General features: G+C 45.4%; 104 protein-coding genes (1 of these 104 cut by a window edge). 55 read left to right on the top strand and 49 right to left on the bottom strand.

The genetic code is table 11. The features are described 5' to 3' along the window. Together L9Q39_RS03780 and L9Q39_RS03775 are read left to right on the top strand one after the other, a co-directional pair. Window positions 1–1992, top strand: partial view of a heavy metal translocating P-type ATPase gene (locus L9Q39_RS03780; RefSeq protein ID WP_237483793.1) — the 3' portion only. Its footprint begins 804 nt before the window's first position; 1992 of the gene's 2796 nt are visible here — the last part of the coding sequence; its start codon lies beyond the left edge, outside the window; its stop codon occupies window positions 1990–1992. Between the two features lie 22 nt (window positions 1993–2014). Further along, window positions 2015–2461, top strand: a complete 447-nt coding sequence (locus tag L9Q39_RS03775) for a DUF411 domain-containing protein (protein ID WP_237483792.1) — start codon at window positions 2015–2017, stop codon at window positions 2459–2461. A gap of 100 nt (window positions 2462–2561) precedes the next feature. On the opposite strand, the gene L9Q39_RS03770 is transcribed toward L9Q39_RS03775, so the two are convergent. Continuing rightward, complete coding sequence (locus tag L9Q39_RS03770) at window positions 2562–3239, bottom strand: oligogalacturonate-specific porin KdgM family protein (protein WP_237483791.1); 678 nt, start codon at window positions 3237–3239, stop codon at window positions 2562–2564. 522 nt (window positions 3240–3761) lie between these two features. Between L9Q39_RS03770 and L9Q39_RS03765 the strand changes: the two genes are divergently transcribed. Then, a complete protein-coding gene (locus L9Q39_RS03765; protein WP_237483790.1) occupies window positions 3762–4643 on the top strand; it encodes a TraB/GumN family protein in 882 nt (293 codons plus the stop codon). Between the two features lie 70 nt (window positions 4644–4713). On the opposite strand, the gene cueR is transcribed toward L9Q39_RS03765, so the two are convergent. The 3 genes from cueR to zipA all read right to left on the bottom strand — a co-directional run bounded on the left by cueR (window position 4714) and on the right by zipA (window position 8245). Continuing rightward, window positions 4714–5121, bottom strand: coding sequence for a Cu(I)-responsive transcriptional regulator (gene cueR / locus L9Q39_RS03760; RefSeq protein ID WP_237483789.1), 408 nt, complete (start codon window positions 5119–5121; stop codon window positions 4714–4716). A gap of 76 nt (window positions 5122–5197) precedes the next feature. Further along, entirely contained in the window at window positions 5198–7201 is a 2004-nt protein-coding gene (gene ligA / locus L9Q39_RS03755) for an NAD-dependent DNA ligase LigA (protein ID WP_237483788.1), read from the bottom strand. Window positions 7202–7264: 63 nt separating this feature from the next. Beyond that, entirely contained in the window at window positions 7265–8245 is a 981-nt protein-coding gene (gene zipA, locus L9Q39_RS03750) for a cell division protein ZipA (protein ID WP_435532824.1), read from the bottom strand. Window positions 8246–8438: 193 nt separating this feature from the next. On the opposite strand from zipA, the gene cysZ reads away from it, so the two are divergent. Beyond that, window positions 8439–9176, top strand: coding sequence for a sulfate transporter CysZ (gene cysZ / locus L9Q39_RS03745; protein WP_237483786.1), 738 nt, complete (start codon window positions 8439–8441; stop codon window positions 9174–9176). 94 nt (window positions 9177–9270) lie between these two features. Here the strand turns inward: cysZ and L9Q39_RS03740 are convergent, their stop codons facing one another. After that, window positions 9271–9741, bottom strand: a complete 471-nt coding sequence (locus L9Q39_RS03740; protein ID WP_237483785.1) for a zinc ribbon-containing protein — start codon at window positions 9739–9741, stop codon at window positions 9271–9273. 227 nt (window positions 9742–9968) lie between these two features. Here L9Q39_RS03740 and leuS point away from each other — a divergent pair, with 227 nt between their 5' ends. From leuS to lipA, 12 genes are all read left to right on the top strand, one after another. Next, window positions 9969–12542 carry a leucine--tRNA ligase gene (gene leuS / locus L9Q39_RS03735; RefSeq protein ID WP_237483784.1) on the top strand — a complete coding sequence of 858 codons (2574 nt, stop codon included), beginning with the start codon at window positions 9969–9971 and terminating at the stop codon, window positions 12540–12542. A 173-nt stretch (window positions 12543–12715) separates the two neighbouring features. Further along, the gene (locus L9Q39_RS03730; RefSeq protein ID WP_237483783.1) at window positions 12716–13303 is read left to right on the top strand and encodes an LPS-assembly lipoprotein LptE; all 588 of its coding nucleotides are present in this window, start codon (window positions 12716–12718) and stop codon (window positions 13301–13303) included. A 24-nt stretch (window positions 13304–13327) separates the two neighbouring features. Beyond that, a complete protein-coding gene (holA, locus tag L9Q39_RS03725) occupies window positions 13328–14347 on the top strand; it encodes a DNA polymerase III subunit delta (protein ID WP_237483782.1) in 1020 nt (339 codons plus the stop codon). Between the two features lie 75 nt (window positions 14348–14422). Then, a complete protein-coding gene (rsfS, locus tag L9Q39_RS03720) occupies window positions 14423–14740 on the top strand; it encodes a ribosome silencing factor (protein WP_237483781.1) in 318 nt (105 codons plus the stop codon). A 4-nt stretch (window positions 14741–14744) separates the two neighbouring features. After that, window positions 14745–15215 (top strand): 23S rRNA (pseudouridine(1915)-N(3))-methyltransferase RlmH, encoded by a 471-nt coding sequence (rlmH, locus tag L9Q39_RS03715; RefSeq protein ID WP_237483780.1) that lies wholly within the window; start codon window positions 14745–14747, stop codon window positions 15213–15215. Between the two features lie 10 nt (window positions 15216–15225). Further along, window positions 15226–17139 (top strand): penicillin-binding protein 2, encoded by a 1914-nt coding sequence (gene mrdA / locus L9Q39_RS03710; protein ID WP_237483779.1) that lies wholly within the window; start codon window positions 15226–15228, stop codon window positions 17137–17139. Continuing rightward, on the top strand, window positions 17139–18260 hold the full coding sequence (gene rodA, locus L9Q39_RS03705) for a rod shape-determining protein RodA (protein WP_237483778.1): 1122 nt from the start codon (window positions 17139–17141) through the stop codon (window positions 18258–18260). Before mrdA ends, rodA begins: the two co-directional genes overlap by 1 nt. Before the next feature lie 8 nt (window positions 18261–18268). Beyond that, window positions 18269–19060, top strand: coding sequence for a septal ring lytic transglycosylase RlpA family protein (locus L9Q39_RS03700; RefSeq protein ID WP_237485495.1), 792 nt, complete (start codon window positions 18269–18271; stop codon window positions 19058–19060). A gap of 148 nt (window positions 19061–19208) precedes the next feature. Beyond that, window positions 19209–20387, top strand: a complete 1179-nt coding sequence (locus L9Q39_RS03695; protein WP_237483777.1) for a serine hydrolase — start codon at window positions 19209–19211, stop codon at window positions 20385–20387. 149 nt (window positions 20388–20536) lie between these two features. Then, on the top strand, window positions 20537–20815 hold the full coding sequence (gene ybeD / locus L9Q39_RS03690; protein ID WP_237483776.1) for a DUF493 family protein YbeD: 279 nt from the start codon (window positions 20537–20539) through the stop codon (window positions 20813–20815). A gap of 178 nt (window positions 20816–20993) precedes the next feature. Then, entirely contained in the window at window positions 20994–21641 is a 648-nt protein-coding gene (gene lipB, locus L9Q39_RS03685; protein ID WP_237483775.1) for a lipoyl(octanoyl) transferase LipB, read from the top strand. Between the two features lie 35 nt (window positions 21642–21676). Further along, window positions 21677–22642 (top strand): lipoyl synthase, encoded by a 966-nt coding sequence (gene lipA, locus L9Q39_RS03680; RefSeq protein WP_237483774.1) that lies wholly within the window; start codon window positions 21677–21679, stop codon window positions 22640–22642. A gap of 186 nt (window positions 22643–22828) precedes the next feature. Here the strand turns inward: lipA and L9Q39_RS03675 are convergent, their stop codons facing one another. The 5 genes from L9Q39_RS03675 to L9Q39_RS03655 all read right to left on the bottom strand — a co-directional run bounded on the left by L9Q39_RS03675 (window position 22829) and on the right by L9Q39_RS03655 (window position 26958). Continuing rightward, window positions 22829–23248, bottom strand: coding sequence for an RbsD/FucU family protein (locus L9Q39_RS03675; protein WP_237483773.1), 420 nt, complete (start codon window positions 23246–23248; stop codon window positions 22829–22831). Between the two features lie 82 nt (window positions 23249–23330). Beyond that, complete coding sequence (locus L9Q39_RS03670) at window positions 23331–24095, bottom strand: SDR family NAD(P)-dependent oxidoreductase (RefSeq protein WP_237483772.1); 765 nt, start codon at window positions 24093–24095, stop codon at window positions 23331–23333. 12 nt (window positions 24096–24107) lie between these two features. Continuing rightward, window positions 24108–25070: a TRAP transporter substrate-binding protein gene (locus tag L9Q39_RS03665; RefSeq protein ID WP_237483771.1), complete on the bottom strand. Its 963-nt coding sequence runs from the start codon at window positions 25068–25070 to the stop codon at window positions 24108–24110. 11 nt (window positions 25071–25081) lie between these two features. Then, entirely contained in the window at window positions 25082–26383 is a 1302-nt protein-coding gene (locus L9Q39_RS03660; protein WP_237485494.1) for a TRAP transporter large permease, read from the bottom strand. 53 nt (window positions 26384–26436) lie between these two features. Next, entirely contained in the window at window positions 26437–26958 is a 522-nt protein-coding gene (locus tag L9Q39_RS03655; protein ID WP_237483770.1) for a TRAP transporter small permease, read from the bottom strand. A gap of 373 nt (window positions 26959–27331) precedes the next feature. On the opposite strand from L9Q39_RS03655, the gene L9Q39_RS03650 reads away from it, so the two are divergent. The 5 genes from L9Q39_RS03650 (at window position 27332) to L9Q39_RS03630 (ending at window position 32359) form a co-directional block, all read left to right on the top strand. Then, window positions 27332–28339 (top strand): substrate-binding domain-containing protein, encoded by a 1008-nt coding sequence (locus L9Q39_RS03650; protein ID WP_237483769.1) that lies wholly within the window; start codon window positions 27332–27334, stop codon window positions 28337–28339. Window positions 28340–28496: 157 nt separating this feature from the next. Beyond that, window positions 28497–29024, top strand: coding sequence for a gluconokinase (locus L9Q39_RS03645; protein ID WP_237483768.1), 528 nt, complete (start codon window positions 28497–28499; stop codon window positions 29022–29024). Then, a complete protein-coding gene (gene edd / locus L9Q39_RS03640; protein ID WP_237483767.1) occupies window positions 29011–30807 on the top strand; it encodes a phosphogluconate dehydratase in 1797 nt (598 codons plus the stop codon). The genes L9Q39_RS03645 and edd overlap by 14 nt, the downstream gene beginning before the upstream one ends. Window positions 30808–31041: 234 nt before the next feature. Further along, complete coding sequence (locus tag L9Q39_RS03635) at window positions 31042–31320, top strand: putative quinol monooxygenase (RefSeq protein WP_237483766.1); 279 nt, start codon at window positions 31042–31044, stop codon at window positions 31318–31320. A gap of 142 nt (window positions 31321–31462) precedes the next feature. Further along, window positions 31463–32359, top strand: coding sequence for a homocysteine S-methyltransferase family protein (locus L9Q39_RS03630; RefSeq protein WP_237483765.1), 897 nt, complete (start codon window positions 31463–31465; stop codon window positions 32357–32359). A gap of 152 nt (window positions 32360–32511) precedes the next feature. Here the strand turns inward: L9Q39_RS03630 and glyA are convergent, their stop codons facing one another. Further along, window positions 32512–33762, bottom strand: a complete 1251-nt coding sequence (gene glyA, locus L9Q39_RS03625; protein WP_237483764.1) for a serine hydroxymethyltransferase — start codon at window positions 33760–33762, stop codon at window positions 32512–32514. 345 nt (window positions 33763–34107) lie between these two features. Here glyA and L9Q39_RS03620 point away from each other — a divergent pair, with 345 nt between their 5' ends. Further along, complete coding sequence (locus L9Q39_RS03620; RefSeq protein WP_237483763.1) at window positions 34108–34710, top strand: YitT family protein; 603 nt, start codon at window positions 34108–34110, stop codon at window positions 34708–34710. A 100-nt stretch (window positions 34711–34810) separates the two neighbouring features. Here L9Q39_RS03620 and treC read toward each other — a convergent pair whose 3' ends face one another. From treC to gmhB, 4 genes are all read right to left on the bottom strand, one after another. Then, window positions 34811–36502 (bottom strand): alpha,alpha-phosphotrehalase, encoded by a 1692-nt coding sequence (gene treC, locus L9Q39_RS03615; RefSeq protein WP_237483762.1) that lies wholly within the window; start codon window positions 36500–36502, stop codon window positions 34811–34813. 239 nt (window positions 36503–36741) lie between these two features. Continuing rightward, window positions 36742–38166 (bottom strand): PTS trehalose transporter subunit IIBC, encoded by a 1425-nt coding sequence (gene treB / locus L9Q39_RS03610; protein ID WP_237483761.1) that lies wholly within the window; start codon window positions 38164–38166, stop codon window positions 36742–36744. A gap of 149 nt (window positions 38167–38315) precedes the next feature. Then, on the bottom strand, window positions 38316–39299 hold the full coding sequence (gene treR, locus L9Q39_RS03605; RefSeq protein ID WP_237483760.1) for a trehalose operon repressor TreR: 984 nt from the start codon (window positions 39297–39299) through the stop codon (window positions 38316–38318). Window positions 39300–39373: 74 nt separating this feature from the next. Continuing rightward, window positions 39374–39925 carry a D-glycero-beta-D-manno-heptose 1,7-bisphosphate 7-phosphatase gene (gene gmhB, locus L9Q39_RS03600; RefSeq protein WP_237483759.1) on the bottom strand — a complete coding sequence of 184 codons (552 nt, stop codon included), beginning with the start codon at window positions 39923–39925 and terminating at the stop codon, window positions 39374–39376. A gap of 197 nt (window positions 39926–40122) precedes the next feature. Here gmhB and metN point away from each other — a divergent pair, with 197 nt between their 5' ends. Genes metN through L9Q39_RS03585 form a run of 3 tightly spaced genes read left to right on the top strand, consistent with a single transcriptional unit; the run spans window position 40123 to window position 42675 of the window. After that, on the top strand, window positions 40123–41157 hold the full coding sequence (gene metN, locus L9Q39_RS03595; RefSeq protein WP_237483758.1) for a methionine ABC transporter ATP-binding protein MetN: 1035 nt from the start codon (window positions 40123–40125) through the stop codon (window positions 41155–41157). Then, a complete protein-coding gene (locus L9Q39_RS03590; protein ID WP_237483757.1) occupies window positions 41147–41824 on the top strand; it encodes a methionine ABC transporter permease in 678 nt (225 codons plus the stop codon). The genes metN and L9Q39_RS03590 overlap by 11 nt, the downstream gene beginning before the upstream one ends. A 41-nt stretch (window positions 41825–41865) precedes the next feature. Next, window positions 41866–42675 carry a MetQ/NlpA family lipoprotein gene (locus L9Q39_RS03585; RefSeq protein WP_237483756.1) on the top strand — a complete coding sequence of 270 codons (810 nt, stop codon included), beginning with the start codon at window positions 41866–41868 and terminating at the stop codon, window positions 42673–42675. A gap of 100 nt (window positions 42676–42775) precedes the next feature. On the opposite strand, the gene L9Q39_RS03580 is transcribed toward L9Q39_RS03585, so the two are convergent. Then, on the bottom strand, window positions 42776–43552 hold the full coding sequence (locus L9Q39_RS03580) for a Zn-ribbon-containing protein (protein WP_237483755.1): 777 nt from the start codon (window positions 43550–43552) through the stop codon (window positions 42776–42778). A gap of 4 nt (window positions 43553–43556) precedes the next feature. Beyond that, on the bottom strand, window positions 43557–44111 hold the full coding sequence (syd, locus tag L9Q39_RS03575; RefSeq protein ID WP_237483754.1) for a SecY-interacting protein: 555 nt from the start codon (window positions 44109–44111) through the stop codon (window positions 43557–43559). Window positions 44112–44266: 155 nt separating this feature from the next. Between syd and queF the strand changes: the two genes are divergently transcribed. The 5 genes from queF (at window position 44267) to xni (ending at window position 51491) form a co-directional block, all read left to right on the top strand. Continuing rightward, window positions 44267–45112 carry an NADPH-dependent 7-cyano-7-deazaguanine reductase QueF gene (gene queF, locus L9Q39_RS03570; protein WP_237483753.1) on the top strand — a complete coding sequence of 282 codons (846 nt, stop codon included), beginning with the start codon at window positions 44267–44269 and terminating at the stop codon, window positions 45110–45112. Between the two features lie 36 nt (window positions 45113–45148). Beyond that, entirely contained in the window at window positions 45149–47428 is a 2280-nt protein-coding gene (locus L9Q39_RS03565) for a tetratricopeptide repeat protein (RefSeq protein ID WP_237483752.1), read from the top strand. A 112-nt stretch (window positions 47429–47540) separates the two neighbouring features. Next, window positions 47541–49106: a GGDEF domain-containing protein gene (locus L9Q39_RS03560; RefSeq protein ID WP_237483751.1), complete on the top strand. Its 1566-nt coding sequence runs from the start codon at window positions 47541–47543 to the stop codon at window positions 49104–49106. Between the two features lie 163 nt (window positions 49107–49269). After that, on the top strand, window positions 49270–50625 hold the full coding sequence (gene ppnN, locus L9Q39_RS03555) for a nucleotide 5'-monophosphate nucleosidase PpnN (protein ID WP_237483750.1): 1356 nt from the start codon (window positions 49270–49272) through the stop codon (window positions 50623–50625). Window positions 50626–50720: 95 nt separating this feature from the next. Then, complete coding sequence (xni, locus tag L9Q39_RS03550; protein ID WP_237485493.1) at window positions 50721–51491, top strand: flap endonuclease Xni; 771 nt, start codon at window positions 50721–50723, stop codon at window positions 51489–51491. 94 nt (window positions 51492–51585) lie between these two features. Here xni and rlmM read toward each other — a convergent pair whose 3' ends face one another. The 6 genes from rlmM to seqA form a co-directional block, all read right to left on the bottom strand. After that, window positions 51586–52677 (bottom strand): 23S rRNA (cytidine(2498)-2'-O)-methyltransferase RlmM, encoded by a 1092-nt coding sequence (gene rlmM, locus L9Q39_RS03545; protein WP_237483749.1) that lies wholly within the window; start codon window positions 52675–52677, stop codon window positions 51586–51588. Then, window positions 52674–53090, bottom strand: a complete 417-nt coding sequence (locus tag L9Q39_RS03540; protein WP_237483748.1) for a DUF423 domain-containing protein — start codon at window positions 53088–53090, stop codon at window positions 52674–52676. Before L9Q39_RS03540 ends, rlmM begins: the two co-directional genes overlap by 4 nt. Beyond that, window positions 53083–53718 carry an alpha/beta fold hydrolase gene (locus tag L9Q39_RS03535; protein WP_237483747.1) on the bottom strand — a complete coding sequence of 212 codons (636 nt, stop codon included), beginning with the start codon at window positions 53716–53718 and terminating at the stop codon, window positions 53083–53085. Before L9Q39_RS03535 ends, L9Q39_RS03540 begins: the two co-directional genes overlap by 8 nt. After that, window positions 53711–54619, bottom strand: a complete 909-nt coding sequence (locus tag L9Q39_RS03530; protein ID WP_237483746.1) for a transcriptional regulator GcvA — start codon at window positions 54617–54619, stop codon at window positions 53711–53713. Before L9Q39_RS03530 ends, L9Q39_RS03535 begins: the two co-directional genes overlap by 8 nt. 426 nt (window positions 54620–55045) lie before the next feature. Further along, on the bottom strand, window positions 55046–56692 hold the full coding sequence (pgm, locus tag L9Q39_RS03525) for a phosphoglucomutase (alpha-D-glucose-1,6-bisphosphate-dependent) (protein WP_237483745.1): 1647 nt from the start codon (window positions 56690–56692) through the stop codon (window positions 55046–55048). Between the two features lie 88 nt (window positions 56693–56780). Then, window positions 56781–57317: a replication initiation negative regulator SeqA gene (seqA, locus tag L9Q39_RS03520; protein ID WP_237483744.1), complete on the bottom strand. Its 537-nt coding sequence runs from the start codon at window positions 57315–57317 to the stop codon at window positions 56781–56783. A gap of 93 nt (window positions 57318–57410) precedes the next feature. Here seqA and L9Q39_RS03515 point away from each other — a divergent pair, with 93 nt between their 5' ends. From L9Q39_RS03515 to fldA, 3 genes are all read left to right on the top strand, one after another. Next, a complete protein-coding gene (locus L9Q39_RS03515) occupies window positions 57411–58175 on the top strand; it encodes an alpha/beta fold hydrolase (RefSeq protein WP_237483743.1) in 765 nt (254 codons plus the stop codon). 102 nt (window positions 58176–58277) lie between these two features. Next, the gene (locus tag L9Q39_RS03510) at window positions 58278–58499 is read left to right on the top strand and encodes a DUF2788 domain-containing protein (protein ID WP_237483742.1); all 222 of its coding nucleotides are present in this window, start codon (window positions 58278–58280) and stop codon (window positions 58497–58499) included. A 59-nt stretch (window positions 58500–58558) separates the two neighbouring features. Continuing rightward, window positions 58559–59092, top strand: coding sequence for a flavodoxin FldA (fldA, locus tag L9Q39_RS03505; protein WP_237483741.1), 534 nt, complete (start codon window positions 58559–58561; stop codon window positions 59090–59092). Window positions 59093–59149: 57 nt separating this feature from the next. Here the strand turns inward: fldA and L9Q39_RS03500 are convergent, their stop codons facing one another. Continuing rightward, window positions 59150–59668, bottom strand: a complete 519-nt coding sequence (locus L9Q39_RS03500) for a DUF4442 domain-containing protein (RefSeq protein WP_237483740.1) — start codon at window positions 59666–59668, stop codon at window positions 59150–59152. 187 nt (window positions 59669–59855) lie between these two features. Between L9Q39_RS03500 and fcrX the strand changes: the two genes are divergently transcribed. Continuing rightward, window positions 59856–60302 carry a ferric iron uptake transcriptional regulator FcrX gene (gene fcrX / locus L9Q39_RS03495; RefSeq protein ID WP_237483739.1) on the top strand — a complete coding sequence of 149 codons (447 nt, stop codon included), beginning with the start codon at window positions 59856–59858 and terminating at the stop codon, window positions 60300–60302. Window positions 60303–60454: 152 nt separating this feature from the next. Here fcrX and glnS read toward each other — a convergent pair whose 3' ends face one another. After that, window positions 60455–62122 carry a glutamine--tRNA ligase gene (gene glnS / locus L9Q39_RS03490; protein WP_237483738.1) on the bottom strand — a complete coding sequence of 556 codons (1668 nt, stop codon included), beginning with the start codon at window positions 62120–62122 and terminating at the stop codon, window positions 60455–60457. Window positions 62123–62291: 169 nt separating this feature from the next. Continuing rightward, window positions 62292–63776: an N-acetylglucosamine-specific PTS transporter subunit IIBC gene (nagE, locus tag L9Q39_RS03485; protein ID WP_237483737.1), complete on the bottom strand. Its 1485-nt coding sequence runs from the start codon at window positions 63774–63776 to the stop codon at window positions 62292–62294. Window positions 63777–64201: 425 nt separating this feature from the next. Between nagE and nagA the strand changes: the two genes are divergently transcribed. The 4 genes from nagA (at window position 64202) to asnB (ending at window position 70218) form a co-directional block, all read left to right on the top strand. Continuing rightward, window positions 64202–65338 carry an N-acetylglucosamine-6-phosphate deacetylase gene (gene nagA / locus L9Q39_RS03480; protein WP_237483736.1) on the top strand — a complete coding sequence of 379 codons (1137 nt, stop codon included), beginning with the start codon at window positions 64202–64204 and terminating at the stop codon, window positions 65336–65338. A 2-nt stretch (window positions 65339–65340) separates the two neighbouring features. Further along, window positions 65341–66555, top strand: coding sequence for a DNA-binding transcriptional regulator NagC (nagC, locus tag L9Q39_RS03475; RefSeq protein ID WP_237483735.1), 1215 nt, complete (start codon window positions 65341–65343; stop codon window positions 66553–66555). A 176-nt stretch (window positions 66556–66731) separates the two neighbouring features. Then, entirely contained in the window at window positions 66732–68327 is a 1596-nt protein-coding gene (locus L9Q39_RS03470) for a cation:proton antiporter domain-containing protein (RefSeq protein WP_237483734.1), read from the top strand. Between the two features lie 223 nt (window positions 68328–68550). Continuing rightward, window positions 68551–70218, top strand: coding sequence for an asparagine synthase B (gene asnB, locus L9Q39_RS03465; RefSeq protein WP_237483733.1), 1668 nt, complete (start codon window positions 68551–68553; stop codon window positions 70216–70218). A gap of 128 nt (window positions 70219–70346) precedes the next feature. Here the strand turns inward: asnB and L9Q39_RS03460 are convergent, their stop codons facing one another. Continuing rightward, window positions 70347–71531 (bottom strand): NnrS family protein, encoded by a 1185-nt coding sequence (locus L9Q39_RS03460; protein WP_237483732.1) that lies wholly within the window; start codon window positions 71529–71531, stop codon window positions 70347–70349. A gap of 78 nt (window positions 71532–71609) precedes the next feature. Beyond that, window positions 71610–72551 carry a LysR family transcriptional regulator gene (locus L9Q39_RS03455; protein WP_237483731.1) on the bottom strand — a complete coding sequence of 314 codons (942 nt, stop codon included), beginning with the start codon at window positions 72549–72551 and terminating at the stop codon, window positions 71610–71612. A gap of 89 nt (window positions 72552–72640) precedes the next feature. Between L9Q39_RS03455 and chrA the strand changes: the two genes are divergently transcribed. From chrA to L9Q39_RS03440, 3 genes are all read left to right on the top strand, one after another. Continuing rightward, window positions 72641–73843, top strand: coding sequence for a chromate efflux transporter (chrA, locus tag L9Q39_RS03450; RefSeq protein ID WP_237483730.1), 1203 nt, complete (start codon window positions 72641–72643; stop codon window positions 73841–73843). Between the two features lie 177 nt (window positions 73844–74020). Beyond that, window positions 74021–75157 carry an HD domain-containing phosphohydrolase gene (locus tag L9Q39_RS03445; protein ID WP_237483729.1) on the top strand — a complete coding sequence of 379 codons (1137 nt, stop codon included), beginning with the start codon at window positions 74021–74023 and terminating at the stop codon, window positions 75155–75157. A 225-nt stretch (window positions 75158–75382) separates the two neighbouring features. After that, window positions 75383–77074, top strand: a complete 1692-nt coding sequence (locus L9Q39_RS03440; RefSeq protein ID WP_237483728.1) for an AMP-binding protein — start codon at window positions 75383–75385, stop codon at window positions 77072–77074. Window positions 77075–77198: 124 nt separating this feature from the next. Here the strand turns inward: L9Q39_RS03440 and fusA are convergent, their stop codons facing one another. Both fusA and radA read right to left on the bottom strand, forming a co-directional pair. After that, complete coding sequence (fusA, locus tag L9Q39_RS03435; protein WP_237483727.1) at window positions 77199–79280, bottom strand: elongation factor G; 2082 nt, start codon at window positions 79278–79280, stop codon at window positions 77199–77201. A 297-nt stretch (window positions 79281–79577) separates the two neighbouring features. Further along, window positions 79578–80957: a DNA repair protein RadA gene (gene radA / locus L9Q39_RS03430; RefSeq protein WP_237483726.1), complete on the bottom strand. Its 1380-nt coding sequence runs from the start codon at window positions 80955–80957 to the stop codon at window positions 79578–79580. Between the two features lie 327 nt (window positions 80958–81284). Between radA and L9Q39_RS03425 the strand changes: the two genes are divergently transcribed. Next, window positions 81285–83618, top strand: a complete 2334-nt coding sequence (locus L9Q39_RS03425; protein WP_237483725.1) for a PilZ domain-containing protein — start codon at window positions 81285–81287, stop codon at window positions 83616–83618. 103 nt (window positions 83619–83721) lie between these two features. On the opposite strand, the gene serB is transcribed toward L9Q39_RS03425, so the two are convergent. Further along, window positions 83722–84699, bottom strand: coding sequence for a phosphoserine phosphatase (serB, locus tag L9Q39_RS03420; RefSeq protein WP_237485492.1), 978 nt, complete (start codon window positions 84697–84699; stop codon window positions 83722–83724). Between the two features lie 183 nt (window positions 84700–84882). Between serB and L9Q39_RS03415 the strand changes: the two genes are divergently transcribed. Continuing rightward, the gene (locus tag L9Q39_RS03415) at window positions 84883–85485 is read left to right on the top strand and encodes a YtjB family periplasmic protein (protein ID WP_237483724.1); all 603 of its coding nucleotides are present in this window, start codon (window positions 84883–84885) and stop codon (window positions 85483–85485) included. Window positions 85486–85585: 100 nt separating this feature from the next. Here L9Q39_RS03415 and deoD read toward each other — a convergent pair whose 3' ends face one another. The 6 genes from deoD to L9Q39_RS03385 form a co-directional block, all read right to left on the bottom strand. After that, a complete protein-coding gene (gene deoD / locus L9Q39_RS03410) occupies window positions 85586–86311 on the bottom strand; it encodes a purine-nucleoside phosphorylase (RefSeq protein ID WP_237483723.1) in 726 nt (241 codons plus the stop codon). A gap of 107 nt (window positions 86312–86418) precedes the next feature. Next, window positions 86419–87639 (bottom strand): phosphopentomutase, encoded by a 1221-nt coding sequence (gene deoB, locus L9Q39_RS03405; RefSeq protein ID WP_237483722.1) that lies wholly within the window; start codon window positions 87637–87639, stop codon window positions 86419–86421. A gap of 15 nt (window positions 87640–87654) precedes the next feature. Further along, entirely contained in the window at window positions 87655–88989 is a 1335-nt protein-coding gene (gene deoA / locus L9Q39_RS03400; protein WP_237483721.1) for a thymidine phosphorylase, read from the bottom strand. Window positions 88990–89078: 89 nt separating this feature from the next. Further along, window positions 89079–89855 carry a deoxyribose-phosphate aldolase gene (gene deoC / locus L9Q39_RS03395; protein WP_237483720.1) on the bottom strand — a complete coding sequence of 259 codons (777 nt, stop codon included), beginning with the start codon at window positions 89853–89855 and terminating at the stop codon, window positions 89079–89081. Window positions 89856–90121: 266 nt separating this feature from the next. Further along, a complete protein-coding gene (locus L9Q39_RS03390; protein WP_237483719.1) occupies window positions 90122–91387 on the bottom strand; it encodes a NupC/NupG family nucleoside CNT transporter in 1266 nt (421 codons plus the stop codon). A 205-nt stretch (window positions 91388–91592) separates the two neighbouring features. After that, window positions 91593–92363, bottom strand: a complete 771-nt coding sequence (locus L9Q39_RS03385) for a TatD family hydrolase (RefSeq protein ID WP_237483718.1) — start codon at window positions 92361–92363, stop codon at window positions 91593–91595. A 483-nt stretch (window positions 92364–92846) separates the two neighbouring features. Here L9Q39_RS03385 and L9Q39_RS03380 point away from each other — a divergent pair, with 483 nt between their 5' ends. The 4 genes from L9Q39_RS03380 (at window position 92847) to L9Q39_RS03365 (ending at window position 97634) form a co-directional block, all read left to right on the top strand. Next, the gene (locus L9Q39_RS03380; RefSeq protein ID WP_435532802.1) at window positions 92847–93848 is read left to right on the top strand and encodes a BMP family lipoprotein; all 1002 of its coding nucleotides are present in this window, start codon (window positions 92847–92849) and stop codon (window positions 93846–93848) included. A 104-nt stretch (window positions 93849–93952) separates the two neighbouring features. Further along, a complete protein-coding gene (locus L9Q39_RS03375; protein WP_237483716.1) occupies window positions 93953–95542 on the top strand; it encodes an ABC transporter ATP-binding protein in 1590 nt (529 codons plus the stop codon). After that, the gene (locus L9Q39_RS03370) at window positions 95539–96666 is read left to right on the top strand and encodes an ABC transporter permease (RefSeq protein WP_237483715.1); all 1128 of its coding nucleotides are present in this window, start codon (window positions 95539–95541) and stop codon (window positions 96664–96666) included. Before L9Q39_RS03375 ends, L9Q39_RS03370 begins: the two co-directional genes overlap by 4 nt. 2 nt (window positions 96667–96668) lie before the next feature. Further along, window positions 96669–97634 carry an ABC transporter permease gene (locus L9Q39_RS03365; RefSeq protein ID WP_237483714.1) on the top strand — a complete coding sequence of 322 codons (966 nt, stop codon included), beginning with the start codon at window positions 96669–96671 and terminating at the stop codon, window positions 97632–97634. Between the two features lie 138 nt (window positions 97635–97772). On the opposite strand, the gene L9Q39_RS03360 is transcribed toward L9Q39_RS03365, so the two are convergent. The 5 genes from L9Q39_RS03360 to L9Q39_RS03340 all read right to left on the bottom strand — a co-directional run bounded on the left by L9Q39_RS03360 (window position 97773) and on the right by L9Q39_RS03340 (window position 102569). Continuing rightward, window positions 97773–98219, bottom strand: coding sequence for a hypothetical protein (locus L9Q39_RS03360; protein ID WP_237483713.1), 447 nt, complete (start codon window positions 98217–98219; stop codon window positions 97773–97775). Window positions 98220–98415: 196 nt separating this feature from the next. Beyond that, window positions 98416–99549: a flagellin gene (locus L9Q39_RS03355; RefSeq protein WP_237483712.1), complete on the bottom strand. Its 1134-nt coding sequence runs from the start codon at window positions 99547–99549 to the stop codon at window positions 98416–98418. Between the two features lie 227 nt (window positions 99550–99776). Further along, window positions 99777–100910 carry a flagellin gene (locus L9Q39_RS03350; protein ID WP_237483711.1) on the bottom strand — a complete coding sequence of 378 codons (1134 nt, stop codon included), beginning with the start codon at window positions 100908–100910 and terminating at the stop codon, window positions 99777–99779. 222 nt (window positions 100911–101132) lie between these two features. Beyond that, a complete protein-coding gene (locus tag L9Q39_RS03345) occupies window positions 101133–102038 on the bottom strand; it encodes a Dyp-type peroxidase (RefSeq protein WP_237483710.1) in 906 nt (301 codons plus the stop codon). 78 nt (window positions 102039–102116) lie between these two features. Continuing rightward, entirely contained in the window at window positions 102117–102569 is a 453-nt protein-coding gene (locus L9Q39_RS03340) for a DUF2919 domain-containing protein (protein WP_237483709.1), read from the bottom strand. A gap of 355 nt (window positions 102570–102924) precedes the next feature. On the opposite strand from L9Q39_RS03340, the gene L9Q39_RS03335 reads away from it, so the two are divergent. Next, the gene (locus tag L9Q39_RS03335) at window positions 102925–103281 is read left to right on the top strand and encodes a DUF2956 domain-containing protein (RefSeq protein WP_237483708.1); all 357 of its coding nucleotides are present in this window, start codon (window positions 102925–102927) and stop codon (window positions 103279–103281) included. 109 nt (window positions 103282–103390) lie between these two features. Here L9Q39_RS03335 and L9Q39_RS03330 read toward each other — a convergent pair whose 3' ends face one another. Continuing rightward, window positions 103391–103672: a winged helix-turn-helix domain-containing protein gene (locus tag L9Q39_RS03330; protein ID WP_237483707.1), complete on the bottom strand. Its 282-nt coding sequence runs from the start codon at window positions 103670–103672 to the stop codon at window positions 103391–103393. Window positions 103673–104058: 386 nt separating this feature from the next. On the opposite strand from L9Q39_RS03330, the gene L9Q39_RS03325 reads away from it, so the two are divergent. The 4 genes from L9Q39_RS03325 to L9Q39_RS03310 are packed head-to-tail and all read left to right on the top strand — an operon-like array spanning window position 104059 to window position 106470. Further along, complete coding sequence (locus L9Q39_RS03325) at window positions 104059–104415, top strand: ArsC family reductase (protein WP_237483706.1); 357 nt, start codon at window positions 104059–104061, stop codon at window positions 104413–104415. Between the two features lie 32 nt (window positions 104416–104447). Next, a complete protein-coding gene (gene dapE / locus L9Q39_RS03320) occupies window positions 104448–105584 on the top strand; it encodes a succinyl-diaminopimelate desuccinylase (RefSeq protein WP_237483705.1) in 1137 nt (378 codons plus the stop codon). Window position 105585: 1 nt separating this feature from the next. Further along, window positions 105586–106260, top strand: coding sequence for a M15 family metallopeptidase (locus L9Q39_RS03315; RefSeq protein ID WP_237483704.1), 675 nt, complete (start codon window positions 105586–105588; stop codon window positions 106258–106260). Window positions 106261–106269: 9 nt separating this feature from the next. Further along, window positions 106270–106470, top strand: coding sequence for a DUF2897 family protein (locus L9Q39_RS03310; RefSeq protein WP_237483703.1), 201 nt, complete (start codon window positions 106270–106272; stop codon window positions 106468–106470). A gap of 158 nt (window positions 106471–106628) precedes the next feature. Here L9Q39_RS03310 and bamC read toward each other — a convergent pair whose 3' ends face one another. Continuing rightward, window positions 106629–107645 (bottom strand): outer membrane protein assembly factor BamC, encoded by a 1017-nt coding sequence (gene bamC / locus L9Q39_RS03305; protein ID WP_237483702.1) that lies wholly within the window; start codon window positions 107643–107645, stop codon window positions 106629–106631. 86 nt (window positions 107646–107731) lie between these two features. Further along, window positions 107732–108610 (bottom strand): 4-hydroxy-tetrahydrodipicolinate synthase, encoded by an 879-nt coding sequence (gene dapA, locus L9Q39_RS03300; protein ID WP_237483701.1) that lies wholly within the window; start codon window positions 108608–108610, stop codon window positions 107732–107734. Between the two features lie 330 nt (window positions 108611–108940). Between dapA and L9Q39_RS03295 the strand changes: the two genes are divergently transcribed. Together L9Q39_RS03295 and bcp are read left to right on the top strand one after the other, a co-directional pair. Then, window positions 108941–109486 (top strand): glycine cleavage system transcriptional repressor, encoded by a 546-nt coding sequence (locus L9Q39_RS03295; protein ID WP_237483700.1) that lies wholly within the window; start codon window positions 108941–108943, stop codon window positions 109484–109486. Window positions 109487–109527: 41 nt separating this feature from the next. Further along, complete coding sequence (bcp, locus tag L9Q39_RS03290) at window positions 109528–110001, top strand: thioredoxin-dependent thiol peroxidase (protein ID WP_237483699.1); 474 nt, start codon at window positions 109528–109530, stop codon at window positions 109999–110001. 77 nt (window positions 110002–110078) lie between these two features. Here the strand turns inward: bcp and L9Q39_RS03285 are convergent, their stop codons facing one another. From L9Q39_RS03285 to L9Q39_RS03270, 4 genes are all read right to left on the bottom strand, one after another. Continuing rightward, entirely contained in the window at window positions 110079–111317 is a 1239-nt protein-coding gene (locus tag L9Q39_RS03285; protein WP_237483698.1) for a glycoside hydrolase family 88 protein, read from the bottom strand. Window positions 111318–111732: 415 nt separating this feature from the next. Beyond that, window positions 111733–111981: a hypothetical protein gene (locus L9Q39_RS03280; RefSeq protein ID WP_237483697.1), complete on the bottom strand. Its 249-nt coding sequence runs from the start codon at window positions 111979–111981 to the stop codon at window positions 111733–111735. Between the two features lie 205 nt (window positions 111982–112186). Continuing rightward, on the bottom strand, window positions 112187–113254 hold the full coding sequence (locus L9Q39_RS03275) for an AI-2E family transporter (protein ID WP_237483696.1): 1068 nt from the start codon (window positions 113252–113254) through the stop codon (window positions 112187–112189). Window positions 113255–113257: 3 nt separating this feature from the next. Further along, complete coding sequence (locus tag L9Q39_RS03270) at window positions 113258–113485, bottom strand: sulfurtransferase TusA family protein (RefSeq protein ID WP_237483695.1); 228 nt, start codon at window positions 113483–113485, stop codon at window positions 113258–113260. Between the two features lie 395 nt (window positions 113486–113880). On the opposite strand from L9Q39_RS03270, the gene bepA reads away from it, so the two are divergent. Continuing rightward, complete coding sequence (gene bepA / locus L9Q39_RS03265; protein WP_237483694.1) at window positions 113881–115332, top strand: beta-barrel assembly-enhancing protease; 1452 nt, start codon at window positions 113881–113883, stop codon at window positions 115330–115332. Window positions 115333–115343: the final 11 nt, after the last annotated feature.

The raw sequence follows: 115343 nt of genomic DNA, 5'->3' as shown, positions 1-115343 counted from the left end.
GATAAATTACAGCGTTATCAAGCTATACAAAAACGCAACACCATCATGGCATTAGCCGTCGGTGCTCCATTGATGCTTTGGGGAGTATTTGGGGGCAATATGATGATCCGCAACTCACTTGACCAAATGGCTTGGGGAGTGGTTGGTATACTATGTTTGTGGCTACTTACTACCGCCGGAAGAGGGTTCTACAGCAATGCGCTTAACGCTCTGAAACATAAACGCGCCACAATGGACAGTCTGGTTGCTCTCGGCACTGGTGCAGCTTGGTTGTACTCAATGCTTGTTGTTATCTCTCCGAGTTGGTTTCCCCAACAATCACGTCACGTCTATTTTGAAGCCAGCGCAATGATCATCGGTTTGATTTCATTGGGTCACTATATTGAAGCCAAGGCCAAGGCTAACACCAATCGTTCATTGCAATCGCTGATGAAACTGCAACCGACCGAGGCTTGGGTCATCATTAATGGCAAAGAGCAAGCTATTGACCTACAAAGTGTCACTCAAGGAATGACGCTACTCATCAAGCCGGGAGATAAAGTCCCAGTTGACGGCATTGTGATTAAGGGTGAGAGTTACATCGATGAATCCATGTTGACTGGTGAGCCCATTGCGAGCCGAAAAACCGTTTCCGACTCCGTCTCTGCTGGCACGATTAATACCAATGGACGCTTGATCATTGAAGCCACCAGCATCGGTTCACAAACCATGCTGTCACGAATCATTCGTTTAGTCCGTGAAGCGCAAAGCAGTAAACCCGCTATCGCAAAACTAGCCGATTCCATTTCCGCCATTTTTGTGCCCGTAGTGATCGCAATTGCGTTATTCTCCGCTGCTATTTGGCTCTTTATCGGTCCCGAACCAACTGCAAGTTATATGTTGGTCGTCGCCACTACCGTTCTTATCATCGCCTGCCCTTGCGCATTAGGCTTGGCGACACCGCTTTCTATTACCGTTGGCGTTGGCAAAGCGGCGCAATCAGGCATCCTAATAAAAGAAGCCGATGCGCTCCAAAATCTGACCAAAGTAAAAGCGGTGATATTCGATAAAACAGGCACCTTAACTCAAGGCGCTCCCGAAGTAGTCCGCGTGTGGTCGATTGATTGCTCTGAGCAACAACTTGCCGCGTGGGTAATCCCTTTGGAAAAATTGTCTCCACATCCACTTGCGAGCGCCATTGTCAATCATTGGCCAAATCAAGCGTTACTAAGTGAAGTTGAGCAGTTCCAAAACTTAGACGGCAAAGGTATTGAGGGTCGGATCAATGGTCACCATGTAACTATCGCTTCAGTCAATCACGTTAACAGTTTAGGTGTTAACATCGCCCCTCTATCCGAAGCCCTAACCGATAGCCAAAACCTTGCAGCGACACCTGTCGTTGTCATCGTTGATCAGCAAATCAAGGGGCTGATTGCTATTGCCGATACCGTGAAACCAGAATCTAAAGAGGCAATACAACAACTCAAAGCGTTAGGCATTCACTCGGTCATGCTTACCGGCGATAACCAAACGGTTGCAAAAACCATTGCTAAGCAATTAGGCATTGATGAGGTCATTGCCGAAGTGCTTCCCGATGAAAAAGCCCTGCACGTTCAATCGCTAAAACAAAAATACCAATACGTGGCAATGGTCGGAGACGGCATTAATGATGCTCCGGCGTTAGCGCTTGCCGATGTCGGCATCGCCATGGGGAGCGGGAGCGATGTCGCAATAGAAACAGCCTCGATGACGCTGCTCAATAGCAATCCCCAAAATATCGCCTACGGGATCGCTCTAGCCAAAGCCACCGTAAAAAACATTAAACAAAATCTGTTTGGGGCGTTTATTTATAACAGTTTAGGCATCCCAATCGCCGCGGGTGTGCTATATCCAGTATTTGGCTTCTTACTCAGTCCTGTATTTGCAGGCGCGGCTATGGCTCTATCGTCGATCACGGTGGTATTAAACGCCAATCGTCTTAAACATTTTTCAAACCCGAGTGACGTCAAGTAATCACCGAACAAGGAAACAAAACATGCAAAAAACACGACTCGCTTTCTCTACCTTGGCACTCGCCACAGTTTCGGCTTCGGCGTTTGCAACCAATGTGATGACTTACAAGTCGCCAACATGCGGTTGCTGCAGTGACTGGGTAGATCATATGGAACAGGCTGGGTTTACCACTCAAGTCGAAAACCACGACAATATGCATAGCATCAAACAGAAATTAGGCGTCTCCGGTGAACTCGCCTCTTGCCATACCGCTGTTATTGACGGCTATGTGTTCGAGGGACATATTCCAGCAAGTGATATCAAAACCTTTTTAGATAACCCGCCAAGTGGCGCTAAAGGGCTTGCCGTACCGGGTATGCCGCTTGGCTCGCCGGGAATGGAATATGGCGACAAAAAACAGCCGTATCATGTCTATGCATTTAATGAGAAGGGGCAGGTATTTAGCTACAACAGCTATCACCAAGAGTAACCAACAAATAAGGCTCTTTGCATTACAGGTACAAAGAGCCTTAAGTCACATCAAACAATTATAATAATTATCTTCCTAGCGGACTGACGTTGTTTGAATACTAGAAGCCGTAAGACGCACCGAATACGAAGGCGTTATTTACAGCGCTACTGCCATCTGCGTTGTCTAAGCCGTGCGCTTGGCTACGGAACTCAAAGTATGGCTGCACACCTTTACGCGTCCAAGTTGCACGAAGCTCATGGTCCATCGTATCGTCACCATCGCCATTAGTAATCACGTAAACGTTGTTATAGCTTAACGTTACTGGCTGTTCAGCAAACGAGTATGCAATACGGTTGTCGAAACGAGTTTGGTCGTTCGCTGTACTGTCTTCTTGAATGTGTTGGCGGGTACGGTTACTAATCGCAATACCGTTATCGAAGTTATAGCCAATCTTTACCAATGGACGATATTGAATCGTCTCACCACCAGAGATTAGGTGATGGTAGCCAACTGCCACCCACAAGTTATCTGTTACCGCATAAGACTGCTCAGCGCCCAATGTAATGTATGGTAATGGGCGAGCATTGTCTTGCACATCACCCAGTGGGATCGCATCAAACTCAACTAATAACGTCGTGTTTGAATCAAAGGTATGGCCGGCTTCTAGCGTCGAGGTTGCTTTTGAACCTTGTAGAAACGTGTCGTGAAATTGGACGTTACCTGTCACATAAGAAGAACCTGCGAATGCAGAACCAGAAACCATTGCTAATGTCGTCAAAGCTAAGATTTTTTTCATTATTTCACCTATTAAATTAAGATTTATGGACAACTTATCGTGCTGTCTCTATCAGTGCCTGTTGGCTGAGACGCACTATAACGCCACTTAATTTTCTCGATCAAATAAGTTTATTTGGTTAGTGACCAGTGTCACATGACAATAACAACAAAAAATATAAATCCATTTAAATCATGAATTTAAATGTTTTCTCGTAAATTTAATGACGAGAAAAACCTTTATGTAGCTCACAGAACTCATCAAATTAGCCATAAAAAGTCATTGCGATTCGAGCCGTATTTTAATTTTCATTAAAAACAATGCGAGATACATCACTATTATTTAGGTTTATTGATGATTTTCTTGAGAGTAATTTATCAAAACAAAATAAGTATCGCAGTTGGTCGAATAACCTTCTCCAATAGTCAGATCTGATAATCCGTAACAGCAAGGTGAGAGTGATTTCGCCAATATAGTGCTAATATGCTCAAGTTATCCATCAATCGGATGAAAGACGTTCTCTCGATAAATGTAAGGAGTATCATGAAATTACTGCGTCACCATTGGCTATGTTCACTCTTGTTGTTGGGAGGTTTATTCCCCTTAACCAATCAGGCAGAGCCATTAGCATGGACCGCTTCACGCGGTGAACAGACCTTACATCTATTTGGCACCATTCATGTCGGTCAACCAGAGTTTTACCCCCTTCCTCAAGCCGTGAGTCGGGCGTTTCGAGCCAGCCAAGCAGTGATCGTTGAAGCCGATCTCAATGGCAGCTTTAGCCTACCCGCAGCGAATAAATCATTCACGGCTGACAAACTGCTCTCTGATAAACAAAAGCAAATTCTGATCTCTATTGCTCAATCACTATCGCTCTCCCCCTCTGCTCTATTGGCAATGGAACCGTGGCAAGCAGCTCTGTCGTTGCAGCAATTGCAATTTCAGTCTCTTGGGTATGACGCTCAATATGGCATCGACCAACATTTTATTACCAAAGCTAAGATGGCCAATAAGCCGATTTGGGGATTAGAGAGTATTGAGTTTCAGATTAGTCTAACGAGTGACCTACCTAACAAAGGGCTGGAACTACTAACGGAGTTAATTGAAGAGTGGGATCAGCAACCTGAGCAAGTTGCATGTTTAGTGACATCTTGGGTCCACGGAGATGAAACGAACCTCGCTGAAATATCACAGAAGGATTTACTCGGTGAAGAGCTATACCGAACATTCGTCACAGAGCGAAACCAAGATTGGGTCAAACAGTTTACCTCTAACCCTAATTGGCAGTCTGGAAGCTATTTTGTTGCGGTTGGTGCTTTGCACTTAGTTGGAAAGGACAATGTCCCGCAACTGCTTGAACAATTGGGTTACACAGTGACCCCTTTAACTCAAGGAAGTCGCACTGAGTGTGCATTCGATAGCTAGATGAAAGGCTAGATGAAGGTAAAAGGTCGAACAATGGATTGATGGCGGGGTGTTCACTTAACCCTTGCTGTCAATCAATGGCGCCTTGAGACCATCCTTCCTTGAGACCATCCATGATAGGGCAGTCATTCGATTCATTGCCGGGACAGTGCGACGCCCAGGTTTTCAAAGTATTCTTAATGGCGGTGAGATCGGCAATCTTTTGTTCAATATCGGCGATTTTAGCCACTGTCTTAGCTTTAACCACCGCACTTTGCATTTGATTATTTTGTGATAACTCAACCAACTCTTTGCAATCATCAAGACTAAAACCAAGGTTTTTAGCCCGTGCAATCAAGACCAACTGCTGGATCTGCACATCACTGTAGGTTCGATAACCGTTCTCTGAGCGTAGAGAATGAATCAAACCTTTCTCTTCATACAAGCGAATCGATTTACTGGTTAAGCCTGTTCGTTTTGCTACTTCACCAATATTCATAAAAACCTCACCTATGATCACCATTCAATCGCCAGAGACTCACTAATACCAATCGTTAGTCTCTGGCTTGTTCGCTTTAGTTTAGTAAATCAACCAAGTCCTGTTCGGTACGCACTTCTACCCCAAGATCTTGCGCCTTCGCTAACTTTGAGCCCGCATTGTCACCAGCAAACAGAATATCGGTGTTCTTAGAAACACTGCCTGTCACCTTAGCGCCCAAAGCTTGTAGTGCCGCTTTTGCTTCATTGCGATTCAATTGCGACAGCGACCCCGTTAGCACCACCGTTTTTCCTGCAAGAGGTTGTGGAACATCTTGATCTGGTTCTTGTACATCCTGCCAATGAACACCCGCGTCAATAAGTGCCGCAATCACCACTTGATTACTTTCTTGAGCAAAGAACAAGCGGATATGTTTGGCAACAATTTCACCAACATCTGGAACTTCAATTAGCTGCTCGTGTGACGCCACCATGATGGCATCGAGCGTTTTAAAGTGCGCCGCAAGGTTAGCCGCGGTGGCTTCACCCACCTCACGAATACCTAACGAATAAAGAAAACGAGCTAACGTCGTTTCTTTTGACTTTTCCAACGCGTTAACCACATTTTGTGCCGATTTCGGCCCCATTCGCTCCAAAATCGTCAAGACACCTGCCGATAAACCAAATAGATCCGCGGGCGTTTCAACCATTTCACGATCCACTAATTGCTCAATGACCTTATCGCCTAAACCGTCAACATCAAGGGCCTTACGGGAAACAAAGTGCTTGAGCGCTTCTTTACGCTGAGCTTGGCAAACCAAGCCACCGCTACATCTTGCAACGGCTTCGCCTTCAATACGCTCAATGGCGGAATGACAAACCGGGCAGTCAATCGGAAAACGGATCGCTTGCGCGTCTTGCGGACGACGATCAGGCACAAACGCCACGATTTGCGGGATTACATCACCCGCACGACGAATAATCACACTATCGCCCACCATCACACCGAGGCGCTCAATCTCATCGGCATTGTGCAAGGTGGCATTACTTACGGTCACACCCCCTACAAACACCGGCTCTAGTTTAGCAACTGGCGTGATTGCGCCTGTACGCCCAACCTGAAACTCTACCGCATTCAGCGTCGTGATCTCTTCTTGCGCCGGAAACTTATAGGCAATTGCCCAACGAGGAGCACGAGCAACAAAGCCAAGCTGTTGTTGCAAGTCAATGTCATCAACTTTGATCACCACACCATCAATCTCATAATCCAAGCTTTCACGCTTTTCTTGAATCGCTTTATGGTAGGCTTTCACCTGTTCAATATCTTCAACGCGTTTGGTCTCAGGTCCCATCGGGAAACCCCAAGACTTCAATTTTACAAAGCGTTGGTAATGACTTTGTGGCAGTTCAGCCCCTTCGATAATGCCTAAACTGTAGGCATAGAAACTCAGTGGTCGCTTGGCGGTAATTCGAGAATCTAACTGTCGTAAGCTTCCTGCGGCAGCGTTTCTTGGGTTAACAAAGACTTTCTCCCCTTTCGCTAACGCCTCTTGGTTCATCTTTTCAAAGCCAGCTTTGAGCATAAAGACTTCACCACGCACTTCGACACGAGTTGGAATATCATCCCCTTGCAGTTTCAGTGGGATCGCTGAGATGGTTCTGACGTTCTCGGTAATGTTCTCACCGGTTGTCCCATCACCACGCGTCGCCGCCTGTACCAAGATTCCATTCTCATAAAGCAGGCTTACCGCCAAACCATCCAGTTTCACCTCACAACAAAATGCACCAATTTGAGTGCGGTTGACACGCTCGCGAATACGTCTGTTGAACCCATCAAGGTCATCATCAGAGAAAGCATTGTCCAAAGAGAGCATCGGTAATTCATGCTGTACTTGGTTGAAGCTATCCAGAGGCAAACCGCCTACCCGCTGACTTGGCGAATCTAAAGTCACCCACTCAGGATGCTCTGCTTCAATGGCGAGCAACGATTGCATCAGCCTGTCATATTCCGCATCAGGGATCTCCGGACTGTCCTCGACATAGTATTTTACGCCGTGATAGTGAAGTTGTTCCTTAAGTTCAGAAAGTCGTTGTTGAGACATGGTATACCTTGGTTATAACGAGAAAAAGGCTCCATCGGAGCCTTTTGAAAAACGAGGGGTTCTCTATGCTGTTGCTCTGGCAGCGTTAAAATCTTTAATCTGTTTTCGATAAACATCTAAGCGAGTTGGTGTCATTAAGTTTCGCTTGTCATCAAGAACATTTCCACCTAAATCATCAGCAATTTGCTGCGCCGTCTTTAGCATCAATTTAAAGTTCTGATCGGCTTCACCAAAGCAAGGTAAAGTCATAAAGAAAGAGATGCCCTTAGTGCTGAACGTCGCAGGATCATCGTGCTTAAGCGTACCCGGTTGCATCATATTAGCAACACTAAATAATACCTTGCCCGTGCCTGACAGATCCGCATGACGGTGGAATATATCCATTTCACCGTACAGTAAGCCATTTTGGCTCATGCTATCGAACAATTGAGTACCAATAAACGGCTGATCGCCAGCACAGTGAACATTCATCACGATGACTTGTAATTCGTCTTGCTGTTCATCTTGAACGGACTCTTGAACCGCATTTTGAGTGACATCTGATTGAGGTTGAGACTCTTCGTCATCGTCCAAGCTATCAAGATCCAGTTGTGGCTCAATCTTCTTGCTTGTTGGCACAGCATTTTCGGTTACTGGCGTCTTCTTGGTGATAAACGCAGGCGGCTCTTGAATCGGCGCTGTCGATACAGGCTCTGGTGCCACCACCTCAGGAGTTGGTTCTATCTTCACCTCATCCTGCGCTTGGGCAAACTGCGGTTCGATAGTGGCTTCTGGCTCGATCTCTTGTTCAACTGGAGTATAGTCATCAAGAGGATCGTAATCCGACTTTTCTGGGGCAAGTCCAAAATCAGGCTCAGTGCGTGTTTTCTTGATGATTTCAAAATCATCTTCCGGTGCCACATAAGCGGGTTCATCTGCCGAATCCAGTTTACCTAGCGGCTTGTTCCCAAATTTCTTCTGGCCTTCCTTTTTGCTCGACCACAAACCATGAAAAAGTAGTGCGGCGATGGCCAAGGCACCAACAATTATCAGTACGAATCGCAATTCCTGCATTGTTTGATCTCATATTATAAAAATAATTCGTTGCTAAGCCTCTCCAAGGCTTAACTTGCCCTACTGTACCAAAAGACTATGTAGGAAATGAACATCTTACTACAAGAACTTTGTGATTTCCTTAAGGCTTTTTTGATATAGTCGTGGCAACTCATAACACCAACGTAGCACAAGGAGCCACATTTTGAACAAAGCTGCCACTGGATTTGGTTATTTCCACCAAGGTTTTCAATTGGCCTTTACTAAGGGCATTCGTCGCTACGTCGTTTTGCCTCTGCTCGCGAACATCATTTTAGTCGGTGGCGCGATGTACTACCTATTCGCTAATCTTAACGCTTGGATTGATGGTTGGTTAGGTAACCTTCCGGAATTTCTGGCTTGGCTGAGTTACATACTTTGGCCACTGTTAGCTCTGACTATTCTTGCCACCTTTTCCTACTTCTTTAGTACCTTAGCAAACTTTATCGCCGCGCCTTTTAACGGTTTACTTGCCGAAAAAGTAGAAGAAAAGCTAACCGGTCAAGTGGTGTCTGAAGAGGGTATGCTTGGTGTTGTCAAAGACGTGCCACGTATTATGGCTCGTGAATGGCGTAAACTGCTTTATACCTTGCCTAAAGCCATTGGACTGTTTTTGCTGTTGCTTATCCCTGCTCTGGGACAAACAGTGGGTCCTATTTTGTGGTTTGTGTTTACCGCCTGGATGTTGGCAATTCAATATTGTGACTACCCATTTGATAACCACAAAGTCCCCTTCAACGACATGCGCATGTCGATGAAGCAAAAACAAGGTAAAGCGTATAGTTTTGGCGCGCTGGTTTCACTGTTTACTTCGATTCCAATTCTCAACCTATGTATCGTTCCTGTCTCAGTGTGCGGCGCGACAGCGATGTGGGTGCAAGAATTTAGAGATGAATATAAGTAACCGATATACCCAAGTTACCAATACAAGAAGATGTCGATAAAAAACGAGGTGGCTTAGCCACCTCGTTTTGTTTCACCTTAATCCAAATCTTAAACTAGGGTTTCAGCAACTGACGAGTAAAGTGGGTTTGCCCACACTTAATACAGGGCGTGATTTCTGTGGGATGAGTGTATTCCATCTTGTGACCACAGGTTTCGCAAACCAAGACGCCGAGACCTATCATTTCCCCCGCTTGATATAAGCCTTGCCGTTCAAGATCTTGAAACACCTCCATCCACTCAATCTTGGTGCGATCGGTAATGTCCAATAGTCCTTGCCAGATGGAATTCGCAATCATGGTATAAAAGGGACCGCTCTTACTCTGTTCATAGTTGTCAGAGAACTCGCGAAGATCGGATTTGATGTAAGCTGAAATCAGCGCCATCTCATCCTTAGTCATGTCGTTGGCTGCTTCAACCACTTCTCCCGACTTTTCCAATACATGCTGAAGTTCTTCAGGGCTATGCTTAAGATTCTCAACAACATCTCCAAACATTTCTTCATAGCTAGCTTTACGTTTTGGCATACTTCATCTCCCCTTGCCTATCCGAGCAGCGGCAATCACAGCATCTTGGTGAATAATTTAAGGTGAAACCACCATGGTTCGCCTTAACCTGACCGATGACGCAGTAACTTGCACTACAAAGGATACATTGACTATTGTTGTACCTCGTTCCTTTAGGTATTCTATGACGATCTATTTAAGTCTGTTCTAACCGAACTCACAAATTCCAAGATAACCGGACATCATCGATGCAAGAACAATACAACCCGCAAGATATTGAACAGAAAGTTCAACAGCACTGGGACAACAACAAGACCTTTGTTGTAAGTGAAGACCCAAATAAAGAAAAATTCTACTGTCTATCTATGTTCCCTTACCCAAGTGGCCGACTCCATATGGGTCACGTGCGTAACTATACTATCGGTGATGTGGTCTCTCGCTTCCAACGCCTGCAAGGTAAAAACGTAATGCAACCAATCGGTTGGGATGCGTTTGGTCTACCAGCAGAAAACGCAGCAGTAAAAAACAACACCGCACCTGCGCCTTGGACTTACGAAAATATCGAATACATGAAAAACCAGTTAAAGCTTCTTGGCTTTGGTTACGACTGGAATCGTGAATTTGCGACTTGTACGCCTGAGTACTATCGCTGGGAGCAAGAGTTCTTCACCAAGCTTTATCAAAAAGGGTTGGTTTATAAGAAGACCTCTTCGGTTAACTGGTGTCCAAACGACCAAACCGTACTTGCTAACGAACAGGTTGAAGATGGCTGCTGCTGGCGTTGTGACACACCGGTTGAGCAGAAAGAAATCCCTCAGTGGTTTATCAAAATCACTGAATACGCTCAAGAGCTTCTTGACGATCTCGACAACCTTGATGGTTGGCCTGAAATGGTGAAAACCATGCAGCGCAACTGGATTGGTCGCTCTGAAGGTGTTGAACTCAAGTTTGAAGTGAAAGGTCAACAAGACCTAGAAGTTTACACCACGCGTCCAGACACACTAATGGGTGTGACTTACGTTGGTATCGCCGCAGGTCACCCTCTTGCCGCCGTTGCCGCAGAGAACAACCCAGAGCTTGCAGCATTCATTGAAGAGTGCAAAAACAACAAAGTAGCGGAAGCTGAACTTGCGACAATGGAGAAGAAAGGTATGGCGACGGGCCTTACTGCTATTCACCCATTGAACGGTCGCGAAGTCCCGGTTTACGTCGCTAACTTCGTATTGATGGACTACGGTACAGGCGCTGTAATGGCGGTTCCTGCGCACGACCAACGTGACTACGAGTTTGCAACTAAGTACGGTCTAGATATTGTGCCAGTCATCAAACCTGTTGATGGCGGCGAGTTAGACGTCTCTGAAGCCGCTTACACTGAGAAAGGTGTTCTGTTCGACTCAGGCGAATTCGACGGTCTAGAGTTCCAAGCCGCGTTCGACGCGATTGCAGCGAAGCTAGAAGCCGAAGGCAAAGGCACTAAGACCGTTAACTTCCGTCTACGTGACTGGGGTGTCTCTCGTCAACGTTACTGGGGCGCACCCATCCCAATGGTCACGACTGAAGATGGTGAAGTTCACCCAGTTCCAGCGGACCAACTGCCTGTGATTCTTCCAGAAGACGTGGTCATGGACGGCGTAACCAGCCCAATCAAAGCGGACAAAGAGTGGGCTAAGACTACATTCAACGGCGAACCGGCACTACGCGAAACAGACACGTTCGATACCTTTATGGAATCTTCTTGGTACTACGCGCGTTACTGTTCACCACAAGCTGACGACATCCTAGATCCAGAAAAAGCCAACTACTGGCTACCTGTCGACCAGTACGTTGGTGGTATCGAGCACGCTTGTATGCACCTATTGTACTCTCGCTTCTTCCACAAGCTTCTACGTGACGCGGGTTATGTAACGTCTGACGAACCGTTCAAACAGTTACTATGTCAAGGCATGGTACTGGCTGATGCATTCTACTTCGAGAACGAGAAAGGCGGTAAAGAGTGGGTTGCGCCAACTGACGTGAATGTTGAGCGTGACGGCAAAGGCCGCATCACGTCAGCGAAAGATGACCAAGGTCGTAACGTTGAACACTCAGGCATGATCAAGATGTCTAAGTCTAAGAACAACGGTATCGACCCACAAGAGATGGTCGACAAGTACGGCGCTGACACAGTACGTCTGTTTATGATGTTCGCGTCTCCAGCAGACATGACACTTGAATGGCAAGAGTCTGGCGTAGAAGGTGCGAACCGCTTCCTGAAACGTGTTTGGAAACTCGTTAACGAGCATACCTCTAAAGGCGCAGCAGAAGCCGTTGATGCGGCAGCACTATCAGGTGATCAAAAAGCACTTCGTCGTGACGTTCACAAGACCATCGCCAAAGTGACTGATGATATCGCTCGTCGTCAAACGTTCAACACAGCAATCGCAGCCATCATGGAATTGATGAACAAGCTAGCGAAAGCCCCTCAAGAATCCGCACAAGATCGTGCCATCCTTGATGAAGCACTTAAAGCCGTGGTTGCCATGCTTTATCCAATCACTCCGCATATCTCATACGAACTATGGGTGGCGCTTGGTGAAGCAGACATCGACAATGCGGTGTGGCCAACATTCGATGAGAAAGCACTGGTTGAAGACGAGAAGACAATCGTAGTTCAAGTCAACGGTAAGCTACGTGCTAAATTGACGGTCGCGGCAGACGCAACGAAAGAACAAGTTGAAGAACTTGGCCTTAACGACGAGAACGTGACCAAGTTCACTGACGGAAAAACTGTCCGTAAAGTGATCTATGTACCGGGTAAACTTCTCAATATTGTAGCTAATTAATTAGCAACAATTTAAGCTATACCCAAGTTATCGCTCGATGCAAAATCAGGGATAACTTGGGTGTAAAATGTCGCAGCCCTGTCTGCGACATTCATATTTAAAGCCTTTTATAAACATCCATACTGCCAGCTTGGGTAGTTATATAAGTCTTTATGGAAAGAGTGTGCGGTCCTATGCGCCAAATGAAAATGAATTTTGTTAAAACAACGATTATTGCTGTTCTTGCTACCATGCTGACGGCATGTGGCTTCCATCTACGCGGCGAGTACACGGTTCCCGAGGATATCAAACAGATCTCCGTGACCAGTTATGATCAATACAGCACCATCACTCGCCTGGTGAAAGAGCAATTACGCTTGAGCAAAATTGATATTGTGCCGCCAAGTTCAGACGTTCCAAACCTCCATATTCAGGAAGAAAACGTCAGCGACCGCACCTTATCCTTATACCAAAACACCAGTGCTGCAGAAAAAGAAATCACCTACATGGTGAAGTATCAAGTGACACTACCAGAAATTGGTAGCAAACAATTTGAAGCGACCATGACGCGTAGCTACCTTGATAACCCACTGTCTGCGCTAGCAAAAACCGTCGAACGTGATCTTCTGGAAAATGAAATGCGCGCTTTTTCTGCTCAGCAGATGATGCGACAAATGGCACGTTTGAAAACGGAGATCGAAGAATATGAGGCGGAACATCCCAACACAAATGATCCCAACACGAATAACAGTGTTACGAACAGTCGTGTTGATCCGTCATAGTTTGCCGATATCTAGGATCTGTTAGTGAAAATTTTTGCCGATAGAGTGGCACAAACTCTCGAACGTCAGTGGCATCATTGTTATCTGCTGTTTGGCAATGAACCACTGTTTGTCCAAGAAAGCCGCGACCACATCGTGGCAAAGGCCAAGCAACTTGGTTTTGAAGAGCATCATCGATTTTCTATGGACAAGTCGCTCGATTGGAATCAAGTGTTCGATTGTACTCAAGCGCTCAGCCTCTTTTCTTCCAAACAGATTATTGAACTGACGGTGCCAGAGTCTGGCATCACAGCCGCCTCAGCAAAATCACTGCTTGAGCTTGCGCCTTCTCTGCACCAAGATATTGTACTGATCATCACTGGCAGTAAATTGACCCGCGCGCAAGAATCCGCCAAGTGGTTCAAAGCGCTCAACGGCTGTCTTGTTAATTGCGCAACTCCTGATACCAAGCGCTTGCCTCAATGGGTACAACAGCGCTGCCATACCATGCATCTGAAACCCGATCACGAAGCCTTGATGCTGTTATGCCAATGGCACGAAGGGAACCTGTTTGCTCTATCACAAAGTCTTGAAAAACTGACACTGCTGTTCCCTGATGGCGAACTGACCTTGCCAAGGGTACAAGAGTCACTTAGCCGCCATAATCACTTTACTGTATTTCACTGGATTGACGCGCTTCTCGAAGGCAAACCCAAGCGCGCCAGCCGAATTCTGTCACAACTCGAAGTTGAAGGCGTCGAGGCAATTATCTTGCTGCGCTCACTACAAAAAGAGTTGCTCCAGTTGATCAAGATGAAGCAGATGCAGCAGCAAACCTCTCTTAACCAAGTGTTTGATCAATTTAGAGTTTGGCAAAGTAAAAAGCCAATCTACAATGCGGCTTTATCGCGCTTAGATATTCCGCAGCTCAAGCAAGCGATACATCTGCTGACAGCGGTAGAGATTGATGCTAAAACGCAATACGACCAGAGTCCGTGGCCATTTATTCAACAACTGAGTTTCAATCTAGCGACCACTGACAATCCACTGTCTTTTCATCCGTAAAAGCGTGGTATAATTTTAGTTTCGTCAGTAAACCCACACTGACCACCATACACACCGATGACCGAGGATCCCCTTTTGCTACGCGAAGAACTTAAACTTTTTTTAGCCGATAAAGCCGATGACATGAAAGCTTTAGATATTGTCACCATTGATGTTGAAGGTAAATCAAGCGTGACTGACTATATGATCGTCTGTACGGGCACTTCAAAAAGACATGTTATCTCGATAGCTGACCACGTTGCCTCCGAAGTGAAAAAAGCGGGTCTTGAGCCACTTGGGCTTGATGGTGAACAAGAAGGTGAATGGGTTGTCCTAGATATGGGTACAACCATGCTTCACGTGATGCAAGAGCAACACCGCGAGCTATACCAATTAGAAAAACTTTGGAGTTAATCGTTTGAAGCTGCAACTCATTGCGGTAGGCACTAAGATGCCTAAGTGGGTAGAAGAGGGATTTCAAGAATATCGCCGCCGCTTCCCGCATGACATGCCACTTGAATTGGTAGAGATCACTGCCGGTAAACGAGGTAAAAACGCGGATATCGCTCGCATTCTACAAAAAGAAGGCGAAGCGATGCTAGCTGCAGTGCCAAAGGGAAACCGCATTGTCACTCTAGACATTCCTGGCAAAAAATGGGACACACCACAACTGGCAGAACAGCTCGAAAGCTGGAAGCTAGATGGTCGAGATGTTTCGATTCTTATTGGCGGTCCTGAAGGGCTAGCACCTGCCTGCAAAGCAGCGGCCGATCAAAGCTGGTCTTTATCTGCTCTAACACTTCCCCATCCGTTAGTGAGAATTGTTATGGCTGAGAGCTTATACCGCGCTTGGTCAATTACCGCCAATCACCCTTATCATAGAGAGTAAGTCGTTCCCTATGAAACGCAGACGCAGCCAGATACGAGATCATCAGGAAGAAGCTCGGCTATTTAAAAGTCGAGCGGTTATCTCGTTTATTTTTATTATCTTGATGGTCATGTTACTGGTCGCTAACCTGTATCACATCCAAGTGAATCAGTTCCAAGATTACAAAACCCGCTCTAATGACAACCGAATTAAGATCGTCCCTATTGCCCCTAACCGTGGCTTGATATACGACCGAAATGGGGTGTTGTTGGCTGAGAATCGCCCTGTTTTTAACCTCGAAATCACACCTGAAAAAGTAAAAAACATGGACGAAACTATCGCAAGATTGCGGGCGTTTCTTGATATTTCAGATGATAGGTTAGAAGCATTTCAACGGGATCGAAAACGCTCACGTCGTTTTAAATCTATCCCGCTGCTCACACAGTTAACCCAAGAACAAGTCGCGCTGTTCTCCGTCCAGCAGCACAAATTTCCTGGCGTGGAGATCGCCGCCACGCTGAAACGGTATTATCCCTACGGTGAGGTGCTGACTCACGTTATTGGCTATGTGTCGCGTATCAATGACAGAGACATCCAGCGCTTAGTCCGTGAAGAAAAAGACGCCAATTATCAAGCAACCCGAGATATCGGTAAGCTCGGTATCGAGCGTTATTATGAAGATGTGCTTCACGGCATTGCTGGCTACCAAGAAGTCGAAGTGAACAGCCGTGGTCGTGTGATTCGCACCCTTAAGTTTGAGCCACCGATTCCGGGCAAAGACATTGTTCTTAACCTCGATATCAAACTACAGCTAAAAGTACATAAATTACTGGCTGGACGCCGTGGTTCAGCGATTATCTTAGATCCGAGCGACAATGGCGTTTTGGCTATGGTCTCAAGCCCTAGTTACGACCCGAATTCATTTGTTCACGGCATCTCATACAAAGACTACAATGCGTTGACCAGTGATAGAAATAAACCGCTGCTCAACCGTGCGACTTACGGTATTTATCCTCCGGCTTCTACCGTCAAGCCATTCATTGCTGTTGGTGCCCTACAAGAAGGGGTGATCACAACGAAAACAACCCGTAATGACCCGGGCTATTGGCGGATTCCGAATTCGAAAACCCGTCCATTCCGCGACTGGTTAAGATGGGGACACGGGCGTGTTGATATCGTCAAAGCAATCGAAGAGTCCGTGGATACTTTCTACTATCAGATCGCCTACGACATGGGGATTGATCGCTTATCGACTTGGATGATGATGTTTGGATTTGGCGACTATACCGGCATTGACATCCATGAAGAGAGTAAAGCCAACATGCCGACTCGTGAATGGAAAATGGCGCGTCATCGCACGCCTTGGTATCAAGGAGACACCATTCCGGTCGGTATTGGACAAGGTTATTGGACCGCAACACCGATGCAAATTGCGAAAGCTACCTCGGTGTTAGTCAACCACGGTCAAGTGCTGTCTCCTCACCTACTTCGCGCCACCATTAATAACGGCGGCAATTTTGATGAACAAGTTTTAGCGGAAGTCGACTCTCGACCACCGATCACTAATGTGAAACAGCAGTACTGGAACATCGCGCTTGAAGGCATGCGCCGAGTGAACCATGGGGTTCGCGGCACTGCTCGCCGTGCATTCGCTGATATGCCTTATCAGAGCGGAGGTAAATCAGGGACCGCCCAAGTTTACAGCCTTGGCGAAGATGAAGAGTACAACGCGGATGAAATCGAAGAGCATCTAAAAGACCACGCATTGTTTACTGGATTTGCACCATTTAAAGATCCTAAAGTCGTTGTCACTGTGGTGATCGAAAATGCCGGCGGTGGTTCAACCAATGGCGCTCCGGTTGCGAGACAACTGTTTGATCTTGCGTTACAGGAAGAGCTGCAATTAGAGCAGCAAGAGACTCAATCAAAAGCGAGTGTAGAGTAATGAAACTGGATCCTTCTACCGGACAGAATCGTCTTTTATTTGAACGTTTTCATATCGATCTTCCTCTGCTATTGGGTATTTTAACCTTAATGGGTTTTGCACTGATCGTCATGTACAGTGCCAGCGGTCAAAATATGGCAATGATGGACAGACAAGCGATGCGTATGATGCTGTCACTGGCCGTCATGGTGACACTGGCGCAAATCTCCCCAAGAACCTACGAGTCCCTTGCGCCTTTGATGTTCTTTGCTGGTGTTGGACTCTTGCTGGCAGTGCTACTATTTGGTGAGGCCTCTAAGGGAGCACAGCGCTGGTTAAACCTTGGGTTTATCCGCTTTCAGCCCTCGGAGTTACTCAAGCTTGCGGTGCCGTTAATGGTGGCGCGCTATATCGGTAAACGTGCTTTACCAATCTCATTTCAGACCTTGGTGATCTCACTCGTTATGGTAGCCGTGCCGACCATCTTGATCGCCAAACAGCCTGACTTGGGCACCTCTATTCTTATCGCCGCTTCTGGCATCTTTGTGATTTTCTTGGCGGGGATCAGTTGGAAGATCATTTTTGCTGCCGTCGCCGCTCTTGGTGCTTTCGCCCCTATCCTCTGGTTTTTCCTTATGCGCGAATATCAGAAAGTCAGGGTGCGGACACTATTCGATCCTGAGCGTGATCCACTCGGTGCGGGTTACCATATTATTCAAAGTAAAATTGCTATCGGCTCTGGTGGTATTAGCGGTAAGGGATGGTTGCAAGGCACACAGTCACAACTGGAATTTCTACCCGAGCGTCATACCGACTTTATCTTTGCGGTGATCGCTGAAGAGTGGGGCATGATTGGCATTTTGCTGCTATTGACGCTTTACTTATTTATTATTGGGCGTGGCTTATACTTGGCAGGCTCGGCACAAACTGCATTTGGACGTATGATGGCAGGCAGTATTGTCCTGAGTTTCTTCGTCTATGTCTTTGTTAACATTGGTATGGTAAGTGGCATTCTGCCCGTTGTGGGTGTTCCACTTCCCCTCGTGAGCTACGGTGGAACTTCCATGGTCAGTTTGATGGCAGGCTTTGGCATCTTGATGTCGATCCATACTCACAGAAAAGCATTTTCTAAGGCGACCTAATGAAAACCATGACTTTTTCAATCGCTCAACCCCTGATTCGACTGGCAACTTTTGCCGTCGTCGCACTGGTGGTAGGTTGCTCGTCTTCCGATAGCCGTTATGAATTAAGCGACGATGTTGCGCCTAATCAACCTATTTCTGTTGACCATATCGAGGGCGCGGTCCCTAGATATGAACCTTACAGTCTGGGTGGTAATAAAAACTACAAGCTGCGAGGGGGAAGCTACACCATTATCAAAGACCCTGAAGGCTTTACAGAAACCGGCAAAGCGTCATGGTACGGCAAAAAGTTTCATGGTCATCTAACTTCAAACGGTGAAGTTTATGACATGTATTCCATGTCTGCTGCACACAAAACCTTACCTCTGCCAAGCTATGTTAAGGTCACCAACCTTGATAATGATAAAGAAACGGTCGTGCGTGTTAACGACCGTGGTCCTTTCCATGAAGGAAGAATCATCGACCTGAGTTACGCTGCGGCGAAAAAGCTCGATATTATTAAAACAGGGACTGCCAACGTACGCATTGAGGTTATCACTGTCGATAAACCGACTGAGCAGAGGGAGATCGACAAACACGCTCAATATGCAATTCAAGTAGCGGCTTCACCGCATAAAGACCGTTTGGAAACTTTATCGCAACAGATCGGTCAAAACCTGTCAGTTGAGGCTTTTCTCGATTCAAGCAGCCAAAACCATCGCTTGATGTTGGGTCCGTTCTTAGATTTGCACCATGCAAAAGAGATACTAAAGCAGGTTCAGAACATGGGATATCCCTCAGCGTTCGTCAAAAAACAGTAAACGGCATTGACATCGATCACGATTGTTACATAGTGTATACCCCAAGTTTTGTCGAGTTCGGCTCAGCTGTATAACGAGATAACTCAGGCACCAGCACTTAAACACTGTCGGTTGATCGTCGGATGATTAAATTAACCTTGTATTCACAATGAATAAAAATAAGTTTTCTATGAAATTTGTTACTTCTGTTGCCCTTTCTGCAACGTTCCTTGCTGCTTCAACTTCTGCAGCGCCAGTCGTTATACCGGATGCGCCGCAAATCGCCGCGAAAGGTTTTGTGTTAATGGATTACAACTCCGGTAAAGTACTGGCGGAAAAAGAGATGCATACGCAACTTTCTCCTGCCAGCTTGACCAAGATGATGACCAGCTATGTCATTGGTCAAGAGCTAAAGAGTGGTAATATTTCTCCAACCGATGAAGTCACCATCAGTAAAAATGCTTGGGCAAAAAACTTCCCAGACTCTTCCAAGATGTTCATTGAAGTGGGCACTAAAGTGACGGTTGACGAGCTCAACAAAGGCATCATCATTCAATCTGGTAACGACGCTTGTGTCGCCATGGCCGAGCATATCGCTGGCTCTGAAGATGCGTTTGTGGATCTGATGAATGCTTGGACTGAATCTATCGGTATGACCAACACCCACTTTGCCAACGTACACGGACTGGATAACCCAAATCTGTATTCGACCCCTTATGACATGGCACTACTTGGTCAAGCGCTCATCCGTGACGTGCCTGACGAGTATCGTGTTTACGCTGACAAAAAGTTCACTTATAACGGTATTACCCAATACAACCGCAATGGCTTGTTATGGGATAAGAGCATGAACGTTGACGGCATCAAAACCGGTCATACAAGCAATGCAGGCTATAGCTTGGTCAGTTCTGCCACCGAAGGTCAAATGCGTTTAGTCGCAGTTGTGATGGGAACGACGAGTGCCAACGCGCGTAAATCAGAGAGCAAAAAGCTGCTTAGCTATGGTTTCCGTTTCTTCGAGACCGTAACACCACACAAAGCCAACGAAACCTTCGTGGAAGAAAGACTTTGGATGGGTGACAAAGAAACGGTGGCTCTGGGTGTTGACCAAGATACCTACGTGACGCTATCTCGTGGTCAAGCGAGAAACCTGAAGGCAAGTTTTGTACTTGAAAAAGAACTTGAAGCCCCAATCTCTAAGGGCGATGTCGTTGGTAAGCTATACTATCAACTGGATGGCGAAGACGTGGCTGAGTATCCACTGCTGGCTCTTGAAGATGTGCAAGAGGGCAGCATTTTTAGCCGCCTTTGGGATTACGTTGTCAGACTGCTCAAAAGCTTCTTTTAAGCCAGTCGAGACACCCCACTGATAACAAAGCCGCTCTATGCGGCTTTGATGTTTTCTGGTCTTGAGTTCGTGGACTATTACCATTACTATTCGCAGCATTAAAATTAAGCCTATTATTAGCATTAACACTATTAACTGGAGTCTCCATTATGTTAACCATCAACTCTGATGCAAAACTCAAAGATCTATTAGAGTTCCCTTGCTCATTTACATACAAAGTGATGGGCTATGCCAAACCTGAGCTTCCAGAAAAGGTACTTGAAGTGATTCAGCGTCACGCACCTGGGGATTACTCTCCGACGATCAAACCAAGTGCAAAAGGTAACTACCACGCCGTATCTATCAACATCACAGCGACCTCTATCGAGCAGGTAGAAACCCTGTATAAAGAGCTTGGCGAGATCGATATCGTACGCATGGTTCTTTAATATTTTTAAATATTAAACTTTTTTTGAAAGCAGCTTCGGCTGCTTTTCCTTTATTTATCATATTGATATATCGTTTCGTATTATTACCTATCGCTGCAATTGTTAATTATTAGTAGTTCAGCGTAGCAACTAGGTTTATAATACAAATACTTTATTAACACACATTGAGGTGAACTTGGTGGAAAATCGGCTCGTAGTGAGAAAGCTTGGACGAAGAGACTATCTTCCGGTATGGCAAGCAATGCATGATTTCACTGATTCAAGAACCGATGACACAAGTGACGAAGTGTGGTTAGTGGAACACAATCCAGTGTTCACTCAAGGACAGGCAGGTAAAGCGGAACATCTACTTAACACAGGGGATATTCCGGTAGTGCAAAGCGATCGTGGTGGTCAAGTGACCTATCATGGTCCCGGCCAATTGGTCGCCTATTTCCTGATCAACCTACGCCGTAAAAAACTCGGTGTTCGAGAGCTAGTCACTCATATCGAAAACCTCGTGATCCAAACCCTCGATGCGTATAATATTGAGTCAGCAGCAAGACCTGACGCCCCTGGCGTTTATGTCGACAATAAAAAGATCTGCTCACTGGGATTGCGTATCCGTAAAGGATGCTCATTCCATGGACTGGCTCTCAATATCAATATGGACCTCTCTCCTTTTCTAAGAATTAACCCTTGTGGTTATGCCGGTATGGAAATGATCCAAGTGAGTCAACTCGGCGGCCCCGATAGCGTGGCTAACGTTGAAGACCAACTGGTCAAGCAACTGGTACAGATTCTTGATTATGAGCATGTAGAATTTAGCGAAGAAGCTTTAAATTAGCGAACAAGCATAAAATTAGCGAAGAAGCATAAAAGATGAGCAAACCAATTCAAATGGAACAGGGCGTCAAGTATCGCGACGCTGACAAAATGGCGCTTATTCCGGTAAAAAATATGCCGACTGAGCAGAAAGAAGTGCTTAGAAAGCCAGAGTGGATGAGGATTAAGCTGCCATCAGATAGTCAACGTATCCAAGACATCAAATCGGCGATGCGTAAAAACAATCTGCACTCGGTTTGTGAAGAAGCATCTTGCCCTAACTTGGCAGAATGTTTTAACCATGGCACCGCTACCTTTATGATTCTGGGTGCTATCTGTACTCGTCGCTGCCCATTCTGTGACGTTGCCCATGGTCGTCCAAACGCACCTGAAGCCGATGAGCCACAAAAACTGGCGCAGACGATCAAAGATATGAAGCTAAAGTATGTGGTGATTACGTCGGTAGACCGTGACGATCTACGTGATGGCGGCGCTCAGCACTTTGCTGATTGTAACCGTGAGATCCGTACACTCAACCCACATATCAAAATTGAAACGCTCGTACCGGATTTCCGTGGTCGTATGGAAGTGGCGCTTGAAGCAATGAAAGACAACCCACCGGATGTTTTCAACCATAACCTAGAAACCGCACCACGCCTTTATCGTAAGGCGCGTCCTGGCGCAAATTACAAATGGTCGCTGCAACTGCTACAAAAATTCAAGCAGATGCATCCCGATGTACCGACAAAATCAGGTTTGATGATGGGTCTGGGTGAAACCAAAGAAGAGATCATCGAAGTACTGAAAGATCTGCGCGCTCACGGAGTTACCATGCTTACGCTTGGTCAGTACCTAGCTCCAAGCCGCCACCATCTTCCGGTTGAACGCTATGTTCCGCCATCTGAGTTTGATGAGCTTAAAGAGATTGCATTAGAGCTTGGCTTTACCCACGCCGCTTGTGGTCCATTTGTTCGCTCGTCTTATCATGCAGACATGCAGGCTCAAGGTATTGAGATTAAATAATTTTCTCAGGTTTTATTAGAGAGCGGTTATTAGAAATAAGTTATTAACGAAAAGTTATTAGAGAAAAGCTGGCGAATAATGCCAGCTTTTTTTGTTTTTTGAACCCGTAAAGTGAATTGCCAATACGCACACAGCTATACACACTGCGATACAACAAAAGTGCGAATCCAATCGAGTGGCAATAAATCAATCAATAACCGGACCCACAGTCAGAAGTATATTCGCAAAGCGACGAGTTTCTCCGGTCGCAATAACCAGTAACGTATCCGGCGACTTAACCGCGGAGTAGAAGTCAGCCCTTTCCAACAGTTCCACTGGGGTTCCGTCTTCGAGGATATCTAAATACTCTGCATAAATCGTATTATCAAATTCTTGTGGCCAAGCCATCATATTTGCTGACTCGACATTAATCAGCTGTTGAATACCCGATAACACGGTCGTCGCAGGTAACATACCTTTCATAAAGTTGAGATACACGATGTGTGCATTTTCGCCAGAATTGGTAACGAACGAATAGTTAGCATCCGCGATCAAAATCTGAGTTTTATGACCGCACTGAGCAAGCACACCGAGTAGTTCCGGATGAATCACTTGGGATTTAATCATCTCTCATTTCCTAAATTAATTGGGCGCTATATTCATAGCGCCCTATCGTGACATAAATATCGTGACGTAAAAGCTTGTTTATCTACATTCGATATACGCCGCCATTGATGTCTAACGTAGCACCTGAGATAAAGCCGTCATACTCCGAGGCTAAATAGGTAATTGCTCTCGCCACATCGTCAGAATCACCCGCTCGACCTAATGGGATAGATTTGACGGTGTTATCAGCCGACTCTTTCGTTGTGTGTTGGTTGTGGAAACGAGTACCAAGGATAAGCCCCGGCGCCACCGCATTAACACGAATACCAAACTCACCTAACTCAGCCGCCAAAGAACGCGTCCAAGTCAGCACTGCACCTTTAGTCATTGAGTAGCTTAGTGAACCTGAATGTCCACCTGAACGACCTGCTAACGAGGATAGGTTAACAATACTCGCACCCTCGGTATTCTGTTTAAGATAAGGAAGCGCTGATTGCGTCACATTGAGCATCGTGGTCATATTGACATCAATCACTGTCTGCCAGTACTCAGGCTCAATTTCGCCCAACCATTTACGAGCAATAATGCCACCTACGTTGTTGACCAAAATATCAATCCCGCCTAAAAACTCCGCCGCTTCCGCCACGCACTTTTCAGTCTCAGCAGCATCGGTAAGATTAGCGTAACCAAACATGGCTTTTTGACCGCGTTCTTCCGCCATCAAGGCAAGCTTTTCTGGACCTTCTGTACCACTAAAATAGTGGATATAGATATCACAGCCCGCCTCAATAAGGCATTTTGCTGTACTAAAACCAATCCCTTGCTCTGCGCCAGTGATCAGCACTTTTTTACCTGTTAGATTTCCCATGTTGTTATTCTCTTAGTATGTCTGTAGTGAATGAAGTAGTTCTTCAAGTTGTGGATTTTCACGTACAAACTTTTTATAAACTGGTTGTACTCGCTCTTGGAAAGAGGCGATATCCGCTTCAACGATTTCACCACCGTTTTTCACAATTTCCGCTTTGGCTTTATCTACATACGCATCCCAATAGCGATCTTGTACATCAAGCAACTCAACCGAAATCTTGCTTATAGTATCGCGATCTTCTTTTGACAGTTGCTGCCACGTTTCCGCTGATACCGCTAGAATATCTGGGATCATCGTGTGATGGTCTTCGGTATAGTACTTAGCCACTTCGTAGTGACGGTTGGCAAAATAAGTTGGGATATTGTTTTCCGCACCATCAACCACACCCTGCTGTAACGCTGAGTAAACTTCGGTTGAAGAAATAGGCACCGGACTGCCTTCAAGTGCTTTCATGGTATCAATATCGATTGGTGAATTTTGCACACGAATTTTTAGACCTTTAACATCACTGGCTTTTTCAATCTTATGGTTAGAATAGAAACCACGAGAGCCACTTGATAAAAATGCCAGCCCTACAAAGCCATCTTTTTCGGATGAAGCTAGAATACCTTGACCTACAGGACCGCGTAATATGCGTTTTGAGTCCGCTTCATCTTTATACAAGTAAGGCAGTGAAAGCACGTTGTACTGTTCAGAGAAAGAAGCCGTTAGACCTCCCCCAACCTTAGTGAATGCTAATGTGCCGTTTTGCAGCATCTGAAGCGTCGCTTCTTCACCACCTAACGTCGCATTTGGATAAATTTTAACGCGGTGTTTCGTTTGCTCACTCACTTCTTCAGCAAACCAGGTTAGAGATTGGTGTACTGGGTGGTCGAGAGGCATAGCGTGTGCCAGTTTCAATAATTTTGCCGATGCATTAAATGCCACTGACGAAGAGAGTACTGCAACAGATATAGCTAAGATCGATTTTTTCATAGTATATTCCTTTAACCTGTGTAACCCGCTAGTCTTGGTAACCACATGGTTAGACTAGGGAACGCAACAACCACCGTTAGACCTACAATAATAAGCACGTATAACGGAATTAACTTCGGTATCACTTCACCAAGCTTTGTGCCTGATACGCTGCAACCAACGAATAAGGCAGTCCCTACTGGCGGTGTGCAAATACCGATAGATAAGTTAAACACCATCATGATTCCAAAGTGGATAGGATCCATGCCAATGAAAGCAGCGATTGGCAACATAATGGGTGTAAATATTAAGATTGCTGGAGACATATCCATAAAGGTGCCAACAACCAAAAATATGATGTTAATTAAAATAAGTATCGCAATAGGGTTGTCTGAAAAGTTCAGAACAAAGTTAGCAATGAACGCTGGAATATCCGAGTAAGCCATTGCCCAAGACATCGCGCTGGATGTTGAAATCATAAACAATACGATTGCCGTGATAACTACACTATCCAATACCACTTTTGACAAGTCTTTTATCTTAATCTCTCTATATATAAACCCGAGAATCAAGCTATATACAACCGCTATTGCCGATGCCTCAGTTGCAGTAAATACACCACCAACAATACCGCCCATAATAATGACTAACATCATCAGACTCGGTACAGCATCAATAATAGTCTTCATCACAGGTTGGTCTAATGTAATTTTTTCATTAGGCACACCATAGCGACGACCAAATATATAGACACCGAGCATGACACACAGACCCATAATAATGCCTGGGATATAGCCTGCTAAAAACAAATACTGGACTGAACTGGTACTCACTAATGCATAGAGAATCAACACATTCGAGGGTGGAATAAGCAGCCCTGTTGGACAAGAGGCGATATTCACGGCACTCGAAAAGCCTTTAGGATATTTTTTCTCATCTTGTAATGGTCCCATAAGACCACCGACGGCAGCGGCTGATGCCGTTGCTGAACCAGACAGAGAACCAAACATCATGTTGGCAATCACATTCACGTGGCATAATGCGCCCGGCAGTTTTCCGCCTAGTAGCATTGCAAAGTTAATCAACCGTTTCGCAATGCCCCCAGAGTTCATCAAGTTCCCCGCGAATATAAAGAATGGTAACGCAAGTAACCCAAAGTTATCTAAGCCACCTAATAATTTCTGCGAAGTAAGCACCGCCGCTTTATCAATAGGGAAGTTAAGGAATATTGTCAGCAGTGATGAAAATCCAATGGCAAATGCGATAGGAAGACCGATTACCAAAAAGACAAATAACGCCCCAAACAATACTAACACTGGCAACAATTCATACATGAAATCTGGCATATTAGATATGTAGTTTTCAGTAAGCATAATATCCATCAGAGTCATGCTTTATCCCCTTTCATATTAATAATTTCTCTTGCGCTCTGTAATGAGTCATTCACTGAACAAATTGCGATAATAATGCCTGATATAGGTGCCGATAAATACACATATCCCATTGGCAAATTAGAACCAAAGAAAACTAAGCTAGGAGAGACTTGATTAAATTTTAGTGTGGTTTGAACAACATTCATTCCACCATACACAAGTACTATCACTGAAAATATAAAAACGATGACACTAATGATGATGGATAATATATGTTGACGTTTCGGTGAAAGTTTCGTCACTAAAACTTCAATGGCTAGATGGCGCTTTAAAGCATAGACATAAGCACCACCTAAAATTCCCACCCATTGCATCAGGTATCGGCTCAACTCATCGGTGAATGTTGACGGAGAGTTGATGACAAATCTTGTGAATACCTGCCAAACCACAGCAGCAACCATTATCCACATTAGAAAGATCAGTAATTTTTCAAGCACTTTGGTAATGAAAACTACCGTATTATTTAAAACTTCCATAGGAACCCCTAAATTGAACCCATTATGTGATGTTACTCTTTTATGTTACTGGTAACTTTTAAACTCAGTTTATCGGGGGATTGATTTTATACAAACGCTTAATGATGAAAGTGTGTGCCTGATCATAAGAAATCCTTACATCGAGCAAGGAACCAAGCACAGAATGACAACTAAAACCTTGATTTTAAAAGACTTAAATGTATGAAAGTTGTATTCATTCTTTCCTACACCATTGGTTGACGTCGATCACAGCCTAATATACGACCATTATTTTGAGACTTATCTAACATTAGTGAACAAGCATAAATATAGCGGAAGAGTATCATGTTATGTTACTGTAACAGTCATTGCATTATTATTGATAGGTATCGACATGACAGTTTCTAAGCGTAAATCTAGGCCGTCTTTACAAGACATCGCTGATCAGGTCAATGTGACTAAGATGACCGTGAGCCGATATTTGCGCGATCCCAATTTGGTGGCAGAACGAACACGGGAAAAAATCGCCAAAGCGATTGAAGAGCAAGGTTATATTCACAATCGAGCGCCTGCGATGCTATCTAAAGCCTCCAGTAAAGCGATCGGTGTATTGCTGCCTTCACTGTCCAACCAAGTATTTTCAAGCTTTGTTCAAGGCATAGAAACAGTAACCAATAAAAGAGGTTATGAAGTTCTATTGTCACACTACAGTTATTCTGATGAAGTTGAAGAACGCAAAATTGCCACTCTACTTTCCTACCATGTCGATGGCGTCATTCTTACTGGCACAACGCATACCGAACGAACCCTAAAAATGCTGAAAACAGCCGGTATTCCAGTTATCGAAACGATGGAACTTACCGACAACCCCATCGATATCGTGGTCGGTATTGATCATAAAGCCGCGGCTCACTTTGCTGTTAACTCAATGATAAAAAAAGGGAAAAACAAAATTGGCTATTTCGGTGCTCGCTTGGACAATCGTACTAAGTACCGCATGCAAGGCTATGATCGGGCGATAATAGACGCTGGACTACAAAAGTATCACTTTCTCACCTCTAGCCATTCCAGTTTTACCCTAGGGAGAGAGCTTCTAGAGCGTGCTTTAATAGAGTGTCCGGACTTAGATGGTATATTTTGCACCAATGATGATATTGCGATTGGCGTGATTTTAGCTTGCTCTGAAAAAGGGATCCAAATCCCGAATGATATTGCCATCATCGGTTACAACGCGCTTAACATCGGTCAAGCGGTGTCACCGAAATTAACCAGTGTTTATACTCCCCGGTACGAAATTGGTGAAACCTCAGCAGAGCTGCTGCTTGACAAGATCGAAGGTCAATTTATCGATAAAAACTCGTTCGATTTAGGCTTTACTCTTACCCAAGGCGAGAGCAGTTAACCGCAAAAAACGAGTTCAAACCCTATTTGATACACCATATTTTTAGTTACTCATGTCACAGATATGGATAAGTTTTCGACAAATTAAACTGTTACGCGTATCATGTTACCAATAACATCATTATTTAGTGTCATTTCAAATAAGAGTGAGGGATCGAATGGCTGGATTTAGCATTGTTGTTATGGGGGTTTGCTCTTCAGGAAAGTCGACCATTGGCGAACTGCTTGCCAAGCGGCTCAATACCAAGTTTATCGATGGTGATGATCTTCACCCAAAAGAGAATGTACAAAAAATGTCTGCGGGCATTCCTCTAACCGATGAAGATAGAACGCCGTGGTTAAACCGGGTGAATGACGCTATTTATAGCGTCGAAAGTAAAGGCGAAAGTATGGTCTTGGTGTGTTCTGCACTCAAAAAACAGTACCGAGATCTGATTCGTCAAGGTAACCAAAGCGTCATGTTTGTCTTTCTCGACGGAAGCATTGAGTTAGTTAAAGAAAGGATTAGCCAGCGCAATGGGCATTATATGAAGCCCGAAATGGTTGATAGCCAGTTTGCCGCGCTAGAAAAGCCCTACGATGAGTGCGACGTGATTACGGTGAATATTGATCAATCTGTTCCTGACTTGATCAATGAATGTTTACTTAAGCTTGAAACCAGAGGAGTAACTTGTGTTAAACAATAAAGTTCTCGAAGTTACCGAACGGCTGATTGAGCGAAGTAAAGCATCTCGACAAGCGTTTTTGCAGCACTGTGAAGCCCAACGTCAACTGGGAAAGAATCGCACGAACTTATCTTGCGGCAACCTTGCTCACGCGACTGCCGCAAGCTGTGAGCAAGACAAGGCGCAGTTCCTTAACTTTACTTCTGCCAATGTAGCGATTATCACCTCGTATAACGATATGGTCTCTGCCCATCAGCCTTACCAATGTTATCCTGACAAGATTAAGCAATCTCTTGCCCACTCAGGACACACTGCACAGGTTGCAGGTGGCGTGCCTGCAATGTGCGATGGCGTTACTCAGGGGCAAGTCGGCATGGATCTGTCTCTATTCTCAAGGGACTTAATTGCGCAATCCACTGCCCTTTCTCTTAGCCACAATGTGTACGACGCCAGTTTACTACTTGGTGTCTGTGACAAAATCGCGCCTGGGCTGCTAATGGGTGCATTGTCTTATGCACACTTACCCACGGCTTTTGTTCCTTCCGGCTTAATGGCTACTGGGATCAGTAATGATGAAAAAGTAACGGTCAGACAGCAGTTCGCAGCCAAAACAGTAGGCAAACAAGCACTGCTCGATATGGAGTGTCAATCCTACCACTCAAGTGGGACTTGTACCTTTTATGGAACCGCAAACACCAACCAATTGGTCTTTGAAGCAATGGGATTGATGTTACCTGGCTCAGCTTTTGTTCATCCAAATAGCGAACTACGCGAGAAACTGACGACTGAAGCCAGTATTCAAATAGCGTCTCGAACCATAGATTCACCAAAGTACCGTCCACTCTACCAAGTCGTGACTGAGAAAACCCTCATCAATGGCATCGTCGCGTTGTTGTCGTCAGGAGGGAGTACCAATCACACGATTCATATGGTGGCTTTGGCGCGTTCCGCAGGCATTGACTTGAAATGGGATGACATCAACGCCTTATCCGAAGTGGTGCCGTTACTGGTTAACGTCTACCCTAATGGCTCAATGGATATGAATGCATTCCAAAACGCCGGCTCCGTGCCAGCACTATTGCATAGGTTGAATGAACAAAACCTTCTTCATACCGATGTCGTCACCGCATTCGGCAGCTTTGAATCGCAATTAAACTCACCCAAGATTGAAGATGACCAATTGGTCTGGCATCCGACGACTGGCAGTTTAGACCACAATGTTATTGCAGCGTCTGGGCAATGCTATAGAGCGACCGGTGGGCTAAAACTCTTGTCCGGCAACCTTGGTCGAGGCGTTGTCAAAGTATCCGCAGTTGATACTCAATACCACCAAATTGAAGCGCCCGCTCGCGTTTTCACTTCTCAACATGACGTCGAAAAAGCCTATCAAAACGGGGAATTAAACCAAGACTGTGTGGTGGTCGTCTCTCACAATGGTCCTGCCGCCAACGGCATGCCTGAACTGCATAAATTAATGCCAATCTTAGGAAACCTGCAAAAAGCCGGTTATAAGGTCGCCCTCGTAACCGATGGTCGACTGTCTGGCGCATCCGGCAAGGTTCCCTCTGTCATTCACCTCTCCCCTGAAGCCACTCGCGGTGGCGCAATTGGTTTAATTAGAGATGGTGATAAGATTCGTATTGATTGCACCACCGGCTTAATCGAAGCGTTGGTCGATATTGAGCAGCGGGAGTCGCAGTATGTTGATTTAACACCGCAACAAACAACATGGGGACGTCAACTATTCGACTGTGCAAGACAGAATGTTTCGTCAGCGGAAGAAGGGGCTAGCTTTATTGTTTAGTTACACATAGTGGTTTAGTTACACATAATGGTTTAGCAGCACAGAATGGCTTTGCAGCACATCGTTGTTTAGTCGTACATGGGCTGCCTCTTTTATATTGTCTGCTTCTTTTCTGGCTCACGCATCTAAGACATCTATGGTAAATTGTTGGCTCATTAAGCGTTAACTTCACGGTTCTTCCCATACCGACAAGGAGAGCCAACAATACCACCGCTGAAAGGAATCAAGCGATAAATGACCAAAGTCACCCTAACGGGATTTATCATCGTCCCACAAGACGAACTCAATGCCGTCAAACGCGCTCTACCCGACCATATTAAGCTTACATTGCAAGAGCCGGGATGCATTAGCTTTAGTGTCACCGTCAGTCCTGACAACCCTTGCCGTTATGATGTATATGAAGAATTTATCGATCAATCGGCCTTTTCCGCCCACCAGCAGCGTGTTAAATCTTCCTATTGGGGGCAAGTCACCGCGAATGTTGAGCGCCATTACACGATCTCTGAGCAATGAGCTAAGCTTTAAAACGGTATTCTGTTTGCCCTTGATTCATTGGTCTATTTTCTACCTTCAGTTTTCGTTCAAGACAAAATTGTATCTATTGACGCTTTATGTTTATATTGCGCAATAGACGTTAAGCAGTATGGAAGTCCAAATGGTCGATATTACAATCCTAGACGGCGGTATGGGGCGTGAGCTAAAGCAGATCGGCGCGCCCTTTTCTCAACCACTTTGGAGTGCTCAGGCGCTCATCGAGTCACCTCAGCATGTTAAGCAGGTACATCAATCTTTCATCAACGCAGGGGCAGAGATCATCACGGTCAATAGCTATGCCTGTGTTCCCTTTCATCTCGGCGAGGAGCTTTACGCTCAGCAAGGGGCGAATCTTGCTCAACAAGCGGCGCAACTTGCTCGTGAAGCGGTGGTAGAATCACAAAAACCGGTGCGAGTTGCCGGGGCAATTCCTCCTCCTTTTGGTTCCTATCGTCCTGATCTCTTTGAAGCAGAACGCGCAGAGCAAATCTGTTTAGACTTATTCCAAGCGCAAGATAGTCATGTCGATCTTTGGTTGGTTGAGACCGTATCTAGCCTGGCTGAGGCCGACGTGTTCTGCAAAGTCTTATCGCAAACAGACAAAACTTGCTATATCGCCTACACCCTACAAGATGAGATCAGTTCCGTATCACGCCTCCGCTCAGGAGAATTGGTGACGGATGCCGTTGAAAAACTTCTGCATACTCAAGCCGCGGGCATCTTTTTTAATTGTTCTATTCCAGAGGTTATTGAGCAAGCAATCAAAGACGTCAATAAGGTATTAAGCCAAACCGGCAAGACTCTCGATATTGGCGTGTACGCCAATAGCTTTACACCGATCCATTCCGACCATAAAGCGAATGACCGCTTTCAAGGATTACGCAACGTGTCTGAACATGAGTATCTGGAGTTTGCCAAGCAATGGCAGAGTTTAGGCGCAAATATCATCGGTGGATGTTGTGGTATTTCACCCAGTCATATTCAACAGCTAAGAAAGTGGAAAGATACGCTGAAGTAGCTTTTGGAAAGGCGTTTTTGCAAAATAGCTTGTAAAAAGTAGCTGGGTAAAGCTGTATTGAGCATCACAATCTGATCGTCATTCAAGCCAATAACAACAGGCACAAAAAAGCCCTCAAATGAGGGCTTAATTCAAACTAATCAATCCGTTGATTATGCGTAAACAGGCAGAGACTGACAGATAGCCAGAACTTTCTGTTTTGTTGCTTCAATCACGTCTTGGTTATCAAGGTTATCGAGAACATCACACATCCAGTTCGCCAGATCTTTTGCGTTGTCGACCGTGAAGCCACGACGAGTAATCGCTGGAGTACCAACACGGATACCCGATGTAACAAACGGGCTACGTGGGTCATTAGGAACTGAGTTTTTGTTGACGGTAATATTAGCAGCACCCAGCGCAGCATCTGCTTCTTTACCCGTGATGTCTTTGTCGATAAGGTCAACAAGGAACAAGTGGTTTTCTGTGCTGTTTGATACGATTTTATAACCGCGCTCTTGGAACTGAGCCACCATCGCTTTTGCGTTTTGTACTACGCGCGCTTGATACTCTTTAAACTCAGGCTCCATCGCTTCTTTGAAAGCCACTGCTTTACCTGCAATCACGTGCATCAAAGGACCACCTTGACCGCCAGGGAATACCGCTGAGTTCAGCTTCTTATACATATCTTCACCAGCATTCGATAGGATAAGACCGCCACGAGGACCCGCTAGTGTTTTGTGAGTTGTAGTTGTTACAACGTGCGCATGTGGCACTGGCGTTGGGTAGACGCCCGCGGCAATCAGACCCGCAACGTGCGCCATATCAACAAATAGGAAAGCGTCCACTTTATCTGCGATTTCACGCATACGTGCCCAGTCAACCACTTGGCTGTAAGCAGAGAAACCACCGATAATCATTTTCGGCTTATGCTCAAGCGCTAATTGCTCCATTTCGTCATAGTTGATCTGACCCGCTTCATCAATGCCGTAAGGAATAACGTTGTAATGCTTACCTGAGAAGTTAACCGGAGAACCGTGCGTAAGGTGACCACCGTGAGCTAGGCTCATACCTAGAACAGTATCGCCAGGATTAAGCAGCGCCATGTAAACCGCGCTGTTCGCTTGAGAGCCTGAGTGTGGCTGTACATTCGCATACTCACAATCAAACAGTTGGCAAGCGCGATCGATCGCTAATGCTTCTGCTTTATCTACATATTCACAACCGCCATAGTAACGCTTGCCTGGGTAGCCTTCTGCGTACTTGTTAGTAAGTTGCGAGCCTTGCGCTTCCATTACGCGTGGGCTGGTGTAGTTTTCTGAAGCGATAAGCTCGATGTGCTCTTCTTGACGAAGGGTCTCTTCTTGAATAGCCGCAAATAGCTCCGCATCGTAATCGGCGATGTTCATATCACGCTTTAGCATCTGTATCTCCTGACTCAGATATGACTGAAAGTTTCAAAAAAACCACATAATGACCAAAAGCAAACGTTTTCGTCACCACATTTGATGACTGGCATAATACATAATTTGATCTAGGTCATAAAGAAAAAATTGGCTTTTTCTCATGTTGTTTTTTCATAGTAACACTCCGTTGGTTCATATATTGGTATATAGCCGCCATGCAAACCCCAAGTGTCAATTATTCTATTTACACTGTGTAAAATTTGAATTACATAGATTTACCGCAATTTTTATCCGCTAGCTACCGAAAAGATCATCTTTTTACTACTATTAGCCTCCATTTACACCAGATAGATTTAGCCACTGATGGAAAAACACACAGCAAAAGAAGACTGGATTGCGATTCTAACTGGCACCTTTATCGTTGCCCAAGGGGTCTTTTTTCTTCAATCAGCACACCTAATTACCGGCGGCACAACAGGTCTTGCCCTACTTATCAGTCAATTTACACCTTTTACGTTTGGTGTACTTTACTTTTTAGCTAACTGTCCTTTTTACTTGCTAGCATGGCAACGCTTTGGGCGGCAGTTTGCCATTAACAGTGCCGTTTCTGGCGCTTTGGTTTCTATCTTTGCTGATCATCTGTATTTACTGATTTCACTCGAATCGATTAGCGACATTTACTGTGCCATTACTGGTGGATTGTTGATGGGCTTAGGTATGTTGATCCTATTCCGTCACCGTTCAAGTCTGGGTGGCTTCAACGTACTGTGTTTGCTTATTCAAGATAAGTTTGGGATTTCTGTTGGTAAATCTCAGATGGTGATTGACGCTTGCATCCTGATTTCGTCTTTGTTCTTCGTGACACCTTGGATTATCGGCTTGTCGATTCTTGGCGCATTCGCGCTGAATCTAGTACTTGCAATGAATCACAAACCGTATCGTTATTCGGTAAGCTACGGTTCATAACCTTACAGTGAAATTTGAAGCACAATTCACTCTGCGCCAAACTAAAAAAACAAAAGACTTTGGGGGTCACTTCAAAGCCTTTTGTTTAATACCGAAATTCTTAGAGGTAGTTATCAATTAACATAATGCGTGTTTCATAAGGGCGTAGAACCAGGTGATTGGAAGCAATCGCGCCAGTCGCATTATGATAGTTAGAAAGTAGGTTGTTGGCTTTACTCATATCAAAGCGCTCAGGTAACACACACTCCACTTCTTCGCCGTAATAGTTATTGACACACAACAGCGTTTGCTTTGCGTTTTGGCGAGCATAAGCAAAAATGCGTTTGTGTTTTGGCAGTAAATCCTCGTAGCGACCATCCGTAATCACAGGAACTTGTTTACGCAGTTCAATCAAGCGTTTATAGAAGTAGAACACTGAGTTCAAATCCGCAATAGCCGCTTCTGCGTTGATGCTAGTATAATTTTGAGCGACTTCTAACCACGGCGCGCCTACTGTGAAGCCTGCATGTTTAGCGCTATTCCATTGCATTGGTGTACGTGAGTTATCACGCGACTTCTGCGCCAAAATTGCCATCATATCTTCGTGTGCAATGCCATCACGGTTGACCATGATATCGTACATATTGGTGCTTTCAACATCGCGATATTGGCTGATTTCAGTATAACTTGGGTTGGTCATACCAATTTCTTCGCCTTGGTAAATATAAGGCGTCCCTTGCATCATATGAATAGACGCCGCCAGCATCTTGGCTGATTCTACTCGATATTGTTGGTCGTCACCTAAACGACTTACAACACGAGGCTGGTCGTGATTGCACCAGAACAGTGCGCCCCACCCTTTGCCATTCAAGCCAGTTTGCCAATGGTTGAAAATCTGCTTCAGTTGGATGAAATCAAACGGCGCTTTGGTCCACTTGTCACCATCGGGATAATCAATTTTTAGATGATGGAAGTTGAACACCATCGATAGCTCTTTACCATCTTGCGCCGAGTACTGTTGGCAATGCTCTAGCGTGGTTGAAGACATTTCACCAACCGTCACGCTGCCGTATTTTTGGAATACCGCTTCGCTGATCTCTTGAAGGTATTCGTGCACACGTGGCCCATCAGTATAGAAACGGCGACCATCACCAGTATCATCACTAGGGAAATCTTGCTGCTTAGAAATCAGGTTGATTACATCTAGACGGAAACCATCAACGCCCTTCTCCGCCCAGAAACTGATAACTTCTTTAACTTCTTCACGCACTACTGAGTTTTCCCAGTTAAGATCCGCTTGCTCTTTAGCAAAGAGGTGTAAGTAGTACTGACCCGTCATTTCATCCAGCGCCCAAGCATTACCGCCAAACTTTGATTGCCAGTTGTTTGGCTCTGCGCCATTGATGGGGTCTTTCCAGATGTAGTAGTCGCGGTATGGACTGTTTTTGTCGCCGAGTGCCGACTGAAACCACTGATGTTCTGTCGACGTATGGTTCACAACGATGTCCATGATGATTCGAATACCAAGTTGGTGAGCCTCTACCAACAAGCTATCGAAATCTTGCATAGTGCCGAATTCTGGATTGATCGCGTAATAATCGGAGATGTCATAACCGTTGTCGATCATTGGCGATTGGTACACAGGCGTCAGCCAAATCGCATCCACACCAAGGTGTTTTAGATACTCCAGTTTAGAAATGATCCCTTTAATATCGCCGGTGCCTTTACTTCCACTGTCACAAAAGCTTTTTGGGTAAATTTGGTAGATAGTTGCGGTTTTCCACCAACTCTCATCATGCTTGGTCATTGCCATTTCTAACACTCACATACCAGTAAAATAAAAATTGAAAACAGTGACCATTTCATCATGGCTCACTAGATGTTATATCCAAGAATGTTGAAGCGGACTTGGGATCTTCTCATTGACTCATTAAACTTGAGATTCCTGACATCTCGTGCCTCGATTCTGGATTGACCGTTTTAGTCTGTAAGACAGAAAGCGATAGTAGTTGAAACCATCGCTTCGTTGCTTGAATTACGCGGTTGCTTGAATTACGCGTTGGCGGTTTCTAATTCGCCTTTCATTTGAGCGCGCTTGTACAGCACAAGTGTCAGCGCGACTGGAATAACCATCGCGACCAACATCGCCAGTGCAAACACTCCCCAGAACGGTGGTTGGATAGACAAGATACCTGGTAAACCACCCACACCGATACCATTCGCCATCACACCTGCACTACCGCAGATAGCGGCCGCAATTGCACTACCAATCATCGCGCTCAACATTGGGAACTTGTATTTCAAGTTAATGCCATACATCGCAGGCTCAGTGACGCCAAGGTAAGCTGAGATCGCAGCTGGCACTGAAATGTCACGCTCACCATGTTTTTTACTGATGATAATGATGCCAATAACCGCAGAGGCTTGAGCGATGTTTGATAGTGCAATCAAAGGCCAGATTGGTGTGCCACCTAGCTCTTGCATCAATTGTAGGTCAACTGCGTTGGTGGTGTGATGAATACCTGTAATCACTAGAGGAGCATATAGGAAACCGAAGATGGTTGAGCCAATGATTGCAAAATCACCGGTCATAGCTGCTTTCGCCGCAAAAGCAACGCCGTCACCCAACATACGACCAAATGGACCGATAATGGAGTGCGCAAGAATTACAGACACGATGATAGAAACAAACGGCACCACGACTAGGTAGAGGTAAGATGGAGTGATGCGTTTTAAGTTGGTTTCGATAAACGCCAGTGCCATACCCGCTAACATCGCCGGAATGACTTGAGCTTGATAGCCCACTTTCTCTATTACGAACAAGCCAAAATCCCACACTTCCGGAACTTGCTTACCAATCAGATATGCGTTCATTAACTGTGGCGAAACCAGTGTTACACCCAGCGTGATACCCAAAATTGGTGTACCTCCAAGCTTTTTCACTGTAGACCAACAGACACCGACCGGTAAGAAGAAGAAGATCGCTTCGCCGATTAACCACAAAAATGAGTGTACTGTTGCCCAAAACTGACTCATTTCCGTTAGCGTTTGACCATCAAACATCTTGATGTCGCCAATCACATTACGGAAGCCAAGAATCAAGCCTCCGGTAATGATCGCTGGTAACAGTGGTACAAAGATTTCAGCAAGGTGGGAAATACCACGCTCAACAATATTCATGTTTTGACGAGCAGCATTCTTAGCCTCGTCTTTGCTGGTCTCACTTTGACCTGTCAGCTCAATGAGTACCTTATAAACATCATCGACTTCGGTACCGATCACCACTTGGAACTGACCCGCGTTAGTAAAGCAGCCCTTAACCATAGGTAGTGCATCTAATTGCTCAGTATCGGCATTGTCGGTGTCATTCAACACGAAACGCAAGCGAGTTAAACAGTGGCTCACACTGGCGATATTATCCGCCCCCCCGACCCGCTCAATAAGACGCTGTACATCTTGACGCGCAATCTTACTCATAACTTTCTCCACCCTGTATTGGATACATTCAATTCATCGTAACACTCTTGCAGTGGGAACATTCCCACCCAGTAATTTGATTGTGTCACTTTGCATGCAAAAACAAAATGGGAACAGTCCCATTAATGGAGAATGATCACAGTGTAATTTTAGAGTAGATCGTTGAAAGGTGGATTGGTGGCGGATTGATGGTGGATTGGTTGCTGGGTAAAATGCACCACAGAGTCATCACCATTCAATTGATTAATCAACATATTCGCAGCTTTTTCACCTGCATGAACGTAGCCCGGATCTACGCTAAAGACATTTGGAAAAAGAAAAGAGAGTAATTCATTGCCGCCCACACCTGTGACCACCACATCTTCGCGTCCCATTTCTTGCAGACGTTTAATTACCCCTAAGGCGATGGTGTCACTTGCACAAGCGATGGCTTGCGTGTCCAATTGAAGTACTTGATCCACCAACTGGTAGGCACTTTCGTGGCTAAGCTTTCCGGTTTGATAGCAAGGTTTGATGCACTTTTTCTCACACCAAGCTTGGTAAGCATTAAGACGAGCAAGACCCGTGGTGCGGTCTTCTGGGTCTACACCGATATAGGCAATACGAGAGATAGATTGTTGTTCCAGATGCGACAACGCCATATCGATAACACCTTGATTATCATAATTTATCGACGAAACCATTTGCGTATCCATGGCGATCACTACGATGCGATTGCCCCACTCGGCTAAGGCTTGCTCGTCGCATCCGGTGAAACCAAAGACGATCACCCCATCGACATTGCGACGTTTAAGAACATCCAAATGCTCGTTGGTTTTATCGCGATCGAATTGGCTCTCCATGATCACCACGTCATATCCCGCCAAATACAAAACGTTGAGCATAGTACCGACCGCGCGGTTTTCTGATGGGGAGTCCAAACGAGAGATGATCACACCGACCACTTTCTGGCTACCACCACGCATGGACTGTGCCGATTTCGAAGGCACATAGTCTGAATCACGAATGATTTGCTCTACTTTCTCACGCGTTTGCGATTTTACCTTGGGATCATTGGTTAGCACTCGACTGACTGTCGACTTGCCCACACCAGCCAGTTTAGCAATATCAAGAATGGTAAGTTTTTTGCTCATAAGTGATCAAACTACAAGAAGGAATCAAACAAAAGGGAAGCCATGACTTCTCTTATCTTAATAGACAGTAACGGCTACTTGTTTAGATACGCAGGAATATCTGCAATACTATCAAGTACAACCGTTGCAATGGCTTCGCCTTTTTCTGTGACAGGTTTGCCTGTGCGGACTAGGATTTTTGTTCCCACCCCTGCGGCCTCTGCCGCCATCATGTCTTCTGCTTTATCGCCGACCATCACTGAGTTCGCCATATCTATTTTCAGAAAATCTCTTGCTGAAATAAACATGCCCGGTTTAGGTTTACGGCAATCACAGTCTTGCTTGTATTCGCCGATACCATGTTCTGGGTGATGAGGGCAGTAGTAAATACCGTCGAGTTCAACGCCGTTATCAACGAAGTTCCAGTCCATCCATTGAGTCAGTGACAAAAATCGATCTTCACTAAACATACCGCGAGCAATGCCAGACTGATTGGTCACCAACACCAACAGATAGCCCATTTGCTTTAATTTCTTGGTTGCTTCAAACACACCTTCCACGTATTCAAAATCATGTTCGTCACTCACGTATCCATGGTCTACATTGATAACGCCGTCGCGGTCTAGAAACACTGCTGGTTTTGCCACAATCACTCACTTAGGTCTATAGCTGTTGAATGCCAGAATTATTGCACGCTTTATGCTGGACTTCACGGGCAATTTTTATTTTAGACGTCTAGACGTAAAAATATCTATTGACACCAAGAAGTGAAAACCATAGCATCAACCAATAATTGAGATATAGTTCAAACTTTTATGCTAGTAAAGCGAATTGGATTGCTTAGATGATCGAGTTAAATCAAGTAAATAAAGTGTTTTATCAAGGCAGTAAAGCGATAAATGCCCTGTCTGATATCAATCTTCATATCGCCGAAGGCACCATTTTTGGTGTGATTGGAGCATCGGGAGCAGGTAAAAGTACCCTGATCCGCTGCGTCAATATGCTCGAAGCACCAACGTCTGGTTCAGTGATCGTTGATGGCGTCGATCTAACTCAGCTCACTAAGTCTGAGTTGAGCGTGACTCGTCGCAACATCGGTATGATTTTCCAGCACTTTAATCTTCTTAGCTCTCGTACTGTATTTGAAAATGTCGCCCTCCCCCTTGAACTTGCTGGGCGTGCGAGCGACGCGATTGAATCTAAAGTGTCCGAACTGCTTAAGCTTGTAGGTCTTGCCGATAAGCGTGATACCTATCCAGCCAACCTCAGTGGCGGACAAAAACAGCGTGTAGCCATCGCTCGTGCACTGGCAAGCGACCCTAAGGTTTTACTCTGTGACGAAGCGACCAGCGCACTGGATCCTGCAACGACGCAATCCATCTTAGAGCTGCTTAAAGAGATCAACCGCAAGCTTAAAATCACCATATTGCTGATCACTCACGAGATGGATGTGGTCAAAAGCATCTGCCACGAAGTTGCAATTATTGGTGATGGTAAATTGGTGGAAAAAGGCACGGTGGGTGAGATCTTTGCTCATCCGAAAACCGAATTAGCGCATCAATTCATTCGTTCTACTTTAGATCTCTCTATTCCAGAAGATTATCAAGTGCGCTTGCAGCCAACTCGTGTTGAAGGCAGTTATCCACTGGTGCGTTTAGAGTTTACTGGCGCAACCGTTGATGCGCCGCTGATGACGCAAATTGCTCGCAAGTTTAACATTGATGTCAGTATTTTAAGTTCTGATCTGGACTACGCTGGTGGCGTTAAGTTCGGCATGATGGTGGCGGAACTGTTTGGCGATGAAGAAAACGACAATGCAGCCATTGAATTCCTGCGCGACAACAATGTAAAAGTAGAGGTGCTTGGTTATGTCCTTTAATTCTGTCACAGAGTGGCTGTCTTTTAACAGCGGTTTACTGCTGGGTGCAACGTGGGAAACCCTTTATATGGTTGCGGTCGCGGGTTTGATTGGTTTCGCAGTTGGCATCCCACTCGGTGTCGTACTACACATTTCCAAGAAAGGTGGCCTGCTAGAGAACAGCAAACTAAACGGCATCCTTGGCGCGATTGTCAACGTTGGTCGTTCCGTACCTTTCCTTGTGTTGATGGTGGCGATTATTCCACTGACCAAGTTGTTGATCGGTACCTTTATTGGCACAACCGCCGCTATCGTACCTTTAACCATTGGCGCTATCCCATTTGTGGCACGCTTAATTGAAGGCGCGCTGCTAGAGGTTCCGTCTGGTTTAGTTGAAGCCGCGCAGTCAATGGGAGCCACACCCTACCAAATTATTACTAAAGTCTTGCTGCCTGAAGCGATGCCGACCATCGTCAACTCGGTCACTATCACTTTAGTCACATTAGTTAGCTATTCTGCAATGGCAGGCACTGTGGGCGGCGGCGGTTTAGGTGATGTCGCCATCCGCTACGGATTCCACCGCTACGATGTCACTATTATGGCCGTGACGGTAGTCATGCTGATCGTGCTCGTGCAAATCATTCAATCCATTGGCGACGCTATTGTACGCCGTGTTGACCACAGATAGTCACAGATTCAAAAATCTAAAATAATGACAAGGAGAAAGCCATGAAATTAAGTATTAAAAAGATTGTTGCAACGGCAGTGGCAGCATCAACACTCGTTCTTGCTGGTTGCGGTGACAAAGAAGTTGATACCAGCAAAGTCAAAGTCGGCGTGATGGCCGGTGCTGAAGCACAAGTGGCTGAGATTGCGGCGAAAGTGGCTAAAGAGAAGTACGGTCTAGACGTTGAGCTTGTCACCTTTACTGACTACGTGACGCCGAACGCCGCTTTGGATGATGGTTCGGTAGACATTAACGCTTTCCAACACAAGCCATATTTGGATCAGCAAGTCAAAGATCGTGGCTACAAGCTGGCAATTGCGGGTAACAGCTTTGTTTATCCAATCGCGGGCTATTCTAAGCAAGTGAAATCCGTCGATGAACTGCAAGACGGTGCACGTATTGCGGTTCCAAACGACCCAACCAACCTTGGTCGTTCACTGCTACTTCTTGAGCAACAAGGTCTTATCACTCTACGTGAAGGCGCAGACCTGCAAGCAACGGTTCGCGATATTACTGCTAACCCAAAAAACATCACCATTGTTGAACTCGATGCGGCGCAACTTCCTCGTTCACTTGACGATGTTGCTCTATCGATCATCAACACCACCTACGCGAGCTCTATCAACCTAACACCACAAAAAGACGGTATCTTTGTTGAAGATAAAGAGTCTCCTTATGTAAACCTGATTGTGGCTCGTGAAGACAATGTCAATGCTGAAAACGTACAGAACTTCGTTAAAGCGTACCAAACTGACGAAGTCTACCAAGGTGCATCAGACATCTTCCAAGGTGGCGTGGTTAAAGGCTGGTAATAACCGCCAAGTTCCAAATGCCAAGTTCCAAATGCAACGATAGATAAAAAAACGGGTGGCAGATTTCTGTCACCCGTTTTTTTATCGGTATCATTCAACGTTATTTAAGATGATCCCAAGAGATATTCGAGACGATGCGGCACGAATCGCACTTAAAGTAAAAAATATCGTGTAACGGCTGGTCTAATAACCAGTCACCGCCACACTTCGGGCACTTGCGTGCTTGCTCGTCCTGCAAACTCTTACCCCCAACGCGGTACTGATAATAGTAGGTTGGGATGTGAGTAATGTATTCAATCCGACCGCGAATATCCCAGCCACGACGAAACAGATCACTGTCCACCTCGGTTAGCTCACGCAATGCCGCATGCTCAGCTTTACAGCCTCCCGCCATCTGGATTTCATCGCACGCTTGCCACTCTGTCTGCCACTTAATCACCGACTTATGATCACCATTTAACGTAGGTGGATTGCGATAGAGCGGGATCGGCAGCAAGGATTCACCACTGCGCAGTGGCGAACAGGTGTGAACATAAGTGGTGTACAGCACCTGCCAACTCGGCGTCTCTTCTTCTGCTGCTTGCTCTGAGTTAATATCCAGCCCTAATAAGCGCACCTTTGGCGCGAGCAGACTCGCGTCCGATAGACGCTTAAGACAGACTTTAACAAAATCAGAGTGATACTTTGGATGCATGCTATCTTGATCTGGACAAACGGCACGAACCATAAATTCTCCGTCGCCCAATACGACCGGAAACTCTCGTCCCAATACCTGTCCGTTGAACCTCAAGGCATCCATTAAGCCATTGATTCCCTTCTCGACCGCCGAGATGGTGGTGTCGTCAAAACACTCAAAAACAAGTTCTACCACATACATACGATTACACTACCGGCTCTAAGCCATTGAGAAACGTTTCAAGATCGGGCGCAATCGTATCGCGATTGCTGGTGCCTAACCTTTCCAAAATCACCTCGCCAGTGAGGTTGCAAATCGAGATAACGTCCATATCGGCATCGGTGGCAGCAATAAATACCGTCGGCTTTAATTTAAGACGTTTTTGAGTCACGAGATGACCAAGGATATTCTCTTGCAAACGGTCGAAGTCTTCATCACTCCAAACCTGCAACAGGGTGAGCGGGTTGCCTTGCCAAGTTGCTTGCATATCCGCGCTGTATTGATGACCATAAAACCCTTTGATGTCCGAGTGCAGTTGCAGCTCAATACCCTTTTCAATATTTTCCAGCTGCTCAGGCTCCTCTCTGACAATACGCTGCCAAAACACCTGTTGTTCACCTTTGCTATCCACACCTTTGCTATCCACACAAGGAGAGACAAGTTCAAACAGTTCTTCACTTGCTGGTAGTGTCTGATATTTATCAAACCATGCTTGTTGGTAGCGGTGGCCAAATGCTTCTAGTGCCTGTTGTACACTCATACTTTCTCCAGTTGATCGACTTCAGACTGTGCCTTAGATTGCTTGAGCGTATAAGCTTTAACATTCAAGTCTCACCTTTTCGGTGTGCAATAGATGACAGTCTCGGCGGGATTTCGTAAAATCGCCCATTATTCTAATCGAAGTATCCCCAAATTATGAGCAAATATTCCAATTCTGAGGCACTTACTGGCCTAACCCTAGGTCAAAAAACAGATTATGCGAATCAATACGACGCGACGTTATTGCAAGCCGTCCCAAGAAGCCTCAACCGTGATGACCTCAATCTGGGTGATACTTTGCCATTTAAAGGCTGCGATATTTGGACTCTGTATGAGTTATCTTGGTTAAACAGCAAAGGATTACCTCAGGTTGCTGTTGGCGAGGCAAGTATTCCTGTCACCAGCCCAAACCTGATTGAATCTAAGTCTTTTAAGCTTTATTTAAACAGCTTTAACCAAACACGCTTTGAATCTTGGCAGCAAGTCACTGAGTTCTTGCGCCGCGACTTATCCCAATGCGCTGGCGAACCTGTGGACGTTAAACTGACACCAGTACAGGATTTTGAAAATAGCACCATCGCGGCGATGTCTGGTGAATGTATTGATGACCAAGACATTACCATCGACAGTTACCAGTTCGACCCTAGCCTGCTTGACGGCGCTGTCTCTGATGAACCTGTCACCGAGACCCTGCATAGCCACTTGCTGAAATCCAACTGTCTGATTACTAATCAGCCTGATTGGGGAAGCGTCGAAATTCAATACCAAGGAAACAAGATCGATCGTCAAGCTCTGTTGCGCTATATCGTCTCTTTCCGCGAACACAACGAGTTTCACGAACAGTGTGTTGAGCGTATTTTTACCGATATTATGCAATACTGCCAACCGCAGTCACTGACCGTTTACGCACGTTATACCCGTCGCGGCGGCTTAGATATCAACCCTTTCCGCTCCAGTGATTTGGATGCACCTCGCCATAACAAGCGTATGGCAAGACAGTAATTTTCAGCAGTACACAGGAAGAATACGGATATCATCATGGGCAAACATCTTAGGATAAATCTAGGGCTGGTCTTTAGTGTGGTTTTAGGGCTTGGCTTCACGCTTTGCTCTGGCTTTGCCTCGGCTGCATTGCACTTCACATCGCCTATTTTGCGTGAGGCGAATAAGCTGGTCGATATCGACCCTGCTCAAACTGATGCGATTGTGAGCAACTACCTAGATAATCGTAAGTTGACCAAACACACTAGCGAGCACAATCCGAGCACGCCCCGTGATGACAGTGATCAACGAATAAGAACACCGATCAGCAGTGTTCACGCATTGATTATTTCCGCCAAATCTCAGTTCAATCTCGGGTCACCAAGAAATGCGCTTCAGACCCTTGAAGAAGCAACGGTCATGGCACAAAAGTACCACTTGATGTTCTTGGAATTAGAGATAGGTATTTTGAAAACCCGTATGCTGTGGGTAAGTAATGGCGATGCTACTCAAGCGCTTGATTCACTGACCTTAATCGAAAACAATTTGAAAGTGATTGAAAAAGGTCAGGGGCTTGCGTACCAAACCTACTATAAAATCAAGATACTGCGCGCCCAGATTGCGTCATCTGAACAGCAATTTGAATTAGCCAATACGTTATTTACCGATGCTGGAAAGACCATCGCAAACGCCGGACCTGCATGGCAGATCGACTTTCATACCGAATACGGTCTGCACTTCCTTAAGTTCCACAAATATAACGAAGCGTTATCTGAACTACTGATGGCCTACTGGGCGTCGATTGAACAAAACGATAGCGCTCGTTTGGCAAAGGTCAACGGACTGCTTGCACAGCTATTTATGCAACGCAACGTGTTAGACAAAGCGTTAGAACACCTAACTCAATCTGCGGATTATTATGACAACTATCCAGACTCACTGGTACTTGCAGAAACATTAAAGAAACTCGGCGACCTTTACTTCTTGCAGGGCAAATTGAACCTCGCGCTTGTTCACTACTTTAATGTCATCGACCATCCTGCAACCGTCAGTAGTGTTGATAGAGTGATCGATATTCGCATCAGCCTTGCGGCTACCTATCTGCAACTTTATAACTATACCCTTGCGGAACAGTATCTAACACGCGCCGAGAAACTGCTTGTTTTTGCTGATTACCCAAAACTAAAAGCGCGAGCTGAACTGCTGTATGCCGGATTGGCCTACCATAAACAAGAGTCGGATAAAGTCATCGACCATGCCAACAATGCCTTGACGCTGGCAAGGGAGATAAAATCATCGTTACTGGCACAACAAGCGCATCAATTGCTGGCGCTAGGCTATGAGCAAACTCACGAATACCAACAAGCCTTGGTAAATACCAAACAAGCCAACGCTTTACAGGTTGACCGTCAAGCCCAGTTCAACTTAATCAGCGAAGAAGCCTTTAGGCAGCAAAAGCAATTTGTTGAACAAGGTCTGCACTACAAGACACAAACTCAGCAATTGACTGAAGTCACCGCTGGAGAAAGACGATTCCAAAAACTCGCTTTCGTGCTGGTTTGTATATTGATTTTGGCAACCTTAGTCGTCGTTAGATTGATGCACTCGAATCGCAAAAGCAAGGTTCAGCGTAGTGAACTCACTAGCAACCTGTTTACTCATCCTCGCTCAGGGTTGTCTAATCTACGCTTGCTTAACCTTAACCTGCCAAGCTCTTTAGAAAAGACGCAGCACTATTTTGAACAGTGGCAAGTCGGCGAATTAATTAGTGAACCCCTCAGTGACAAGTTGCGCTTTGTTATGATGGACTTACCTTTTTTGAGCAATGCCTACCTACAAAACGGCTACAAAGCTGGCTTAGAACTCGAAAATGCCTTTGGCACCTTTATCGCTAGCAAAGTGGTCGCGCCTGCTCGTCTGTATCACTTTTCTGATGCGCACCTACTTTATATCGAACCAAGCGCACAGGCTCGCGATGCCGAAGAGGTTTATAAGCAGATCCAAGGCTGGATTAATGAATTTGCTGAGAAACACGATATTGATGCGATCGTGCGATTGGGGATGGCAGATTACCCATTCTTGCCAAGAGCTTACACCGCAATCAACGACCAAGAGCTACTCGACATTTTGCTGCTGGCGACGCACAAGGCGCGTGACGTCAGTAAGCTGCATAATGACAGTCAGTGGGTTTACTTAAAAGCAATCGATAACGCACCTGCCGCCAGTTTAGCGAACAATGATATTCGTCAAGCTTGTCAAGCGGCAATCAACCAAGGTCTAATAAAAATTAATTCTTCTTTCCAGAATGAGGATGGAGTCAAAAAAAATAACTATTAGTGCTTAAAAATGCAGCGATCAGTCATCACAATACGTGACGTTGTGATGTTATTTGATACTATCTAGCAAAGCATCAATAAGTTTACCACCTTCCCATACTGTTAGAAGATTTATGAGTTCATCTGAGAGCGAAACATTAGAACATATCCACCTGCTCAAAGTGCAGTTGGAACAACTACGTGTTTCGCAAAGAGACAGCTCGTTAAAAGCGCGTCGTGAACAACAAATCCTCAAACGTTTTCTTGCCTGCCTTAGTCAAGCTCATATCGGTTCTCACTCCAGAATAGACGACAAACTGATCGAGTTACGTCGCGAATTAGAGCATAAAAAAGATATCAGCAGCTTGGTGCCAAACTTTGCCATTTTAGAACGCCTTCTCGGACAAAAAGCAGCGACTATGGAAAAGCAGCAAATCTCATTGGAAGAACAAACTCGCCGTAGTGGCGAAACTTTACAACGCGTCACCGGTCTACCGGCACAAATCAAGCGTGATTTACGCAATATTTTAGCGTACGAAAGTCAGGCTCAAACTGGCTTTAAAGTCACGGACAATGCCACAAAACTGCTCAGCATTTATGATCGCGCGGTTAAAATTATCACCTCGAATACAGGCTTGAATCGCAACGATCATGAGGTTCAATCTGGTAGCGATATTCTGTTGAGCTTAAACGACGAACTGCAGAATTTGATTACCGAGCTAGACTTCGATGGGGAAGCTGGCGAGCAGTTGTTTGACATCCGGTCTAAACTACTGCAACAGCAACCAGAAAATCATATTCTGGAGCTCACGTTACAAGTGCTTAGGCTTGTTATTGATGCCACTAATTATGAGCGGAATACCTCCGAACAGTTTTTAGAACAGGTAAATACTTCCCTGTCTTCTTCATTAAAAAGCAATCATCAAAACCTCGACCAGAATCAGGTCTATTTTGAGCAGCGCCAAATTACCAATCAAGAATTAAAAGCCTTAGTTCATACCGGTAAACAGTCCTTGCTTATCGACACTCCGGATATAAAAAGAGCTCAACAGGTCTTTACTCAGTTAAGCTCATTGGCAGAACGCCTTCAGCACGCAGAAGTGCGTGAACAAGCCTTGCTAGAGCGCATGACGCACAGCCAAAATCAGCTGGAAGCACTTTATGAAGTCACTCAAGATTATCGTCGCCGATTAGAAGACCAGTCAAAACGCCTATTGCAAGATCCGCTGACTAAAGCTTATAACCGTACGGCTCTATTTGATAAGTTAGAATTAGAGTACCGCCGCTGGCTCAAGAGCCAACATCCCTTGCGTGTGGTGCTATTTGATATTGATAAGTTTAAGGCAATCAATCAACAGTTTGGTTACAGTGCTGGTGACAAAGCGCTAAAAATTATCGCTAAAACCATCGCTAGTGCTATCTCAGATACCGACACGGTTGCTCGCTTCTCTGGCGAGGAGTTTATACTGATTCTTCCAGAACAAAGCGAACAAACCTCACTCTCGATGGTTCAACAGATACAAAACAAAGTGAGTGAGTTACCCTTTAAGTTCCGTGACCAACTGATAAGAATCACCTTGTCAGCGGCAAGTACAGCATTCAGTCAGAATGACACGCCAGACGTCGTGTTGGATCGCTTACACGAAATCATGCAACACAGCCAAAAGTTAGGTAGTCGCCAATTAGCGTGGAAATCTTAATTCGTAGGTCATAATTTTCCCTCTAGGCGAATTCGCATAAGATCAAGCATTTATATTTCAATTAGTTATATTTTTGCTAATCTAAAAGAAGCGAGCCGAAAAAGCCAACGCTATCGTTTTGGGTTTCTTCTATCCATCGCTCACTCATGACAAGGAAAAGCCAATGATTACACATATCAGTCCTGCGGGCAGCATGGATCTTCTTTCGCAACTCGAAGTAGAACGTCTAAAAAAAACCGCCTCAAGTGATCTTTATCAACTGTATCGTAACTGCACGCTTGCGGTACTTAATTCTGGCAGTCACACCGATAACTCCAAAGAACTGCTGGATAAACACCTCTCTTTCGATGTCAGTGTTATGCGCCGAGAACGCGGTATTAAACTCGAACTGGCCAATCCGCCTGAACATGCTTTCGTTGATGGTCAGATCATCAAGGGCATCCAAGAACACTTATTTTCGGTCTTGAGAGACATTGTTTACGTCAACATGCACTTGGCAGATAACCAAAGACTCAATCTCACCAGTTCTACTCATATCACCAATCTGGTGTTTGGTATTCTTCGCAATGCTGGCGCGTTAATTCCCGGAGCCGATCCAAACCTCATCGTCTGTTGGGGTGGACACTCCATCAACCCAACCGAGTATCAATACACTCGTGAAGTGGGCAATGAATTAGGGTTACGTGAACTGAATATCTGTACTGGTTGTGGTCCCGGCGCGATGGAAGGACCAATGAAAGGCGCGGCTATCGGTCATGCCAAACAGCGCTATGGCAACAAGCGCTATATTGGTCTCACTGAACCATCGATCATTGCTGCTGAGCCACCAAACCCTATCGTTAATGAGCTGATTATCATGCCAGATATCGAGAAGCGCCTCGAAGCGTTTGTTCGCATGGCACACGGCATCATTATCTTCCCGGGTGGTCCAGGTACTGCCGAAGAGCTACTTTACATTCTTGGCATCATGATGCATCCCGATAACCGTGAGCAGCCACTGCCTATCGTCCTCACAGGTCCTAAAGAAAGTGAAGCCTACTTCCGCTCCATTGATGAATTCGTCAGGGCAACACTGGGCGAGGAAGCGACCAAACACTATCAAATTATCATTGATGACCCGGCGCAGGCAGCAAGGATCATGAAGCAGGCGATGCCAGCTGTAAAAGAACATCGTAAATCTAATGGTGATGCCTATAGCTTCAACTGGTCACTCAAAATTGAGCCTGAATTCCAACTGCCGTTTGACCCGACCCATGAAAACATGGCTGGTTTAGATCTTCACCTCAATCAACGTGCCGAAAATCTTGCCGCAGCGCTGCGTCAAGCGTTCTCTGGTATTGTGGCAGGCAACGTGAAAGCGGAAGGCATTAAAGAAATCGAGAAGAAAGGTCCCTTTATCATCGACGGTGATAAAGCTTTGATGACTAAAATGGACAAACTGCTGAGTGACTTTGTGGATCAACAACGTATGAAATTGCCCGGTTCTGAGTATATTCCCTGTTACAAGATTGCCGATTAAACGGATTTGTCTGGTAGCGAGACAATAACCTCTGAAAACACACGCAGTTTTCTTTACAATAAAGGTCACCTTAACTCGTGACCTTTATCCATTCTATGTCTATACATCTTGTTATTATCGATGCACTTAACCTGATCCGCCGTGTTCATGCTGTTCAACCCGATCCCACCGACATCGCACGTACTATTCAGACCACCTCGAGAACACTGCATAGAATTCTTGAAGAAGCAAAGCCTACTCATATTTTGGCCGTGTTCGACCACCATCTGCAAGAACGCGGCTGGCGTGCTGAGCTGTTACCGGAATACAAGCAAAATAGAAAGCCCATGCCTGAGCCATTGCTCAATGGTCTCAATGATATTCAACAAGCTTGGTGGGAATTGGGGATCGACTCTCTACTCTCTGACGGTGATGAAGCCGATGATTTGGTCGCCACATTGGCCGTCAAAGTGGCGCAGCACAATGAAAAAGTCACTATTATTTCTACCGACAAAGGTTATTGCCAGTTGCTGTCTCCGACACTGCAAATTCGCGATTACTTCCAGCACCGCTGGCTAGATGCGCCGTTCGTTGAACAAGAGTTTGGCGTCAAACCTGAGCAACTTGCTGACTATTGGGGCTTAACTGGAATCAGTTCATCACAAGTGCCCGGCGTTGCGGGTATTGGACCTAAAGCCGCAAAAGAGATCCTGACTCAGTTTACTGATATTGAGCAAGCGGTGTCATCGGATGAACTCGCCCCGAAATATCAAAAAAAGCTGTTACCCTCGATCGAAATGGCGAGGATCTGCAAGCGAGTGGCGGCGTTGAAAACCGATATTGAACTCGGCTTTAACTTGCAGGATATTCGGTTTGGGGAAAAGTAGGGTTGTTGGTTATAGGTGCTAGGTTTATAGGTGCTAGGTTTATAAGGGCTAGGTTGTAGGGAAAAGCTCTGCATAAATGCAGAGCTTTTTGTGGTTAATGGGGGGAGATGTTGGATAGCACTTGGATGTGTACGGTGATCTCTTCTCTATCGTGATAGAGGTGCTTGGCTTGCAGCTTAAATTTGACCTTGTTTTCAATTAGGAAGTATTTTAAGTTTTCGATGTCTTCTAATACTTCATCATAGCGACCTTTCATTGGCAGTTTTAGGTTGAAGATGGTCTCTTTTGCCCAACCACGAATTAGCCATTCGCCCATTAACTGTGCCACTCGCGAAGGCTTCTCGATCATGTCACACACTAGCCAAGTCACGTTTTTACGAGGTGGCTCAAACTTGAAACCATCAACCTGATGGTGTTTTACCTGACCCGTATCCATCAAACTGTCCGCCATCATGCCATTATCAATGGCATGAACAAACATAGAGCGACGCACTAGCTGATAAGTCCAACCACCGGGACAAGCGCCCAAGTCTACTCCCCACATACCCGACGCCAAGCGCGTGTCCCATTCCTCTTTTGGAATAAACACATGAAAAGCTTCTTCGAGTTTCAGCGTTGAACGACTTGGCGCATCCGCTGGGAATTTCAAACGCGGGATACCCATAAAGAACGCTGAGTTATTGCTTGAATAGGAGTAGCCGATAAAGCAGTGACCCGGTTTAACAAAGCAGATATGCAGCACCGGTTTTTTACTATTTTCTTTAGTGTACAGGTAACCCTTACCACGCATCGCTTGTCGTACTGGAACCGTAAACTTGCGACAGAATTTAAGCAGTTCTTTCGCTTCATTGGTATCAGGAGTTTCAATACGCAGATCACCACAACGCGGGAAGGTCTCATGTTCACCCAACGCTTGTAAAATTGGCGTGATGCGATCATCACTCGGCAACGCCTGAAGCTCGCTTGCCACAGCGAACATTTGACGCGCAAAAATCAGCGATTGAAAATCGATGTCTTTGATCAGGCGTTCGGCATCGCCTTCCTGATAGCACTCAAACAGCACGAAACCTGCGTTGTTTTTAACTCGAGGAAAGCCATAGACTTCCAGTTGTGTAGCTCTATCTTGAATCTCGCCCGCGCACTCTTTTTCAAAGCCTGAGCGGCAATAAAGCATGACCTGTTTCACTGTTTGACTCCATCTTGTTCGGTTTTGTCAGTCATTCGATACCCAGCATAAGCCAAGCATCCCCACCCTATCATAAACATCACACCACCGAGCGGTGTTATTGGTCCAAACCATTTCACGCCGGTTAATGCTAGAGCATAGAGACTGCCACTAAAGAAAAGGATGCCGATGATAAAACAAATAGCGGCACGATGAAACGCCTTTTGATGATTGTGGCTATTTGACTGTAACGCCAACACCACACAGAAGATCACCGCAAGCGTATGAATAAACTGATAATGCACACCCGTTTCAAATACGGAAAGCAGATAAGGTGACAGAGAAGATTTTAGACCGTGAGCGGCAAATGCACCGAGGGCAACACTGAACAAACCAGATAAAGCGGCGATGACTATCAATACACGATTAAACATCGGTCACTCCTTTTATCAATAACGCTAAGCGATCGACGACCATTTGTCGATTCTGCTCCTCAGTAAAACCTGAGGATTTCCGAGGCTTAAAGCTATGATCACCATCAGGTACTAACATCGTAGAAACCCGTGGTGAGAAGGCAAACTCCGGCAACTCCGTTGCGTTGCCAAAGGTATCACGCTCTCCTTGGATAATAAGACAAGGTTTCGCGATCTCCGCTAGATGAGCGCCTTTATAGTTTTCTGGTTTTCCCGGAGGGTGAAATGGAAAGCCTAAACAAGCAATGGATGCGACTAACGGATGCTCAGCCAGTAAAGACGCCATTCTGCCACCCATCGACTTACCACCAATCACAATCGGTTGGTTGGTCACGTTTTCTAATACGCCTGTCATCGCATTCAATAATTTGGGTGCCCTATCTGGTGGGCGTCGCTTACCATCGACCGCAGACTTATCCATATAAGGAAAGTTAAAACGTATCACTCGAATCTGTTTTTGCGCTAAGCGCGTTGCTATGTCCTGCATAAACTCATGCTGCATCCCCGCGCCAGCACCATGAGCAAAGAGAAAAATAGGTCCCTCTTCCGGTCCATCAGTGAGCATTGATGGTTCAAGTAATTCAGTCATCCAATAATTCCTCTTGTTCACTTTGTGCTTTCGCCAGCATCCAATCTCGGAAAGTCGCAATTCGTCCCATGTCCGCTTGTTTGTCATGGCAGACGACATAAAAGGCATTTTTACTGACCAACACCTCATCAAACGGGGCAATCAGCCGACCCGCATCAAGTTCGGGCTGTGCTAACACATTATTACCTAAAGCAATACCTTGCCCATGAGCTGCGGCCTGCAACACCATAGTTGAGTGACTAAATATAGGACCTTGATTGACATTAATCCCTTCAATTTGGTTTTGCTTGGCGAACTGTTTCCAGTCCTTTCTCGACATATCATGCAACAAGGTGTGCTGAGAGAGATCGGTTAATGTATCTAATGGTTTTGAACCTAACAGCAGCGCGGGTGCACAAAGTGGCACTAAAAACTCTTGATACAATTTATCCGCTCGCAAGCCGGGCCAATTTCCGCGTCCATAATAAATCGCCACATCCACGTCATCGGTCAGTGAACCTTCATCCATATCCACCGCTTTGATTCGTACATCAATATCCGGCTGTTGTTGATTAAAATCCGCCAAGCGCGGTACCAACCACTGAATGGCAAAACTTGGCGGTAAACTAATGGTCAACGCCCCTTTCTCACTGCGCTCAAGCAGCTTATCCGTTGCTTCTGCTAGTGAGGAAAAGATCTCTTTAATATCGAGAAAATAGCTTTGCCCTTCTTCAGTCAGCAGCAAAGAACGATTGCGACGACGGAATAACTTCAAGCCCAGATGTTCTTCTAACAGTTTGATTTGGTGACTCACCGCTGCTTGCGTCACAAATAGCTCTTCGGCGGCACGAGTAAAGCTTAAGTGCCTAGCCGCCGCTTCAAAGACTTTCAAGGCATTTAATGGGGGGAAACGTCTCGACATTGACTCTCTCTATTTGCATTAGTTTTTCTTATGCGAAACATTATAAAATGTCGATTGTCGCAGAGCCAGATAAATTCTATATTTCACCCCACAGACGAGAGCCTGAACGGCTTGATTCTCTCTAGAATCAATTGGCACTCGATTGTAATGTTGTGTTTGCAATCTCGATTTTCGAGTTTAGGTAGATTCTACCACCGTGCAGTGCTTACTGAGTGATACTACTTACTGAGTAAATGGTGTACGTACTTCCTGTTTTTGACCTGTCTGTCAATGTTTGCACCGCCTTTATGGCGGTGTTCTTTTATCTGCAAGATTCCGACACTTTTATCACTCGTTGCTCGCCTCGCTATGCCAACTGCCAAAATTAAGCAAAAAAAACGGCTGCTCATGGCAACCGTTCTCTATTAATGTCGTTAACTCTTTAAGTTAAAAACCGGCATCTGCAAAGACTTGGCTAACAATATCTTGTGCCTCGGCTTCGATCTGCTTAAGGTGTTCAACCCCTTTAAAGCTCTCGCAATAAATCTTATAGATCTCTTCAGTACCGGAAGGACGCGCGGCAAACCAACCGTTCGCTGTGGTGACTTTTAAACCACCGATTGCGGCACCGTTACCTGGAGCGTGAGTCAATCGTGCGGTGATTTCATCACCCGCAAGCGTCGTGGCAGAAACCATCTCAGGAGAAAGTTTCTTCAGCACATTTTTTTGCTCTGTATTGGCGACAGATTGCAAGCGGCTATATTGAGATTCGCCATGTTTCGCGGCGAGTTCTTCATAATATTGTTGCGGGTTCTTACCCGTCACAGCGGTGATCTCCGCAGCAAGAAGACACAAGATAATGCCGTCTTTATCCGTTGACCAAGGTGTACCGTCTTTTCTTAGGAAAGACGCGCCCGCGCTCTCTTCACCGCCAAAACCAAACGACCCATTATAAAGACCATCAACGAACCATTTGAAGCCCACTGGGACTTCACATAATTCACGACCAAGATCAGCAACAACACGGTCAATCAATGCACTTGAAACCAAGGTTTTACCAACGGCTACATCCGAACCCCAACCCTCGCGGTGACGATATAGGTAATCAATACACACCGCCAAGTAGTGGTTTGGATTCATCAAACCCGCTGGCGTCACGATACCGTGGCGATCATAGTCTGGGTCATTACCAAAGGCTAAGTCGTAGTCATCTTTCAGCTCCAGCAGACCTGCCATTGCGTAAGGTGAAGAGCAGTCCATACGAACCACGCCGTCTTTATCCAATGACATAAACTGGAAGGTTGGATCGATAGCTTCATTCACTAAGGTCAGATTTAACTGGTATTTTTTAGCAATTTGACGCCAATAATCAATACCAGACCCGCCAAGTGGGTCAACACCCATTTTAAGATCCGCCTTCTGAATCGCTTCCATATCAATAACGTTAACTAAGTCATCAATATAAGGTGCCACCAAATCTTTCGCCACAAACAGTGAAGAGGCAACCGCTTGAGCATAAGGCAGACGTTTTACATCACTCATCCCATTGGCAATAATTTCGTTGGCTCTATCTTCAATCGCTTGAGTTAACTCGCCTTCTGCTGGACCACCGTGAACAGGGTTATACTTAATGCCGCCATCTTGTGGTGGATTATGCGAAGGGGTAATAACGATGCCGTCAGCTTTGGCTTGGTTAACTTTATTGTAGGTAAGAATCGCATGCGAAATACCTGGGGTGGGCGTGTAACCGCTATTTTCCTGCGCTATGACTTCAACACCGTTGGCAACCAATACCTCAACAACGTTAGCAAACGCTGGCTCAGACAAAGCGTGAGTATCTTTACCCACAAACAAAGGACCAGTTATGCCCTGTGCGGCTCTCACTTCTGCCACAGCTTGGGCAATCGCTAGGATGTGGTTTTCATTGAAAGTCGCTTTATCTGCACTGCCACGGTGACCAGAAGTACCAAACTGTACTTTCTGTTCTGCATTGCCCGCTTCTGGTTGGATCAGAAAATAGTTGGCAACGAGTGCTGGAATGTTATGTAGATCTTCTTGCAAGGCTTTCTGCCCGGCGCGAGGATGGTTAGCCATAGGGGACGTCCTTTTAAAAATTAAGCTAAAAAGTAAAAAACCTCATAATATCCATTAAATATGAACATTATGAGGTGAAAGCTAAATCCTAGATAGCGTTGGTGACCTTTTCGATGACTTCCGCGGGAAGTAACATCATCGTCATCACCTGTTCAACCATCTGCCGTTTTCGACTTGTATTGGTATTCGTTATGACCCAAAACGGTGTATTAGGAATGGATTTTGGTTTGGTGGTGGTGCCACTCGCCAATAAGGTTTGTTCATCATTGGCAAAATATACGCGCTTACGACCTTTAACCTGAGTTGCCTCGGCAAAACTGGTTGGCTCAATACGATACAGCGTTGACAATACCAGCATAAAACGATCAATCGCTTTGTTAAGTCCTGCAAACTCATCAGAAATCAACAATGAGCGGATCTCTTTAACTGCATCGGTTTTCTCAAATACCGGTGCCGGGACATCTTTGCTGACAACAATAGTTTTCGCGGTAGCCGGTTTCTGTTCCGTTTCAGAGGCATCAACATTAAGCAGACGTCTTAAGATATCTGAAGCACTCTCACCAATGTGGTGGGTTTGACTGGCAATGTAACGGTATAGATCCTCATCAACCTCAATTGTTTTCATTCGCTTTTCACAATCTCTATGTTTAAACTCTGACTGATTATAACGAGTTCCTTTATGAACCTCCACGTTAAACACATCACGAATAACAGAAAAATGTCAGCTTTATTAAATTACAAAAGAGAAGGTCAAGGAAAACCACTGATTCTGCTACACGGTCTTTTTGGTGATCTGAACAATTTAGGGGTGCTTGCTCGCGACCTAAAACAGGACTTTGATGTTGTCAGCATTGATTTGCGCAACCACGGTCAGTCCTTTCATCGTTCCCAGCATAACTACCCAGCAATGGCACAAGATGTTGCAGAACTCCTTAAGCATCTCAACATCGATAATCCCATTGTGGTCGGTCACTCTATGGGTGGCAAGGTGGCGATGAAGTTGTGCGATTTACCGTTAACAATCGACAAATTGATCGTATTGGATATGGCGCCGGTAAAATATCTTCAGCGGCGGCATGATGCGGTCCTAGCTGGGTTAACTGAAGTGGCGAACAACCCCGTACCGGATCGGCGCAGTGCCCTCGCATTGATGGCAAAACATATCGAATTAGAAGGTGTGCGCCAATTTTTAGCCAAATCCTTAGACAAACAGGATGGCAATATGTGCTGGAAGTTTAATCTTGAAACATTAAAGCAAGAGTATATGAACATTCTTGACTGGCAGCCAATTGAACAAACTGATGTGGCTACGCTGTTTGTCAAAGGCGGGGATTCCGACTACCTTCTATCTGAACATCAACCGCAAATTCAAGCACAGTTCAACAACGCTAAAGCGCACATCATTGCCAACACTGGGCATTGGTTACATGCCGAAAAGCCGATTGAAGTGCTGCGAAGTATGCGTAAATTTTTAGGTCATTAAGATCATTGAAAGCGAATATTCAGATGACAATAAGAGTCATTAACTTTGTGTTCCAACAATGATATAGTTCAGCGTTAGCATTTTTGGCATACAAGGAACACCATGCTATACGACTACATTGATAAGTTGGAGTCCATAGGACTCGATTTATTATTTGCTGCCATCTTCTTTTTGATTGGTATGGCAATCAAAGATGTATTAAAACAAGGCAATGTGCCGGTTTTTGGACGTCGTATCGTTTGGCTTGTACTGTTTTTAGGGTGTGCAGGATTTATAGCAAAAGGTCTTATACAGCTTAGCTGGGAAGGCTCGGGGCTAAGTTAAAACATGATTAACGCGTAATAAAACTACCCCATCAGAGAATTTGAAAAGGTACTGAATCTATGGCAAGTGTAGGTCTATTCTTTGGTAGTGATACTGGTAATACAGAAGCTATTGCAAAGATGATCCAAAAAGAATTGGGTAAACAACTCGTTCACGTACAAGATATCGCAAAAAGTAGCAAAGAAGACATCGACAACTTTGATCTACTGCTTCTGGGTATCCCAACTTGGTATTACGGTGAAGCACAAGCCGATTGGGATGACTTTTTCCCAGAGCTAGAAGCCATCGATTTCTCAACCAAACTGGTTGCTATCTTTGGTTGTGGTGACCAAGAAGATTACGCAGAGTACTTCTGTGACGCAATGGGTACTGTCCGCGATGTCGTTGAAGCGAAAGGTGGCACTATCATTGGTCAAACTTCAACCGACGGTTACGAGTTTGAAGCGTCTAAAGCACTCGTCGAAGGCGATGAGTCACAATTTGTTGGTCTATGTATCGATGAAGATCGTCAACCAGAACTCACTGAAGAACGTGTGAGTAACTGGACTAAGCAACTTTATGAAGAGATGTGTCTGTCGGAACTCGAAGACTAATCATTCGATCATTTTCGTAACAAAAATGCCTCCTTCATGAATGAACGGAGGCATTTTTTATTGAGATGTCGATATTTCTTCGTTATCCGAGAGCGGTTTTTCTCGATACTTGCGCTTTTTACGCACGTACAGTTTACGCTGAATCGTGGCAACGATTTTTCCCTGACTATCGGTGATATGGGTAGTGAACTCAGGAAAGCACTTCTCGCCAGTCGCCGTTTGTCGAACGATATCATCGACAACAGATTGGGAAATAATAAATTCTGCTTCGAGGTAGGAAAGTCCGGGGCTAATAAAATCAATGCTCGCCTCTTTGTCCCACACGTAATACTCTTCACGCAAAATACCAATTAACATCGACGTATAGATGGGATCCGTCATGGAGAAAATACTGCCTCCATACTGTGAACGATTGACATTTTTGTTCCACCAGCGAAATTTCAATCGTACTTTGACACAGGTAAAGTCTTCACTAATGCTGACAATACGAATGCCTGCTCCCCAAAACGGCGGCCAAAGATTAAGCGCGAGCTTGACCCACTTTGGCCTGTACCACTTTTCTATTCGTCTATCCATGCTAACCACCCTTACAAATGTAAATAAATTGTAACTGGTCAGATGTGATTGTAAAGTGACATAGCGCTCTTTCTCAGGCTATAGTAAGTAACCCCTTGAAGTTCGCGGTTTATTGTTTTGTATTAGTACCCTATAATGTATCGATTATAAAATCTGTTTATAACTGCAGCCCACCACAGGAAAGTATATGTCAGACAACAATAAAGCTCTTAAGGATGCGGGACTTAAAGTCACCCTACCTAGGCTAAAAATTTTGGAAGTACTGCAGAAACCAGAATTCCAACATATTAGTGCAGAAGATCTGTATAAAAAACTCATCGATATCGGTGAAGAGATCGGTCTTGCCACCGTTTACCGCGTTTTGAACCAATTTGATGATGCTGGAATCGTTACCCGTCACCACTTTGAAGGCGGTAAGTCAGTGTTTGAACTATCAACGCAACACCACCACGACCACCTTGTGTGCTTAGATTGTGGCGAGGTTATCGAATTCTCTGACGACTTGATTGAAGCTCGTCAAAAAGAGATCGCCGCTCGTTACAGCATCGAACTCACCAACCACAGCCTATATCTTTATGGTAAATGTATCGGTGGAGCGTGCAAGACCAACCCAGACGCACATAAAGCGAAGTAATTGTTGGTTTTGCTCAGCTAATAATTTTCACTTTATAAAACGCAAAAAACCTATCCAATGGATAGGTTTTTTTATGTAAGTCACCATTTCTGATGACCTACTTATAATGACTGGCTTCTAATGACTGCCCTTAAGGACAGATAGACGCATGATTAGCCGTCAATCTTGGCCCAAGTATCACGAAGACCGACAGTGCGGTTAAACACTAATGCCTCAGGTTTAGAGTCTTTCGAGTCAGCACAGAAGTACCCCGTGCGCTCAAACTGGAAACCCGCTTCAGGTTTCGCTTCCGCTAAGCTTGGCTCAACAAAACCGTTAAGAGTGACCAGTGACTCTGGATTGATCGTTTCCGCAAAGTTGTCTGCCGCCGCTGGGTTAGCCACGGTAAACAAGCGATCGTACAGTCTGATTTCTGCTGGAAGACCTTTGTCTGCGGATACCCAGTGAATCACACCTTTTACTTTGCGACCATCCGCTGGATTTTTGCCAAGCGTCTCTGGATCATAGCTACAGAAAATCGTCGTGATATTGCCCGCTTCATCTTTCTCGATTCGCTCGGCTTTAACCACATAAGCACCACGTAGACGAACTTCTTTGCCTAGAACAAGACGCTTATACTTCTTGTTCGCTTCTTCACGGAAATCGTCGCGTTCGATCCATACTTCACGTGTGAATGGCACTTCACGCACACCCATTTCTTCGTTATTTGGGTGGTTAGCCATCGACAAAGTTTCAACCTTGTCCTGCTCGAAGTTTTCAATCACTAGCTTGATGGGCTCCAACACAGCCATTGCACGCGGTGCATTGCTGTTAAGATCATCACGAACACAAGATTCTAGAGAACCAAATTCAATCATGTTCTCTTGCTTGGTCACACCGATACGCTTACAAAACTCGCGAATTGATGCTGGCGTAAAACCACGACGGCGTAGACCTGAAATCGTTGGCATACGTGGGTCATCCCAACCATTAACCAATTTTTCAGTCACTAGTTGGCTTAGCTTACGCTTAGACATCACGGTGTATTCAAGGTTTAGACGGCTGAACTCGTATTGACGAGGTTGGCAGTCGATAGTGATGTTCTCTAACACCCAGTCGTAAAGACGACGGTTGTCTTGGAATTCAAGGGTACATAGTGAGTGTGTAATCCCTTCCAGCGCATCAGAAATACAGTGAGTGAAGTCGTACATTGGATAGATGCACCACTTATCACCGGTTTGATGGTGAGAAGCAAAACGCACACGGTAAAGTACCGGATCACGCATCACCATAAATGATGACGACATATCGATTTTAGCGCGCAGGCATGCCTTGCCTTCCTCGAAACCACCGTCACGCATTTTTTCAAACAACGCTAGGTTTTCTTCGACGCTACGATCACGATATGGGCTCAGTTTACCCGGCTGCGTTAGCGTACCGCGATATTCACGGATCTCATCAGCACTTAACTCTTCAACGTAAGCAAGACCTTTGTTGATCAGCTCTACCGCATAACCATACAGCTTGTCGAAGTAGTTTGACGAGTAGCAAATATCACCAGACCAGTCAAAACCCAACCAGCTTACATCGTTTTTAATCGACTCAACGTATTCAACATCTTCTTTCTCTGGATTGGTATCATCAAAGCGAAGGTTGCACTGTCCCTGGTAGTCCTGAGCAATCCCAAAGTTCAAACAAATGGATTTTGCATGCCCGATATGCAGATAGCCGTTTGGCTCTGGCGGAAAACGGGTATGGACACTGGTATGCTTACCATCAGCTAAATCTTTATCGATAATTTGACGGATAAAGTTCGATGGACGAGCTTCAGCTTCACTCATCTATAACACCTCTAAGTTTTAGTATCGTCGAAATATAATCTGCAATGATCCACAATTATTCTGAAAAGCTCAACAAGAACTCGCACTTTCATTGGATTATTTTAGTTAACCTTGTCTTTAAATCGCAAAAAAGCCTCACAAGGAGGCTTTTCTCACACATCAGCGGCGGTTAATGCTGTTTGCTGACCACTAAATCATCAACACACAACTGATTCATCTCACCGGCAATGATTTCAGCAAGGGGACCAAGCACCACTTGGACAGCGCCATTTCCAAGCTTAATCACACCCGCTGCACCTAATGCGGTCAATTGTTTTTCGTCCATCAAAGAAGCATCATTCAGTACCAATCGAAGACGAGTGATACAGGCATCAATGGAAGCTAAGTTCTCTTTGCCACCTAGCGCTTGGATGTAGTGACCCGCGAGCTCGGTTTTATCTGACGTTTCAACCACACGAGTTGTCGTATCTTCATCTTCACGACCCGGTGTCTTCAAGTTGAACTTGGTTATCGCAAAGCGGAACACTGAGTAGTAAATCATGAAGAAAACCAAACCTTGCGCAATCAGCATGTACCAGTTAACAGCAAGTGGGTTGCGGCTTGATAACACCATGTCCACAAGACCAGCTGAGAAACCGAAACCAGCAATCCACTGCATCGATGCTGCGATGAACACTGACACACCGGTCAGTACCGCGTGCAACAAGTAAAGTACTGGCGCCAAGAACATAAATGAGAATTCAAGCGGCTCAGTCACACCAGTAAAGAACGAGGCAAAACCAGCGGCAATCATAATTGAAGCGACTTTTTCTTTGTTCTCTGACTTAGAGGTGTGATAGATAGCTAATGCTGCACCTGGCAGACCAAACATCATAATTGGGAAGAAACCCGCTTGGTACATACCCGTGACACCCTGAACCGCAACACCCTCAGCAATCGACTTTGCGCCACCAAGGAAATTAGGAATGTCGTTAATGCCCGCCACATCAAACCAGAATACGGAGTTTAGTGCATGGTGTAGACCGACAGGAATAAGAAGGCGGTTAAAGAAAGCGTAGATACCTGCGCCGACAGAACCCATACCTTGAATCGACTCGCCAAACGAGACCAATGAGTTATAAACCGTCGGCCAAACGTACATCAAGATGAAAGCAATGAAAATACCCGCAAAAGAGGTCAAGATCGGCACCAAACGCTTACCAGAGAAGAAAGCCAACGCTTTGTGCAGCTCAACTGTCGAGTAACGATTGTAGATTTCAGCCGAGACAATACCAACTAGGATACCGACAAATTGGTTATTAATCTTAGCAAAAGCCGCTGGCACCGCTTCAGGCGCAATCCCCTGAATTTGTGCCACGGCTGCCGGAGAAAGTAGTGTCGTCACCACCAAAAAGCCAACAAAACCTGCCAGTGCTGCCGAGCCGTCTTTATCTTTAGACATACCAAACGCAACACCAACCGCAAACAGCACCGACATATTGTCGATAATTGCGGCACCCGCTTTGATCAGGAAAGCCGCAAGCGCAGAGTTCGCGCCCCAACCATTAGGATCAATCCAATAACCAATCCCCATTAATATTGCTGCCGCTGGTAAAGTAGCAACCGGCACCATCAATGCCTTACCTACTTTCTGAAAGTACCCTAGTATATTCACGTTACTACCCTCCGAATAAATAATATTCTTTGTAGGACTTATCTTAGCCCTTCAAATTAGTCCTACAAAGAATATGTCAGTTAATTCGCATCGCAAATTATACCCAGTAATAATGTGACTTAGATCCCCTAAAATGGTGAGATTTAGATTAATATGCTAGCTAGATCATAAAACTTATTTTATCATCTAAATAATCTTCTTTGTGTGGTTATGATTGCATGACAGATAGTGGGAACACTTGGGAAAAAAGCAGTGTCGCACAGTGGCAAGGTTCACAAGTGGAATGGCTCACAAGTGGAATGGTCATTCGAGTCTCGAGTCCGTTGTTTCAGCAGTCAAACAACAATATACCTAAGTAATTTGAGCATCTTTCAAGCGTCAATCTACTTAGGTATATGAAATTGAAAATTTAGGAATCATCAACTATGTACGCATTAACCAATTGCAAAATCTACACCGGCAAAGACATTCTTGTTGATCATGCTGTTGTTATTGATGGTACAACTATCGATTCTGTTGTACCGCAGGAAGAACTGCCTGAACACCTTGAGATCATCGATCTCAACGGTGCTAACCTATCGCCCGGCTTTATCGACTTACAACTGAATGGGTGTGGTGGTGTTATGTTCAATGACAGCATCACCGCCGAGACCATCGAGATCATGCATAAAGCCAATCTCAAGTCAGGTTGTACTAGCTTTCTGCCGACCCTTATCACGTCATCGGATGAAGATATGAAGTTGGCGCTGCAAGCAGCTCGCGACTATCAAAACCAACATCAAAATCATTCTCTTGGATTGCACCTTGAAGGTCCTTACCTCAATGTAGCGCGTAAAGGTATTCACTCCCCGGATTATATCCGCCACTCAAGTGACGAAATGATCGATTTGATCTGTGCCAACCGAGATCTCGTCGCCAAAGTGACCCTCGCTCCCGAGTTGAACGAGGCTCGACATATCGAGCAACTAGCAAAAGCTGGCATTGTGGTTTCTATAGGGCATACCGACGCCACTTATCAGCAAGCAAGAGCCGGTTTTGACGCGGGTATCACATTTGCCACTCATCTGTTCAACGCAATGACCCCAATGACGGGGCGCGAACCCGGTGCTGTCGGCGCGATTTTTGATACCCCAGATGTGTACGCTGGTGTCATTGTTGATGGATTTCATGTCGATTACGCCAACATACGTTTAGCGCACAGACTAAAGGGCGATAAGCTCGTGTTAGTGACCGATGCCACAGCACCAGCCGGTGCTGAGATGGATTACTTTATTTTTGTCGGGAAGAAAGTATATTACAGAGATGGAAAGTGTGTTGATGAAAACAACACTTTAGGTGGTTCCGCACTGACCATGATTGAAGCGGTACAAAACACGGTAGAATATGCAGGCATAGCTTTGGACGAAGCATTGAGAATGGCCACACTCTATCCTGCCAAAGCAATTGGTGTGGAGAGCAAACTGGGTCAAATCAAAAAAGGGATGGTGGCGAACTTAACCGTGTTTGATCACAAGTTTCACGTTCAGAGCACCATAGTTAACGGACAATACGAGCAAAATTAAATATGAATGGCGGACAGATAGGTAACGTAGACTTAGTTAAGCAACTGAATGGCGCAGCAGTATATCGACTTATTGACCAACACGGTCCGATATCACGCATCCAAATCGCCGATGTCAGTCAACTTGCGCCGGCCAGCGTTACCAAAATCACCCGCCAACTTCTTGAACAAGGTCTCGTCAAAGAAGTGGCTCAGCAAGCCTCAACCGGCGGTCGCCGAGCCATTTCCTTAACGACTTCGGTGGAGTCCTTCCACTCGATTGCCATCCGTGTGGGCAGGGATGATATTCAACTGTCGGTTTACGATCTGGGCGCTAAGCTTATCGCTAACGAACATCATCATTTTGCATATCAAAGCGAGAGTGAACTGATCGATGGATTAGTCGCTCACATCAAACGCTTTCTCTCCAATCATCAAAATAGAATCGACCAGCTTATTGCTATTGGCATTACCCTATCAGGACTCATCGATCCGATCACCGGTGTGGTCTCTTATATGCCCAATATTGATATCAATAAACTGGAGTTATCCAATATCATCAATGAAACATTTTCTGTTTCATGCTTTGTGGGCAACTACACTCGTGGACTCGCCCTCGCGGAACACTATTTTGGCGCTAGTCAAGACTGCCAAGACTCTATTCTAGTCAGCGTCCATCAAGGAACAGGGGCGGGTATTATCGTTAATGGGCAAGTGTTCTTGGGCAGCAACCATAATGTTGGGGAGATAGGTCATATTCAGATCGACCCTCTGGGTACTCAATGCCAATGCGGCAATTTTGGCTGTCTAGAAACTGTCGCTTCAAACCCCGCTATTCTCAAGCGTATTGAGCAACTGATCCAGCAAGGTTACAGCTCTTCGTTAGCCGAATTAATGGATATTGGCATTGATGATGTCTGTGAGCACGCCCTGAATGGTGACGAATTGGCGAAGCAGAGCATTGTTAAGGTTGGCGACCAACTGGGTAAAGTGATTGCAATCACCGTTAATTTGTTTAATCCACAAAAGATCGTCATCGCTGGCGACATCACTGAAGCACACGAGATTTTGTTCCCTGCGATACGTCGCAATGTGGAGAACCAATCGCTTACCACTTTCCACACCAATTTGCCGATTGTCGCCTCACAGCTCGACAAACAGCCCACACTCGGCGCATTCGCCATGATAAAGCGAGCGATGCTTAATGGCGTTTTGTTACAAAAACTACTGGAAGTTTGAGCCTCGATAGTGAAATCACTTGAGTAACTTGGTTACAATGGGGTTTTGCTATCGTTTTATCACAGGTATTCAATCTCTAACCATCAAATTAGAGATTCGCTTTCAACCTCTCGCGACTTGAATAAGCAAGGACTCAAGTCAGGTAGCAAACGGCTCATAACTTATTTAGAAATACTATGGAACTTATTCTAATCACCGTTGCTTTTATCGCTGGCTTTATTGCTATTAAATGCCAGCTTCCGCCGCTAGTCGGTTTTCTCATCGCAGGTTTTGCCCTTAGTCAGTTTGGCTACCAATCCACAGAGAAACTGGTCACTTTTGCCGATCTGGGTGTCACGCTGTTACTGTTCACCATTGGTCTTAAACTCGATATCCGCACGTTATTATCCAAAGATATCTGGGCGAGTGCCACCATTCACAACTTGTTATCGACCTCACTGTTTACGATAATTTTAGTGGGTTTGAAGACGTTAGGGATCAGCAACCTTGCTGGAATGGATTGGGGACAAATGCTATTGCTTGGTTTCGCCCTTTCATTCTCAAGTACCGTATTTGCCGTGAAAACTCTGCAAGAAAAGGGGGATTTAAACGCCACCTATGGCAGTTTAGCCATCGGTATCTTGGTCATGCAGGATGTCTTTGCGGTGATCTTTCTTACCGCCTCGACTGGCAAACTGCCACACTGGTATGCCATCGCCCTCTTTGCTCTACCGTTATTGCGTCCACTGATGGGCAAGATATTGGATAAAGCGGGTCACGGTGAAATGCTGGTGTTAAGTGGCATATTCTTCGCGTTAGTCGCAGGTGCTGGGTTGTTTGAACTCGTGGGGATGAAGCCGGATTTAGGCGCGCTGATTCTCGGTATGCTGCTTGCTTCTCATAGCAAGGCTTCCGAGCTTTCTAAGTCACTGTTTAATCTTAAAGAATTATTCTTAGTCTGCTTCTTCCTCAACATAGGCTTAGCCGTTCAAACCACCGTTGAAGGGATTATTCTTGGCATACTGCTATTAATCCTGTTGCCACTCAAAGGCGCGCTCTATTTCTTAATCATTAATGCCTTTAAGTTCCGAGTACGCACCAGTTTGCTCGCCTCTTTGACCCTGTTTAACTTTAGCGAATTTGGTCTCATTGTTGGCGGACTGGCCTATAAACTTGGCTGGCTGTCTGGCGACCTACTCGTGGCGCTTGCCGTTGCCGTGTCTCTCTCCTTTGTCATCTCCGCGCCAATAAACCGCGTGGCTCATGATCTCTACCGTCGCAGCTCTAAGTGGTTAAAAGAGCATGCTGAAGAAAAAGTGAACCTAAAGGACCAATTTATTCATCCGGGTGAAGCTCAAGTGCTTATCCTCGGTATGGGTCGTATTGGCACCGGGGCATACGATGAAATACATCAAAGATATGGCAAGGTCAGTTTAGGGGTTGAGGTGCGTGAAGATGCCGCTTTGCATCATCGTGAACAAGGTCGAAACGTGATTACCGGCGATGCGACCGACCCGGACTTTTGGGAGCGGATCCTCAATACCGCGCAAGTAAAACTGGTGTTGCTCGCCATGCCTAATCATTTAGGTAATCAGACCGCACTGTCACTGCTGAATCAAACCTCTTTTAATGGGCAGGTTGCCGCCATTGCTGCCTATGCAGATCAGCTGCAAGAGCTTGATGAATTAGGCGTCGATGCCTCCTTCAATATCTACAGCGAAGCGGGGAGCGGCTTTGCACGCAACGTCTGTGATAAATTACAACCGCAGCTTAAGGACACCGTGTCACGCTAAAGTGACCGGCTTGATTTCGTTAGCAAAACAGCGTCAAAATCGAGAAATTGAACACATACTAAACACCAATTAGAAATTATTTAATTAAAATCAAATTACATTAAATAAAATTCACCGCAGCGCACTTTTTGTCATCATTTTGATTGATTTGGGTTGTTTTTTTTTGAGCAAATGGCACATTGAACGGAACAAAAATGTGACTCAAAAATAATAAGGAAGTTGTATGTGTTCTGTCTTTGGCATTTTAGATATTAAAAGTGATGCTGCCTCACTTAGACCGATTGCCCTTGAGATGTCGAAAAAGCTGCGACATCGTGGTCCCGACTGGTCAGGAATTTATTCTTCTGATAAAGCAATTTTGGCGCACGAGCGTCTTGCTATCGTAGGTTTAAACAGTGGTGCCCAACCACTCTACAGCCAAGACAAAAAACACATCCTTGCGGTTAACGGTGAGATCTACAACCATAAAGAGATCCGCGCACGCTATGAGGGTAAATACGAGTTTCAAACCGACTCTGACTGTGAAGTGATTCTAGCGCTATACCAAGATAAAGGTCCAGAAGCCCTGCTTGAAGAGCTGAACGGTATCTTTGCATTCGTTCTTTACGATGAAGAAAAAGACGAGTATCTCGTCGGTCGTGACCACATCGGTATCATCCCTCTATACCAAGGTTATGATGAGCACGGTAACTATTACGTTGCTTCTGAAATGAAAGCACTTGTGCCAGTTTGTAAAACTATCAGTGAATTCCCTCCTGGTTGTTACTACGGCTCTAACGACGTAGAACCCCAGCGTTATTACATCCGCGACTGGAACGAGTATGCTGCGGTTCAAGGTAACAGCACCAGCAAAGAAGAGCTAACCGAAGCGCTTGAAGCAGCGGTAAAACGCCAGCTAATGACTGACGTTCCTTACGGCGTGCTTCTCTCAGGTGGTCTCGATTCTTCCATCACTTCCGCCGTAGCGAAGCGTTTTGCTGCGATGCGTATTGAAGATGACGAGCAATCCGCCGCTTGGTGGCCTCAATTACACTCTTTTGCTGTTGGTCTTGAAGGCGCTCCGGATCTTAAAGCGGCGCGTGAAGTTGCCGACCAAATCGGTACTGTTCACCATGAGATGACCTATACCATTCAAGAAGGTTTGGACGCTATTCGCGACGTTATTTACCATATCGAAACCTATGATGTAACGACCATTCGCGCCTCAACGCCAATGTTCCTAATGGGTCGTAAGATCAAAGCGATGGGCATCAAAATGGTGCTGTCAGGTGAAGGGGCAGATGAAATTTTCGGTGGTTACCTCTACTTCCACAAAGCGCCTAACGCCCAAGAGTTCCATGAGGAAACCGTTCGTAAGTTGCTTGCACTAAACATGTTCGACTGTGCGCGCGCGAACAAATCGCTTGCCGCTTGGGGTGTGGAAGGTCGTGTCCCATTCTTAGACAAAGAATTCATTGACGTTGCGATGCGCTTGAACCCACAAGACAAGATGTGTGGTAACGGTAAAATGGAGAAGCATATCCTGCGTGAATGTTTCGAACACTATCTACCTGAAGCGATTGCTTGGCGCCAAAAAGAGCAGTTCTCGGATGGTGTTGGCTACAGTTGGATCGACACATTAAAAGAAGTGGCTGAAGGCAAAGTAACAGAGCAACAGATGGAAACTGCGGCATTCCGCTTCCCATACAACACGCCAACGACCAAAGAAGGTTATGTATATCGCGAAATCTTTGAGGAGTTATTCCCGCTAGAATCCGCGGCGAAGTGTGTTCCGGGTGGTCCGTCAGTGGCTTGTTCATCAGCGAAAGCAATTGAATGGGACGAGTCGTTCCAAAACTGTGTTGACCCTTCAGGTCGTGCGGTTCAAGCTGTCCACAACGATGCTTATTAATCGAATCTGACACTCAAATTGAAAAGCCTAGCGTTTGCTAGGCTTTTTGTTGTTTAATGCTCAGTTTTTTAATGCTTTGTTTTTTTAATACTCAGTTTTGTACCGTTCTATTGCTTAAAGCTCTGTCGTTAACCAGGATGCCCATCAACTCTTGGGGACACCAACATATAACCGAATTTTAAGCAGAACATGGCAAACGCAAACACCCAAAGCGTCGCACTGATATCAATCAGAATAAATAAATGCTGAGGCCAAAACACTGCTGCGAATCCACGGACCACTGCCGCTAAGATGATCGCGATAAACGCAAGGCTCATGTTGGGTCCCTCATAAATAGCTCGACCGGTATGCCCCATCGTAACCCGAGAAATCATAGCCAGAATCAATCCCCCTAACGCACCGACCGCGAACAGATGCAGCAAGGTATGAGAAGCCAGCGCATCGTCAACCAGACCTCGAGCCAGTAGACTCAATGGCAAACACACATAACTGAGCATCAAAGACCAAACCAAAGGCTCTGAGATCGTTTTCCAAGGCAACCAACGACACCAACGCCAGAGCTGAAATACCCCTGCAACCAGCATCAATGTTGATCCGTATTTCGTCATCCAGACGTGACTAAAACTCAGTAGGAATAGCGCCATCAAGGGGAGGTTTGCCGCCCACTCTAACCATTTCAGTGGCTGTGGCTTGGTGAAGTTAAATCGCTTTGCCGAAAAGAAAGGAATCACCCTGCCACCCATCACTGAAAGCAACAGTGCAAACCACCACAACATCGCTTGCCAGATCGCGCTGGCGCTGACTGCAATGATTCCAGTCAATGCGGTATAGCTTAAAGCATTCGCAATCATGGCCGCCAAGAATAGAGGTACAAAAAAGAGATTACGCCACCCTTTCGCCTTTACCACTCGACTTCCCACTTCATAAGCGAGCGCAACAAGAAATAGCGTCTCAACAAGGGCTGCGACCCAAATCGGTATCGGCAGCCAAAATAACACTCTTGGAATAAGCCAGAGCAGCACCAGTGCAAATAATCTATGGTGTTTTGTACCTGCTTGCCCGGTCCAGTTTTGTACTGCGGTTAACACAAAACCCGCCACAATCGCCATGGCGAAACCAAAGAGCATTTCATGCCCATGCCACCACAGCGACGGAACCTGTAGAGCCTCGGGTTGACCACGCTGGAAAAGATATGCCCACACCGCTATAGAAACAATGGCATAGATAGCACCAAGCAGGAAAAAGGGACGAAAGCCAAGGCGCAACCACGGTGGGATGGCTTGCTCGACTTTATTGTCGGTAATATTAATCATAGGTTGAGTCCATGGTGTAAAACACGCAGTCGTCTTATCGCTTTATTCTTATTCACTTGTTATCAAGTTTACTCATTATCAAGGGTTCGCTGACACCTGAGTAATAATCGCTTCATACAGCAATTGTCTCAACCACTGCACCCTATCTAAATCATGGCGCTGCTTTTTCCATATCATCGAGATATCAAAGTCGGGTACTGGAACGGGAGTAGACACTGTCTTTACATTAGACTGCATTGCACTTATTTGCGCCATTTTTTCCGGTACGATAGCAAGTAACTTTCTGCCCTGAACCAGTTGACCAATCGTTAGAAAGTGACCTGATACCGCTGCAACATTGCGCTTTTGCCCAATAGAATCTAGGTACTCGTCTACCTTACTACGGAACTGACCATCAGGACTGACTAGGCAGTGAGGGGTATCAATAAACTGTTCAATGCCAAGATGTTCAAAGCGCACAAACCTAGGATCATAAATGCAGACATGCTTTTCTGTGTACAGCGTTTGTGACTGATAGTTATCCGGCAACGGTGCAATGCTGCCAATAATCACATCTAGGCTCTGCCGATCATCAACCGCTTGATAGTTGTGTCGATTAACATTAACAAAGCTGATCTTGGCGCAAGGCGCTTGCGACACTATCGCATCGTAAATGCTAGGGGCAAAGATGAACTCGGCATAATCCGTAAGCCCAATTCTAATCGCTCCTTGGTACACTTCCGGATGAAATTCACCACCAGACAAGAGATTGGTTTCAACCAAATTTAATATCTGTTCCACCACCGGAAACAATTCATTCGCCTTTTGCGTAGGCTGCATCTGATGCCCTTTCCTCTCAAATAGAGGATCACTGCATATAACACGAAGTTTGGCTAAGCTATGGCTCATAGCCGATTGACTGACAAATGATTTTTCTGCGGCTAGAGAAACGCTGCGGGTTTGGTAGAGCCGGTAAAACATCGTCAAAAGGTTGAGGTCCACTTTACGCCAATCCACTGCACCTGTATTTATTTCACTCATAGTTACTATGTAGACTATTAATTTGAATCATTGTATCGCACATTCTATTCTCTAAGCTAATTCAAGATCTTCTTTTTACAGGCAGTACAGTGACATCATTATCTCAACAGGCGAATCACAAGGTCTCATTTTTCTCTATTTTTAAGATTTTCTTCAGCTTGGGCTGGGTGAGCTTTGGTGGTCCCGCGGCTCATATTGGCTATTTTCGCCATGCTTTTATTGAAAAAAGGCAATGGCTGACCGATGAAGAATACGGTCAACTGGTTGCTCTCAGCCAGTTTTTACCCGGTCCCGGCTCAAGTCAGGTAGGCTTTGGGATTGGCTATCAAAAAGGAGGATTAACTGGTGGTATTGCTGCTTTTCTTGGCTTTACTCTACCCTCGGTGATCCTGATGTTAGTTTTAGCTATCGTGAGTAGCCAACTGACAGATGCCTCATATTTTCAGCATGTGATTCATGGCTTAAAACTGCTTGCCGTTGTCGTTGTGGCAGACGCGATTCTTGGTATGTACAACAGTTTTTGCCAACAAAAACTCACCATCTCGGTTGCGATTGCTACTGCTGTTGCCTTACTTTTACTGCCAACACTCGCCACTCAGGTGAGCGTGTTAGTCATCGCGGCCTTAATTGGCGGCTACTGCCTGAGCAACACTAAGCCCGTTGAACCGCAAAACTTCTCAATAAAACAAGTATCAATAACGCCACTGGCACTCTTTTTGTTGCTGTTGTTTGGACTACCGTTGGTTGGTCAATGGTCATCTCAAGTTCAGTTATTCTCAGATTTCTATCAAGCTGGCAGCCTGGTATTCGGTGGTGGTCATGTTGTTCTACCCTTGCTGCAAAATATTGTGGGTGATCAACTGAGCCAAGATAGTTTCTTAACGGGTTATGCTGCCGCACAGGCTGTACCGGGTCCCATGTTTACTTTCGCGACTTATATTGGCTACCAGTTGCTGCCAAGCTCTCCAATTGCAGGCGCTTTAATTGCAACGCTAGGCGTGTTTATTCCCGGCTTCCTTTTGTTGATAGCGGTATTGAAGAATTGGCAGCAGTTGGCAAGCCTGCCTAAAATCGCTGGTGCATTAAAAGGGGTTAACGCTGCAGTGGTTGGTCTATTGATCAGTGCCTTGTATCAGCCGGTCTTTACCAGCGCAATCACTGTGCCACTTGACCTAGCTTGGGTGTTGATTGGGGCTTTACTGCTAAAGCAATTCAAACTGCCGATTGTTTGGTTAGTCGCTTTGTTTGCTCTGGCTGGGCTGGCAACGCCCATTGTTCAAAACTTAATCTAAATCAAACAATGCCTCGATTAATACGTTCTCACCTAGTTTATCGCTAACTCAGATCTTAGACTAAATGTAGGGGTGTCTTAATGCCCCTGCATTGTCACATTTGCCACTTGTCCTATCGATAAGCGCATAAAGACATGACCACTGTGCTTCGAACGCAATCAGTTGGAGGGGAAAGCGATGAAAAAGGAAATGACCAATACCCAAGGGTATACAACCCAACCCAAAATCATCTCTGTCAGCAATACGCTAAAGCAGGTGCATCACGACATTGTATCTCAAGCTCCTGATGTTGTTCGAATCGCGGTCGCCCTATACGACGCCGATACTCAAGAGTTAAAAACATTTGCCGATAGCACGCTTCAAGGTAAACCTCTGCTTCGATATAGTGCGCCGATTAGCTCAAAATCTTCGCTGGGCAAATATGTATGCAGACGAAAAGCGCGTGTTATCAATGACCTACAATCTGGATATCAAACGCCATCTTCTCACCAAAATTGGCTTATTGAGCAAGGCTATGCGTCCTCATTGACCTACCCAATCCTGCATGATGGTCAACTTGAAGGGATACTCTTTATCGATGCTAATAGTAAGCAGTTTTTCGATAAGTCGAGTGTTGATGATCTACGTCACTCTACCAAAGCCATCCTTAATTCCGTGATTCAAGAACGTGGTTACATCAAGTCAATGACCGAACTGGGTCAGTCCATGCGCCAAACCACGCTTGAACAGGATAAAGATAGCCGTTCACATGCACAACGTGTTGGGCTCTACTCTGGATTAATCGCGGAGCGATTAGGCGATATCTATCAACTCTCTGATGAATACATCGACCATATTACCCATTTTGCGACACTGCACGATATCGGTAAGTTTTCGGCGTTGAGCACAAATCAAAGCTCTATCTGGCATCAAGATTGGGATGATCGCATTTTAGTGTCGGGACGCGTTCAGCAAGGATTAAACTTAGTCAATCAATTGGCTCAGCAAATAGACGACAATCAATACGCTTGCCATGACCTCCTGCACAGCATCATTCAGCATCACCATGAATATCTTGATGGCTCAGGCTTACCTAATCGATTAAAACATGAACAAATACCTATTGCTGCTCGCATCGTCACAGTGGCGAATATTTTTGATGCTTTGACCAGTGATCGACACTATTGCGAGTCTTGGTCTTTAATTCACGCTTTACTCGAACTTGAGAAGATGGTGGCGCTTGGCAAGTTAGACGGTCATTGTGTTCATGCACTACGCTGCCAGCAAGCCAAAATTAAACCGATTCTTGAATCTCAACCTCTTGCAGTACATTAATTTTTCTCAATGTAATACCAACCATCCGCTTTAAATTCTGCAATAAAAAACGACCAATCGTGACAAAGTTCACGATTGGTCGTTTATCTACTCTGTTTGTGATTTGTTATCACTGTTGATTATTGAACACGCCTTGAAGTCGTCACTGTAAGTGCTAGTATCTTTAAAATAAACAATTAATTAACATAATAATAACTTTTTACTTCTGCCGTACGGAGTCCAATAATGATCATGCCAAATCAACAACCCGCTGCTGGATGTACCCTCCCTCCCCCTAATGAGATGATTCTTAAATGGGCCGAAGAAAAACCTGATGAGATCTATCTAAAGCAGATCATTGATAGAAAGTTTGTCGAATACACTTTTGGCGAAGTCGCTGAGCAGGCTCTCAAACTGGTGAGTGCCCTACAATCACTCGGCATTAAACCAGGAGATAAGGTCGCACTTGTCTCGAAAAACTGCGCTCAATGGTTTATCTGCGATCTCGCGATGATGCTAGGTGATTTTGTTAGCGTGCCTATTTTCCCTACCGCCGGTGCAGAAACGATTGAATATTGCGTTACCCATAGTGAGAGTAAAGTCCTGATCGCAGGGAAGCTTGACGACCCAAAAGCCACGGCAGAGGTGATTGCAAAGCTACCCGATATTGTGAGCATATCGCTACCTTACGATACCGCCCCAGACTGCACTTACACTTTTGAGCAACTTCTTAAACAACACGCTCCAAGTGCAGACCGACCCAGCCACTATGACGACAAATTGATGTCTATCGTTTACACCTCCGGTACTTCCGGTGTGCCCAAAGGGGCGATGTTGACCTATGGCGCGTTCTCATGGTCGGTACAACGTTTGATTGACCACATCGGCATTGTAGAAAGCGACCGACTGTTCTCTTATCTTCCACTCGCTCATATCACCGAACGAGTTTATATTTTTGGTTCTTCGATTATGGGTGGCGTCGTGACCGCTTTCCCTGAATCTCTCGATACCTTTATCGAAGACGTTAAGATGCAGCGTCCCACCCTGTTTATCTCCGTTCCAAGGCTTTGGACTCTTTTCCAACAACGTATTCAGGATAAGTTGCCTCAGAAACGACTCAACATTCTCATGAAAATCCCGCTAGTAAACTCGCTAATCAAAAAGAAGTTAGCCGATGGATTAGGTTTGGATCAAGCACGAGTTCTAGGATGTGGTTCGGCTCCCGTCTCGCCCGCCCTGCTTGAGTGGTATCGCAGTGTCGGTCTGAACATTACCGAGGCGTGGGGAATGACAGAGTCTTTCGCCTACAGTACGCTAAATTACCCATTTAGAGCGGATAAAATCGGCTCGGTGGGTAACGCGGGACCGGGTATCGAACTGAAAATTGCAGAAGATGAGGAAATCATGGTAAGAGGACAAGGTATGTTCTCTGGCTATTACAAAAACAGCGAGTCTTCACAGCAAGCATTCGACCATGAAGGATGGCTACATACTGGTGATATCGGCTTTATCGACAATGATGGCTATCTCACCATTCAAGGTCGTAAAAAAGACACCTTCAAAACCGCTAAGGGCAAATTTGTTGCTCCTGTACCGATTGAGAAAAAGTTGTTCGAATATAGTCGAGTGGAGATGCTCTGCTTAATTGGTCTGGGTCTGCCGGCACCGATTCTTCTTGTCGTTCCTCATGACTTCCCTAATTTCGACAAACAGCGCTATGCGCGTACTGCACAACGAGTGGTAGAGAAAATGAATCAGCAGTTGGAGTCACATCAGCAGATTAAAGGCGTGTTAATGGTGCAAGATCCTTGGAGTATCGAAAATGGATTACTCACACCCACTCTAAAGATTAAGCGTCATCTGCTTGAACAGAAATATCATGACATTGGGCAGAACTGGCCAAAAAACCAATTAATTGTGTGGGAACAAGACCTTTAGGTAATCGTAGGCTTAGGTAATCGTAGACTTTAGTCATTGCAGGCTATAGTAATCTCAGACTATGACACAAGCCATAAAAAAACCCGCCTTTCGGCGGGTTTTTGCTATCAGTGTAAAGCAGAGATTATTTCTTCTCTTCTTTAGACTTAGCGATAACTTCTTCAGCAACGTTAGCTGGACACGGTGCGTAGTGAGAGAACTCCATAGAGAACTGACCACGACCAGAAGTGATAGTACGTAGGTGACCGATGTAGCCGAACATTTCTGATAGAGGAATGTCTGCTTTAATACGAACACCAGTTGCACCAGCTTGTTGATCTTTGATCATACCACGACGACGGTTAAGGTCACCGATTACGTCACCAACGTTGTCCTCTGGAGAGAACACGTCAACGTGCATGATAGGCTCAAGAAGTTGAGCACCTGCTTTAGGCATAGATTGACGGAATGCGCCTTTCGCTGCGATTTCAAATGCGATTGCAGATGAGTCAACTGCGTGGAAACCACCGTCAAATAGTTCTACTTCAACGTCTAGTGTTGGGAAGCCAGCAAGAACACCGTTTTCCATCATAGATGCAAAACCTTTCTCAACTGCAGGCCAGAATTCCTTAGGAACGTTACCACCAACAACCGTTGAAGAGAACGTGAAGCCAGAGTTTGGCTCACCTGGTTTGATACGGTAATCGATCTTACCAAACTGACCAGAACCACCAGACTGCTTCTTGTGCGTGTAGCTATCTTCAACTGCTTGAGTGATAGTTTCGCGGTAAGCTACCTGTGGTTGACCTACTTCTAGTTCAACGCCGTATGTACGCTTAAGGATATCTACTTTGATATCTAGGTGAAGTTCACCCATACCTTTCAGGATAGTTTCGCCAGAATCTTCGTCTGTCTCAACTTGGAAAGATGGATCTTCTGCAACCATTTTACCGATAGCGATACCCATTTTCTCAGAACCGCCTTTGTCTTTTGGAGCAACAGCGATAGAGATTACTGGTTCTGGGAAGATCATAGCTTCTAGAGTACATTCATGCTTAGGATCACATAGAGTGTGACCAGTCTGAACGTTCTTCATACCTACGATAGCGATGATGTCACCAGCTTGCGCTTCAGTTAGTTCGTTACGCTCATCAGCTTGCATCTCACACATACGACCGATACGCTCAGTCTTACCTGTTGCAGAGTTAAGGATAGTATCACCCTTCTTCAAGCGACCAGAGTAAATACGAACGAACGTTAGTGCACCAAAACGGTCATCCATGATCTTGAATGCTAGTGCTTTTAGCGGCTCATCTGCAGATACAGTAGCAACTTCACCCGTTGCTTCACCTGTGTCTGGATCAGTTAGTGGCTGAGGATCAACCTCATCTGGAGCTGGTAGGTAATCTACAACAGCGTCAAGAACAAGTTGCATACCTTTGTTCTTAAATGCAGAACCACAGAACGTTGGGAAGAATGCTAGGTCACGAGTACCTTTACGGATACAACGCTTGATGTCTTCGATAGAAGGCTCTTCACCTTCCATGTACGCTTCCATTAGGTCATCGTCTTGCTCAACAGCAGTTTCGATTAGCTCTTCACGGTATTGTTCAACGTCATCCATCATATCCGCAGGGATATCTTGGATTTCGTAGTTTTCTGGAAGACCTGAGTCATCCCATACGTATGCTTTCTTGCTTAGTAGATCAACAACACCAACGAAGTCATCTTCACGACCAATTGGAAGAACCATAACAAGTGGGTTAGCAGCAAGTACTTTCTTAACTTGACCAACAACGTTGAAGAAGTCTGCACCCATACGGTCTAGTTTGTTAACGAAGATCAGACGAGCAACCTCTGATTCGTTAGCATAACGCCAGTTAGTTTCTGATTGAGGCTCAACACCACCAGAACCACAGAATACACCGATACCGCCATCAAGTACTTTAAGAGAACGATATACTTCAACTGTAAAGTCAACGTGTCCTGGAGTATCGATAACGTTTAGACGGTGACCACTCCACTCACAGGTTACAGCCGCTGATTGGATAGTAATACCGCGCTCAGCTTCCTGTTCCATGAAGTCAGTCGTAGATTCACCATCGTGAACTTCGCCAGTTTTGTGGATTTTACCAGTTAGCTTAAGGATACGTTCAGTGGTAGTTGTTTTACCCGCATCAACGTGCGCGAAAATACCAATGTTTCTGTATTTTGATAAATCAGTCATCGTTTTACTCTGTTAATAGGATATAAAATGCGCGCAGAGTATATCATAATCTGTCAATACGGATAGCTTTGCGTGCATCTACATTGAAAAAAAGTTATACCTTTAAGACTTTTCCTATCGTTCGGGCTGCTTTTAATGCCGTTAGCGACAGGGATAGCGTCAAAAGGACCCTATGAATAGCTCGCTGATCATTTTAGCTGCAATTGACCATTTTTCGATATCAATCGTGCAAATAAGTTGGAGCTAAACCAAATATTTAACGCTTGGCAAACATACCGCACGTTAAATTAAAATCTTTTACAGCTCATCAAAGGCTGAAATTGCCTCTGATAGCTTTTTCACCGCATGTATCTGCATACCTTCGATACCACCTTTCGGCATATTCGCTGCAGGCACAATGGCTTTTTTAAATCCGTGTTTTAGCGCTTCCATTAGGCGCTCTTGACCACTGGGAACCGGTCTTATTTCGCCTGCAAGCCCCACTTCCCCAAACACCACCACATCTTTCGGTAATGGACGATCTCTAAAGCTGGAGAGTAAAGCCATCACTAAGGCAAGATCGGCACTGGTTTCCGTAACCTTTACCCCGCCAACCACGTTAACAAACACATCTTGATCGGCCATTTGCAGACCGCCATGTTTGTGCAGCACCGCCAAAAGAAGTGATAAGCGGTTTTGCTCAAGCCCCACTGCGACGCGTCTTGGATTGGCTAATTGACTGTAGTCTACCAGCGCTTGAATCTCCACTAACAGAGGTCTCGTCCCCTCCCAAACCACCATCACCGAGCTTCCAGAAGTTTCTTCCTCACCTCGAGACAGAAATATCGCTGACGGATTGCTCACCTCTTTTAAGCCTTTCTCCGTCATGGCGAAAACGCCTAGCTCATTGATCGCACCAAAACGATTCTTATGACTACGCAGGGTTCTAAAACGACTATCTGTGCCGCCGTCGAGTAATACAGAACAATCGATAATATGCTCCAAGACTTTTGGGCCCGCTAAAGTGCCATCCTTGGTGACATGACCCACAATAAACACCGCGACATTGTTCTGTTTCGCATAGCGTGTCAGTGCGGTCGCCGATTCACGGACTTGGGCAACGCTACCGGGTGAAGACTGGACATCGGACACATGCATCACCTGAATCGAGTCAATCACCATCAGTTTCGGCTGCTCTTTCTCGGCAACTTGACAGATGCGGTCGACATTGGTTTCCGACAACATTTTTAGATTGTCTTTCGGCAGACCTAATCGCGAAGCGCGCATAGCGACCTGTTGTAGTGACTCTTCTCCGGTCACGTACAGTGTGGGCATTTGTGCCGATAGCCAACACATTGCTTGCAAAAGCAGCGTCGACTTACCCGCCCCAGGATTACCACCAATTAAGATAGCCGCACCGGGCACAATCCCTCCACCAAGAACTCGGTCAAGCTCCTTAAAGCCACTGGTAAAACGAGGCACTTCCTGCAGATCGATTTCTGACAATACCTGTACCTTGGTTTCACCTTCAGCACCCGCATAACCCGACAATCGTTCATTTCTGGCGACTTGTGGGGAAGCGGCCAACCTTATTTCGCTGATGGTGTTCCAACTTCCACAGGCATTGCACTGACCCTGCCATCTTGGGAAATCCGCACCACAATCATTACAAACATAGGCTCTTTTCGCTTTTGCCATACTCTATCTCTAATCTCTATCTATCTTGTCAGGTTATTGCCGCAACTATTATGCAGTTAAGCATTATGACCCCGTAAAGCTTTGTTACCCAGAGAAGCATGCTCATACCGTGAAACATTGTTACACAGTGAACCATTTTTAATCGTTTAAATCACACATCTTTTCTAATCACTAACAATTGCTCGTGTCTCTTGTTAAGATGGGTAGACGGTAAAAACGGTTATTTGTTAACTCTTTTGTTTTTTGATATCTCGGCCGATATAACGAAGGTGAGAACATCATGCCTTATAGATTCAACGCCGAAGAAGGACTACTTTAGCAAAACTCATGCAGCAATCTGAAATACTTTCACTAGTAGAACGACTCATCCCGACCTATTCGTCTGAAGATTTTGATTTGGTTTTCAATCAAATCATGGCCGCAGAGAGTTCCTCAGCAAAACTTCTGGTAAAAATGGAGCTTAACCGTTTAATGGCACCCTGCCAAAAGCGCGTTGATTTGCGTGGTCGAGTCACCACGACCTGTTTTGAGTATCAATTGAATGGTCTAACTCATTGGCTTGACGATCGTGCTTTCGATAATTATCACAAGCTGGTTAATAAATATGGCGACTACACCGAAGGGGTTTGGGAGTTTTTACTCAATAAGCAGCTTCTTAACCAAGTCGCTCATCATGAATCGTCAAAAGAGCTGACCGACCCCAAAAGTCCTTACGCCGCTGATCCTATCAACCTCGGCTACGACTTAAAACGCAAAGAGAATCGCCTCAAGCTTGAATCTCAAGTATCGCTCGAGTTTGATAATGGCGACATCATCGCTGGCGTCAGCGTCGATCTTTCCAATTCGGGTGCAAAAATTAAAGTACCGGGTACCTTTGATTATGACTTAGGACAAGTCGTCAAAGTTCGCTTTGAAGCACTCGCAAGCAAAAGTGATATCGCCGAGTTACTGCAGCCTATCGAATATCGCATTTTAGGTGTCGATGGTTTGCACGGAGTCTCGCCGGTGAAGTACCTGCGAACCTTACGACTGACTCAGACTAACGCTATCGAACGTCTCTTAGAGTCTCTACTTGACACCGATTCCAAAAAAGTACGCCACGATAATCAAGATCGCATTACCCGAGCTCGAACTCGAGGCTTCGAGCATACCTATCTAAAGCATGCTTGTAATCTTCCGTTATTCTTTTCCGGCAATGAACTCAAGGTCGCGCTACTGACCGAAAATAATTACGACCTTTGGAATTACTGGCATGACGAGCGCCATCAGCAAACACTCAGCGCTCTTTTCTCGCCTGAGCGTATGGAGATGCTGGTCAAAACCGGTATCAAGGGTTGCAGTAACGTACTTTATACCTTTACTCATGCTCATAAAGGGATGACGTTATTCTACTCGATGATGATGCCCGAAGCTGATAGAGAAGAGCGCCAATTGTTCTGGCATGTCGGCGCAAGAAGAGAAACCTGGAAGGCGTTTAGACTCTCGGTCTTCGAGTTATCCAATGCCGATAGCATTGATATTTCAACCAACTACAGCAAACTGGTTGATCACCCAGAAAAACTAACGCACTTCGGTATTTTGCAAGAAATTACGGATTTCACCTCCGCCAGTGATTACCTATTTACCGAAAAACCTCGCCTTCCAGCAACCAGTCTTAATCGGTTCCGTCATCCACGACAAATCGGGAGCCAGATACGTGGTTTATATTTTGATGCCCAATCTCGTCGCAAAGAACCAAGATATGAGTTTTCCTCGCCGCTAATGATCACCACCGGTGAACATTCACTAAAAGGTAAAACCCTTGATCTCTCTAAGCGCGGGCTCAGCATTGAGTTAGAGTCCCCGATCCCGGTTCACACCGACGCAGATGTCGTTATCGACTATCTTGAGTTAAAACGCTATAACCCTAAATTGCCGCTTAACCAAGTGCCTTATAAAGTCGTGCGCCTATCTGAGAATCGAAAAGTGGTGCACCTTGCGATGCTTGAGTCTGGACAGACAGTAAAGACCGTCGCCTTCTTCAATAGCATTATCGAAAGCAACTTAGATAAGCTATCGGTAAAACTTGAATTGTTACCAACCCCTGAACTGCTTGAGTCTTTCCACAACGTCCTGCTTGCTAAGATGGTCTCGACCCCTATTTATATTGATCGTCGAGGCACCAGCGTAAAATGTCGCACCGTTGGGGTAAACTATCCACTTCCTGGATACCTGCAATTTTTAGAAAAGTTAGGGCATGGAGAAAAATTTGCGCTAGAGCCGATATTCAAAGGGCGCAGTAACACACTCATTGCCGATCCAATCAGACGGCGCCCTGGAGCAAAAGCAAGCTATCAAGAGTTATACATTGGCGTATTGAAACTAGGGGAGCGAATTCAATCCGTTCATACTAAGCTTCGCGGCGACTTTGAAACCACACAGGGTAGAATCAAGTTTATTAAGAATGCCCTTAATATGGGCGAATTGTATATTTTGCGCATCTCCACCAGCCCCGTATTTGATGCCCTAACCATGCTAATGAAGAAAGACATCAATGAACTGCTATCCATTAGTATGAGCCATGCTCGAAACCTTGAAAACGAAATGAGCGCGATCTGCGGCTACTGCGAAGTGGTGGATATTACAGAAGAAGTCTTGGTGAGGCTGGAAATTAACCATTAAAAAAACAGGCGATGATTCGCCTGTTTTTGTCTAATCCTATCTATCGACAGATAACTTCAAATCACAAAATCCAGCCGTCATTTGGGAATGAAGCACCACTAAACTAATTGTTCGCCCAGCTTAAACGCTTCTGTCTTGCCAAAAGACCGGAAAGAATACACACCACGCCTCCTAAGTCTGCGTGATTGATCGCGGCTTGTGCCTGAGCCTCAACTCTGGGTTTCGCGTGATAAGCGATGCCAAGTCCGGCGACTTCCATCATGGCTAAGTCATTAGCACCATCACCCACAGCAATGGTATTGTGCATTTCTACATCGTATTTTTCAGCTAGAGAGCAGAGGATCTCCGCCTTGGTTTGCGCACTGACGACTTCGCCTTCCACCTCACCTACCAATTTGCCATCGGCAATAGATAGCACGTTAGATTGCGCATGGTCCAGATCGAGTAGCTGCTTAAGATGATCGGAAAAATAGGTAAAGCCACCCGAGGCAATCGCCGTCTTCCAGCCAAAGGATTGCAGCGTTTTTATCATCACCTGCAATTCCGGCATTAATGGAATGGTTTGTTTCACTTGAGCAAGAATCGATTCATCTGCCCCTTTTAATGTCGCGACACGTTGGCGTAAGCTCTGTTCAAAATCAAGCTCACCTTGCATCGCTCGCTCCGTCACTTCAGACACTTGCTCACCAACACCGGCCAGTTTCGCAATTTCATCAATGCACTCAATTTGAATCGCTGTTGAATCCATATCCAATACGATGATGCCCGGCTTAGTGACATCGGGCACATCGACCAAGGAAACGCAGTCAACTCGTAACTCTTTTAAGATCGTTTTATGCTCTGGCGTCAAAGTCCCTTTCATCAAGGCAACTTCGTAGTCACCGACTTGCCACACATCGAGAATACGGCTGGTTTCGCCAATATAAAAATCCATATCTTCAAACATTGAGGGCGAAAGATAACGCGCGTAAAGAATCCAAGAGGCTTTGTTCTTTTCTAATTGGTGGCTGAAGAGAGTTTCTGGAAAACGCTGTTTGAGGGAGATTCGCTTTCTCATTCTAAGTGGACTGGCAGCATCCATGTCTATACCTTCCTTTGTCATTTAATTATCTGCTTTATCGAGTCGTAGATTACGCCACGTTTGATTTCCGAGAATAATATCAACGTTATACTACCCGAGTATTCAACGTTAACCTATTGCAATTTCGTTGTCCAAGCATCAATATGACCCAATCGAGAGTTTACTTTAATACATACCTTTGTTATGCAGGAATCGCTGTTTTCATTTCGCAACTTCATACGCCTTGTTGCCGTTGCTATCATTGCGGTTATGGTGGTTTTTGTCACCACCAACAGCTTTATCATCAGTAAAGGCAACGAACAGATCCAAACTAACCAGCTTGAAGTATTAACTAAGATTCTTATTTCTCAAGCGGCGGCCTCTGCACGCCCGATGCTCATTGAACAAGATCAGGAACGCCTTGGTGCCTTGACCAATCAACTGGCACAAGAGCGCTTGGTTTATGACGCGACGGTTTATGATTCGGAAGGTGTAAAGATCGCGGCAAGTAACGCGGCTCAATCGGCTAGAGAAGTATTGGGATTAGATACGCCATTATCGACGGCAAAAATAGGTAAGCAGCAACTGATCGAGCCGATTATGAATGATAACGTCATTATTGGTTTTGTTCGTATTACCTTTGAAACCGGAAAAGTGACGGCAATTTCTGATCATCACTATCGCAAAAGCGATCACTCTATGTACTTAATGATACTGATGAGTTTTTTCGCTGGGGCATTGATGGTGATCATTATCCGCCGTCAGCCGAAAGACAAAAGTGAAAACTTACTCCTTAAGCAGCCATAATCATCTTATCCGTTCAAAATAAAAGGGGATGCTCAATCAGCATCCCCTTTTGCTATTCAGTGATTTATGTCCGCTCACTGACTGATGTCAGCGGTGTCGCTTACTTCTCGTCAGCGTCGCCAAGTAGAACGGAATCAAGCGCGATTTCCATCATTTCGTTGAACGTTGTCGCACGCTCATCTGATGTGGTTTGTTCGCCCGTTTTGATATGGTCAGACACAGTACAGATTGCCAGTGCTTTTGCACCGTATTCTGCTGCTACGCCGTAGATACCTGCCGCTTCCATTTCAACACCGACAATGCCGTACTTGTCCATAACGTCGAACATTGTTGGATCTGGCGTGTAGAACAGTTCAGCAGAGAATAGGTTGCCGACTTTAACATCAATACCGCGAGCTTTTGCCGCTTCTTCCGCGTGCTTAACCATTTTGTAGTCAGCAATCGCAGCAAAGTCATGATCTTTAAAGCGGATACGGTTTACTTTAGAGTCCGTACATGCACCCATACCAATCACTACGTCACGAACCTTGATGTCTTCGTTTACCGCACCACAGCTACCAACACGGATGATCTTCTTAACACCGAAGTCTTTGATAAGTTCAGTCACATAGATAGAGCAAGATGGAATACCCATACCGTGCCCCATCACAGAGATACGACGACCTTTGTAAGTGCCCGTGTAGCCATACATGTTACGAACGTCGCACACTTGAACTGCGTCATCTAAAAAAGTATCTGCAATGTATTTAGCACGAATCGGGTCGCCTGGCATCAGTACTACGTCTGCGAAATCGCCCATTTCTGCATTAATATGTGGAGTAGCCATTTTTCTTCCTTCTAAATTCAAATAAGGGAAAAGGGATTAGGGTTAACGCTCGTCAGCCTAATCCACTGTATTATTATAAGAAGCTCTTAGTTATAAAAAGCTCTTGATTATAAAAAGCTCTTGCCATAGTCCATATCAGACGTAGCAAAGTAACCCGCAAGACTTTGACCGATGTCGGCAAAGGTTTCTCTTAATCCTAATGATCCCGCAGGGACTTTGTGACCATAAACCAGCACGGGAATATGCTCGCGTGTATGATCAGTACCTGGCCATGTTGGGTCGCAGCCGTGGTCAGCCGTTAAGATTAAAATATCATCTTCCTGCATCAATGCTAAAACCTCATTGATGCGTGAATCAAAATACTCAAGCGCTGCAGCGTAACCGGCAACATCACGACGGTGTCCATAAGCGGAATCAAAGTCGACAAAGTTGCTAAATACAATCGTATTGTCGCCTGCGACTTTGATTTGCTCTAGCGTGGCATCGAACAACGCTTCTAAACCCGTTGCCTTGAATTTTTGCGTGATGCCACAGTTAGCGTAGATGTCCGCGATTTTACCAATGGAGACCACTTGACCCTGTTTCTCATCAACCAATTTAGACAAGACAGTGTCAGCCGGTGGTTCAACCGACAGATCTTTACGATTGCCAGTACGCTCAAATTGCCCTTTGCCCGGACCAATGAATGGACGGGCAATAACACGACCAATGTTGTAATCGGCGAGTTCTTCACGAGCGATTTGGCACAACTCAAGTAAACGGTCTAAACCAAACGTCTCTTCATGGCAGGCAATCTGGAATACCGAGTCAGCCGAGGTATAGAAAATCGGCAGTCCGGTTTTCATATGTTCCTCGCCTAAGTCATCCAGCACTTGTGTGCCTGAGGCATGACAATTGCCAAGGAAATCAGACAGACCCGCTCGCGCTAAAATACGATCGGTCAGTTCCTTAGGAAAACTATTTTGCTTATCAGTGAAGTAACCCCAATCAAAAAGCACAGGTACACCGGCAATTTCCCAGTGACCTGATGGCGTATCTTTACCTGAAGAGAGTTCGGCAGCATGACCATAAGCCGCAATGACTTCAGCACTGTCGCTGAGACCTTGCGCAAGCTTGCCGGTGGATTCTTTGTGTGCCATCGCCAAACCAAGCTTGGTTAGATTAGGCAGCGTTAATTCACCGCTGCGCTTGTCATTGTTCGCCAGACCCGCAGCACACTGCTCTGCAATGTGACCGAGGGTATCAGAACCGACATCACCAAACTTGTCTGCATCGGCAGTCGCACCGATACCAAACGAATCTAAAACTAAAATAAATGCACGTTTCATTCTATCTCCTCACCTCTAAGCCAGATCTTCAGCGCGAATATGTTTGTAAACACAAGGCGTTGCAGTGTAGCGACCTTCACCAACGGTAATCGCCGCGTTTAGCGCCTCGGCCGCTTGTTGCCATTGTGCTTCATCACGCGCATGAATCATCGCGAGAGGTTTATCTTGGCTCGCTTGCTCACCCAGTTGAATGAACTGGTCAAAGCCAACCGCATAATCAATTAAATCCGACGCAACACGACGACCACCGCCCATTGCAACCACCGCCATACCGATAGCTCGAGTATCCATAGAGAGAACCGTACCAGGTTGCTGAGCATAAACTGGCTTGACGATCTCTGCTTTTGGTAAGTAACGGTCATAGTGCTCGACAAAATCAGCTGGACCGCCTAAACCTTGCACCATTTGATTGAAGCAATGCGCCGCTTTGCCATTGTCCAAGACTTGATTCAACATGGCGGTTGCCTCGACAGCATCTTTCGCCAACTGACCCAAAATCAACATCTCGCTACACAAAGCCATCGTGACTTGGTACAAACGCTCGTTTCTATACTCTCCAGTCAAGAAGCGAACCGCCTCTCGCACCTCAACAGCATTGCCTGCTGATGACGCCAAGACTTGATTCATATCGGTCAAAATAGCCGTGGTATTTGTCCCTGCGCCATTTGCCACAGCCACAATAGATTCCGCCAATTCTTCAGACTGCTCGTAGGTTGGCATAAATGCACCAGAGCCGACCTTGACATCCATAACCAAAGACTCAAGACCCGCTGCCAGTTTCTTCGACAGAATAGACGCGGTAATCAAAGAGATATTATCAACGGTCGCCGTAATATCACGAGTGGCATAGACTCGTTTATCTGCTGGGGCAAGATCGCCTGTCTGACCGATAATCGCCACACCCGCTTGCTTAGTCACCTCACCAAACACTTCATTGCTTGGGGTAATGTTGTAACCAGGGATGGATTCTAGCTTGTCGAGTGTGCCCCCAGTGTGCCCTAAACCGCGACCAGAGATCATTGGAACAAAACCACCACATGCCGCCACCATTGGACCAAGCATAAGCGACGTCACATCGCCCACACCACCCGTTGAGTGTTTATCGACGATAGGTCCGGTAAAACCTTGCTGAGACCAATCAATGACCATTCCGGAATCGCGCATCGCACAGGTTAGGGCAATACGTTCATTCATGGTCATTTCATTGAAAAAAATCGTCATAGCAAAGGCAGCAATTTGCCCTTCTGACACGGTGTCCTTAGCGACACCTTGAATAAAGAACTGGATCTCTTCCGCCGACAGTTCGTGACCGTCACGTTTTTTACGGATAATTTCTTGAGGAAGGTACATAGAAGCCTCACTGATCAACAGATCACGGATCTGCGGAAAAATTATGGGAGAGGGCTAACACCCTTTTAGGGTGTTAGCATCAACAAACCTTAATAAGCAGAAGGGTCTGCTGTTTCGTTTGTCACTTCTAATGTATTCAGTAGGTTCGTTAGTAAGCTTGATGCACCAAAACGGTAGTGCATGTTGTCAGCCCAATCTGCACCTAAAATTTCGTCAGCCATAGCTAGGTATGCGGCCGCATCTTCTGCCGTGCGCACGCCACCTGCTGGCTTGAAGCCCACTTTCTCTGCCACACCCATATCACGGATAACTTCTAGCATCATACGTGCGTATTCTGGGGTTGCATTGACTGGAACTTTACCTGTGGATGTTTTAATGAAATCTGCGCCTGCTTTGATAGCGATTTCTGAGGCTTTCTTGATTAAAGATGGCTCTTTTAGCTCACCCGTTTCAATAATCACTTTCAGCAGAATATCACCGCAAGCCTCTTTACACTGCTTCACTAGCTCGAAGCCAACCTCTTCATTACCGGCGATTAGAGCGCGATATGGGAAAACCACATCGACTTCATCCGCACCGTACGCCACAGCCGCTTTGGTTTCTGCAACGGCGATATCGATATCGTCATTACCGTGTGGGAAGTTAGTCACTGTTGCAATGCGAACCTCAGGTGTCCCCTGTTCACGAAGCGTTTTTTTAGCGATTGGGATAAAACGAGGGTAGATACAAATCGCAGCGGTATTACCCACTGAAGATTTTGCGTCGTGGCACAATGCGATTACTTTTTCATTCGTATCGTCATCGTTAAGCGTAGTGAGATCCATTAATTTAAGTGCACGTAGAGCTGCTGATTTTAAATCGCTCATTTCTATCTCCGATCAATATTCAATTAATTCACTGGTTATTCCAGTAATAAATGAACGGACTTGGTTCCTTGAAGACTCGACACTGAGTGTCAATTGCTATCCTTGTCACCGCACAAACATCAAGCCTTGCCCTATCGCACTGTCCTTTTGCGATTCATTAAGCTGCTGCTAATCAGCGGCGAATGCCAAGGAACAAAACTGAGTGTACATAATCCATAATATTGACTGAGTGCCCACCACTCAGTCAATAGTTTGCTTAGCAGCAATTATAGTGCAGCTAGGCTCAAGCAGAAACCTGCGATGGTCGCAGCCATTAGGTTAGAAAGAGTACCTGCAATAACGGCTTTGATGCCCATACGTGCAATATCACCGCGACGTTTTGGCGCAAGGCTACCTAAACCACCAAGTAGGATGGCAATAGAAGATAGGTTAGCAAAGCCACAAAGTGCAAATGAGATAATTGCTTTGGTTTTTTCTTGCAGAACTACAGGTGCTTCTGGCGTTAGATATTCAGCAAAACTTGCATAAGCAACAAACTCGTTCGCGACGGTTTTTAGACCAATAAACTCACCCGCGATAGTGGCTTCAGACCATGGCACACCCAATAGGAATGCAAGAGGTGCGAAGATCCAGCCAAGGATAAGTTCAAGCCTAAGCTCCGGCATACCGAACCAACCGCCAAGACCACCTAACATACCGTTGAGCAATGCGATAAGACCAATGAACGCAATCAACATAGCACCGACATTCAGCGCCAGTTGCAAACCTGCAGATGCACCGCCTGCGGCTGCGTCGATAACGTTAGCTGGCTTGTCTGCACCCTCTGCATCAATATCGTCTAGCTGCTCAATCGGCTCATCGGTTTCAGGTTTAATGATTTTTGCAAACAGAAGACCACTCGGTGCCGCCATGAAAGAAGCCGCAACTAAGTACTCAATTGGCACGCCCATTGACGCATAACCAGCAAGAACACCACCCGCGATAGAGGCTAAACCACCACACATCACAGCGAATAACTCAGATTGAGTCATCTTAGGAACGAAAGGACGAACAACCAGAGGGGCTTCTGTTTGACCAACAAAGATATTTGCCGCTGCTGACATAGATTCAGCACGAGACGTTCCCAATGCTTTTTGAAGACCGCCACCCAGAATCTTGATCACCCATTGCATCACGCCAAGGTAGTAAAGCACTGAGATAAGGGCAGAGAAGAAGATAAGTGTTGGAAGTACACGGAAAGCGAAGATAAAACCGCCACCGCCAAAGACTTCAAACATTTTATCTGACACTAAACCGCCAAATAGGAATGATGTGCCATCGTTACCGTAGTTGATGACGCTTGAAACAGCATCAGAGAAGCTCTTTAATAATTCTTGTCCCCAAGGAACGTAAAGAACAAATGCACCCAGTGCGAATTGAATTGCAAACGCACCTGCAACTGTGCGAACGTTAATTGCTTTGCGGTTGTCTGATAGTAGTACTGCGATCAGGATCAGTACCACCATACCAACCAGGCTCATAAACAAGCTCATAGTTTATGACTTCCTTATAGTTAAAGTGTGGTGTAAAAAGGTGTAGAAGCTAAAGTCTGCGGCGATTATACAAACACTGAAAAAAAGAAATAGTGGTAAAATCACACTTCCTACGCACACGCATATCTCATACATTTAAAAATGAGACATAGATCACATAAAGGCATTCATACGCCTATTTGCATCACTAAATAAATAAAATTAATTAACAAAAAGAAAACAACCCACTAGTACTCCGCTCAACCGTAGACGTAACCGTTTGCTCCCCTTCACTTCGCAACTCAATCAAGTGATTTAGCACCAACTTTGTCCTCTTAGGTTGGTTCACTTGCCCCTGATAACCACTTAGTGGCATATCTGGCGAGTCAGTTTCGATGACGATGGAATCTAAAGGGACTTTGGCTATGGTTGCTCTGGTTTTTTTTGCTCTCTGGTAACTAATTACACCGCCAACGCCTATGTGCATACCTAAATTAATATAGTCCAAAGCTTGCTGGTAGCTACCACTAAAACCATGAATTATTCCGCCATAGAGAGGTCGATGCTGTTTTAGTATCTTGATCAAATCTTGATGGGCCTTGCGGCAATGAAGTAATACGGGTTTACCATAGTCGTTAGCAAGATGAATCTGATCGATCAATAGCTTCTTTTGTTGCACTTCGTCATCTCTGTTGTGATAGAAATCTAAACCACACTCACCAACAGCCACCCATTTTTTATTATTTCGTTGTTGGTGCAACTCACTTTGCAATGCGTTGATTGATATTGAGCCCGACTCAATAAAGCAGGGATGGATCCCTAAAGCGAAATAGACTTGTTCATATTGACCAGCAAGTTCGGATACCTTGTGCCAATTGCGACTATTCACCGCAGGGACAATGATCTTGCTCACCCCACTCGCATTGGCATCCTCTAACGCCGTATCTAAAGACAGGTGTTCCGCAAGCAAATCTAGGTGGCAATGGGTATCGATCATAGGAAGTACTCTGTATTTACAAAATCATCTCTAAAAAAGCGTTTTTTCTATAGCGGAGGTTCAAAGAGGGTTTTCTAAAAACTGGCTTCCGAAAACTCGACATTTTAATCAGTATAATCCGCTTAGTTTAGGCGCTACTTGTACTAACTTATAGCCCTCTTTGGCTAAAACACCACGCAAAGTACTAAAACACCCCACTCAATGTAATCGATTTCATTAAAGAGCAGTTTACATCAGCGTCATTGACGGTCACAAAATAACCTTTTCATTTAGGCAAAAGGTGATCATTATCACATTAGTATGTAATAAATTGTTATTTATCACTAAGCAAACGATAAAATGCGCACTAAGGCTTGAAAACGTCAAAATGGCTCCAGTACTTACTGGAGTAATTGGTTACGTTGACATTCGGTTAATTTTAACCACGCCGACCAGATTAAAAAAGCACATCAAACATTTAGGCCTCAGGCTTTAACAAGGAAAATGATCGTGAAAAAAACACTTATAAAAATGTCTGCTCTCGCAGTGGCAGTTTCTTCTTTCAGTGCATTTGCAGCAAAACCCGCTGTTGTTTATGACACTGCCGGTAAATTCGACAAGTCATTTAACGAAGCAGTTTTCCAAAACGGCGTTAAAGTTTACAAAGCTGACAAGGGTGTGGCTGTTCGTGAGTTTGAACCTCAAAACGAAGCTCAACGTGAACAAGGTCTGCGTCGTCTAGCTCAACGTGGCTTTACGCCTATCGTTGCTGTTGGTTTCAACATGGCATCTGCTGTAGAAAAAGTAGCGACTGAATTCCCAGACATTCAATTCACTATCATTGATATGGTTGTTGATAAGCCAAACGTTCAATCTATCGTGTTTAAAGAGCACGAAGGTTCTTTCCTTGTTGGTGCATTGGCTGCAAAAGCCTCTAAAACTGACAAAGTGGGCTTCGTTGGTGGTATGGACATCCCTCTTATCCGTAAGTTTGAGTGTGGCTACCGTCAAGGCGCACAATACGCAAACCCTAACATCCAAACTTTCCAAAACATGACCGGTTCTACTCCTGCTGCGTTTGCTGACCCAGCAAAAGGTTCAGAACTTGCTAAGTCTCAGTTCTCTCAAGGTGTTGACGTAATCTACGCAGCAGCGGGCGGTACTGGCATGGGCGTTTACCAAGCTGCAAAAGATGCGGGTAAATTCGCTATCGGTGTTGACTCAAACCAAAACCACCTACAACCAGGCACAATGCTAACGTCTATGGTTAAGAAAGTGGGTGTTGCTGCTTACAACTCTTGGGAAGAAGCAGAAAAAGGCACTTGGACTGCAGGTATCAAAGTTCTTGGTCTTAAAGAAGGTGCGGTTGAGTGGGCATACGATGACAACAACAAAGATCTGATCACGCCAGAAATGAAAACTTACCTAGATCAGCTACAAGCTGACATCATCGCAGGTAAGATCAACGTTCATGACTACATGTCTGACAACACTTGTAACTTCTAAACCTCTCTGGGTTTAGATTAAAATATCTATTTATCAACAAGATAGATAACTGTAATAACGCCGCTGCCTAAAAACAGCGGCGTCTAACTGTAAGGCTGTATCTAGTGACAACAGGTTCCTCATTTGCCATAGAACTGGAAAACATTGATAAGCGTTTTGGTGCGGTACACGCAAACCGAGCAATCAATCTACAAGTTCCAGCAGGCACTATTCACGGCATCATTGGTGAAAATGGTGCTGGTAAGTCGACTTTAATGAGTATTATATACGGCTTCTACCACGCAGACTCTGGCTCCATGAAAGTCAACGGTCAAACCTATAAACCTGCCAACTCTCAAGAAGCGATTGCCTCTGGCATTGGTATGGTGCACCAGCACTTTATGTTAGTAGACACATTCACTGTGCTTGAAAACATCGTTCTTGGTGCTGAAGATGGTTGGAAGTTAAGTGAAAGCTTAGGAAAAGCGCGCAAGAAGCTGAAAGCACTTGCTGACGACTATGGATTGGAAATACCTCTTGATACGGTTGTTGGGCAACTTCCTGTTGGACTTCAACAACGTGTAGAAATCTTAAAAGCCCTATATCGTGGCGCTAAGATCCTTATTCTAGACGAACCTACTGGTGTACTCACTCCTCAGGAAGCGGATCACCTATTCCGAATTTTAGACAAACTGCGTGCCCAAGGTACGACAGTGATGATCATTACCCATAAGCTAAGAGAAGTATTAGCGATCACCGACAATGTCTCTGTGATGCGCCAAGGCGCAATGGTTTCTCATGTCGTTACGGCAGAAACCGATAAAGAGCAACTCGCTGAGCTTATGGTGGGTCGCAAAGTCCGCCTTAAAGTGGATAAACAAGAAGCGGCACCGAAGAAAGAACTAATTAAGGTGACTGACCTTCAGTACTTTGATGACGCTGGCGTTGAGCGCGTTAAAAGTGTGAGCTTTGGCGTAAAACAGGGTGAAGTAGTCGGTATTGCTGGTGTATCGGGTAACGGTCAATCAGAGATCTTAAATCTGCTGGCGGGTATTACCAAACCTCACTCAGGTCAAATTGAGCTTAACGGTCAAACCATTTCTGCAACTCAAGCTTTGGATCCTCAGCAGGTCCGCGCAGCGGGTGTGGGTCATATTCCAGAAGATAGACATAAGCAGGGACTGATCAATAAGTTTGAAGCACAAGAAGCTTATATCCTTGGCTTTCATCATCTTCCGCAATACAACAAGGGTTTATTGCAAAATAAAGCAGCGATCAAACAAGCCTGTCAACAGAGCATGGATAAATGGGACGTGCGCCCTAACGATACCACGCTCAAAACCGCTAACTTCTCCGGTGGTAACCAGCAGAAGTTGGTCATCGCTCGTGAAATGGAACAAGACCCCGATGTTATTCTGATCGGTCAACCGACCCGTGGCGTGGATATCGGTGCTATCGAGTACATTCACAAGCAAATCATTGCGGCGCGTGACGCCGACAAAGCGGTGCTGTTGGTCTCTGTAGAACTGGATGAAATTCTCAGCCTTGCCGACCGCATTCTTGTGGTGTTTGACGGTGCCATTGTCGGCGAAGTGTCTATCGCCGATGCTGATGAAAAGACCTTAGGCTTGATGATGGCAAACATTATGCCAGAGCATCTTCAGAAAACCGCTTCTAGTGAAGCGAATACCGTATCTCAAGGAGATCACTCATGAGCCAAGCTAAAGTACCAGCTTGGGTAAATATGGCACTGCTTCCAGCAATCAACGTACTCGTTGCTTTTCTAGTGTCTGCCCTATTGTTTATCTATATCGATATCAATCCTATTGATGCCGCGAAAACCATGTGGATGGGTGCTTTCGGTTATGCTGAGGGTGCAGGTTATACCCTGTACTACACGACAGGCTTTATTTTCACAGGCTTAGCCGTTGCCGTCGCGTTTCATGCTGGTCTATTTAATATCGGTGGTGAAGGTCAGGCGTATATTGGTGGTCTTGGTATTGGTATCGTCTGCTTAACACTGGGTGAATATGCCCCTTGGTATATCACGTTCCCTGTGGCTTTGGTTGTCGGAGGTTTGTTCGGTGCGGCATGGGCGTTTGTTCCAGCCTATCTGCAGGCTAAACGCGGTTCGCACATTGTTATTACCACGATCATGTTCAACTTTATCGCCTCATCTTTGATGGCCTATCTATTGGTTGAAATCCTAAAACCAGAAAATACCATGGCGACAGAGAGTCGAGTGTTTGCTGTCTCCAGTTGGCTACCAAAAATGCATGAAATCATGTCGGTATTTGGTATTCAAATGGAAGCGAGCCCGCTAAACCTCAGCTTTATCTTTGCGCTTCTATGCTGTGTATTTGTTTGGTTATTTATCTGGCACACACGTTGGGGCTATGAAATCCGTTCGGTTGGCGCGAATCCTTCAGCGGCAAGCTATGCTGGTATCAAATATATCAAGATCATCGTTCTCACCATGCTGATTTCAGGTATGTTGGCGGGCTTCTTTGGTCTTAACGTTCTACAAGGCGAACTACACCAGATCAAGCTGAACTTCGTTGAAGGCTTTGGCTTTACCGGGATTGCCGTGGCACTGATGGGACGTAACCACCCAATCGGTGTATTGCTCGCCAGTTTGCTGTTCGGCTTCCTATATCAAGGCGGTGCAGAGCTTAGCTTCGAATATGGCGTAGACCGCAATATCGTCGTGGTACTACAAGGTCTGGTGATCCTATTCTCTGGTGCGCTTGAACATATGTTTAGACCTCAGCTTGAAAAAGCTTACCTAAAAATTGCCAGCCTTGGCTCAAACACACCGTCTAAGAAGGGAGTAGCATAATCATGTTTGAAACGATTATTCTAATGCTTGATGCTACCATTCGTGTAGCGACGCCGCTAATTCTAGCTGCACTCGCCGGTATGTTCTGTGAACGTTCAGGTATCGTTAACATTGCCCTTGAAGGTAAATTGCTGGCGGCTGCATTTGCCGGTGCGGCGACCGCTCATGTGACGGGCTCTGCTTGGATGGGACTTGGTGCCGGTATTGGTATTTCTGTCCTACTTGCACTGCTGCACGGCTTTGCTTCTATCACCCATAAGGGCGACCAAGTCGTCAGTGGTATGGCAATCAACATTTTGGCGGCGGGCTTAACCATCACCCTTGGTCGCTACTGGTTTAGCCAAGGTGGTCAAACACCATCACTAAGAGGTGATGCGCGCTTCCCTCCTATCACGCTTCCGGGTGCTGATGCGGTTGCGGATGTGCCTGTTCTGGGTCTGCTTTATTCAGAACTCATTAGTGGTCACTCTCTACTTGAATATCTGGTTGTGCTGATTGTTCCTGCGGCTTGGTACTTAATGTTCAAGACGCGTTTTGGTCTTCGTCTGCGTGCGGTTGGTGAGTCACCATCAGCTGTCGATACGGCGGGCATCTCAGTGGTGCGTATGCGTTATGCTGCGGTTGCCATCTGTGGCGTTTTGGTCGGTATTGGTGGTGTCTACCTTTCTGTTGCTCAAACGGCGCAATTCATTCCTAACATGAGTGCGGGTAAAGGCTATATGGCGCTTGCTGCGCTTATCTTTGGTAAGTGGCGTCCGTTTACGGCTATGGGAGCCTGTCTGCTGTTTGGTTTCTTAGACGCACTCGCGATTCGTATGCAAGGTGTGAAGATTGGTGACTTCCCAATCCCAGTACAGGCGATTGAAGCGATACCTTATGTGTTAACCGTGTTCCTATTGGCTGGCTTTATTGGTAAAGCAGTCGCCCCGAAAGCGATCGGCGTGCCTTACAGCAAAGAACGTGAGTAATACCGCTTTATAGCCATAAAAACCATAGCAATAAAAATCACAGCGATAAAAAAAGCGCTCAATGCAAATTGAGCGCTTTTTTATTATCTCTTGTCGCGAGTGTCACTACTTAAATCACTCAGGGGCGATTCCATCAGGTTATGTGACATCGACTCTATTAATACCGCAATCTTCTAGAACCAAAAGTTCAGATTGATCCTTGCCCACTGCTTGAATTTGAAATGCCATACCTGACTTAAGTGCATCTTGAATCCAAGGGATATCCGCACAGAATAAGTGATGCTTATAATGATTTTTAATACGCGTAAAATCAAAGCCTGCGGTCCATTCGTATCTTGCCTTGAGCTTTATTCGAAAAATCACCGTGTCAGAGACAACCTTACAAGTCAAATTGGTCGATTGCGTTGTGTAATCTAACTCAGCGCACTCTTGTACTGCGGCTTGTTTTGACTTATCTAAATACGCTTTGTCACTGGGTATGGCGACATAACTTTTCGCCATCTCTTCACTAGAACTATTGGCTACATTCTGCGCACAACCTGCCAACAATCCAAGCAATACGATCGTTAATCCCTTAATTTTCATTATTTTCTCCTGACTAATCTTACACTTAAGCCATTTTTATCTAAATCAACCCGTTTATATGCAATTTATACAATATGAGAAAATATTACAAATTTCATTTAGACATCTGCAAGATGCAAGCCTTTGACTGCCAATGAGATTATAAAAAAACCAGAGCCGAAGCTCTGGTTTCTCTGTCTAATCAACGCTAAAACGATTAGCCAAGTAGGCTTAGTGCCGAGTTTGGTGCCTGTTTCGCTTGCGCCAAGATTGAGCTTGATGCTTGAGATAGGATCTGGCTCTTCGTCATTGACGTTGTTTCTTTCGCAAAGTCGGTATCTTTGATACGGCTCTTCGATGCGTTCACGTTTTCGTTGATGTTATCTAGGTTGTTGATCGCATGGTCGAAACGGTTTTGGAATGCACCCAGCTCCGCACGGTGGCTATCCACATATTTTAGTGCCGCATCAAGAATTGCTACCGACTCTTGTGCACCACCCACAGACGTCACGTCGATGGTATCCACGGTCACCGCTTTGCCTTCACCCATGTCTAGCTCACCAGCAAGACCGCCTGAAAAGCTCACTGCGCCGTCAACTTTGTTGTTGCCTGCGAACACTTGTAGCTGACCATCTTCGTTCACTGACGCTTTGACTAGGTCTGTTTGACCGTTGATGTACGTCGCCAATTCTTCGATATCGTCGCCCGCTTTCGCGTTGATTGTAATTTCTTGCTCTGCACCGAAAGAATCTGTCAATGAGATAGTTAGGTCGTTAGCACCGCTAGCCACTTCCCAATCTTTACCTTTGCCATTGACCGCTTGATAGCTTGCGCCACCCATCATTTCGTTGTCTGAACGCATATCACGCAGGCTTAGCATCACCGCTTCACCATTGTCAGAGCCGATTTGGAAAGATTTGGTGCCGTGAGTACCGTTCAGTAGACGGTTACCACCAAAAGACGTGGTTTCTGCAATACGGTTGAGTTCGTCGTTCAGTGCAGTCACTTCTTCTTGAATCGCAACACGCTCTGATTTTGAGTTTGAACCATTTGATGATTGCAAAGACAGATCACGCATACGTTGTAGAATGTTGGTGGTCTCGTTCATTGCACCTTCTGCGGTTTGTGCAATCGAGATACCGTCATTCGCGTTACGCACCGCGACGTCAAGACCACGGCTTTGTACGTTCAAACGGTTTGAGATTTGTAGGCCCGCTGCGTCATCTTTTGCGCTGTTGATTTTGAAGCCAGAAGATAGACGTTCCATCGACGCGTTTTGCGCTTGGTTTGCGTTGTTTAGGTAACGTTGAGCGGTCATTGCCGATACGTTAGTGTTTACATTTACAGCCATTGTATTTCTCCAATTGATTTTCCGGTGTAGCGGTTTCCGACGTCTCGGAAAACCAAGTAGTTCTCTCAAAGTTACTTTCTTTATCGCCCTTGAAACCAAACACTTGAGTATTTTTTGAAGAAAATTTAAGAAAATAGCTAATTGAAAGGAAATTTGTGATGAAAGGGATAAAACTCTATTTTTTCGAAAAATAGTGCTCAAGTTCGCACTCAAGCTGCCGAAAACGGCTAGTTTTGTAATAGGGTGACAGCGAGGTTAGGGGTTTGCTTTGCTTGCGCCAAAATCGTGGTACTCACCTGTTGCAGGATCTGCTGTTTGACCATTTGAGCCGTTTCCTTAGCGTAATCGGTGTCCTCAATACGACTCTTTGAGGTGGAAAGATTCTCTTCCATATTCGCCAAGTTGTTAATGGTATGACCGAGTCGGTTCTGCATGGCGCCGAGTTGAGAGCGATGACCATCCACATACTTCAATGCTTTATCAATGACCGATACCGATAGTTGTGCCTCTCCAACACTGCCGATATTCATATCATCAACCGTTTTCACTCCCATCTCACCAATTTTAAATTGGTCAGCAATCGATCCCGCAAAGAGCACTTGGCTATTGGCAATCGATTCATCAGCAAAAAACTGCAACTGACCATCTTCATTCACTGAAGCCGATATCGCATCGGTTTGACCATTAATGTACGTCGCCACTTGCTCTATATCGTCACCCGCTTTTATTTCTATTGTTTGAGTCACCTCGTTGCTTTGGTGATCAAGGTAGCGAATACTGAGTGAATCATCTTCACTCGCGGTCCAATCTTTGTTGGCTGCAAAGGCGCTTTGATAGGCAAGTCCGCCCATTCCAATTTGATCGGAACGCATATTCAGCAATTGAATACTCATCGCTTCACCAGAACCGGCACCAATCTGAAATGCCGTACTGCCAAACTGTCCATTTAACAGCTTACGTCCACCAAAAGAGGTAGTCTCTGCAATGCGGTTCAATTCATCGTTGAGGGCGTTAAATTCCTCATTCAGGGCGCGTCGATCTTCGGAACTATTAGAACCATTCGCCGATTGCAATGATAGATCCCGCATGCGTTGCAAAATGTTGGTGCTCTCTTTCATTGCACCTTCTGCCGTCTGCATAATCGAGATCCCGTCATTGGCATTACGTTGAGCGACGCCCAAGCCTCGAATTTGCGAGTTCAAACGGTTGGAGATCTGCAGACCCGCAGCATCGTCTTTGGCACTGTTAATTTTTTTTCCCGACGCCAAACGCTCAAGCGACTGATTCAGTGCTTGAGTAGCGGTATTGAGGTGTGACTGCGCCATCATGGCACTCACATTGGTATTAACAGTAATCGACATTACGACCATTGGAGTCAGGGATTCGATCTGCTATCGGCAATAATGAAGAGAACTTTAGGTAAAAATCACGAGTGAGAAGCAGAAAAGCGACGGGTAAGATAACTGGATACTAGGAAATAGGTGCTAGGTGCTAGGTGCTAGGTGCTAGGTGCTAGGTAGTGGAAAGTAACACCGTGAACAGCAACAAGGCTCCGCTTGGAGCCTTGTATCGCTATCAAACTTTTAGTTAGATACCGTTAGAGAGCTTAGTGCAGATTCAGATGGCGCGAAGAAGTAAGCACCTGTCGTTGCCTTGGTAAAGCGCAACAGTTGGTCGGTCTTGCCATCAGTCACACCGTACATGCTCTCAAGCATGGCATCAAAGTTATGAACCGTGTGGCAATAAGCAATAAACAACAAGCCGTGAGCACCACTTGCGGTACCAAAAGGTAGGCTGTGACGAACAATCTTAAGCCCTTTACCTTCTTCTTTAATGTCAACACGACCAACGTGAGACGCCGCTGGGACATTGTCCAATTCGATTGAGTCTGGCTTAGTTCGACCAATCACCTTCTCTTGTGCTGAAACATTAAGACGGCTCCATGCTGGTAGGTTGTGTTCAAAGCGCTGAACCATCACGTAACTGCCGCCCGCATAGTCACCTTCTTCTAGGATAGCGACTTCACGACGCTGCTCGCCTTCTGGGTTTTCAGTACCATCGACAAAATCTGTAAAGTCGCGAGAATCCATAAAACGGAAACCGTGAGTTTCATCGACCACAACAACATCTTCACTGCAAACCTGCAGCAACTTGCGCATCACGTAAAAGTGCAAGTCATGGCGGCGAGAATGGCAATGAACCAAAACGTCAACGTCACTGCTTGGTGCAAACGTCTCGCCTTCACCCAATTCTGGAAAAGGTTTAAGTTCCGCAGGCATAGCTTGCTCGAACTGACTCCAAAACTGGTGAGAGAAAGCCACTGAAAGTGTCAACTCTGCTCCGGGTTGAGTGTCATTTAACTCAGCAACCAAAGCTGGTAGTTTCTGTAATTCACTCAAGACATTCGCTGCATTTTGCTTAACTTTAAGTTGTGCATACAATGCAAACGGTTCTGCTTCTGGAAGAATGGCGCTTTGTGGTAAAGACATACAATTTCCTTTGTTTTTACACTTAATTATAAATTCATTTTTTGACTAACCATTGCGAATAGATTGCGAGTGGTTGTCTTAATCATTGCTCTGCAAGCAATCTATCACATAACGGCTATTGACCAAATAAATTGCAAACCAGATTAAACTCACTAGGGTGACGGCATTGGTCCAACTAAATGCCCAATGCTGCAGGTTGATCAAGTAACAAGTATGGGTCAATTGAAGCATTGTCATCACCAAGGTTAACGGTCTTAAGTAACGAATACAGACATTGATTTTCTTTGAATCCACTGTCCGTAAACCGACCAACCACATCCCAATTGCAATCGGTGTGCCCATTGCTAAGCCAAGATAGAGCATGGTGTGATCTGGGTAGACGTGTTGAAGTATCGTACTGCCGTCTTGCCGACTCGCTCCAGCGACAATAAATACGACCCATGCGCGGATCAAAAACATCCAACCGATCCACAGCCACACTGGGGGTTTTAAAAAGCCATGTTTATCATATTGCTCGATGGCATAGCGCATAGTTCGTTTTAACTCTTACCCAAGCATTTTTCATTATTGCTTAGGAATAAACGGATTCATTCGTATCCAAAGAGACAAGTCGTGTCAAAACCATACCGTCAATCTGGACTTTAAGGGCGATAATATACCTAGATTTGTCGCAAACCTCACCTAGATGTTTGCTTGAATGGCACGCAAGTGTTCAAATTTACGCCGACCGCTGACGGTAAACTGCCCATATCCCCATTATTGCTGCCTGTTACTCACCTCTTTTCCATGATACAACGCGCTTCTAGAAGTTCTGCCCCCTGCATCTTAAGGTGACTTAGGGTTATACTGGTGCCAGAAATGATTGAGCGATATTGATGGAGCGATAATGAAGCATTCTCAACCACAACCTTCCAAAGAGACTCAACAAGAGGCACTAAAAATTGCCCGATCAACGCAAAAACCGGGGCAAACGAAAGAGCAAACCAAGCTTATCGCCCAAGGAATAGAAAAAGGTATTGCGGTATACAAAAAGCAACTGAAAGAGAAAAAACGTCAAGCTGATAAAGCGCAAAAGAAAGTAAAGAAAGAGAAACTGGTTGATCAAGAAGGCGGTCATTCACAAGCTATCGTTGAAAATACAATATCTGGAGCAACAACCGAAAAATCTCGCACTGCATTGCTGCCGTGGGGATTGTTGATCGTAAGTTGGGTTGGTTTTGTTGCTTATGCTTTTTTAGGTTAGGTTTAGGAGCTAGGAGCTAGGAGCTAGGAGCTAGGATAGTATTTTGAAATTTAGTAATAAAAAGCCAGAAAGTATCTGGCTTAATCTGGTGTGACTTTTTAAATACACGCTATACGCCTAGCGTTAGTTCGATGTCATCTTGGCGATCAAATACCCATTGACTGTCGAACGGTCCCCAGTCTGATAACTGGTAGTATCCATCATTATGTCTGCGTCCGTCTTGCACAAACATCAACTCAATCCCGATCCCAGGCAGAGCCTTAATGACATCCTGGATAGTTCGACGTGGCCATCCCGTCTTCTCGATTAATTTTGGTACATTCGGTCTTTCCATACTTTCAACAAGCAAAGCAAGGTAGAGACGACGAGCAAAAACAGCACTCAGTTCCATTGACACCTCCTAGTGATAACAACAACGTGCGTCGATACATCCGTATCTTGGTTTCCAAAACCGCACCTGCTAGTCAATATAGGCAATTTAGCTCATCGGTTGTTGCGCTTGATCAATTTCTTCCCGATCCAAACCCTTTGCTACAAATGAAAAACCTCACAAAAGATAACATTTACGCTTTTTCAAGAAGTTGGTGAAAGTTTGATAACATTTACTGCTAAGCATCGTTACATGCTTGAATCCGGTATAAGCTTTGCTTTTTGCTGGATTAGTTTCTTTGCGAGATTAGTTTCGTTACCAGTTTAGATGCATTACAGGCTTTGTTTCACAACAAGGTTCTTGATAGGATGCGTTATCCACCCAATAGTTAGTAAAGGAAACAGCGCATGGCAGTGACTATGTTTGGGATCCCAAATTGCGATACCATCAAAAAAGCGAAAAAATGGCTCGAAGCCAATAACATTGAGTTCTCATTCCACGATTACCGTAAACAAGGTATTGATGCTGAGATGGTCAGCCATTTCTGTAAACAGTTGGGATGGGAAAATGTGCTGAACAAGCGTGGTACGACTTTTAGACAACTGACCCCAGAACAGAAAGAGACGCTCTCTTTAGAAACGGCACTGCCTTTATTGGTGGACAACTCTGCCATGATTAAGCGCCCTATTTTAGATATTGATGGTTCGCTGCATCTTGGTTTTAAAGCCGACCAATATCAGCAAATTTTTTCTAACCCATCGTAATTTTGACCAAAGATAAACAAGGATCCTCAAGGATGACAGACAGCCCAGTTTTGGCTCTAGCTAAAGACCTTATTAGCCGTCAATCGGTAACCCCAGAAGATGCAGATTGCCAAAAGGTAATGATAGAGCGTTTGGAAAAGCTCGGATTTGAAATTGAAGTGATGGTATTCGAAGACACCACGAATTTCTGGGCCCGACGTGGTCAGCAAGCACCACTTTTTGCTTTTGCTGGGCATACCGATGTGGTTCCAGCGGGTCCTCTTGACCAGTGGAACACCTCGCCCTTTGAACCGACGATCATCGATGGCTACCTATATGGACGTGGGGCTGCGGATATGAAAGGTTCACTGGCATGTATGCTGGTCGCGGCAGAGCGTTTTGTCGCAGAACACCCCGATCATAAAGGCTCTATCGCATTCTTGATTACTTCTGATGAGGAAGGACCGTTCATCAACGGTACTACTCGCGTCATTGATACCTTGATGGCACGCGACGAGAAGATAGACATGTGCATTGTGGGGGAACCCTCTAGCACCAATCACGTTGGTGATGTGGTTAAAAATGGTCGTCGTGGCTCAATTACTGGTGATCTTCGTGTCAAAGGCATTCAAGGTCATGTCGCCTATCCACACCTCGCCAATAATCCGATTCATAAAGCCATGCCCGCGCTTGCTGAACTGGCTGCGACGGAATGGGATCAAGGTAACGCCTATTTCCCTCCCACTAGTTTCCAAATTCCCAACCTACAGGCGGGAACAGGGGCAAGCAATGTGATCCCGGGAGAATTTGACGTTCAGTTTAACTTTCGCTTTAGCACCGAGTTGACTGATGAAACGATCAAAAGCCGCGTTCATACCGTGCTCGATCAACATCAGCTCGACTATGACCTCAAGTGGACATTGAGCGGTCACCCTTTCTTAACGGATACTGGCGCGCTATTAGATGCTGTGGTAACGGGTGTAGAAGCGGTCAACGGTACTAAACCTGAGCTGTTAACTACTGGTGGCACCTCTGATGGTCGCTTTATCGCTCGTATGGGCGCACAGGTGGTCGAATTGGGACCGGTTAACGCAACCATCCACAAGGTCAACGAGTGTGTTAAAGTGGATGATCTGGAAAAGCTTACCGATATGTTTGAACAAACACTCGTTAATCTTCTAGGACAATAATATGACTCCAGCCCAACTTGTCGGCCAAGATGCTTCGCACCTCTCTGAGGTGTTGATTGGCATTCGCTCATTCGAGGTGCATCGAGAGGTAAAAGCCGATCTTTTGGCTCTCGAACAAAGCGCTCGTCAAGCTGGGTTTGAATTTCATATTGCCAGTGGCTATCGCAGTTTTGAGCGCCAACTGGCGATATGGAACAACAAAATGTCGGGGGTGCGACCGATTCTCGACCTACACAGCCAACCTCTAGCAACCGAACACTTATCTGAGTCAGAGAAAGTGTTCGCAATCCTAAGATGGAGCGCACTACCGGGTGCAAGTCGACATCACTGGGGAACCGACTTCGATTTATACGCTCATAATCTATTGCCAGAAGGCACGGCAATCGCCTTAGAGCCTTGGGAATATCTATCGGGTCATCAAACACCGTTTTACCAGTGGTTACTAGAACACGCTCAGCAGTGGGGTTTCTTTTTTCCTTACGCGCAGGATCTTGGGGGCGTGTCACCTGAGCCTTGGCATCTTAGCCATAAGCTTACCGCTCACCAATGCTTACAGCTCACCGACCCTAAAATACTGCAAAGCACGCTAGAGCAAACTGAAATTTTGGGACGGAAAACCATACTTTCTGAGCTCGATACCCTATACACTCAATTTATAGCGAATATCTGCCAATAGGTGATAAGTATGATTGAATGGTTATTTAGTCCATGGGTGATTATCTGTGTGGTGGTTGCTGTGGTTGTGGGGAACATCGCTGCACTTAAATACACGGCGAATATGAAGTTTGGGCAAGGTCCTAAGCCGGGTTCCCGTGAACATAACTTAGACCGACTTAACGAGCTAGACAAACAGAGCCAAGACCCTAATAAAAAACCGCAAGATTAGACAAAAAGAACGTCTTGCTTACTCTAAAAGGCTCAGCTTACAAACGGCGATGTATTTAAAACATACCTATAAAAACAGGCATGTAAAAAGGGTCTGACAAGTCAGACCCTTTTGAGTTTTATTTGTAAACCACGTTCAGTTTAACTCTGGTAAGACCGTTATAGCTGACCAACCGCCGCCAACACTGGCTCTAAAGAACGTAATAAGTTTTCTTCGACCGGCTTACCTTTATCGTCGGTGACGTTGATCGAAGTTCGGTTGCCGAGATCACCCAGTAGGAAAGTGTAATCCCCTGATTTCAGATCAATCGGCTTCAAACCAACACTATTCCAAAACTCATCGTTCGGTGAGGCGTAGGTCGCGGTAATTGTGCCCTGAGACTGATTACGGGTTAATACCGTAAAGCCCATTTGTGGCAGCAACTTAGGCGCACGTTGCCAAAGTACATCATAGGAAGTCCGTGCAATAATAACCGGTAAACCACTGCGGTCAGTACCCATACTGACTGGGATTGTTTTCACCAACTCACTGGCTCGACGGGCAGCGTCTTCACGCAAGTTAGTATCGTAGCGTGCGGTAATCAAGTTGGTTAGCAAGGTATTGTAACGCTCTTCATTGGTCCTAGTGACCGGCTTAACTTGGTTACCTTCTTTCCAATCGATCAACTCAGTGGTAAAACCATAGCGATTATTGGCTTCTGTGCGAGTAATACGATAACGACTGCCGATTTCTGTATCTTCATCGGCTGATTTCCAGGATACCCAGTCGGTTTCAATCTCAGTATCGGATTGCTTGACCGCTTTGATATTCTGCTTTGTCATCATTTCTTGGATAGTGCTCCAGACTTTATCCATCTCTTGCTCTTGCAGCAACCACAGAGTCACCTGTGACCCTTGGCGCTCAACACGGGCACCCGGAATAAGCTCAAGCACTTGCTGTGGCGGTCGAATATCAACGTCACGCCCCACTTCACCTTGATAATCGCCTTTAGGGATCTGATAGTTAGGATAATACTGTGGCGTCGCACCATCAGGCATGCTCCAGCTTTCCAGAGCTGGGGCTTCAAGATAATTGAAGTCGTCTTTTGCTTCTCTGCGAGTTCTAGGGTCGCTAGAGCAAGCGGCTAATACGATAACAGCGAGCGAAGATACCGCTAGCTGACGAGAAAATTTCATTAAAACTCCCTGAAATAGCTCTGCTGTGTCACTATTTAAACGTCGCGTTTATAAGGAGGCGTTGCTAGCAACGTCTCCTTATAAGCTTAATAAATACAAGCCTCTGTTAAAGCTTGAGCTACCACTGTTTTGCCTTCTTGAGACAGTTCAGTGAGTGGTAAACGCAAGCCACCATCGGCAATCATTCCTAATTTGTGTGCTGCCCACTTAACTGGAATCGGGCTCGATTCTACAAACAGTTTATGGTGCAGTCCCATTAGGCGTTGGTTGATCACTTCTGCTTCTTCAAATTTGCCTTCAAGCGCCAGAGATAGCATCTTTGCCATGTCTGCAGCAGCAATATTGTTGGTTACCGAGATAACCCCTTGACCGCCTCGCTTAACAAAATCCAGTCCAGTCGCATCATCACCACTTAGTAAGATAAAATCTTCGCCACAAAGTTCACGATGAATTGCAACTCTTTCAAGATCACCGGTCGCATCTTTCAGTGCCACAATTGATGGGATCTCAGCCAGACGTGCAACTGTCTCTGGTTTTAGGTCTACCCCGGTACGACCTGGTACGTTGTAGAGAATCTGAGGAATATCGGTCTCTTGAGAGATCGCTTTATAATGCTGGAACATGCCTTCTTGAGTCGGCTTGTTGTAATATGGTGTCACGCTTAAGCAGCCAGCGATGCCGACATTACTTAATAAACGACTAAAGGTAATCGCTTCATGCGTTGCATTTGCGCCCGTGCCGGCAATAATTGGCACGCGTCCTTGGGCAAACTCAACCGTTTTAGCCACGACTTTTACATGTTCTTCAACAGTGAGTGTTGCAGACTCCCCTGTCGTCCCAACCGCGACGATACCATCCGTACCCGCGCTAACATGATGCTCTACCAATTTTCGTAGGCTAACAAAGTCAACTTCGCCGTCTGGAGTGAATGGGGTAATGAGTGCAACAATACTTCCTGAAAACATGGTTATCTCCCTAAAATGATACTTCCTGCATGGTACTGTAATGCCATTGATAAAAACAAGCTATTAAGCTTATATAGATTGCAGAAGTGAATGAATAATTATCATATTTCAGAGATTCACCACGCAATAGAATAAAAGTCACGTCATTGCTCAGCCCTCACTCACTAGGCTCGCCCATCACTATCACCACCCAACATAGCCTTTCATTACGCTTTTGTGTCCCAAGATTGCAAATTTCGCCACTATAGGTATACCATGTATCGATACCGCCCCAGTCTCTGCAAGCAAACTCTGGAGACTGACTCAATAACAACACAATAGAGTGACACTATGAATCAATATTTAGTGATTACCGCTGTAGGCACTGATCGTCCTGGTATCTGTAATGAAGTTATGCATTTAGTCACTCATTCAGGATGTAACATTGTTGATAGCCGCATTGCCCTATTTGGTAATGAATTTACTTTGATTATGTTGGTATCTGGCAATGCAAACCACATTACTCGAGTGGAAACCAGCCTACCGTTATTGGGTCAAGAACATGATCTGATCACTATGATGAAACGTACCTCTAAACATCTCCCTCTCGACAGTCACTACACCGTAGAAGTGTTCGTCGAGTCAGATGATCGAGTGGGACTGACGGAGCAGTTCACTCAGTTCTTTGCTAATCGTCAAATTGGTTTAGCCTCGCTCAGCGCTCAAACCATCACCAAAGAAAGAACCGGCTCCGAGGTGGACCACTTTCAAATAGCACTCACCGCCAACGTCGATGACAACTGCAATTTAATGCAGCTCCAAGAAGAGTTTAATGCGCTGTGTGGGACGCTATCGGTTCAAGGTTCACTCAACTTCATTAACAGTAGCGGTCACTAAACGGCAGTATAATGACAATAAAAACTTCAAAAGGAATAGTAATGAATACACTCACGGCTGGCACTCCGGCACCCAATGTTTCTCTGCTCGATCAAGATGGAAACAGCGTCACTCTAAGTGACTTTAAAGGTCAAAAAGTGTTGTTTTATTTTTACCCGAAAGCGATGACACCTGGCTGTACAGTACAAGCTCAAGGTCTGCGTGATATCAAAGCCGAGCTAGACGCTCATAATGTCGCGGTACTCGGTGTCAGTATCGACCCAGTCAAGCGCCTCGGGAAATTCATCGAGCGAGATGAGCTAAACTTCACGCTACTGTCTGACGAAGACCACGCCGCTGCCGAACAATTCGGCGTGTGGGGCGAAAAAAAGTTTATGGGTAAAGTCTACGACGGACTACACCGCATCAGTTTTCTGATTGATGAAAATGGGATCATTGAGCAAGTGTTTAACAAGTTCAAAACCAAGACTCACCATGAAGTGGTTCTAGATTATCTCAACGGTGTACAAGCCTAATTCACTGATCGAACCCACTAAAAAACCGAGCTTCAACGCTCGGTTTTTTTATATCGAAGTGACGCTATCTCTCGCGGTTAGTTCAGACCAAAATAGCCTGGTAACTCACGCGGCGACCACTGCTTCCAGCGGTACAGCGCCTCAATAAAGAAGTAATCGCCAAAGATGGTGCCAACCTCTGGTTCACCCCATTTTTCTGAGCCTTTTTTCAAGATGGCTTGGTACTCAGTTTCTCTCGCTAGATATTCTGGTTTTGCCAATGAGATCAACATCGCCTCGGCATCGTTCAGATACTTCTCATCTTTAGTTATATGATAAAGCTCTAGCAAACCAGACGCGACCACGGCGGTCGCTGAGGTATCTTTAGGGTTTCTCACATCAATCGGCGCATCAAAATCCGAGTATGGGACGAGATCGTTGGTTTGTTGCTGTGTCGCCGAAAGAAAATAGTCGTAAGACTTTATCGAACGTTCCAACATTCTTTCAAGCCCGGTGAAACGGTAATACATGGCATAAGCATAGACTGACCATGCTTGACCTCGCGACCACGTTGAATCCGTCTGCCACCCTTGGTGTGTGCGTTTACTATCAACGCTTCCGTCAAGGTTATAACTCACGACATGGTAGGTACTGCCATTGTCTCGAACACCATGTTGCCAAGTTTTATCTGCATGAGAAACCGCCATTTGTGTGTATTCGGGCTTATCTGCATTTGCCCCCACCCATAGGACCAACTCCATGTTCATTAGCTGATCGATATTGACTTCGAAAGGCAAGGTCGTTGGGTTATCGATGCGTTGATTCCATGAGCGGAACGCGCCGATGTCTTTATTGTAGCGCTCCGTGACCAACGTATTTGCCCCATCTTTCAAGACTTGTTTATAGTCGTCACTGGTCACGCCGCCAATGGTGTAGCCTAGACCAAAACTGTCGAAAACTTGGAAGCCGGTATCATTGTCGGTGGCATACGCGCGAGATCTCACGCCTTCCGTCCAGAACTCCGCCTTTTTCTGCCAAGATTGATCCGCAGTCATCGCATTGAGATACCAGAAAATGCCCGGTACAAAGCCGCTGCACCAGTTTCGGTCCGGCTCTTGCTCCCATTCACCATCAACATCGGTGTAAGCCGTAAATGTTTCATTGTCATTATCGAGTGCTTCAATGGCGAGATAATGGGCTTTTGACTGGATCAGTTCCATCACATTCTGCTGACTAACACTCTCAGTTCCAGTCGCCGCCATTAACGGCAAGCTGTGACTCATCGTCAAACAAGCACCCAACGCAACGACAATTTTATTAGGAAATGACACCTGCATTTTATACCTCATCAATATTTTAGGCCGCCAAGGACCGCTATAGTGCGCTCGTCGAACTCAGTTATTTCAGCACTAAGCACGACATTTTGTATTACTTAATTGCCACACTATTTCATAGCTTGGTTGGCGAACAAAGACGATTAGACAGGGAAGGAGAGAGGCATCACGCTGTATCGCTATTGGATGTCAATTGATTGAACTGGCTCATGTTTTTGTCATACAAAATGAATCTAATATTGCTGGTGTCCTATAGATATACAGCAGATAGCTATACAGCAGAATTTAGTGATGCAATAGAATATAGCAATGCGACAGGAAATCGCGTCCGTTGCTTTGAATTAGAGACGGAAGTGTGTGTGACAACTACCGTCTCATGATTTAACTAAGACCTTGTAATCAGTTAACGTGGAATCAGTTAAATAGCTGGCGAGACTATCGCCGTTGTTTCTGATATTTCGGTAATCTTAATTTGATGTGAAGGTGCTTGCTGAACAGAATACTGATAATGTTTGCCATTAACATCCCAACTAATCTGCTGCTGAACCACTCCAATATTGGTGATCATATCTCTTTCTGGAACCTTACCACTCCAACTGAGCGTCGCTGCTGCAGTCAATGTTGAGGCTGAAAGTAAAACTAGGTATAGGGGAAATAGTTTGTTCATCGCTTCAACTCCTTTTGATTAACTCTATTTCAGATAATGCTACATCCTATTAACATCAATTATTAATCTAGACTATTTACTTAGATATGCCAGAAAGTTTACGTTAAAGCGTTGATGATTCTGACTAAACGACATATAGCATTGCATCGAAAAAAAAGCCTCGCATATGCGAGGCTTTCAACTGAAGTAGAATTTAACTCTGCTGCTAGCTTGGCGCTAGAGACTCATCCTGACTCGGCAGAGCATGCCAAACCGCCTTAACTAATGTTGCGAGTGGGATGGCAAAAAACACACCCCAAAATCCCCACAAACCGCCAAATACCAATACAGAGACGATGATCGCCACTGGATGCAAATTCACCGCCTCGGAGAATAAAATCGGCACCAGCACATTCCCATCCAAAGCCTGAATAATGCCGTAAGCAATCAGCAGCCAGTAAAACTGTGGAGCCAAACCCCATTGGAATAAACCGACCATGGCGACAGGCACGGTCACCGCGGCCGCTCCGATATAAGGGATCAGAACCGAAAAACCAACCAGAACGGCAAGTAAGACGGCGTAGCGAAGATCTAAAATAGCGAAGGTTACATAACTCACCCCGCCGACGATTAAGATCTCCAGCACCTTGCCGCGGATATAATTGGAAATCTGCTGGTTCATCTCCAACCAGACTTTGTTTGCCAGTTTACGATTCCTTGGCAGTAGACCTCTCGCCATACCGACCATTTCTTCTTTGTCTTTCAACAAGAAAAATACCAATAAAGGCACTAAAATCAGGTAGACCGCTATGGCAGCCAAACTCACCAAAGACGCTAACGAACCTTTGACGACATTTTCACCCAGCACCAATACCTTATTTTTCATATTGTCCATGACGGACTCAACCAAATGGATATCGGCGATATCGGGATACTTACGTGGAATATCTTTGACAAACTCCTGCGATACGGCATACATGTTGGGAATATCATTAATCAGGTTGCCGACCTGTTTCCAGATCGTAGGCACCAAACCAAAAATGGCCATCAGCATTAAACCGGTAAACAGCAAAATCACCGTCACCACACCTAAGGTTCTTGGCAGTCCCAAATTGCTGAGTTTAGTCACCGGCCACTCAAGCAAATAAGCCAACACAATCGCCACCAAAAGCGGTGCGATAAGGTGACCAAAAAAGTAAATCGTAATAAATCCGAACAGTAGAATAAGCACAAGGCTGACTGCATCTGGATCGGAAAAACGTCGTTTGTACCAACGACGAGCCATATCTAACATCGATTAAACACCCTGTTTTAATACACTGATTGTGGTCACATCTGACCGAGTTTGTTTGTCAACCTTTGCCGTTTGCATACCTAAATATGAAGACACATCAGTGACCGATTGTGGTTCGACTAATACTATCGACATTGCCTCACCGACTCCCAATGCTTTGTAAGCTCTCTTTACCAAAAGCAGAGACATTGGACAGCGCTCATCCTTAAGATCGAGTTGTTTAACCTGCATGCCGAATCACTTAAAAAATAACCGTTAATGGGTCATTGTAATGGTTTTTCATTGCATCCCCAAACCTAAACTGAATCGAAAAGTAAAACCGTTTTCGAGAAACCAATCACATAGAACAATATTCGCTAATCGCCTTGAATTATATAAATTTTATCCATAAATCCGGGTTACGGCACCGCATGTGGGCATATGAACGCCGCTCCAGTGTCCCGTCACTTAAGTTAACACAAAGTTAAAACCTTTCTAATCATTAATCTGTATGCAAAAATAGGAAACCAAGTGTGATGACTGTGGTCGTACCTATAATCTCGAACACCTCGACCTCACTATCTCAAGAGAACGTTTGCTCAAGAGAACGTTTGGCTAGATCTAATTTCAGGAGTTACTCGAACCCTATGTTAAAACGCACTCGCTCATTGGTGTATCTTTGCGTCGCAGCGACCCTTGGGCACCCAGTTGCTTCATTTGCTCAGACCGAACTCCCTGATATTGGAACCGCGGCTGGGGCAACCTTGACCATAGATCAAGAGCTTATCTATGGCGATGCCTATATGCGAATGATACGAGCCAGTTCGCCTATCGTTAACGACCCCGTTATGAATGAGTATGTTGACTCCATTGGTCATCGATTAGTGTCGAATGCCAATGATGTCAAAACGCCGTTCACCTTCTTCTTGATTCGAGACCGCGATATTAATGCGTTTGCCTTTTTTGGTGGCTACGTCGCCTTACATACGGGGCTGTTTTTACATGCTCACACAGAAAGTGAAATTGCCTCCGTTATGGCGCATGAAATTGCTCACGTTACTCAACGCCACCTTGCCAGACGAATGGAAGATGAGGCAAGACGCTCTCCCGCAACGCTTGCCGCTATGGCGGCTTCGTTACTGCTCGCCATCGCCTCACCGCAAGCAGGGATCGCCGCACTCACCGCCACCACCGCTGGCTCCATGCAGGCTTCCATCAACTACACGCGCAGCAACGAAAAAGAAGCTGACCGATTCGGTATCGCCACACTGGCGAGAGCAGAGTTTGACGTTAACGACATGCCACGTTTCTTTAGTCGCCTCGCCGATGAATATCGCTACGCCAGTACGCCTCCCGCCATGTTATTGACTCACCCATTGCCCGAGGATCGTATTACTGACTCTCGCGCCCGAGCGCAAAGCTACCCTCCACTGCGTATTATGCCGTCTATCGATTACCACTTAGCTCGCTCAAGAGTTGTGGTGCGTTATGCCGGTATTAAGCAAGAAGCCGCATTGGATTGGCTAAACCGAACAGCCACGCGTGCACCTGTGGAACTTCAAGATGCGTTTGAATATGGAAAGGCATTGGTTTACTTAGATAACAATAAACTCGACCAAGCCGATAAGATATTAACGCAGTTAATGCGTACGGCGCCTAACAACAACTTTTATCTTGATGCGGCAACGGATCTCTATCTCGCACAGAAAAAACCAGAGAAAGCCACCTCCATGCTCGAAAAGGCACTCAAGGTCAGACCGCATAACAAGGTATTGGTGATCAATTACGCCAATGCGCTTATTCAACAAGAAAAATACCAGCAAGCACTGACAAGCTTGCAACGATATACTCACGATAATCCAAACGATACCAATGGCTGGCACTTAATGTCCGAGGCCAGCATTAAACTTGGATTGAGTGATAAAGATTTAGCGGCTAGAGCGGAAATATTGGCCCTCAATGCTCAGTGGGATAAAGCCATCCAACTCTACTCGCAAGCGAGCCAAGTTGCTGAACTCGGCAGCTTTGATCAAGCCCGCTATGACGCTCGTATTGATCAGTTGCTGATTCAACGAGATCGCTTTATGGCACTACAATAAAAAAAGGAAAA

Source organism: Vibrio hippocampi (assembly GCF_921292975.1).
Taxonomy (GTDB): domain Bacteria; phylum Pseudomonadota; class Gammaproteobacteria; order Enterobacterales; family Vibrionaceae; genus Vibrio; species Vibrio hippocampi.
Note: the sequence above shows the minus strand (reverse complement) of the source record. Positions and strands in the feature narration are given on the sequence as shown.

What these genes read in the sequence shown, in the direction of transcription:
- nagA (WP_237483736.1), top strand. Translation starts at nt 64,202, where the DNA reads ATGTACGCATTAACCAATTGCAAAATCTACACCGGCAAAGACATTCTT.
- L9Q39_RS03700 (WP_237485495.1), top strand. Translation starts at nt 18,269, where the DNA reads ATGACTTTTTCAATCGCTCAACCCCTGATTCGACTGGCAACTTTTGCC.
- L9Q39_RS03325 (WP_237483706.1), top strand. Translation starts at nt 104,059, where the DNA reads ATGGCAGTGACTATGTTTGGGATCCCAAATTGCGATACCATCAAAAAA.
- L9Q39_RS03455 (WP_237483731.1), bottom strand. Translation starts at nt 72,551, where the DNA reads ATGAGTGAAATAAATACAGGTGCAGTGGATTGGCGTAAAGTGGACCTC.
- serB (WP_237485492.1), bottom strand. Translation starts at nt 84,699, where the DNA reads ATGGATGCTGCCAGTCCACTTAGAATGAGAAAGCGAATCTCCCTCAAA.
- treC (WP_237483762.1), bottom strand. Translation starts at nt 36,502, where the DNA reads ATGGCAATGACCAAGCATGATGAGAGTTGGTGGAAAACCGCAACTATC.
- treR (WP_237483760.1), bottom strand. Translation starts at nt 39,299, where the DNA reads ATGAGCAAAAAACTTACCATTCTTGATATTGCTAAACTGGCTGGTGTG.
- cueR (WP_237483789.1), bottom strand. Translation starts at nt 5,121, where the DNA reads ATGAATATTGGTGAAGTAGCAAAACGAACAGGCTTAACCAGTAAATCG.
- L9Q39_RS03515 (WP_237483743.1), top strand. Translation starts at nt 57,411, where the DNA reads ATGTCAGCTTTATTAAATTACAAAAGAGAAGGTCAAGGAAAACCACTG.
- L9Q39_RS03775 (WP_237483792.1), top strand. Translation starts at nt 2,015, where the DNA reads ATGCAAAAAACACGACTCGCTTTCTCTACCTTGGCACTCGCCACAGTT.
- L9Q39_RS03355 (WP_237483712.1), bottom strand. Translation starts at nt 99,549, where the DNA reads ATGGCTGTAAATGTAAACACTAACGTATCGGCAATGACCGCTCAACGT.
- L9Q39_RS03460 (WP_237483732.1), bottom strand. Translation starts at nt 71,531, where the DNA reads ATGATTAATATTACCGACAATAAAGTCGAGCAAGCCATCCCACCGTGG.
- L9Q39_RS03335 (WP_237483708.1), top strand. Translation starts at nt 102,925, where the DNA reads ATGAAGCATTCTCAACCACAACCTTCCAAAGAGACTCAACAAGAGGCA.
- L9Q39_RS03565 (WP_237483752.1), top strand. Translation starts at nt 45,149, where the DNA reads ATGGGCAAACATCTTAGGATAAATCTAGGGCTGGTCTTTAGTGTGGTT.
- deoC (WP_237483720.1), bottom strand. Translation starts at nt 89,855, where the DNA reads ATGAGCGATTTAAAATCAGCAGCTCTACGTGCACTTAAATTAATGGAT.
- L9Q39_RS03350 (WP_237483711.1), bottom strand. Translation starts at nt 100,910, where the DNA reads ATGTCGATTACTGTTAATACCAATGTGAGTGCCATGATGGCGCAGTCA.
- fldA (WP_237483741.1), top strand. Translation starts at nt 58,559, where the DNA reads ATGGCAAGTGTAGGTCTATTCTTTGGTAGTGATACTGGTAATACAGAA.
- deoB (WP_237483722.1), bottom strand. Translation starts at nt 87,639, where the DNA reads ATGAAACGTGCATTTATTTTAGTTTTAGATTCGTTTGGTATCGGTGCG.
- fcrX (WP_237483739.1), top strand. Translation starts at nt 59,856, where the DNA reads ATGTCAGACAACAATAAAGCTCTTAAGGATGCGGGACTTAAAGTCACC.
- L9Q39_RS03310 (WP_237483703.1), top strand. Translation starts at nt 106,270, where the DNA reads ATGATTGAATGGTTATTTAGTCCATGGGTGATTATCTGTGTGGTGGTT.
- bamC (WP_237483702.1), bottom strand. Translation starts at nt 107,645, where the DNA reads ATGAAATTTTCTCGTCAGCTAGCGGTATCTTCGCTCGCTGTTATCGTA.
- L9Q39_RS03530 (WP_237483746.1), bottom strand. Translation starts at nt 54,619, where the DNA reads ATGTCGAGACGTTTCCCCCCATTAAATGCCTTGAAAGTCTTTGAAGCG.
- L9Q39_RS03315 (WP_237483704.1), top strand. Translation starts at nt 105,586, where the DNA reads ATGACTCCAGCCCAACTTGTCGGCCAAGATGCTTCGCACCTCTCTGAG.
- L9Q39_RS03540 (WP_237483748.1), bottom strand. Translation starts at nt 53,090, where the DNA reads ATGTTTAATCGTGTATTGATAGTCATCGCCGCTTTATCTGGTTTGTTC.
- glyA (WP_237483764.1), bottom strand. Translation starts at nt 33,762, where the DNA reads ATGCTAAAGCGTGATATGAACATCGCCGATTACGATGCGGAGCTATTT.
- L9Q39_RS03370 (WP_237483715.1), top strand. Translation starts at nt 95,539, where the DNA reads ATGAGCCAAGCTAAAGTACCAGCTTGGGTAAATATGGCACTGCTTCCA.
- L9Q39_RS03730 (WP_237483783.1), top strand. Translation starts at nt 12,716, where the DNA reads ATGCGCCAAATGAAAATGAATTTTGTTAAAACAACGATTATTGCTGTT.
- L9Q39_RS03670 (WP_237483772.1), bottom strand. Translation starts at nt 24,095, where the DNA reads ATGGGAAATCTAACAGGTAAAAAAGTGCTGATCACTGGCGCAGAGCAA.
- mrdA (WP_237483779.1), top strand. Translation starts at nt 15,226, where the DNA reads ATGAAACGCAGACGCAGCCAGATACGAGATCATCAGGAAGAAGCTCGG.
- L9Q39_RS03630 (WP_237483765.1), top strand. Translation starts at nt 31,463, where the DNA reads ATGGTCGATATTACAATCCTAGACGGCGGTATGGGGCGTGAGCTAAAG.
- xni (WP_237485493.1), top strand. Translation starts at nt 50,721, where the DNA reads ATGTCTATACATCTTGTTATTATCGATGCACTTAACCTGATCCGCCGT.
- L9Q39_RS03390 (WP_237483719.1), bottom strand. Translation starts at nt 91,387, where the DNA reads ATGAGCTTGTTTATGAGCCTGGTTGGTATGGTGGTACTGATCCTGATC.
- pgm (WP_237483745.1), bottom strand. Translation starts at nt 56,692, where the DNA reads ATGGCTAACCATCCTCGCGCCGGGCAGAAAGCCTTGCAAGAAGATCTA.
- metN (WP_237483758.1), top strand. Translation starts at nt 40,123, where the DNA reads ATGATCGAGTTAAATCAAGTAAATAAAGTGTTTTATCAAGGCAGTAAA.
- L9Q39_RS03695 (WP_237483777.1), top strand. Translation starts at nt 19,209, where the DNA reads ATGAATAAAAATAAGTTTTCTATGAAATTTGTTACTTCTGTTGCCCTT.
- L9Q39_RS03360 (WP_237483713.1), bottom strand. Translation starts at nt 98,219, where the DNA reads ATGAAAATTAAGGGATTAACGATCGTATTGCTTGGATTGTTGGCAGGT.
- dapA (WP_237483701.1), bottom strand. Translation starts at nt 108,610, where the DNA reads ATGTTTTCAGGAAGTATTGTTGCACTCATTACCCCATTCACTCCAGAC.
- L9Q39_RS03330 (WP_237483707.1), bottom strand. Translation starts at nt 103,672, where the DNA reads ATGGAACTGAGTGCTGTTTTTGCTCGTCGTCTCTACCTTGCTTTGCTT.
- L9Q39_RS03635 (WP_237483766.1), top strand. Translation starts at nt 31,042, where the DNA reads ATGACCAAAGTCACCCTAACGGGATTTATCATCGTCCCACAAGACGAA.
- L9Q39_RS03285 (WP_237483698.1), bottom strand. Translation starts at nt 111,317, where the DNA reads ATGCAGGTGTCATTTCCTAATAAAATTGTCGTTGCGTTGGGTGCTTGT.
- L9Q39_RS03385 (WP_237483718.1), bottom strand. Translation starts at nt 92,363, where the DNA reads ATGATCGATACCCATTGCCACCTAGATTTGCTTGCGGAACACCTGTCT.
- L9Q39_RS03295 (WP_237483700.1), top strand. Translation starts at nt 108,941, where the DNA reads ATGAATCAATATTTAGTGATTACCGCTGTAGGCACTGATCGTCCTGGT.
- L9Q39_RS03270 (WP_237483695.1), bottom strand. Translation starts at nt 113,485, where the DNA reads ATGCAGGTTAAACAACTCGATCTTAAGGATGAGCGCTGTCCAATGTCT.
- syd (WP_237483754.1), bottom strand. Translation starts at nt 44,111, where the DNA reads ATGAGTGTACAACAGGCACTAGAAGCATTTGGCCACCGCTACCAACAA.
- nagC (WP_237483735.1), top strand. Translation starts at nt 65,341, where the DNA reads ATGAATGGCGGACAGATAGGTAACGTAGACTTAGTTAAGCAACTGAAT.
- deoD (WP_237483723.1), bottom strand. Translation starts at nt 86,311, where the DNA reads ATGGCTACTCCACATATTAATGCAGAAATGGGCGATTTCGCAGACGTA.
- L9Q39_RS03560 (WP_237483751.1), top strand. Translation starts at nt 47,541, where the DNA reads ATGAGTTCATCTGAGAGCGAAACATTAGAACATATCCACCTGCTCAAA.
- rodA (WP_237483778.1), top strand. Translation starts at nt 17,139, where the DNA reads ATGAAACTGGATCCTTCTACCGGACAGAATCGTCTTTTATTTGAACGT.
- L9Q39_RS03380 (WP_435532802.1), top strand. Translation starts at nt 92,847, where the DNA reads ATGATCGTGAAAAAAACACTTATAAAAATGTCTGCTCTCGCAGTGGCA.
- L9Q39_RS03590 (WP_237483757.1), top strand. Translation starts at nt 41,147, where the DNA reads ATGTCCTTTAATTCTGTCACAGAGTGGCTGTCTTTTAACAGCGGTTTA.
- L9Q39_RS03280 (WP_237483697.1), bottom strand. Translation starts at nt 111,981, where the DNA reads ATGAACAAACTATTTCCCCTATACCTAGTTTTACTTTCAGCCTCAACA.
- L9Q39_RS03655 (WP_237483770.1), bottom strand. Translation starts at nt 26,958, where the DNA reads ATGGAAGTTTTAAATAATACGGTAGTTTTCATTACCAAAGTGCTTGAA.
- queF (WP_237483753.1), top strand. Translation starts at nt 44,267, where the DNA reads ATGAGCAAATATTCCAATTCTGAGGCACTTACTGGCCTAACCCTAGGT.
- L9Q39_RS03665 (WP_237483771.1), bottom strand. Translation starts at nt 25,070, where the DNA reads ATGAAAAAATCGATCTTAGCTATATCTGTTGCAGTACTCTCTTCGTCA.
- L9Q39_RS03500 (WP_237483740.1), bottom strand. Translation starts at nt 59,668, where the DNA reads ATGGATAGACGAATAGAAAAGTGGTACAGGCCAAAGTGGGTCAAGCTC.
- L9Q39_RS03275 (WP_237483696.1), bottom strand. Translation starts at nt 113,254, where the DNA reads ATGTTAGATATGGCTCGTCGTTGGTACAAACGACGTTTTTCCGATCCA.
- L9Q39_RS03415 (WP_237483724.1), top strand. Translation starts at nt 84,883, where the DNA reads ATGCAGGAATCGCTGTTTTCATTTCGCAACTTCATACGCCTTGTTGCC.
- L9Q39_RS03740 (WP_237483785.1), bottom strand. Translation starts at nt 9,741, where the DNA reads ATGCCAAAACGTAAAGCTAGCTATGAAGAAATGTTTGGAGATGTTGTT.
- dapE (WP_237483705.1), top strand. Translation starts at nt 104,448, where the DNA reads ATGACAGACAGCCCAGTTTTGGCTCTAGCTAAAGACCTTATTAGCCGT.
- glnS (WP_237483738.1), bottom strand. Translation starts at nt 62,122, where the DNA reads ATGAGTGAAGCTGAAGCTCGTCCATCGAACTTTATCCGTCAAATTATC.
- L9Q39_RS03440 (WP_237483728.1), top strand. Translation starts at nt 75,383, where the DNA reads ATGATCATGCCAAATCAACAACCCGCTGCTGGATGTACCCTCCCTCCC.
- L9Q39_RS03445 (WP_237483729.1), top strand. Translation starts at nt 74,021, where the DNA reads ATGAAAAAGGAAATGACCAATACCCAAGGGTATACAACCCAACCCAAA.
- L9Q39_RS03645 (WP_237483768.1), top strand. Translation starts at nt 28,497, where the DNA reads ATGGCTGGATTTAGCATTGTTGTTATGGGGGTTTGCTCTTCAGGAAAG.
- ybeD (WP_237483776.1), top strand. Translation starts at nt 20,537, where the DNA reads ATGTTAACCATCAACTCTGATGCAAAACTCAAAGATCTATTAGAGTTC.
- L9Q39_RS03345 (WP_237483710.1), bottom strand. Translation starts at nt 102,038, where the DNA reads ATGTCTTTACCACAAAGCGCCATTCTTCCAGAAGCAGAACCGTTTGCA.
- L9Q39_RS03470 (WP_237483734.1), top strand. Translation starts at nt 66,732, where the DNA reads ATGGAACTTATTCTAATCACCGTTGCTTTTATCGCTGGCTTTATTGCT.
- seqA (WP_237483744.1), bottom strand. Translation starts at nt 57,317, where the DNA reads ATGAAAACAATTGAGGTTGATGAGGATCTATACCGTTACATTGCCAGT.
- L9Q39_RS03660 (WP_237485494.1), bottom strand. Translation starts at nt 26,383, where the DNA reads ATGTATGAATTGTTGCCAGTGTTAGTATTGTTTGGGGCGTTATTTGTC.
- fusA (WP_237483727.1), bottom strand. Translation starts at nt 79,280, where the DNA reads ATGACTGATTTATCAAAATACAGAAACATTGGTATTTTCGCGCACGTT.
- ligA (WP_237483788.1), bottom strand. Translation starts at nt 7,201, where the DNA reads ATGTCTCAACAACGACTTTCTGAACTTAAGGAACAACTTCACTATCAC.
- L9Q39_RS03650 (WP_237483769.1), top strand. Translation starts at nt 27,332, where the DNA reads ATGACAGTTTCTAAGCGTAAATCTAGGCCGTCTTTACAAGACATCGCT.
- L9Q39_RS03510 (WP_237483742.1), top strand. Translation starts at nt 58,278, where the DNA reads ATGCTATACGACTACATTGATAAGTTGGAGTCCATAGGACTCGATTTA.
- L9Q39_RS03620 (WP_237483763.1), top strand. Translation starts at nt 34,108, where the DNA reads ATGGAAAAACACACAGCAAAAGAAGACTGGATTGCGATTCTAACTGGC.
- L9Q39_RS03580 (WP_237483755.1), bottom strand. Translation starts at nt 43,552, where the DNA reads ATGTATGTGGTAGAACTTGTTTTTGAGTGTTTTGACGACACCACCATC.
- deoA (WP_237483721.1), bottom strand. Translation starts at nt 88,989, where the DNA reads ATGTACCTTCCTCAAGAAATTATCCGTAAAAAACGTGACGGTCACGAA.
- L9Q39_RS03365 (WP_237483714.1), top strand. Translation starts at nt 96,669, where the DNA reads ATGTTTGAAACGATTATTCTAATGCTTGATGCTACCATTCGTGTAGCG.
- L9Q39_RS03340 (WP_237483709.1), bottom strand. Translation starts at nt 102,569, where the DNA reads ATGCGCTATGCCATCGAGCAATATGATAAACATGGCTTTTTAAAACCC.
- bepA (WP_237483694.1), top strand. Translation starts at nt 113,881, where the DNA reads ATGTTAAAACGCACTCGCTCATTGGTGTATCTTTGCGTCGCAGCGACC.
- L9Q39_RS03425 (WP_237483725.1), top strand. Translation starts at nt 81,285, where the DNA reads ATGCAGCAATCTGAAATACTTTCACTAGTAGAACGACTCATCCCGACC.
- leuS (WP_237483784.1), top strand. Translation starts at nt 9,969, where the DNA reads ATGCAAGAACAATACAACCCGCAAGATATTGAACAGAAAGTTCAACAG.
- L9Q39_RS03675 (WP_237483773.1), bottom strand. Translation starts at nt 23,248, where the DNA reads ATGATTAAATCCCAAGTGATTCATCCGGAACTACTCGGTGTGCTTGCT.
- treB (WP_237483761.1), bottom strand. Translation starts at nt 38,166, where the DNA reads ATGAGTAAGATTGCGCGTCAAGATGTACAGCGTCTTATTGAGCGGGTC.
- bcp (WP_237483699.1), top strand. Translation starts at nt 109,528, where the DNA reads ATGAATACACTCACGGCTGGCACTCCGGCACCCAATGTTTCTCTGCTC.
- radA (WP_237483726.1), bottom strand. Translation starts at nt 80,957, where the DNA reads ATGGCAAAAGCGAAAAGAGCCTATGTTTGTAATGATTGTGGTGCGGAT.
- L9Q39_RS03770 (WP_237483791.1), bottom strand. Translation starts at nt 3,239, where the DNA reads ATGAAAAAAATCTTAGCTTTGACGACATTAGCAATGGTTTCTGGTTCT.
- ppnN (WP_237483750.1), top strand. Translation starts at nt 49,270, where the DNA reads ATGATTACACATATCAGTCCTGCGGGCAGCATGGATCTTCTTTCGCAA.
- L9Q39_RS03535 (WP_237483747.1), bottom strand. Translation starts at nt 53,718, where the DNA reads ATGACTGAATTACTTGAACCATCAATGCTCACTGATGGACCGGAAGAG.
- L9Q39_RS03585 (WP_237483756.1), top strand. Translation starts at nt 41,866, where the DNA reads ATGAAATTAAGTATTAAAAAGATTGTTGCAACGGCAGTGGCAGCATCA.
- asnB (WP_237483733.1), top strand. Translation starts at nt 68,551, where the DNA reads ATGTGTTCTGTCTTTGGCATTTTAGATATTAAAAGTGATGCTGCCTCA.
- lipA (WP_237483774.1), top strand. Translation starts at nt 21,677, where the DNA reads ATGAGCAAACCAATTCAAATGGAACAGGGCGTCAAGTATCGCGACGCT.
- L9Q39_RS03765 (WP_237483790.1), top strand. Translation starts at nt 3,762, where the DNA reads ATGAAATTACTGCGTCACCATTGGCTATGTTCACTCTTGTTGTTGGGA.